General features: G+C 58.3%; 107 protein-coding genes, 3 tRNA genes and 10 pseudogenes (2 of these 120 only partly in view). 70 read left to right on the top strand and 50 right to left on the bottom strand.

What is annotated here, in order from left to right; translation table 11 throughout:
* Positions 1–860, bottom strand: the 5' portion of a protein-coding gene (locus F1563_RS00570; protein ID WP_002526681.1) for a zinc-dependent metalloprotease. The gene continues 499 nt to the left of window position 1, outside the view; the window shows 860 of its 1,359 coding nt (coding positions 1–860); it begins with the start codon at positions 858–860; its stop codon lies beyond the left edge, outside the window.
* 86 nt (positions 861–946) lie between these two features.
* Here F1563_RS00570 and F1563_RS00575 point away from each other — a divergent pair, with 86 nt between their 5' ends.
* The 5 genes from F1563_RS00575 to F1563_RS00595 all read left to right on the top strand — a co-directional run bounded on the left by F1563_RS00575 (position 947) and on the right by F1563_RS00595 (position 5,097).
* The gene (locus F1563_RS00575) at positions 947–2,095 is read left to right on the top strand and encodes a YlbL family protein (RefSeq protein ID WP_002526682.1); all 1,149 of its coding nucleotides are present in this window, start codon (positions 947–949) and stop codon (positions 2,093–2,095) included.
* Complete coding sequence (locus tag F1563_RS00580) at positions 2,092–2,655, top strand: PPA1309 family protein (protein WP_172623573.1); 564 nt, start codon at positions 2,092–2,094, stop codon at positions 2,653–2,655. The genes F1563_RS00575 and F1563_RS00580 overlap by 4 nt, the downstream gene beginning before the upstream one ends.
* Positions 2,656–2,823: 168 nt before the next feature.
* Positions 2,824–3,309, top strand: a complete 486-nt coding sequence (locus F1563_RS00585) for a universal stress protein (protein WP_172623574.1) — start codon at positions 2,824–2,826, stop codon at positions 3,307–3,309.
* 758 nt (positions 3,310–4,067) lie between these two features.
* Positions 4,068–4,280: a hypothetical protein gene (locus F1563_RS00590; RefSeq protein WP_002526685.1), complete on the top strand. Its 213-nt coding sequence runs from the start codon at positions 4,068–4,070 to the stop codon at positions 4,278–4,280.
* A 298-nt stretch (positions 4,281–4,578) separates the two neighbouring features.
* Entirely contained in the window at positions 4,579–5,097 is a 519-nt protein-coding gene (locus tag F1563_RS00595; protein WP_139044945.1) for a hypothetical protein, read from the top strand.
* Between the two features lie 1,285 nt (positions 5,098–6,382).
* Here the strand turns inward: F1563_RS00595 and F1563_RS13885 are convergent.
* Positions 6,383–6,562 (bottom strand): hypothetical protein, encoded by a 180-nt coding sequence (locus F1563_RS13885; RefSeq protein ID WP_227431981.1) that lies wholly within the window; start codon positions 6,560–6,562, stop codon positions 6,383–6,385.
* Here F1563_RS13885 and F1563_RS14555 point away from each other — a divergent pair.
* A pseudogene (locus tag F1563_RS14555) lies at positions 6,518–7,583 on the top strand (transposase). The gene F1563_RS13885 and the pseudogene F1563_RS14555 overlap by 45 nt on opposite strands.
* A 669-nt stretch (positions 7,584–8,252) precedes the next feature.
* On the opposite strand, the gene F1563_RS00615 reads toward F1563_RS14555, so the two are convergent.
* Positions 8,253–8,329, bottom strand: a tRNA-Met gene (locus F1563_RS00615).
* A gap of 183 nt (positions 8,330–8,512) precedes the next feature.
* On the opposite strand from F1563_RS00615, the gene F1563_RS00620 reads away from it, so the two are divergent.
* From F1563_RS00620 to F1563_RS13900, 6 genes and pseudogenes are all read left to right on the top strand, one after another.
* A complete protein-coding gene (locus F1563_RS00620) occupies positions 8,513–10,000 on the top strand; it encodes an ABC transporter substrate-binding protein (RefSeq protein ID WP_002526692.1) in 1,488 nt (495 codons plus the stop codon).
* Positions 9,997–10,974: an ABC transporter permease gene (locus F1563_RS00625; protein ID WP_002526693.1), complete on the top strand. Its 978-nt coding sequence runs from the start codon at positions 9,997–9,999 to the stop codon at positions 10,972–10,974. The genes F1563_RS00620 and F1563_RS00625 overlap by 4 nt, the downstream gene beginning before the upstream one ends.
* Positions 10,971–11,783, top strand: a complete 813-nt coding sequence (locus tag F1563_RS00630; protein WP_002526694.1) for an ABC transporter permease — start codon at positions 10,971–10,973, stop codon at positions 11,781–11,783. The genes F1563_RS00625 and F1563_RS00630 overlap by 4 nt, the downstream gene beginning before the upstream one ends.
* Positions 11,783–12,592: an ABC transporter ATP-binding protein gene (locus tag F1563_RS00635; protein ID WP_002526695.1), complete on the top strand. Its 810-nt coding sequence runs from the start codon at positions 11,783–11,785 to the stop codon at positions 12,590–12,592. Before F1563_RS00630 ends, F1563_RS00635 begins: the two co-directional genes overlap by 1 nt.
* On the top strand, positions 12,592–13,377 hold the full coding sequence (locus tag F1563_RS00640) for an ABC transporter ATP-binding protein (RefSeq protein WP_002526696.1): 786 nt from the start codon (positions 12,592–12,594) through the stop codon (positions 13,375–13,377). Before F1563_RS00635 ends, F1563_RS00640 begins: the two co-directional genes overlap by 1 nt.
* Before the next feature lie 44 nt (positions 13,378–13,421).
* Positions 13,422–13,759: pseudogene (locus F1563_RS13900) on the top strand (Rossmann-fold NAD(P)-binding domain-containing protein); the annotation flags it as partial.
* A 154-nt stretch (positions 13,760–13,913) separates the two neighbouring features.
* Here F1563_RS13900 and F1563_RS00650 read toward each other — a convergent pair.
* On the bottom strand, positions 13,914–14,573 hold the full coding sequence (locus F1563_RS00650; protein WP_002526699.1) for a helix-turn-helix transcriptional regulator: 660 nt from the start codon (positions 14,571–14,573) through the stop codon (positions 13,914–13,916).
* 173 nt (positions 14,574–14,746) lie between these two features.
* Between F1563_RS00650 and F1563_RS00655 the strand changes: the two genes are divergently transcribed.
* The 4 genes and pseudogenes from F1563_RS00655 to serA all read left to right on the top strand — a co-directional run bounded on the left by F1563_RS00655 (position 14,747) and on the right by serA (position 19,260).
* Positions 14,747–16,006 carry an SLC5/6 family protein gene (locus F1563_RS00655; protein WP_172623575.1) on the top strand — a complete coding sequence of 420 codons (1,260 nt, stop codon included), beginning with the start codon at positions 14,747–14,749 and terminating at the stop codon, positions 16,004–16,006.
* Between the two features lie 32 nt (positions 16,007–16,038).
* A pseudogene (locus F1563_RS00660) lies at positions 16,039–17,419 on the top strand (L-cysteine desulfidase family protein).
* 297 nt (positions 17,420–17,716) lie between these two features.
* Positions 17,717–17,981: pseudogene (locus F1563_RS14560) on the top strand (ATP-binding cassette domain-containing protein); the annotation flags it as partial.
* 88 nt (positions 17,982–18,069) lie between these two features.
* Positions 18,070–19,260, top strand: coding sequence for a phosphoglycerate dehydrogenase (gene serA, locus F1563_RS00670; RefSeq protein WP_002526704.1), 1,191 nt, complete (start codon positions 18,070–18,072; stop codon positions 19,258–19,260).
* A gap of 32 nt (positions 19,261–19,292) precedes the next feature.
* Here the strand turns inward: serA and F1563_RS00675 are convergent, their stop codons facing one another.
* Complete coding sequence (locus F1563_RS00675; RefSeq protein WP_002526705.1) at positions 19,293–20,081, bottom strand: inositol monophosphatase family protein; 789 nt, start codon at positions 20,079–20,081, stop codon at positions 19,293–19,295.
* Between the two features lie 263 nt (positions 20,082–20,344).
* Here F1563_RS00675 and F1563_RS14835 point away from each other — a divergent pair, with 263 nt between their 5' ends.
* The gene (locus F1563_RS14835; protein WP_227431967.1) at positions 20,345–20,614 is read left to right on the top strand and encodes a hypothetical protein; all 270 of its coding nucleotides are present in this window, start codon (positions 20,345–20,347) and stop codon (positions 20,612–20,614) included.
* A gap of 211 nt (positions 20,615–20,825) precedes the next feature.
* Here F1563_RS14835 and rsgA read toward each other — a convergent pair whose 3' ends face one another.
* The 3 genes from rsgA to F1563_RS00695 are packed head-to-tail and all read right to left on the bottom strand — an operon-like array spanning position 20,826 to position 23,740.
* Positions 20,826–21,827: a ribosome small subunit-dependent GTPase A gene (gene rsgA, locus F1563_RS00685; protein WP_007433900.1), complete on the bottom strand. Its 1,002-nt coding sequence runs from the start codon at positions 21,825–21,827 to the stop codon at positions 20,826–20,828.
* A 1-nt stretch (position 21,828) separates the two neighbouring features.
* The gene (gene aroA, locus F1563_RS00690) at positions 21,829–23,118 is read right to left on the bottom strand and encodes a 3-phosphoshikimate 1-carboxyvinyltransferase (RefSeq protein WP_002526708.1); all 1,290 of its coding nucleotides are present in this window, start codon (positions 23,116–23,118) and stop codon (positions 21,829–21,831) included.
* Positions 23,108–23,740 carry a DoxX family protein gene (locus tag F1563_RS00695; RefSeq protein ID WP_002526709.1) on the bottom strand — a complete coding sequence of 211 codons (633 nt, stop codon included), beginning with the start codon at positions 23,738–23,740 and terminating at the stop codon, positions 23,108–23,110. The genes aroA and F1563_RS00695 overlap by 11 nt, the downstream gene beginning before the upstream one ends.
* Positions 23,741–23,845: 105 nt before the next feature.
* On the opposite strand from F1563_RS00695, the gene F1563_RS00705 reads away from it, so the two are divergent.
* Positions 23,846–24,640, top strand: a complete 795-nt coding sequence (locus F1563_RS00705) for a sigma-70 family RNA polymerase sigma factor (RefSeq protein WP_371863503.1) — start codon at positions 23,846–23,848, stop codon at positions 24,638–24,640.
* On the top strand, positions 24,631–24,897 hold the full coding sequence (locus F1563_RS00710; RefSeq protein ID WP_172623576.1) for an anti-sigma factor RsrA: 267 nt from the start codon (positions 24,631–24,633) through the stop codon (positions 24,895–24,897). Before F1563_RS00705 ends, F1563_RS00710 begins: the two co-directional genes overlap by 10 nt.
* Positions 24,898–24,973: 76 nt before the next feature.
* On the opposite strand, the gene F1563_RS14840 is transcribed toward F1563_RS00710, so the two are convergent.
* Complete coding sequence (locus F1563_RS14840; protein WP_369797015.1) at positions 24,974–25,048, bottom strand: 50S ribosomal protein bL37; 75 nt, start codon at positions 25,046–25,048, stop codon at positions 24,974–24,976.
* Between the two features lie 181 nt (positions 25,049–25,229).
* Here F1563_RS14840 and F1563_RS00715 point away from each other — a divergent pair, with 181 nt between their 5' ends.
* On the top strand, positions 25,230–26,705 hold the full coding sequence (locus F1563_RS00715; protein ID WP_002526713.1) for a sensor histidine kinase: 1,476 nt from the start codon (positions 25,230–25,232) through the stop codon (positions 26,703–26,705).
* Positions 26,706–26,752: 47 nt separating this feature from the next.
* Here the strand turns inward: F1563_RS00715 and F1563_RS00720 are convergent, their stop codons facing one another.
* Positions 26,753–27,004 (bottom strand): WhiB family transcriptional regulator, encoded by a 252-nt coding sequence (locus F1563_RS00720; RefSeq protein ID WP_002526714.1) that lies wholly within the window; start codon positions 27,002–27,004, stop codon positions 26,753–26,755.
* Between the two features lie 280 nt (positions 27,005–27,284).
* Here F1563_RS00720 and F1563_RS00735 point away from each other — a divergent pair, with 280 nt between their 5' ends.
* Positions 27,285–27,680, top strand: coding sequence for a hypothetical protein (locus F1563_RS00735; RefSeq protein ID WP_036958203.1), 396 nt, complete (start codon positions 27,285–27,287; stop codon positions 27,678–27,680).
* Positions 27,681–27,737: 57 nt separating this feature from the next.
* Here F1563_RS00735 and F1563_RS00740 read toward each other — a convergent pair whose 3' ends face one another.
* From F1563_RS00740 to F1563_RS00755, 4 genes are all read right to left on the bottom strand, one after another.
* Positions 27,738–27,914, bottom strand: coding sequence for a DUF6104 family protein (locus F1563_RS00740; protein ID WP_166806757.1), 177 nt, complete (start codon positions 27,912–27,914; stop codon positions 27,738–27,740).
* Positions 27,915–27,982: 68 nt separating this feature from the next.
* On the bottom strand, positions 27,983–31,762 hold the full coding sequence (locus F1563_RS00745; protein WP_002526718.1) for a multifunctional oxoglutarate decarboxylase/oxoglutarate dehydrogenase thiamine pyrophosphate-binding subunit/dihydrolipoyllysine-residue succinyltransferase subunit: 3,780 nt from the start codon (positions 31,760–31,762) through the stop codon (positions 27,983–27,985).
* 186 nt (positions 31,763–31,948) lie between these two features.
* Complete coding sequence (locus F1563_RS00750) at positions 31,949–33,172, bottom strand: glycosyltransferase 87 family protein (protein ID WP_002546897.1); 1,224 nt, start codon at positions 33,170–33,172, stop codon at positions 31,949–31,951.
* A 157-nt stretch (positions 33,173–33,329) separates the two neighbouring features.
* Positions 33,330–33,401, bottom strand: a tRNA-Arg gene (locus F1563_RS00755).
* Between the two features lie 122 nt (positions 33,402–33,523).
* Between F1563_RS00755 and lysA the strand changes: the two genes are divergently transcribed.
* The 21 genes from lysA (at position 33,524) to F1563_RS00865 (ending at position 53,447) form a co-directional block, all read left to right on the top strand.
* Positions 33,524–34,960 carry a diaminopimelate decarboxylase gene (gene lysA, locus F1563_RS00760; RefSeq protein ID WP_002546896.1) on the top strand — a complete coding sequence of 479 codons (1,437 nt, stop codon included), beginning with the start codon at positions 33,524–33,526 and terminating at the stop codon, positions 34,958–34,960.
* Positions 34,961–35,030: 70 nt separating this feature from the next.
* Positions 35,031–36,356, top strand: a complete 1,326-nt coding sequence (locus F1563_RS00765) for a homoserine dehydrogenase (protein WP_002526721.1) — start codon at positions 35,031–35,033, stop codon at positions 36,354–36,356.
* Positions 36,353–37,429, top strand: coding sequence for a threonine synthase (thrC, locus tag F1563_RS00770; RefSeq protein WP_002526722.1), 1,077 nt, complete (start codon positions 36,353–36,355; stop codon positions 37,427–37,429). The genes F1563_RS00765 and thrC overlap by 4 nt, the downstream gene beginning before the upstream one ends.
* A gap of 10 nt (positions 37,430–37,439) precedes the next feature.
* Positions 37,440–38,330: a homoserine kinase gene (thrB, locus tag F1563_RS00775; protein ID WP_007433892.1), complete on the top strand. Its 891-nt coding sequence runs from the start codon at positions 37,440–37,442 to the stop codon at positions 38,328–38,330.
* Between the two features lie 281 nt (positions 38,331–38,611).
* Positions 38,612–40,507, top strand: coding sequence for a transcription termination factor Rho (gene rho / locus F1563_RS00780; RefSeq protein ID WP_007433890.1), 1,896 nt, complete (start codon positions 38,612–38,614; stop codon positions 40,505–40,507).
* Positions 40,508–40,621: 114 nt separating this feature from the next.
* Positions 40,622–40,831 carry a 50S ribosomal protein L31 gene (gene rpmE, locus F1563_RS00785; protein ID WP_002526727.1) on the top strand — a complete coding sequence of 70 codons (210 nt, stop codon included), beginning with the start codon at positions 40,622–40,624 and terminating at the stop codon, positions 40,829–40,831.
* Positions 40,832–40,937: 106 nt separating this feature from the next.
* Positions 40,938–42,023, top strand: coding sequence for a peptide chain release factor 1 (gene prfA, locus F1563_RS00790; protein ID WP_007433888.1), 1,086 nt, complete (start codon positions 40,938–40,940; stop codon positions 42,021–42,023).
* The gene (gene prmC / locus F1563_RS00795; protein WP_002526729.1) at positions 42,023–42,898 is read left to right on the top strand and encodes a peptide chain release factor N(5)-glutamine methyltransferase; all 876 of its coding nucleotides are present in this window, start codon (positions 42,023–42,025) and stop codon (positions 42,896–42,898) included. The genes prfA and prmC overlap by 1 nt, the downstream gene beginning before the upstream one ends.
* Entirely contained in the window at positions 42,882–43,769 is an 888-nt protein-coding gene (locus F1563_RS00800; protein WP_002546891.1) for an L-threonylcarbamoyladenylate synthase, read from the top strand. The genes prmC and F1563_RS00800 overlap by 17 nt, the downstream gene beginning before the upstream one ends.
* A gap of 8 nt (positions 43,770–43,777) precedes the next feature.
* On the top strand, positions 43,778–44,881 hold the full coding sequence (locus F1563_RS00805; protein ID WP_002526731.1) for an MraY family glycosyltransferase: 1,104 nt from the start codon (positions 43,778–43,780) through the stop codon (positions 44,879–44,881).
* 297 nt (positions 44,882–45,178) lie between these two features.
* The gene (locus F1563_RS00815) at positions 45,179–45,538 is read left to right on the top strand and encodes a cyanate permease (RefSeq protein WP_172623544.1); all 360 of its coding nucleotides are present in this window, start codon (positions 45,179–45,181) and stop codon (positions 45,536–45,538) included.
* 14 nt (positions 45,539–45,552) lie between these two features.
* Complete coding sequence (locus tag F1563_RS00820) at positions 45,553–45,831, top strand: AtpZ/AtpI family protein (protein WP_002526733.1); 279 nt, start codon at positions 45,553–45,555, stop codon at positions 45,829–45,831.
* Complete coding sequence (gene atpB / locus F1563_RS00825; RefSeq protein ID WP_002526734.1) at positions 45,828–46,604, top strand: F0F1 ATP synthase subunit A; 777 nt, start codon at positions 45,828–45,830, stop codon at positions 46,602–46,604. The genes F1563_RS00820 and atpB overlap by 4 nt, the downstream gene beginning before the upstream one ends.
* An 88-nt stretch (positions 46,605–46,692) precedes the next feature.
* Entirely contained in the window at positions 46,693–46,914 is a 222-nt protein-coding gene (atpE, locus tag F1563_RS00830) for an ATP synthase F0 subunit C (protein WP_002526735.1), read from the top strand.
* 10 nt (positions 46,915–46,924) lie between these two features.
* The gene (locus tag F1563_RS00835) at positions 46,925–47,479 is read left to right on the top strand and encodes a F0F1 ATP synthase subunit B (RefSeq protein ID WP_002526736.1); all 555 of its coding nucleotides are present in this window, start codon (positions 46,925–46,927) and stop codon (positions 47,477–47,479) included.
* Positions 47,476–48,267: an ATP synthase F1 subunit delta gene (gene atpH / locus F1563_RS00840; RefSeq protein ID WP_002526737.1), complete on the top strand. Its 792-nt coding sequence runs from the start codon at positions 47,476–47,478 to the stop codon at positions 48,265–48,267. The genes F1563_RS00835 and atpH overlap by 4 nt, the downstream gene beginning before the upstream one ends.
* Positions 48,268–48,323: 56 nt before the next feature.
* On the top strand, positions 48,324–49,961 hold the full coding sequence (atpA, locus tag F1563_RS00845) for a F0F1 ATP synthase subunit alpha (protein ID WP_002526738.1): 1,638 nt from the start codon (positions 48,324–48,326) through the stop codon (positions 49,959–49,961).
* 3 nt (positions 49,962–49,964) lie between these two features.
* The gene (locus F1563_RS00850; RefSeq protein ID WP_002526739.1) at positions 49,965–50,909 is read left to right on the top strand and encodes a F0F1 ATP synthase subunit gamma; all 945 of its coding nucleotides are present in this window, start codon (positions 49,965–49,967) and stop codon (positions 50,907–50,909) included.
* A gap of 11 nt (positions 50,910–50,920) precedes the next feature.
* Positions 50,921–52,375, top strand: a complete 1,455-nt coding sequence (gene atpD, locus F1563_RS00855; protein WP_002546887.1) for a F0F1 ATP synthase subunit beta — start codon at positions 50,921–50,923, stop codon at positions 52,373–52,375.
* A gap of 5 nt (positions 52,376–52,380) precedes the next feature.
* Complete coding sequence (locus tag F1563_RS00860; RefSeq protein WP_002526741.1) at positions 52,381–52,821, top strand: F0F1 ATP synthase subunit epsilon; 441 nt, start codon at positions 52,381–52,383, stop codon at positions 52,819–52,821.
* A gap of 113 nt (positions 52,822–52,934) precedes the next feature.
* The gene (locus F1563_RS00865; protein ID WP_002526742.1) at positions 52,935–53,447 is read left to right on the top strand and encodes a DUF2550 domain-containing protein; all 513 of its coding nucleotides are present in this window, start codon (positions 52,935–52,937) and stop codon (positions 53,445–53,447) included.
* Here the strand turns inward: F1563_RS00865 and F1563_RS00870 are convergent, their stop codons facing one another.
* Together F1563_RS00870 and F1563_RS14565 are read right to left on the bottom strand one after the other, a co-directional pair.
* Positions 53,448–54,104, bottom strand: coding sequence for a cob(I)yrinic acid a,c-diamide adenosyltransferase (locus F1563_RS00870; RefSeq protein ID WP_002526743.1), 657 nt, complete (start codon positions 54,102–54,104; stop codon positions 53,448–53,450). It abuts the gene before it with no gap.
* Between the two features lie 382 nt (positions 54,105–54,486).
* Positions 54,487–55,323 (bottom strand): uracil-DNA glycosylase, encoded by an 837-nt coding sequence (locus tag F1563_RS14565; protein WP_007433884.1) that lies wholly within the window; start codon positions 55,321–55,323, stop codon positions 54,487–54,489.
* A gap of 311 nt (positions 55,324–55,634) precedes the next feature.
* On the opposite strand from F1563_RS14565, the pseudogene F1563_RS13385 reads away from it, so the two are divergent.
* The 10 genes and pseudogenes from F1563_RS13385 to F1563_RS00930 all read left to right on the top strand — a co-directional run bounded on the left by F1563_RS13385 (position 55,635) and on the right by F1563_RS00930 (position 63,918).
* Positions 55,635–56,409 (top strand): annotated as a pseudogene (locus tag F1563_RS13385) (CAMP factor family pore-forming toxin).
* Between the two features lie 38 nt (positions 56,410–56,447).
* Positions 56,448–57,188: a hypothetical protein gene (locus tag F1563_RS00890; protein WP_002546886.1), complete on the top strand. Its 741-nt coding sequence runs from the start codon at positions 56,448–56,450 to the stop codon at positions 57,186–57,188.
* A gap of 146 nt (positions 57,189–57,334) precedes the next feature.
* Positions 57,335–57,676: an N-6 DNA methylase gene (locus tag F1563_RS14570; protein ID WP_227431968.1), complete on the top strand. Its 342-nt coding sequence runs from the start codon at positions 57,335–57,337 to the stop codon at positions 57,674–57,676.
* A 210-nt stretch (positions 57,677–57,886) separates the two neighbouring features.
* Complete coding sequence (locus F1563_RS13390) at positions 57,887–58,030, top strand: hypothetical protein (protein ID WP_002526751.1); 144 nt, start codon at positions 57,887–57,889, stop codon at positions 58,028–58,030.
* Positions 58,031–58,271: 241 nt separating this feature from the next.
* Positions 58,272–58,493: a hypothetical protein gene (locus F1563_RS00905; RefSeq protein WP_002526753.1), complete on the top strand. Its 222-nt coding sequence runs from the start codon at positions 58,272–58,274 to the stop codon at positions 58,491–58,493.
* Positions 58,494–58,808: 315 nt separating this feature from the next.
* A complete protein-coding gene (locus F1563_RS00910; RefSeq protein ID WP_036974267.1) occupies positions 58,809–60,596 on the top strand; it encodes an L-fucose isomerase in 1,788 nt (595 codons plus the stop codon).
* A gap of 197 nt (positions 60,597–60,793) precedes the next feature.
* Positions 60,794–62,082 (top strand): annotated as a pseudogene (locus F1563_RS14845) (rhamnulokinase).
* Between the two features lie 116 nt (positions 62,083–62,198).
* A complete protein-coding gene (locus tag F1563_RS00920) occupies positions 62,199–62,630 on the top strand; it encodes an RbsD/FucU family protein (protein WP_002526756.1) in 432 nt (143 codons plus the stop codon).
* 59 nt (positions 62,631–62,689) lie between these two features.
* Entirely contained in the window at positions 62,690–63,595 is a 906-nt protein-coding gene (locus F1563_RS00925) for an MFS transporter (protein WP_007433879.1), read from the top strand.
* 8 nt (positions 63,596–63,603) lie between these two features.
* Positions 63,604–63,918 carry an MFS transporter gene (locus tag F1563_RS00930; protein WP_227431971.1) on the top strand — a complete coding sequence of 105 codons (315 nt, stop codon included), beginning with the start codon at positions 63,604–63,606 and terminating at the stop codon, positions 63,916–63,918.
* Positions 63,919–64,128: 210 nt separating this feature from the next.
* Here F1563_RS00930 and F1563_RS00935 read toward each other — a convergent pair whose 3' ends face one another.
* Together F1563_RS00935 and F1563_RS00940 are read right to left on the bottom strand one after the other, a co-directional pair.
* On the bottom strand, positions 64,129–65,145 hold the full coding sequence (locus F1563_RS00935) for a LacI family DNA-binding transcriptional regulator (RefSeq protein ID WP_007433878.1): 1,017 nt from the start codon (positions 65,143–65,145) through the stop codon (positions 64,129–64,131).
* A 146-nt stretch (positions 65,146–65,291) separates the two neighbouring features.
* Positions 65,292–65,957: a class II aldolase/adducin family protein gene (locus F1563_RS00940; protein ID WP_002526760.1), complete on the bottom strand. Its 666-nt coding sequence runs from the start codon at positions 65,955–65,957 to the stop codon at positions 65,292–65,294.
* Positions 65,958–66,267: 310 nt separating this feature from the next.
* Here F1563_RS00940 and F1563_RS00945 point away from each other — a divergent pair, with 310 nt between their 5' ends.
* Together F1563_RS00945 and F1563_RS00950 are read left to right on the top strand one after the other, a co-directional pair.
* On the top strand, positions 66,268–66,657 hold the full coding sequence (locus tag F1563_RS00945; protein WP_002526761.1) for an ArsR/SmtB family transcription factor: 390 nt from the start codon (positions 66,268–66,270) through the stop codon (positions 66,655–66,657).
* Between the two features lie 53 nt (positions 66,658–66,710).
* On the top strand, positions 66,711–67,565 hold the full coding sequence (locus F1563_RS00950) for a cation diffusion facilitator family transporter (protein WP_268869497.1): 855 nt from the start codon (positions 66,711–66,713) through the stop codon (positions 67,563–67,565).
* A gap of 93 nt (positions 67,566–67,658) precedes the next feature.
* Here the strand turns inward: F1563_RS00950 and lpdA are convergent, their stop codons facing one another.
* Positions 67,659–69,062 (bottom strand): dihydrolipoyl dehydrogenase, encoded by a 1,404-nt coding sequence (gene lpdA / locus F1563_RS00955; protein WP_002526763.1) that lies wholly within the window; start codon positions 69,060–69,062, stop codon positions 67,659–67,661.
* Between the two features lie 149 nt (positions 69,063–69,211).
* Here lpdA and F1563_RS00960 point away from each other — a divergent pair, with 149 nt between their 5' ends.
* Positions 69,212–70,738 (top strand): helix-turn-helix domain-containing protein, encoded by a 1,527-nt coding sequence (locus F1563_RS00960; RefSeq protein WP_002526764.1) that lies wholly within the window; start codon positions 69,212–69,214, stop codon positions 70,736–70,738.
* Here the strand turns inward: F1563_RS00960 and pdxY are convergent.
* Positions 70,675–71,553 carry a pyridoxal kinase gene (gene pdxY / locus F1563_RS00965; protein ID WP_036958209.1) on the bottom strand — a complete coding sequence of 293 codons (879 nt, stop codon included), beginning with the start codon at positions 71,551–71,553 and terminating at the stop codon, positions 70,675–70,677. The genes F1563_RS00960 and pdxY overlap by 64 nt on opposite strands.
* A 136-nt stretch (positions 71,554–71,689) precedes the next feature.
* On the opposite strand from pdxY, the gene F1563_RS00970 reads away from it, so the two are divergent.
* Both F1563_RS00970 and F1563_RS00975 read left to right on the top strand, forming a co-directional pair.
* Positions 71,690–72,415: a glycerophosphodiester phosphodiesterase family protein gene (locus F1563_RS00970; RefSeq protein ID WP_002526766.1), complete on the top strand. Its 726-nt coding sequence runs from the start codon at positions 71,690–71,692 to the stop codon at positions 72,413–72,415.
* A gap of 159 nt (positions 72,416–72,574) precedes the next feature.
* On the top strand, positions 72,575–72,907 hold the full coding sequence (locus tag F1563_RS00975; RefSeq protein WP_002526767.1) for an RNA polymerase-binding protein RbpA: 333 nt from the start codon (positions 72,575–72,577) through the stop codon (positions 72,905–72,907).
* Positions 72,908–72,970: 63 nt separating this feature from the next.
* Here the strand turns inward: F1563_RS00975 and F1563_RS00980 are convergent, their stop codons facing one another.
* The 5 genes from F1563_RS00980 to metX are packed head-to-tail and all read right to left on the bottom strand — an operon-like array spanning position 72,971 to position 77,717.
* On the bottom strand, positions 72,971–73,789 hold the full coding sequence (locus tag F1563_RS00980; RefSeq protein WP_002526768.1) for a polyprenol monophosphomannose synthase: 819 nt from the start codon (positions 73,787–73,789) through the stop codon (positions 72,971–72,973).
* Complete coding sequence (lnt, locus tag F1563_RS00985; protein ID WP_002526769.1) at positions 73,770–75,359, bottom strand: apolipoprotein N-acyltransferase; 1,590 nt, start codon at positions 75,357–75,359, stop codon at positions 73,770–73,772. Before lnt ends, F1563_RS00980 begins: the two co-directional genes overlap by 20 nt.
* Positions 75,356–75,847 (bottom strand): Lrp/AsnC family transcriptional regulator, encoded by a 492-nt coding sequence (locus F1563_RS00990; RefSeq protein ID WP_002526770.1) that lies wholly within the window; start codon positions 75,845–75,847, stop codon positions 75,356–75,358. Before F1563_RS00990 ends, lnt begins: the two co-directional genes overlap by 4 nt.
* Entirely contained in the window at positions 75,844–76,494 is a 651-nt protein-coding gene (gene metW / locus F1563_RS00995; protein ID WP_002526771.1) for a methionine biosynthesis protein MetW, read from the bottom strand. Before metW ends, F1563_RS00990 begins: the two co-directional genes overlap by 4 nt.
* Positions 76,470–77,717: a homoserine O-acetyltransferase MetX gene (gene metX, locus F1563_RS01000; RefSeq protein WP_002526772.1), complete on the bottom strand. Its 1,248-nt coding sequence runs from the start codon at positions 77,715–77,717 to the stop codon at positions 76,470–76,472. Before metX ends, metW begins: the two co-directional genes overlap by 25 nt.
* Positions 77,718–77,759: 42 nt before the next feature.
* Here metX and F1563_RS01005 point away from each other — a divergent pair, with 42 nt between their 5' ends.
* A complete protein-coding gene (locus tag F1563_RS01005; RefSeq protein WP_002526773.1) occupies positions 77,760–78,977 on the top strand; it encodes an acetyl-CoA hydrolase/transferase family protein in 1,218 nt (405 codons plus the stop codon).
* A 9-nt stretch (positions 78,978–78,986) separates the two neighbouring features.
* Here the strand turns inward: F1563_RS01005 and F1563_RS01010 are convergent, their stop codons facing one another.
* Complete coding sequence (locus tag F1563_RS01010) at positions 78,987–79,835, bottom strand: Cof-type HAD-IIB family hydrolase (protein WP_002526774.1); 849 nt, start codon at positions 79,833–79,835, stop codon at positions 78,987–78,989.
* A gap of 214 nt (positions 79,836–80,049) precedes the next feature.
* On the opposite strand from F1563_RS01010, the pseudogene F1563_RS01015 reads away from it, so the two are divergent.
* The 5 genes and pseudogenes from F1563_RS01015 (at position 80,050) to rbsK (ending at position 85,103) form a co-directional block, all read left to right on the top strand.
* A pseudogene (locus F1563_RS01015) lies at positions 80,050–80,956 on the top strand (sugar-binding transcriptional regulator).
* A gap of 108 nt (positions 80,957–81,064) precedes the next feature.
* Positions 81,065–81,707, top strand: a pseudogene (gene deoC / locus F1563_RS01020) (deoxyribose-phosphate aldolase).
* A pseudogene (fucP, locus tag F1563_RS01025) lies at positions 81,704–83,136 on the top strand (L-fucose:H+ symporter permease). The pseudogenes deoC and fucP overlap by 4 nt, the downstream one beginning before the upstream one ends.
* Complete coding sequence (locus tag F1563_RS01030) at positions 83,123–84,208, top strand: aldose 1-epimerase family protein (RefSeq protein ID WP_002526779.1); 1,086 nt, start codon at positions 83,123–83,125, stop codon at positions 84,206–84,208. Before fucP ends, F1563_RS01030 begins: the two are co-directional and overlap by 14 nt.
* 1 nt (position 84,209) lies before the next feature.
* Positions 84,210–85,103 (top strand): ribokinase, encoded by an 894-nt coding sequence (gene rbsK / locus F1563_RS01035; protein ID WP_002526780.1) that lies wholly within the window; start codon positions 84,210–84,212, stop codon positions 85,101–85,103.
* A gap of 563 nt (positions 85,104–85,666) precedes the next feature.
* On the opposite strand, the gene F1563_RS01045 is transcribed toward rbsK, so the two are convergent.
* From F1563_RS01045 to prcB, 6 genes are all read right to left on the bottom strand, one after another.
* Positions 85,667–85,740: transfer RNA gene (locus F1563_RS01045), tRNA-Pro, on the bottom strand.
* Between the two features lie 64 nt (positions 85,741–85,804).
* A complete protein-coding gene (gene der, locus F1563_RS01050; RefSeq protein WP_002526782.1) occupies positions 85,805–87,175 on the bottom strand; it encodes a ribosome biogenesis GTPase Der in 1,371 nt (456 codons plus the stop codon).
* A gap of 64 nt (positions 87,176–87,239) precedes the next feature.
* Positions 87,240–87,911, bottom strand: coding sequence for a (d)CMP kinase (gene cmk, locus F1563_RS01055; protein WP_007433869.1), 672 nt, complete (start codon positions 87,909–87,911; stop codon positions 87,240–87,242).
* Between the two features lie 62 nt (positions 87,912–87,973).
* Entirely contained in the window at positions 87,974–89,071 is a 1,098-nt protein-coding gene (locus F1563_RS01060) for a prephenate dehydrogenase (RefSeq protein WP_002526784.1), read from the bottom strand.
* Positions 89,058–89,753, bottom strand: a complete 696-nt coding sequence (prcA, locus tag F1563_RS01065) for a proteasome subunit alpha (RefSeq protein WP_172623577.1) — start codon at positions 89,751–89,753, stop codon at positions 89,058–89,060. The genes F1563_RS01060 and prcA overlap by 14 nt, the downstream gene beginning before the upstream one ends.
* On the bottom strand, positions 89,747–90,586 hold the full coding sequence (gene prcB, locus F1563_RS01070) for a proteasome subunit beta (protein ID WP_002526786.1): 840 nt from the start codon (positions 90,584–90,586) through the stop codon (positions 89,747–89,749). The genes prcA and prcB overlap by 7 nt, the downstream gene beginning before the upstream one ends.
* Positions 90,587–90,731: 145 nt before the next feature.
* Between prcB and F1563_RS01075 the strand changes: the two genes are divergently transcribed.
* From F1563_RS01075 to F1563_RS01090, 4 genes are all read left to right on the top strand, one after another.
* Positions 90,732–91,352 carry a TetR/AcrR family transcriptional regulator gene (locus F1563_RS01075; RefSeq protein ID WP_002526787.1) on the top strand — a complete coding sequence of 207 codons (621 nt, stop codon included), beginning with the start codon at positions 90,732–90,734 and terminating at the stop codon, positions 91,350–91,352.
* A complete protein-coding gene (locus F1563_RS01080; protein ID WP_002526788.1) occupies positions 91,349–92,161 on the top strand; it encodes an ATP-binding cassette domain-containing protein in 813 nt (270 codons plus the stop codon). Before F1563_RS01075 ends, F1563_RS01080 begins: the two co-directional genes overlap by 4 nt.
* Positions 92,162–92,256: 95 nt before the next feature.
* Positions 92,257–94,443: a YhgE/Pip domain-containing protein gene (locus F1563_RS01085; protein ID WP_002526789.1), complete on the top strand. Its 2,187-nt coding sequence runs from the start codon at positions 92,257–92,259 to the stop codon at positions 94,441–94,443.
* The gene (locus F1563_RS01090) at positions 94,440–94,829 is read left to right on the top strand and encodes a DUF3054 domain-containing protein (RefSeq protein WP_002526790.1); all 390 of its coding nucleotides are present in this window, start codon (positions 94,440–94,442) and stop codon (positions 94,827–94,829) included. Before F1563_RS01085 ends, F1563_RS01090 begins: the two co-directional genes overlap by 4 nt.
* 62 nt (positions 94,830–94,891) lie before the next feature.
* Here F1563_RS01090 and F1563_RS01095 read toward each other — a convergent pair whose 3' ends face one another.
* The 4 genes and pseudogenes from F1563_RS01095 to F1563_RS13935 form a co-directional block, all read right to left on the bottom strand.
* A complete protein-coding gene (locus F1563_RS01095) occupies positions 94,892–96,526 on the bottom strand; it encodes an HAD-IA family hydrolase (RefSeq protein ID WP_149302524.1) in 1,635 nt (544 codons plus the stop codon).
* Positions 96,516–98,435, bottom strand: a complete 1,920-nt coding sequence (locus F1563_RS13925; protein WP_002526792.1) for a vitamin B12 dependent-methionine synthase activation domain-containing protein — start codon at positions 98,433–98,435, stop codon at positions 96,516–96,518. Before F1563_RS13925 ends, F1563_RS01095 begins: the two co-directional genes overlap by 11 nt.
* Positions 98,368–98,943: a dihydropteroate synthase gene (locus F1563_RS13930; protein WP_230846213.1), complete on the bottom strand. Its 576-nt coding sequence runs from the start codon at positions 98,941–98,943 to the stop codon at positions 98,368–98,370. The genes F1563_RS13925 and F1563_RS13930 overlap by 68 nt, the downstream gene beginning before the upstream one ends.
* 207 nt (positions 98,944–99,150) lie before the next feature.
* Positions 99,151–99,989: pseudogene (locus F1563_RS13935) on the bottom strand (homocysteine S-methyltransferase family protein); the annotation flags it as partial.
* 51 nt (positions 99,990–100,040) lie between these two features.
* On the opposite strand from F1563_RS13935, the gene F1563_RS01110 reads away from it, so the two are divergent.
* Positions 100,041–100,847, top strand: coding sequence for a proteasome assembly chaperone family protein (locus F1563_RS01110; protein WP_002546874.1), 807 nt, complete (start codon positions 100,041–100,043; stop codon positions 100,845–100,847).
* A gap of 14 nt (positions 100,848–100,861) precedes the next feature.
* Here F1563_RS01110 and rpe read toward each other — a convergent pair whose 3' ends face one another.
* From rpe to efp, 13 genes are all read right to left on the bottom strand, one after another.
* A complete protein-coding gene (gene rpe, locus F1563_RS01115) occupies positions 100,862–101,533 on the bottom strand; it encodes a ribulose-phosphate 3-epimerase (RefSeq protein ID WP_002526796.1) in 672 nt (223 codons plus the stop codon).
* A gap of 388 nt (positions 101,534–101,921) precedes the next feature.
* Positions 101,922–102,767, bottom strand: a complete 846-nt coding sequence (locus tag F1563_RS01120) for a CAMP factor family pore-forming toxin (RefSeq protein ID WP_149302526.1) — start codon at positions 102,765–102,767, stop codon at positions 101,922–101,924.
* Positions 102,768–103,036: 269 nt separating this feature from the next.
* Entirely contained in the window at positions 103,037–103,807 is a 771-nt protein-coding gene (locus F1563_RS01125; protein WP_002526798.1) for a hypothetical protein, read from the bottom strand.
* Positions 103,808–103,923: 116 nt separating this feature from the next.
* The gene (locus F1563_RS01130) at positions 103,924–105,300 is read right to left on the bottom strand and encodes an RsmB/NOP family class I SAM-dependent RNA methyltransferase (protein WP_002526799.1); all 1,377 of its coding nucleotides are present in this window, start codon (positions 105,298–105,300) and stop codon (positions 103,924–103,926) included.
* Complete coding sequence (gene fmt, locus F1563_RS01135) at positions 105,297–106,244, bottom strand: methionyl-tRNA formyltransferase (RefSeq protein WP_002526800.1); 948 nt, start codon at positions 106,242–106,244, stop codon at positions 105,297–105,299. The genes F1563_RS01130 and fmt overlap by 4 nt, the downstream gene beginning before the upstream one ends.
* A gap of 18 nt (positions 106,245–106,262) precedes the next feature.
* Positions 106,263–108,272 carry a primosomal protein N' gene (locus tag F1563_RS01140; RefSeq protein ID WP_036958215.1) on the bottom strand — a complete coding sequence of 670 codons (2,010 nt, stop codon included), beginning with the start codon at positions 108,270–108,272 and terminating at the stop codon, positions 106,263–106,265.
* Positions 108,273–108,318: 46 nt separating this feature from the next.
* Positions 108,319–109,512 carry a methionine adenosyltransferase gene (gene metK / locus F1563_RS01145; RefSeq protein ID WP_002526803.1) on the bottom strand — a complete coding sequence of 398 codons (1,194 nt, stop codon included), beginning with the start codon at positions 109,510–109,512 and terminating at the stop codon, positions 108,319–108,321.
* A gap of 39 nt (positions 109,513–109,551) precedes the next feature.
* Entirely contained in the window at positions 109,552–110,784 is a 1,233-nt protein-coding gene (coaBC, locus tag F1563_RS01150; protein ID WP_002526804.1) for a bifunctional phosphopantothenoylcysteine decarboxylase/phosphopantothenate--cysteine ligase CoaBC, read from the bottom strand.
* A 12-nt stretch (positions 110,785–110,796) separates the two neighbouring features.
* Entirely contained in the window at positions 110,797–111,144 is a 348-nt protein-coding gene (rpoZ, locus tag F1563_RS01155; RefSeq protein WP_002516821.1) for a DNA-directed RNA polymerase subunit omega, read from the bottom strand.
* Positions 111,145–111,164: 20 nt separating this feature from the next.
* Positions 111,165–111,764, bottom strand: coding sequence for a guanylate kinase (gene gmk / locus F1563_RS01160; RefSeq protein ID WP_002526805.1), 600 nt, complete (start codon positions 111,762–111,764; stop codon positions 111,165–111,167).
* Positions 111,765–111,827: 63 nt separating this feature from the next.
* Positions 111,828–112,160: an integration host factor, actinobacterial type gene (mihF, locus tag F1563_RS01165; protein ID WP_002526806.1), complete on the bottom strand. Its 333-nt coding sequence runs from the start codon at positions 112,158–112,160 to the stop codon at positions 111,828–111,830.
* 79 nt (positions 112,161–112,239) lie between these two features.
* Positions 112,240–113,031: a transcription antitermination factor NusB gene (gene nusB, locus F1563_RS01170; protein WP_172623545.1), complete on the bottom strand. Its 792-nt coding sequence runs from the start codon at positions 113,029–113,031 to the stop codon at positions 112,240–112,242.
* Positions 113,028–113,597: an elongation factor P gene (gene efp, locus F1563_RS01175; protein WP_002526808.1), complete on the bottom strand. Its 570-nt coding sequence runs from the start codon at positions 113,595–113,597 to the stop codon at positions 113,028–113,030. The genes nusB and efp overlap by 4 nt, the downstream gene beginning before the upstream one ends.
* Before the next feature lie 335 nt (positions 113,598–113,932).
* Between efp and ppk2 the strand changes: the two genes are divergently transcribed.
* Entirely contained in the window at positions 113,933–114,814 is an 882-nt protein-coding gene (ppk2, locus tag F1563_RS01180) for a polyphosphate kinase 2 (RefSeq protein ID WP_002526809.1), read from the top strand.
* Here ppk2 and F1563_RS01185 read toward each other — a convergent pair.
* Positions 114,811–115,044 (bottom strand): hypothetical protein, encoded by a 234-nt coding sequence (locus F1563_RS01185; protein WP_002533739.1) that lies wholly within the window; start codon positions 115,042–115,044, stop codon positions 114,811–114,813. The genes ppk2 and F1563_RS01185 overlap by 4 nt on opposite strands.
* On the opposite strand from F1563_RS01185, the gene F1563_RS01190 reads away from it, so the two are divergent.
* Positions 115,031–115,343, top strand: partial view of a CapA family protein gene (locus F1563_RS01190; RefSeq protein ID WP_002526810.1) — the 5' portion only. It continues 737 nt past the right edge of the window; the window shows 313 of its 1,050 coding nt (coding positions 1–313); it begins with the start codon at positions 115,031–115,033; its stop codon lies beyond the right edge, outside the window. The two genes, F1563_RS01185 and F1563_RS01190, sit on opposite strands and share 14 nt — an antisense overlap.

The raw sequence follows: 115,343 nt of genomic DNA on the forward strand, positions 1-115,343 counted from the left end.
AGGTCATCGATGTCGATGGTGTCTTCAATAGCTGAGGAATCAATGCGGATCTCGCGAGCATAGTGCTCGACTAGGGTCAGCAGTTGTGGGCCCAGCCAACTTACGGTATTGAATAGACGCTGACGAGCAGATTCGCGTAGCACAAGGTAAATCTCAACGTCCCTCGGATCGAGGTCGAGGTCGCTCCACGCGGCAGCGATATTCGTGGGAAGGATGACGACCTGGGGTACCGACAGCACCTGCAGGCCAATTTCGGTGCCGGTGACTGTTGAAGTCGACAACTCTCCGAGCCCCTGGGCCAGTTGGGCTCCGTATAGCATTGCCGACATCCTGCGCAGCACCGGTCCCATCATTTGCGTGAGTGCGACCATCGGATCTTTGGGTCCGCCCTGGGCCATCAGACCGGTCATGGCTTCTGTGAGGGATACCAGCACGGGCTCGACGACAGACTGCCAGGACGAGAAGGTGTGTTCGATCCACTCCGCACGGCTCCAGCACGCGGGTTGGGCATTGACCTGAGCGAACTCGCATTCGCGGTCGAGCCAGCTCTCTGCAAGCCGGGACGCATCGAGTAAAGCCGTGCGTTCCTGCTGACCTGGCGTTGGGTCAGGGCCATGGGAAGCGGTGATGTGCCGGGCCATGTCCTTGATATGGGACCAGTCGACTGGACCATCGTTCGGGTTTGCCCCGGGTATCCCGAATCCCACCGGGCTACCGGATCCGAACATCTGTGACAACTGCGTCATAAATGCGGTGAGATCACCGTTGGCGGGCAGGCCCAACTGCTGCATCATGCGGCGCAATTGCTCAGCCATCTCCTCGGGGTCGGGCTGCCCAGGATTCTGGGGTCCGTCGTTCATTCCCGTCTCCGTTCGCTCGTCGTGGTGTCTTGGCCAAGTCTAGGTCCGTGGCCGCCGTGGAAAAGTCATCGTCCGCGACGGCTAGCATGGCCACCATGTCCGAGCCGACTACGCCTACGCCGCAGGCGCATGATCCTGGCCCGCCTGCCAACGCGACAACAACGGGTGAGACCGAAATCCAGCATACGGCGCGCTTTCCTACTCGCTGGACGACGATCTCGTCTGCCTCCGCCGTGTTGCTATGTGTTCTGGCCTTGATTCTCATCCCGACCCCGTTCGTGGCGCGGTCCCCAGGCCAGACCGTAAATCTGCTTTCGACGAACGAACAAGGTAAGCCGATGATTCAGATCGACGGCTTGACCACTCGGCACAGTGAGGGCGAGATGCGGATGACGACCGTGTCAATTACTCGTGCCGATTCGCGCCTCAGCATGGCCGAGGCATTGGTCGCTCATCTGCGCGCGGACCATGACGTGCTCCAGCGTGAGGCCATTTACCCTCCAGGACGATCTCCTCAGCAGGTCGATGCTGACGAGTCGTACATGATGGACACATCACAGCGTGATGCCGCCGTGGCCGCTTTGCGAGCTGCCGGTCAACCTGTCACGGAGATGCCCATGGTCAACGCCGTCAGTGCTGCGGGTCCCGCGCACGGAAAACTCATGTCCGGAGACCTCATCGAGAAAGTGGATGGGAAACCAGTGGCTTCCCTCCTCGACGTCGGCAAGGCGGTCCGGAAGCACGTGGTGGGAGACACAGTCGTGTTCGTCGTGTTGCGCAATTCTTCTGCAAAAACAGTTGCGGTAACGACGGTGTCGTCAGTGAGCGATCGACGTACTCCAGCAGTTGGCATCACCGTCGATACGGGGTATCGATATAATCCGACGATTACCTATAACATTCCTGGGGACATTGTCGGCCCTTCTGCTGGGCTTGCGATGGCACTGTCGATTTACCAAATGGTGGCCCCGAACGACCTTATCGGTTCGCTGCGGCTTGCCGGCACCGGCGGCATTTCCCCAGACGGCAACGTCGTTGCCATTGGCGGCATTCAAGAGAAGATTGCGGGAGCCGAGCGCGACGGTGCGAAGGTCTTCCTCGTCCCGACCGGTAACTGCCGCGATATCAGTGGAGTCAAGACCTCCATGAGACTGGTCAAAGTGTCGAGTCTCAAGGACGCCATAGCTGCTATCCAAAAAATCCGGGCCGGGGGATCGGGAGTACCGCATTGCTGAATGGTGAGGACGTGGAGATGACGCAGGAACCTCAGGCTGACCCCGGAGCATCAGAGTTGGAAAATGAGGCCTTGATTGCATGCTTGACCGAGATTGAGAGATTTGTTACCTCATCGAGCCGGGGAGGCCCGCCGCGTCTATTCGCATTGGTGCGTACCGTCGATCTTGTGAAGGCTGAGCCGGCGTTGGCGGGTCAGCTCGCTATCGGTAGCCCTGACAGCCTGTCCAGCATCGAGCAGGACGATTTCCACCCCGGTGACGACCTTGCTCAGGCCCTCGCCGCCACGACGTGGGGTGACGCTGTGGATGGGTCTGCCATCTGCGTCGAGAGGATCTTCCTACCGGACGACTGCGCCGATGAGATACCAGACGATCCGGATAAAGCTGCGGCGTATGTAGCTGCCCACCCGCAACGCCAGGAGGTCCGAGTAGTGGCCGGAGCGCTTCGCGACGGCAGCCACTACGGCGTCGCGCGTCTCGTCGATCACCCCGATGACCTAATTGGTTCGATCGACTTAGTGCCTGCTCTGGAATCAGCTGTGCTGGGGACGCTACGCTGATGACCTGGCGCGAAACCGTCTTCTGGTCGGTAATGTGCACGGTGGTGCCGCCACATCTAGGAGACGATCATGACGGATCATCAACCAGACTATGAACAGGTCCAGGACCAGACCGACGACGGGCTGCGTCGCGCGCCTAGGACATATCAGCGTTCACCTCGCGGACCGATGAAAGGGCGCCCTGTGATTGTCGCGATCATGCCGGGCATCCCCAAGCCGGTGTTGGAGACAGCAGTCGAGTACGCGATGGCCATGAATAGCAAGCTTGTCTTCACGCACGTGGCAACCGATCGAGTCCCAAGCCCGTCGAATCCCGACGCTAGCCATCCCCTCGACCCGACTGCGCAGCGGACCTCGATGGAAACTGTGAAATCAGCGATTCACAGCGCTCTCGATGCGTTCATGTCTGACTATCCGAAGGCGGATTGGGAGCTGGTGTATCTGTCCGGACTGCCAGATCAGCAGTTGGCGCACCTGGCTCACACCATTGGTGCTGGATGTTTCATCCTCGGTACCCGTAGGCCAGGGCTCCGGGCCGGCCTTCAGGAATGGCTGGATGGTTCGGTCGCGGTGCAGTTGGGACGTCGTCAGCTGCGTCCGGTCATCGTCGTGCCTCTTCGGAGCGAGGATTGGGAGCACCCATTCTGCCAGTGAATTTACGGGTCGGGGCTTGCGCCTCATGTTCAAGCGAGGCACTGCGACTAGCTATGGGTGTAATAAGTTTTCCGGAGGCTACTCCAGCGGCTGTCGGGTGCTCTTGTGCCGATGATGCGTCATGGAGGACACGGCAATCGCTGCCGCAAGACTGGCATACATATTTGCTGCTAACACGAAATCCTAGAAATGTAGTTTTTCGAAGCTGAGGTGGAGTCTTTTGGTGAGGGGAGTTCCTATTCTTCTGTCAGCAAGGGGCTGTGGTGGTCGCTGTACCGCGGCCTAGTCTGATCTATGGCGCCTGGTATGCGGTGCTGAAGGGTCCTTGTAGGATCGTGTTCGTATGTGACGTCAGGAGTTCTTCTATGTCTCGTTGGCTCGGGCGAAATTGATTCATGCCGAGGTTGAAGGCGGTGGTCCGGACTTAGCCAACCGGCCAGGCCTCGGGTTTTCGTGATGGGGTTAAGGTCGTTGCGATGGACGGGGTTACCGGGTTTATGATCGCCGCTGTAGAAGTATGCCCTGACGCGGTTGCAGAGATGAGCCTATTTTATTTCATCTTTATTTCATCACGTTTGTAGGTGAGGTGTGGGATGAGTGCTGCCGAGGGGACTGGCAGATTTCTACGGGTATCGAGGCTTAGAGATTGATCCTCTCTCTACTGAGCGCGTAAGCCCCTCTGCGCGGGGTGGACCTGTTCACGCCTTGGTAAATCTAGTGTCTCGGCACGCTGTTCGATGTCGACGATTATGCCCTAGTTGGGGTTATTTGGAACGTTTATTCTGAAGATTGTCATCGCCTACCACACCCGGGCTCCCGGTCTTGGTAAGGCCATGATGGGCAAGGTGGTAGACCCACTTACCGATAAGGTTCCCACCGGCTTGCTTGAACTGGCAAGGCTCGCCGGGATTCTCGCTAAGCGTTGCATAGACATTTCTTCGACCATCGGCACATCGAATGGGCCTTGGTAGGCCATCAACGGCCGACTCAAGCACCTGCACGAAATCACGCTTAGCTTCCCCTAGCCTGAGCAACTACATCTGTAGAATTCCTTCGGCATCGGCGGTCCCAGGCCCACCCCCCACTCTCAAATGTAATGAATCTCATTAGGACTTATAGGACTTAAGCGGATAGGATCTTGTCTTTGGCAGCATGCTTTTCGATTTGTGAGGATAGCCTCTAAGGGGAGTCAGGAGGTAGCAAGGGCAGGGCCTTCTCTTGATTAATCATACCCTTGACGAGTAGTGCGCTGATACGTACCATGTGGATATGGGAAACAAAAATATATTGAAAACAGTTCTCAATGGCGAGGTTCCGTATCGTACTCCTGTAGGATTCTGGTGGTATTATTTGGATCCTCTTGCTGAAAATTCCCCGCAGGGTGATCCTTTGGCGCCTTCTCTCTGCTCTGCTAGCACAATGACACCTGATCTGTTTTGGGGATATCAGAGTGAAGAAGCTATCCAAATGAGTATACGTGGACACAAAAACGATTTTTTGGCGTGGCAACCTGATTTTGTGAAAATTATGTCAGATGGGTTCTTTAGTCATCCATCCATATTAGGATTAGAGTTTTCTGATGCGTCCGATCTTGATAAAATAAAATCTGTTGGCTCTAGTCATGAGTGGATGCAAAAGCAAGTTGACTTCGTTGGAGAGTTAACGGAATTCTATAACGGGGAGGTTATGTCCTTTTATAACATATTCTCTCCAATTCAACAAATTAGAATATATAGAATATTCCAAGAGGGATGCTCATATTTTCAATCGCTTGCTAGTGGAGGATAGGGAGCGACTTGCCAAAGCGGCAGAAATTGTTGCCAGTGATACAATTGAGCTAGTTGATAGGCTCAAAAAAGACCACGGTTGACGGAATTTATTATTCTGTGCAGTCGGCGCAGCCAGTGGAATGCGATCGGTATTATCACGATAGCTACAAAGCCTAGTGATTTACGTGTTCTTGACAGGTGCAACGAGCTGTGGCGTCACAATATCTTGCATGTGTGCGGTTATGAGCATTATAGGAATGATCTCCCCTATTATGCGCAATATCCAGCGAGCGTTTATAACTGGGCTGTGCATACGGAGGGAGTTTCCTTGCGAGAGGGGAAGGGAATTTTTGACGGAGTCATCCTTGGGGGATTTGATAATAATCCAGGCTCTGTCCTCGACAGAGGATCTACTAGCGAGGTTATTTCGGCAACACGAGAAATTATTGAATCGGTAGGCCGGAAGCGGTTGATCCTTGGAGCTGATTGTACTATTCCTCGTAGTGTTAGTTTGGATCGTCTTGAGCTTATTCGTAGGGTGGCGGCTGAGTCGTAATCGGAACGGATCCATACAAGGAGTGCCGCGATCCTTGTGCCCAGATTCGCGGCATTCCTTTGAGTCTTATGTTACAGTGTGCCTGGCCGAGCTGCTAGCGTTATCTGATTTTAGTCTCAGTCTTTCCGCGTTGTGGCATCAATGAGCTTCATTCTCGCAAGAGTGTTCAGTGATATTTATCCACCTGAGTCCCTTCGGTGTCAGCTATCCACAATAGCTAGAGCGGATGCTGCTACTCTGATACTATATGTATTTAGGAGCAATTGAAGGAATGGTGTCACTAGATCTCGAGGACAGCAACGATGTGCTCCTGATTTAAAACCATGTCGTTCGGTGGTGTTGAGAGGTAAATTGCCAGTAGTTATAGAGGGTATCTATATTTTACCCGGCGCATCATTATCGGTGAAGGCAAGATGTGAATATTTTCTGTCAACCCGGAAATGAGGTACTTTGAGGACTTGTTCGATAGCATCCTTGCTAAACCCAGTACTCCACCCCTTATGGAGGGATTTTTATTAGTACCGCCAATGTAGCTATGACGTAACTATGATAGTGAATCTTTATTATATTTTCATTGAAAATGAGATTATTTTAAGTGAAAAAGTTTCGCTGAGATTCCCATCAAACTTATGAAATGGACCGAGAAGAATCTCGGGTATAGTGTTATGGGCACCCTTGTTGACTTTAGGTAACGGTGCTGGACAGTCCTTATAGGAAGGAAGAAATGGGCACGATCCATGGCTGCACCTCACAGGTGCGAGATCACGGCGTCGAGGCGAGTCCCTCGTAGTGGTGAGCCGTGGTGGCTGGCGTTGGGCGGCAAGACGGTCGCTGGGTGATCCTCGAGTCCACCTTTCGTAGTACCCTCGAAGGAGTCATCATGATGACTGTTCCATGCATCGTTGATCTCGCTGGCGTTTTTGGTGATGCTCACTGAGGCATTCCCGGATATGATGCGCAGCTTGCTGCGGACCATGCTTAACGCCCTGCTGTCCGTCGATGCGGTGACCGGCGCTGAATACAGCCAGCCCTGCCGCGTCGCCTGGCGCAATGTACCGCTACCGTACCCTGGATACCCGCGTCGGCACCATCGGCCTGGCCATCCCTAAACTGCGCACGGCAGCTACTATCCCGGACTGGCGGCTTGAACGCGGCAAGCGCGCCGAATCTGCCCTGATCACCGTGGTCGCAGACTTGCTACCCCGCCGGCGTGTCCACTCGCCGCATGGACAAGCTCGTCAAGGCCCTGGACGTCGACTGGCTGTCGAAGTCCTAGGTCAGCTGCATGGCCAGCGAGCTGGACGAGCATGTCGACTAGTTCCGCCGCCCGTTGACTGAGGCTGGGCCGTTCACCTTCCTGTCTGCCGACGCGCCGACGATGAAGGTCTGCGAGGGCGGACGCATGGTCAACACCGTCGTCATGCTCACGGTCGGCGTCAACGCGGATGGCCACCGCGGAGTCCTTAGCCTGGCACTCACTACTCGGTGAGCCCGATGGCTATCACCCCGAAAGGTCTGTGCCCAACGGTCAAGGCCATGCTCCACTCGGTACGACCAGCTCAACGCGGCCAGTGTCTAGGCTCTGTTCGCTCGGCTGTTGGACTACACCGCCGACAACGCTGCCTGAGGCCAGCGAACACTTCGATGCCGCGAGGGCAGACATCCTCGCGTCCATCCAATTTCCGGCCGGCGTCTGGCAGCAGGTCTGGTCGAACAACCTCACCGGATGGCTGAACCGAAAGATCCGTCGTCGCACCGATTCGGTCGGGATCTTCCCGAACCGGGACGCGATCGTCCGCTTCATCAGCGCTGTCCTGACCGAGCAGACTGACGAATGGGCCGAAGAATGCCGCTACCTCGGCCTCGAAATCCTCGCCAAGAGCCGCCTAAGCCCTACCGCTAACCGCTACGAACACGAGGAAACCCAGATGCCAGCCCTCACCAACTAGCCCCACTACACTGGATTACGAACGGGTACACCACGCCGCGGGACTTAGTCGTTCACAGCCCAAATCGACACAATCCCTCACCTTCCGACTAGACGAACCGGATTTCTTATCCAGTCGAGCTTCACTGGGTTGAATACATCGGAGGTTAAAGCTCAAGATTTTGACGACTGCTGGTTAGGGGTCTGCCACCGGCCTAAAGAGGGTACAAAATGCTCCTTTGAGCTGGCCATTGGACTATCTGAGGTGTCGTGTTGGGGAGATGCGATCCATTCGTGACCATCTGGAACCATACGTAAAAATTTTGTTAAGGACGCAAAGTGCGTCAAGCACAAACTAATCTATAAATATCGTTGCGGTCATAAAGAATTTTTGCTGCACTTAACGCATGGCCAAGGCTTATGAAGAGCTTTGTGAGCGAGGCGTACTCTCCTATACGGCAGACGAGGCCGAGGGGATCACTGTGAACTCACTCATGTTCCGAAAGAGGCTCACTCGGGTGGAGCTGGGCAGGCTCTGGGGCCTACTCCAGCGGCTGTCGAAAGCAGGCTGCACGGGGAGAATTGGTGGTCCCCCGACGACCTGTTTTGTTGCCGAGTTCCCTGGCGTGGGGTTGACCCCCTGCTGCCTGCATAAGTGAAACCCCCGCCAGCTCTAAAGCTGACGGGGAACTGGTAGCGGGGACAGGATTTGAACCTGTGACCTCCGGGTTATGAGCCCGGCGAGCTACCGAACTGCTCCACCCCGCGTCGGCTTGCCTTACTATACAGATTGCACTGATGCGATACAAATCAGGTCCGGGAAGCCCTATAACCTGGTAGGTACTCGTTCCCAAACGCCTGACCACACTGGTCTCAAGAAGGTCACCCAGAGCGCACAGAGGTCTATGCTCACCGACGGGGTGCCGAGCCCGAAAGGAGCATGACTAGACGATGCGAGACCAGCTGAAAGCTGCAGGCTTAGCCGTTGCGGTAGCCTTATCGGCCACAGGAGTCGCCGGTTGCCAGGCGACTAACGAAAATGTACTTACCATCGGTGCCACGGCAGCCCCTCCTACCCTCGACCTAGTGTCCAACGCGGCTGCGGCTATTCCGCAGGTTCTGCTCTATAACGTTTATGAGACTCTCATCCGGGTTGACGATTCGGGCAAGCTTGTTGGGTTACTGGCGAAGTCGTGGACACTCTCTGATGATGGCCTCCAACTGACCTTTCACCTCGACCCTAACGCACGATTTGCATTCGGCGCCCGGGTGACGTCAGCTACCGTCAAGGCTTCTCTTGAGCGCATGAGGGGAAAGTCGGCGAGCCCGGTGAACCAGGCGAATCTGTCTGCGATCAAGGCTATTCGTACCCCAGATGACTCCACCGTTGTCCTCCACCTGTCGAACCACGATAATTTTCTACTCTTTAACCTGGCCAGCACGTCGGGGGTCGTCATCGATCCGGCGACGAAGGATCTGGCTACCCGACCGCAAGGGTCCGGGCCCTTTGTCGTCAGTGAATTCACCCCTGGACATTCGGTGACCTTGTCTCCGTCGCCGCACCCTTGGCATGAGGGAAATCGGCCCACCGTCCGCTTCGCGTACTATTCCGACCCGACATCCCAGACGGCAGCCCTGCTGTCGGGAGACCTCGATGTGGTCTCCGACATGACGACCCCACAGGCCTTGTCTCGGTTTATCGGTAACCCGGACTACCGGGTGTTGCGCGGGACCACTAACGGCGAGGTGGTCCTCGGAATGAACAATGCGTCGAAGGCTCTCTCAGACCGGCGGGTGCGTCAGGCGATTCTTATGGCAATCGACCGTAAGGGCCTGCTTGACGTCGTCTGGAATGGGCAGGGCACCCTCATCGGATCGATGGTCCCTCCTACTGACCCCTGGTACACCGACCTGTCTCACACGTGGCCTTATGACCCGGCCCGAGCGCGCAAGTTACTCGCTGACGCCGGATACAGCAATGGTCTCACGCTCAGGCTCCGTACCGCCGCATTGCCCTATGCGACGGCAGCATCCAGAGTAGTGGCTTCTGAACTGGCCCGGGTTGGTATCAACGTCGTCACTGACGAGTTGGAATTTCCCGCGCGCTGGCTCGACGTTGTCTATACGCATGCCGACTACGACTTAACTATTGTCGCCCATGTGGAGGCTCGCGACATTGTTAACTGGGCCAATCCGGATTACTACTGGCGCTACCGTAATAAGGAATTTAACCGTCTCATCGAGTCGGCGCGCACTGGTCCGGCTGAGCGCACAAACGAAACTATGATGCAGGCCAGCCGGATCCTGGCCACCGACGCAGCGGGTGGGTTCTTGTTCCTCATGCCGAAGATCACCATCAGTAGGGTCGGCGTCACCGGTCTGCAACGCAACTCGACGTCAATGAGTTTCGATCTGACCAAGGTGAGGAGGTCGAAGTGACTCTCCTCAAACGTGTCCTGTTGCCCCTGGGAGAGTTGCTGGCGTGGCTGGTCGTCGCTTCCCTCGTAGTCTTTGCGCTACTCAGCTTGCTCCCTGGGGATGTCGCTCAGGTCATACTTGGCGCTAATGCCGATCCAAAGGCGGCTGCTGTGGTGCGTTCACGTCTCGGGCTCGATCTTCCTTGGCCTCAGCGCTACTGGGATTGGATTAGCGCCCTCGTAAGGGGTGACCTTGGTACCTCAATCGTCTCGGCCGAACCCATTGGCCCGCAGATTGCTTCTCGTCTTGCCGTGACGGGTTGGTTGGTTGGGTTGTCCCTGGCGCTCGCTCTGCTGGTCTGCTTACCGGTGGGAGCGTACGCCGCGGTGCATCGTCGGGAAGGTCGTGGTTTTGTGGCCTCGGCGCTGTCTCAGGTTTTGATGAGTATTCCTGCCTTCTTAGCTGGCATCCTGCTCATCTTGCTGTTTTCGGTAACTCTCGGTTGGTTGCCGGCTGGCGGCTACGTTCCTTTGCATGCGGACGTAGGTGAGTGGGCAGTCCACCTCGTCTTGCCTGTCTTGTCACTTTCAATCGTTCAGGCGGCCCTCATGACGCGGTATGTCCGTAGTGCTTTCATTGATGTGCTGGCTGACGATTACTTGCGCACCGCGCGGGCGGCCGGGTGGCGGCTGTGGCCAGCTTTGCACCGTCACGGGCTGCGCAATGCTTCGATCAGTCTGGCTACCGTACTCGGGCTTCAGGCCAGCGCGATGCTCGTCGGTGCCATCGTCGTGGAGGAAGTGTTTGTCATTCCCGGTCTCGGCTCGTATCTTCTCGACGCGGTTAGCACCCGTGACTTGCTTGTCGTCAGCGATGTCGTCATGGTCATCGTGGCCATTGTGTTGGTCATCTCTTATCTCACAGACCTTATCGTCGTCATCCTTGATCCGCGCCTACGAACAACTGTCCGCGTTGCTCAGGAGGAACAGTCATGAGGCGAACGGGTCTGGTCATTGGGTGTGTGCTGGTTGGATTTCTCATCATCGCAGGGGCGGCTTCCGTGATATGGACCCCGCACGACCCCATTCTTGTTGTCCCAACTGAGCGGCTAATGGGGGCTAGTTGGCAACACTGGCTAGGTACCGACGGATTCGGTTCTGATATCGCCTCGCGGATGCTTGTGGGCGCCCGTACTTGCCTGCTCGTTGGTGTGGTCTCAGTGCTCATAGCAGCTGGCATCGGTGTGCCGTGGGGGGTTACCTCGGCGATGTTGCCTCGTCCGTGGTCAACAGTCGTTGGTCGAGTCGCAGACCTCCTCTATGCCTTTCCGGCACTGCTGCTTGCCATCATCCTGGCCGCTGCCGTGGGCGGATCGACGGTGACGGGAATGATTGCAATTGGGGTATCGACGGTGCCAGTGTTCGCACGCATTACCAGAATTGCTAGCCGTCAGATCCTCGCGCAGGACTATGTGGTTGCCGCGCGCAGCTCCGGGATGCCGTGGCGATCCGTGGCTTTCAATCATGTTCTTCCCAATATTGCCCCACTGATCGGGGTACAAGCCTCTGTTTCCTATGGTATGGCGATCTTGGCTGAAGCTGCGCTGAGTTACCTCGGTTTAGCGACGCCGGCAACCGTCCCGACTTGGGGACGTATGTTGCGAGACTCGCAGGTATACCTTTTCGACTCACCCTGGTTAACCGTGGCGCCAGCGGTGGCTATCGCGGGAGCTGTGATGGGTTTCACCCTCCTTGGTGACGGATTGCGAGACTTCCTCGACCCGCGTTTGAGGGAGGTTCGTTGATGTCTCTGTTAGAGGTTAATGACCTGGTTGTGGACTTCGGACGGCACCGGCGGGTTGCCGTCGACCACGTGAGTTGGTCTCTGGACGCCGGTGAGCGCCTCGGTCTTATCGGTGAGTCTGGGTCGGGTAAATCCGTCACAGCCCTGGCGATCATGGGCCTGCTACCGGGTAACGCGCACGTGTCTGGCTCGGTGTGCTGGCGCGGTAAGGAACTGCTAGGAGCTTCGGATCATGCCATGTCAGCCCTTCGGGGCAGCAGTATTGGAATGGTTTTCCAGGAACCCATGACGGCCCTGGACCCAACTACGAAGGTCGGTCGGCAAATAGGGGAGGTGCCGCTCCTGCACCGCACCGTCAGCCGTGGCAAGGCTCGTGGGCGTGTTCTTGAAATGCTTGAGCAGGTCGGAGTCGAAGATCCAGCCAGGGTAGCGGACTCCTATCCGCATCAGCTCTCCGGCGGCCAGCGGCAGCGAGTTCTGCTAGCTATGGCGTTGGTGAATTCACCGGATCTGCTCATTTGCGATGAGCCGACGACTGCCCTGGACGTCACGGTGCAGTCTCAGGTATTGACAACTATCGACGAGGTGCTCGACTCGGTTGGCGCCGCGTGCCTATTCATTACCCACGACCTGGCGGTGGTTTCGCACATTTGTCGAGACCTCATCGTTATGACTTCGGGCAAGGTCGTCGAAGCTGGGTCAGTGCGCGATGTGTTGACTCATCCTGAGCATCCCTACACTCGTGGTCTGCTGCGAGCTGCCCGACTCGACCTTGTTGAGCCTGGGGCGACAATCGTGTTGGAGGATTGATGACGACTCAGATCGAGGTTGAGGACCTACACCTGCACCTAGGATCACACAGTCGGGGCACGAATGTTCTTGACAGCGTCTCGCTGCACGTTGACGAGGGTGAGCGGCTAGGTCTGGTCGGGGAATCTGGCGCTGGAAAGTCCACCCTGCTTCAGGTGATGATCGCGCTGCGACAACCAGATTCTGGAACTGTTCGTTTTAAGGGGAAATCCCTCGCGGATACCAGCGCTATCCGCGAGCTCCGGCGATCGGTTGCGATGGTATTCCAGGATCCACGGTCCTCCCTTGACCCTCGTATGAGTGTTGGAAGGGCGATCACCGAGCCGCTGCGGACGCCGGTTGCCCGGCGAACGACACGCCAACAGCGTAAGGACAGGCTGGCGAAGGTCATGGTTGATGTTGGGCTGGACCCCGACTCTGCCAGCCGGTTCCCGCACGAATTTTCGGGTGGGCAACGGCAACGCATTGCCATTGCTAGAGCCTTGATTACCGAACCCGACGTTCTGCTTGCTGATGAACCCGTGTCGGCGCTGGACGTGTCAGTGAGGGCTCAGATCCTCAACCTGCTCAATGATCTGGTGAGAGAGCGCGGCCTAACAATGGTCTTCGTCTCCCATGACTTAGGCGTTGTGCGACATCTATGTGACACGGTAGCTGTCATGAGCGTTGGGCGGGTTGTCGAGCGGGGCCGACTTGCTGACGTGTATCGCGATCCGCAGCATGAGGTTACTCGGAAATTGTTGACAGCGATTCCACGTATCCGCGTGGGTGATTCCACCGACTGACACGAATGGGGTAGTCGGCTCGACGACTCTCCTAGAAGATGTGGGTGAGTGAAGCCTGTGATGAGGGTGACCTCATTAGTGCTCTCGGCGGGGATGACCTGTTGGACATCCGGTCGCGCACTCGGGTCAGGCGTCGCGTAGTGGAAGCGTGTTGCTGATCTTAGGCGGTAGGTGTCTCCTGTATTGCACGAATCAGATGGACGTTGGTGCTTTGGTTGGTGTGCCGGCGTTTAATGCCCCGTACTTGAATACCCGTTCTGCCGTTGAGTTTGCGGTGGCTGAGGTCATTGATATAGCTCGTCGTCTCAACGATCGTAACGCTCAGATGCACAATGGTGTGTGGCGCAAGTCTGAGTTTGGGTTCCACGGGATCCATGGACGCTGACGCCGGATTGTGGGCCGATACCACTGACCTGGAGGTAGCCATCTGAGCTCGAATTCTATGAGTCTGCTACATGCAATTTATAGCCTTGGGTGATCATGCGTTGAGTTGCACCATGTTCCAGCTGGCCGAGTTTCAAATGTAACCCAAGCTGTCAGCCAGTGGATTGATCTCCCTCGTCGATTTCGTTGAGGTAGTTGTAAATCGAGAACCTTGAGACCCCCAATTCTTGGGCGGCGCGCTCGGCGGCCTCACGCAGCGAGAAAAAGCCGAGCTCCTTGAGGTTCTTGACGACTTCCACCTTGTGCTGTTTTCGCATCAGATTAACAGGAACCCCTACCTTCTTGATGGAACGAGCAAGGAACTGATCGGCTGCATCGTCGAGATCGTGGAAGAAGGACTCATTAGGTGTCGGGAACGTGGGAGTCGGGGTGGAATGACCGAGCATGAGAGATGCCACTGCTTCGATCCTCTGCCAAGCTGTGACGTCCGAGTTAAGGCAGAGGGCGGCGACCGGCTCATCGTCTGGAGCATGCACGATGATCGTTGTGGAACGCAGCAGCCGCCCATCAGGCAGACGGGACTGATAGCCCACTTGGGAGGCCAAGGTACCAGCGGCATACTTGGATAGCAGGAGATCCGTAGCTGGGCCGCCCACCTGTCTTCCCGTCAGGGATCCCTCAATGGCGACGATGGAGTTCGGCAGCATCGTGAGGTCGTGAAGAACCACTTCGCTGTCACAGGCGAGCACATGCCTCAATGGTTCAATCAACTGTTTCAACACGGCGAAGGTCGCTTGGTAATAGTCGCTCATAGCACTTCTCTCTCGAACGATCGGCAGTCTGCCGCAATCGATCGTCTCAACTGATAGTTGACTCAGATCAACGATATGCTTAAGCTATCACACATCATGTTGAACTTCTATCAATGAAGGCACAAGTGAAGAGGAGTACGATGCAGTACATCGCCAACCGCAGCCGGGACGGTATGTCGGAGGAGCAATGGCGTGAAGCCACTCGTTTCGACGGTACAGACTGGGGCTGGGTCATCATGAGCATCGGCATGGCGATCGGTGCCGGGATCGTCTTCCTTCCCGTCAAGGTGGGGCTTGTCGGTTTGTGGGTGTTTTTGGCCTCCTCTGTCATCGCTTATCCTGCGATGTACCTGTTTCAGCGGTTATTCATAAACACCTTAGCCGAATCACCGGAATGCGAAGATTACCCAGGCGTAATCTCGGGATATCTGGGAAAGAACTGGGGATTCTTTCTCGGGATGCTGTACTTCATCATGTTAGTGATCTGGGTGTTCGTGTATTCGACAGCGCTCACCAATGATTCCGCATCCTTCCTCCATTCTTTCGGTATTACGAAAACTGTGTGGTCCCACAGTCCATGGTACGGGTTGGCGGTGATCTGCATCATGGTGGCGATCGCATCTCGAGCCGAAAAGGTGCTGTTTCGCATCTCGAGCTTTATGGTCCTTACGAAGTTGTCGGTGGTCGCATTACTTGGTGTCGTCATCGCGGGACACTGGAGTTTGTCCAATGTTGGTTCATTCCCCAGCATGGGATACCTACTCAAGCAGACAGTGGTGATGTTGCCTTTTACGCTCACCTCGATCCTGTTCATCCAGTCCCTCAGTCCTATGGTGATCTCTTATCGGTCTCACTATATTTCAATTGCCGTGGCTCGCTACAAGGCACTGCGGTCGATGAACATCGCCTTCGGAGTACTCTTCGTTACGGTGTTCTGCTACGCCATTTCGTTCAATTTGGCGATGGGACACGATCAAGCTGTAAAAGCCTACGAACAAAACATCTCAACCCTCGCTATGGCTGCTCAGGGTATGGGTGGAAGTACAGTAAAGGTCATGTCTTTGTTGCTCAATATTTTCGCGGTCATGACGGCTTATTTTGGCGTCTTCCTGGGTTTCCGTGAAGCTTGCAAGGGAATCGCCATGAATATGCTTCAGCGGATAATTCCTTCTGACCGTATCAATGAGAAACTCGTCAGTTGGTGCATTCTCGTTTTCGCGGTTCTCGTGTCTTGGGGTGCTATTCTACTCAATGCGCCAGTGCTGAGCTTTACCTCAATCTGCAGTCCTGTGTTCGGGATGATCGGATGCCTCATACCGGCATATCTTGTGTATAGAGTACCGGCACTGCATAAGTATAAAGGTCCAGGTTTGGTGCTTATTATCATCACTGGAGTCCTCTTGGTTGTATCACCATTCCTAGCGTTCAGTTGATTCTCGGATGAATTTTGCGGAAAGGACAAATCATGCTGCCTGCCGAGCTCAATGATGGGCATTCCGACCGTCCAGAGTGCCGTGATGTTCCATCGACTACCGTCACCAAGCTGGCCCCAGAGGATATCGATCGGCTGCTCGACGCTCTCCATATCGGAGTGGTACCGGCTACAGGGTGCACCGAACCGGTGGCCCTTGCCCTTGCGGCCGCCCGTGCCCGACTGGCCTTGGGGCTGGCTGAGGAACTGCCTGACGATCTGCGGATTGAAGCGCGAGTCTCACGGAACATCATGAAGAATGGGATGGCCGTCATGGTGCCAGGCACCGGGTTACCTGGGCTGGAGATCGCGGCTGCGATTGGAGTGGTCGAGGGCGACCCGAATGCTGGGCTGGGGGTGCTTGCCCGGGTAACCGAGGATGGTGCTCGATGTGCTCGCCGACTGGTGGACTGCGGTGCGGTACATCTCTCGGTGGCTGAGGTGGACGACGACGTCTACGCCGAGACCGTGCTATTCGCCGGAGGGCACCGCGCCTGGGTCTGTATTGCGGGGGATCACACGAACGCCTACTTGGAGACCCGAGATGACGAGATACTGGTAAACCGGGAACGGCCAACGGCTGATCACGTGAGTCCCACGGCAAAGTTTCTCCGTACTCTCACCTTGGCCCAGTTGGTCGATTTTGCTCGTACAGTCGATCTTGAGCGTATCGAGTTCATCGCCAACGCGGAACGTCTCAACAGCGCCTTGGTGGCTGCGGGCCGAGAGAATTCCTACGGCATTGGGGTGGGGACTGCGATGCTGGGAGCCATTGAGAACGGACTCAATTCGGATGACCTGTGTTCCATGATGACCGCCCAAGCCGCGGCCGCCTCGGACGCCAGGATGGGTGGCGCACCGCTACCGGCAATGACGAATAGCGGATCCGGTAACCAGGGAATTGTTGCCACCGTGCCGGTGACCGTCGCGGCTGACCGTACCCATGCTTCATGGGAGCTGCGGCTGCGTGCACTCACTCTGTCTCATGCAGTAGCGCTGTATGCGCACGCAGGTCTGCCAGTACTGTCCGCGTTCTGTGCTGCTGCCACAGCCGCGATGGGCGCGGCAGCCGGAGTGTGTTTCGTCTTGGACGGCAGCTATGAGTCCATAGAACGAGCGGTCGCGTCCATGGCTGGGGATACCGTCGGCATGGTCTGTGACGGCGCCGGATGCAGCTGTGCATTGAAGGTGGCGGCCTCAGTCAATGCCGCCGGGCGGGCCGTGACGCTGTCGTTGGCGGGTCGCCGAGTGCCCGGCACCAACGGGCTGGTTCACGATGACGTTGATGCCGGTCTGCGAAGCATCGGACGTTTTGGTGACCCGCGGTATGAAGGAAACCGACTCTGAGATTTTATCGATCATGATGGCCAAATAAGGCCGCCAATCGTACTGACCGTACGCTCAAGGTGGAGAATGTGGTCATGATCTTCCGGCGTGAGGCAGGGCGCGGGCATCGAGTAGGCGACGTAGTGACTTGATGCGCGGTGGGGGCTGTGCTGGAGGTTAAGGTTTCGGGGGCGCACACTCGAGGCTGTTCACGGTCGCCGCATTGAACTCTTCGGATTTGGCCAGGTCCTCATCGAAAGCGATGCGGGACAGGCCGAAGGGGCGCACCTTGGCGTGCGATGACCCAATCGCTTTCTGGTAACGGTTTGGCGTTGCTGGAACGCCCCTGCGACGGTCTGAGTCCAGTTTGGTTTTTCGAGAAGTCTCTCACCGACTCCAACGCCATCCGCGGCCTTCTCTTGATCCTCGATGAGTGTTGGGAAGGCGATTACTGAGCCGTTGCGGACTCTGGTTACCAGCTGAAGCGTAAGGACAGGTTGGCGAGGACCAGGAATGATGTTGGTTTGGATCCCGAGACTGCCGGTTGCTTTCCGCACGAGTTTTCGGGTGGGCAGCATCAACGTATTGCGATTGCTAGGGCTCTGATTACTCGGGAATTATACGTATCCGTGGGGGACGATTCCACCCACTGAGACAACCGCAGCGAGTCCGCCCTACCTTGTCCATACACTGACAGCTATGAAGGCGCTCCTGCTCGAAAATATCCATGACGAGGCGGTTCGGACACTGAAAAAGGCCGGATACGAGGTCGAGCGAGTAAGTGAGGCCCTTGATGAGGACGACCTCATCAGCGCCCTTGACGGAGTTGACCTGTTGGGCATCAGATCACGCACCCGCATTACTCGTCGGGTCGTTGAGGCCTGTGGAGGCAAGCTCAGTGCGGTTGGTGCCTTTTGTATTGGCACTAACCAGATGGATCTTGATGCGTTAGCCGAGGCCGGTGTTCCCTCCTTTAACGCGCCTTACTCCAATACCCGTTCCGTCGTTGAGCTTGTGATGGCAGAGATCATCGCTTTGGCCCGTCATCTAGGCGATCGAAATACTCAAATGCATAATGGCGTGTGGCGTAAATCCGCCATCGGGTCACACGAAATCCGTGGACGTCGACTGGGTATCATCGGGTACGGCAATATCGGCCAGCAACTGTCGGTCGTGGCGGAGGCCATGGGCATGCAGGTGTTTTTCTACGACATTGCCGATGTTTTGCCTATGGGTAACGCTCATAAGTGTGACTCCATGGAAGAGCTGCTTGGGAGCGTCGAGACGGTGTCCCTTCACGTCGATGGACGCCCTAGTAACATCAACCTTATTGGCGATCGCGAATTCGCTATGATGCGGCCGCGATCCCTCTTTTTGAACTTGTCGCGAGGCAAGGTCGTCGACATCAATGCCCTCGTTGACAATCTGCGGACTGGGCATATCGCTGGTGCAGGAGTAGATGTCTACCCCGAAGAGCCAACCTCCGGTAAAGAGCCGTTTATTTCTCCGTTACGTGAGATGGACAATGTTATTTTGACTCCGCATATTGGGGGTTCCACTCAAGAGGCCCAGGTTGATATCGGTCGCTATGTCGCCGGGAAGCTCATCGACTATGTAGAGAACGGCGCGACTGGAATGAGTGTCAATTTTCCTGAGATCACTCCGTCGCCTCGCACGGGTGCTCGTATCGGCCATCTGCATCGCAATGTCCCGGGTGTTATGGCCACCCTGAACCGACTCGTTGCTGATCAAGGGGGAAACGTCACTTACCAGGCCCTGGCGACGAAGGGGGAGTTCGGTTACTGCGTTCTCGACATTGCGGAGACTGACGGCGGGCTGCTCGCCAACGTCACCGATCTTGACGGGACGATTCGGGCTCGCATCCTCTAATTGCGGGGTGGGGGTGTGACTATGACGCGCGTTCACTCCTGAGGTTGGATCATGGCCAGGGCCTGGTCATGGAGGAAACCATTCGATGCCAGTGCGTTACCCGACCACGGGCCATCCTTGCCATCGAGACCGGTGAACTTACCGCCAGCCTCAGTGACGATGACGTCGAGGGCGGCCATGTCGTGCAAGCCAAGTTCCGGCTCGCACGCCAGATCGACGACACCTTCGGCCACCATCATGTAAGACCAGAAATCGCCGAAGGCCCGGGAACGCCACACTGACCGCATGAGTTCACCGAACCCGCGCCCTCTTCTGTTTTCCACCCAACCGTGCAAAGACGAATAGGATAAGAATGCGTCGTTAAGGCTACGTACATTTGAGACGTGGATCGGTGTCGCTGAGGCCAGGGACTTGCCTGACCATGCCCCTAAGCCACGGGCAGCCCACCAGCGTCGCTTGAGGGCAGGAGCAGAGACCACAGATGTGACAATCTGATCCTCGACGCTGAGGGCGATGAGGGTGGCCCACACCGGAACTCCCCGCAGGAAATTCGCGGTGCCGTCAATCGGATCAATGATCCACCGCCGGGGCCCATCTCCGGTATCGGCCCGCTCCTCCCCGTGGACGGCGTCTCGGGAGCGTATCCGAGACAGGGTTCGGCGCACCGAGTCTTCGACGGCAAGGTCGGCGTCGGTGACCTCGGAATTGTCAGGCTTAGTCGAGATCGTCAGACTTCGGGCACCGAAACGCGACATCGTCAGCGAGTCAGCGTCATCAGCGAGGATATGTGCTAGTCGGAGGTCATCAGTGTGGTCGGCCATATCCACACCTTACTGGGACCAAGTCGAGGAGATGAGAAACGCCAGTATCCTTATTACTGACGCTATACCGATGAGGTACTTTCGCTCCGTCGATGGATAGGATCCTAACGAGTGCACGGCTGAAGCAAAGATATCGGACTCATCCGGCTGTGGATCACCCGCTCTATCTTTTTGGCAAATCTTATGGAACGGTCCGAGCCGTAAGCGTCGCTCGGTGGTCGCAGGGCACCTTGTCTATGTACCTCAACGGCATCATCCTAGTGATGTTGGTTCTTGACTTTGACACTCAGGGTTTCGAGGACCTCGCCTGGGGTCGCGCATGCATCGGTTTGCTGCCCACGTACGTGGCGATTGCTCACTATCACGGTCACAGTTTCGATTGCAGCCTCGAGGATGTCCTTGCCGAGGCCGAGAGGTTTGCAGACGGCCCCTATCGCAAGGCGGTTAGCTTTCAGGACACCGCTTCGGCCCGGCAAAAGAGGCCCAGATGGTCCCGCTCTCTCGCGATTCGTCAATTCCAGCAGGCGCGCTGATCTTCGCATCGAGCACATGAGATTCTGCGCAGAACTGCTGCGAAGCAGGGGAAGGCCGACGGACGCTATACGGGTGCTGTGCCCAAGCGAACCGACGAGACTGCCGATACAGTATCGCTACCTTTATCCGTCAGCATCCCACGGTGCTCCGCGCCTTGAGAGCCAGGACGAGCATGGCAACAAGGACTGAGCGGTGCGACTCGCCCTCCGATCAGCGGGGGGCGGTGGCGCCCAACAGTCGGCGAAGCGAGTCCACCCGTGATTGCTGCACTCGCCCCTCGGAGACGGCCTCGTCAAGTGCACACCCCGGGCTGTTATCGGTGTGGTGGCATCCTCGGGGGCAATCGGCGGAAGCGGCATCAAGTTCTTCGAATCCGGCCAGAATGTCCTCGGCGTCGACATGGGATAAACCGAAGGATCGCACCCCGGGGGTATCGATGATCCAACCGCCCTCAGGCAACGGGATCGCTTCCGCGCTGGTAGAAGTATGGCGTCCTCGCCCGGTGACGTCATTGACATGGCCAGTGACCCGGTTGACGCCAGGGACCAGAGCATTAATGAGAGTTGACTTACCGACACCCGAGTGACCGACGAGAACGCTCACTTTTCCCCCAAGCAACTGATGTAGTCCGGTGAGGTCTGTTCCCGGCTGGCTTGTAACGACGGGTATTCCCAGCTTCAAATATATCGCGGCGAAGTTGTCACCGGATGCGAGGTCAGCCTTCGTGAGGCAAAGGATTGGGGAGACTCCCGCTGCATGGGCCGCCACGAGAATCCGATCGATCATGCCTGGACGAGGCGGGGGAGCAGCAAGAGCCGTGACGATGACCACCTGGTCGGCATTGGCGACGATAGGGCGTTCATGGGGGTCGGTGTCGTCAGCGGTACGCCTGAGTACAGTGGCACGCTCTTCGGTATGCACGATCCTGGCTAAGGACCCTTCAACCCCTGACACATCGCCGTCAAGCCGTACTTTATCGCCGACAATGACTGATTTGCGACCGAGCCGGCGAGCCTTGGCGGCAATCACTTCCACACCGTCGTCGAGACGACAGCGGTAGCGGCCACGATCGATGGTGATAACGGTCCCGATCGGCAACGACGAGTGGTCAGGTCGCTGCTTGGTTCGCGGCTTTGTGCGGCGCCTGGGACGGTCATAGGAGGACCAGTCGCGCGTATCAATCCCAGAGGAGGCTAAGCGTCGAGGAGACACGTCAATTCTCCTGGACAAGGTCGGCCCACATCTGCGGGAATTGCGGCATAGTCTTGGATGTGCAAGCGATATCATCGAGCTCAATTCCGTCGATGACAAGTCCAAGAAGAGCCCCGGCGTGAGCCATCCGGTGATCGGCGTAGCACCTAAACTTTGCACCGTGGGGCTTGTCAGCGCCCTGCCCAGTGATGTCTAGGCCGTCGTCGGTTTGCTGGATCTCAACGCCGAGGTTGGCTAGTTCGTGCGCAAGAGCGGCAAGGCGGTCTGTTTCGTGGCCGCGAATATGCGCCACGCCACGGATACGCGAGCGGCCGAAAGCGACAGAGGCCACCACTGCAACAACTGGTGTAAGCTCGCTGGCTTCATGAAGGTCGACGTCGATAGGCCGCAACTCCTGCCAGCCTTGGGCGGTGATAGTCATGGAGTCGTCAGTACGGGATATCCTCGCCCCCATCTTGTCGGCGATTCCCACGAATTGGGCTCCAGGTTGGATGCTGTCCGCAGGCCAAGCCGGCACCGTTACAGACCCGCCGACCACCAAGGCAGCGGCGAGGAAGACTGCGGCATTGGTGAGATCTGGTTCAATGGCGTCATCAAAAGCGTGTATCGGTCCGGGGCGTACGACCCAATGGCACGGCTCATCTGAAACCACAGTGACGCCTCGGTCCGCCAGCATGGCGCAGGTCATGGCGATGTGAGGGGCCGAGGGAACCGACGCCCCATCATGACGGAGGTCGATTCCCCGCGGGAAACGAGCCCCGGCTAGCAACAGGGCCGAAATGAATTGGCTCGATGCCGCTGAATCAATCGTGACCTCAGGGCCACCGAGGCGGTCCGGGGCTCTCAGAGAAAATGGCAGTTGGTCAGAATCAACCTCGACGCCGAGCTGGCGCAACCCATTGAGAACTGGCCCGATAGGGCGTCGGGAAGCTGGCTCGTCGCCCACGAACTGGGTCGATCCAGGCACCAAGGCTGCCACGACCGGAAGAAACCTCATGACGGTACCGGCCAATCCACACTCGATCGGACCGGCTGGACGAGCCAGACGTGGCACGACCCGAACGGAGGATGGGCCGACAGACTGGATGTCCGCGCCGAGGCGCTGTAGACCGGCCGACATAAGAAGGGAATCTCGGGAGGTCAAAACGCCGTCAAGGATGCTGGGCCCGTCACCGAGAGCTGCGAGGACAAGGGCACGGTTCGTCTGGGACTTTGACCCTGGGACCACAACGCGCCCCGCGAGACGGTGGTGGGCTCGTGGGGCGGTCCACAAGTGCTGGTCAGTCAGCAATCTTCTTCTGAGCCTTCTTGGCCTTTTTCTGGGCCTTCTTTTGAGATCTAGCGGCTTCCTTCTGTGCCTTCTTCAGCTTCTTACGAGCTGACCTCGATAGGTCATTGACCGACGCGGTGATGGCCTTGCGCTGGTCGCCTGCAGCTGAGGAAACGCGGCGCTGAGCGTCGGCGGCACGCCAGGCCAGGCTTGGGCGACCGGCGGTGTCGACGGAGGCCATCATCGCCCCACCAAGCAAAGCGACGTTGCGCAGCAAGACAGAGCGAGCTGCGGTGCGCTCATCCTTAGGCAAGGACTTATCAGGAATGGAGGCGAGCACATGCGGGACCATCGTCGCAGCAACGACGCCGGCACCTGCGCGACGTGCAAGGCCGGTTGCCATTCCGAGGCCACCGAAGACCTGGGCCGCACCGGTGGCGCGGACCAATGTCTTGGTGTCCTCAGGAATGTAGGCACCGACAGATGCCGGTAGTGCGCGCTGTACCAGAGGGAGGAGACGGTCAGCGACCGGCTCGGCATCCTCCACGAAAGAATCGGGCTTCATCGCGGAGTTCGTCCCCTTAACGATGAAGTAACTGGCGAACATGGTCCGGCCCAAGCCTCGGATGATACTCATGGTCATATGTCTACCGCGCCAAAGGCTTCTACGGTAGCTAACTGGGCATAATTTTCGCTAGATGATGACTGGTTGGGGAATACAGTAGCCTGACACATGTGTTGACGCACCATGACCGCTGCCGTTGCCACCCCCTGTACGTTGCGGAGGCCTCCCGCATCCCGGGGCCAGCGCTGTGCGCTAAACTGGACTACGATGAGCGCGCGTAAATCCGAAGCCAAGGAGGATCTTCACGCGGACGCGTCGAGCACTGTGGACGTCACCCAAGAGACCGAGGCTCAGAGGGCGGAACGGTTCGAGCGCGACGCCCTCGAATACCTCGACCAGCTTTACGGCGCCGCGCTGCGCATGACCCGTAACCCCGCCGACGCTGAGGATGTTGTCCAAGAGGCCTATACCAAGGCTTTCTCCTCGTTCCGCCAGTTCCGGCCTGGGACGAACCTCAAGGCTTGGCTGTATCGCATTCTGACGAACACCTACATCAACTCGTATCGCAAGGCCCAGCGTCGTCCCCAGACCTCAGATGACCAGGATGTTGAGGACTGGCAGATCGCTAAGGCTGCTTCCCATGACAGCAATGGTTTGCGGTCTGCGGAGTTAGAAGCGCTGGGTGCGCTGCCTGACCAGCAGATTTTGGACGCTCTAGACGGATTGTCGGATGAGTTCCGCCAGGTGGTGTTGTTGGCTGATGTCGAGGGGTTTGCATACAAGGAAATCGCCGACATCATGGGCACCCCGATTGGCACCGTAATGAGTCGGCTGAACCGTGCTCGCAAACAGCTGCGCAAGCAGCTAGTCGACGTCGCAGGTGCCCGAGGAATCGGTCCCCGCGCCGGACAAGTAGACGAAGAGGAACTTGGTCGTCCCGCGATGACCCGTAGCGCAGTAAAGGAGGGATCACGATGACGCAGTCCGCTGGCAATGAGGAATCCTGCTATTGGGTCATCGACCACCTCCAGGAGTTTCTCCACGGAGAAATGGCTGAGCACGACGCTGACGCTTTCCGGCGCCACATCGCAGTGTGCGAAAGTTGCATGGATGAAGCCGACATGGAAGCTGCTGTATCTCGGGCTCTCAAGCGGTGCAACTACACCGTGGCAGCTCCTATGCAGCTGAGGAGTCGTCTGGTTCAGATGCACGTCTCGTACCGCTGGCAAGAGTGAGATCGGCGCGTGCCCACTGATCACACGACGAAAAAGGCCCCGCCCATATTAGGGCGGGGCCTTGTCACCCCAAAACTCAAGCATTGGGGCGCTTGCCGTGGTTGGCGCCCTTCTTGCGACGCGCACGACGCTTACGACCAGTCTTGCCCATGGCGCTCTCCTTCCTGAGGGGTCATAAACCTCCCTACTGATGAAGGAGGGCCCGCGCGGATGCGCGGCAACGGCATTTAATTCTGCCGTATCGGGTGGTCTTGACCCAAATCGAAACACTCAGCTTCGCCGATCCAGGTATGAGTTGGAGGTGGGTCGATTTTTGTTACTAGAGTGACGGCATGCCTGCCCTCAACCGCATTGTCGCCGACCGGACTTGTCTCGATGACGCTGATATCACGTGGCTTGAGGACCTCGTAGACGAATGGCAAATGCTGGCGGATACGTCGTTCTCCGATCTCATCTTGTGGGTTCCGGACAGGGACCCGAATGTTTTCTGGGCCGTCGCTCAGGTGCGTCCAGATACTGGCCCGACTGCTTTGGAGGACGACGTTGTCGGTGAGTCAGTTGCCTATGACGATGAGAGCCTCGTCACCGAAGCCTTTATGAGCGCCGAGATGTGTGAGACCAGCGATAACAAACTGTCTGCTGGCATCCCGGTTGACATCTGGGCGATCCCGGTTGTTCGTCATGGGGATGTTATCGCCGTGGTCGAAAGGCACACCAACCAAATGGGAGTGAGGGCGCCGGGCAGTACCGAGGACAACTACCTCGAAATCGCCGACATTCTCTCGGAGATGCTCCACCACGGCAGGTTTCCGCGGTTCTCAGATTCTGACCGAGCGCTCGCTCCCAAAGTGACTGACGGCGTGATTCGCGTGGCTGCCACAGGAATGATCACCTTTGCCAGCCCGAACGCGCTGTCGGCATTTCGTCGGCTCGGGCTTGCTGGTGATTTGGATGGGGAATACCTCATTCCTACGGTGCGGGAGCTCTGCCCGAAGGTGCGTGAGGTCGGCCAGTCGCTGACCTTGGATTTGGAGGGGCGCTGGCTCACCGAAACTGATATTGAAAACTCCGAAGCCACTCTGCGAGCCCGTGTCATTCCGCTGCAGACCTGGCTTGACGATGTGGAGGTTTCGGCTGGCACGCTTATCCTGATTCGGGACCTTACCGAGTTACGAGACAGGGATCGCCAACTCGTGACCAAAGATGCCACGATCCGGGAAATCCATCACCGGGTGAAGAACAACCTGCAGACAGTTGCGGCACTGCTGCGGCTGCAGTCACGACGTATGAGTAACCCAGATGCCAAGGACGCCTTGAAACAGGCCATGGGAAGGGTGTCGGCCATCGCCGTCGTCCACGAGATTCTCTCGCAGAACTTCGAGGAACAAGTGGCTTTTGACGAGGTTGTTGACCGCATCCTCCACATGCTGGGTGATGTGGCGGCCTCGTCCGGGTCGGTGGTAGCCCGACGGGAGGGCAGCTTCGGTGATGTCCCTGCTGAGACTGCTACCGCGCTATCGCTGACGATGACTGAATTATGTCAAAACGCCATTGAACACAGCCTGGATTCGTCCTCTGGAAAAGTCATCGTGCGTCCGCACCGTACTGCTGACACCCTCGTCGTGGACATTGTCAACGACGGTAAGCCATTGCCAGAAGGGTTCGTGCTCGACAATCACCGCAGCTCGCTGGGGCTGTCGATCGTGACGACCCTGGTGCAGGACCTTGGAGGCACGTTCACTCTTGAGAACAACCCCGACCACGTCGGAACCTGCGCCAGGCTCGTTATCCCGCTTCAGCGAGTGTGATTACCGACCAGATGGCGGCTACAGGGGAGCGCAATGCCGCGGTCGGGTCAGGAACGACGCACGCGGGAGCGGGACTGACGACGCTTGATGGCGCGTCGCTCATCCTCACTCATGCCGCCCCACACACCGTGATCCTGGCCGGCTTCCAGAGCCCAAGTCAGGCAGTCGGCGCGAACCTCACACCGGGCACAGACCTTCTTCGCCTCCTCGATCTGAGCAAGGGCCGGGCCAGTGTTCCCAATCGGAAAGAACAACTCGGGATCCTCACTCAGGCAGGCAGCCCTGTGGCGCCAGTCCATGCCTCTTCGACTCCTTCTCCCCGGTGTAACCCAGGGCACGTGTGATGGTGCGGGCGGATGACCCGTCGTGCCGCATGGCCGACGGAGCGGCTATACGGCAGGTAGCCATGAAAGTCTGGCAACCGTCGACTCCTTTGACAAGAGCATCCGCCGTAGGACGAACATCCTCGCACGAATCACTCAGACATGATGAACGTTGGTCCGGATGAGCACGCTATGAGGAGTTCGCAGCCAGTTCGATTATGATACGTCCTCGGTCCACCCGCGCAGGAGCAAAACCATGATTCCGTTAAGTGAACACGATGCGCGACCGTCTGTCGGTCATGGTGGGGTCCCCGCGGCCGTGTTGGTCGCCGCTGGTGGAACCTGGATCAGCTCTATGGCTTTAGTTGTCGTGGCCGCCAGAGTAATCGCATCGGGCCGAGACGCCTTTGGTGCTGGGGTAGGGGCCATGCTCCTCATCTACGCGGGTCTCGTCGCCCTCGTTGGATGGCTAGCTATCAAAGGTCGGTCCTCGGCTCAGGGATTGCTCGTGGCGAGCGGGCTCCTGCACCTGGTGGTGTTGGTGTCGATGCAACGTTCCGGCGGGCCAGTGTGGTTCTGGGCCTTGGCTGTCCTCCCGGCGACAGTCGTCGCTTCTTTGGTGCCGCAGTCTCGGATCTGGCTCAGAGGCTGATGGTAGCCCCCAGGGCCAAGAGCAGGCTCAATTGGGGTGAGGCTGGGTATCTGTCGCTCAGTCGTCCTCGTCGTCGAGACGGGCGAGGAAAGTAGCAAAACGCTCCACGGGAACCTCAAACTCGGGGTTGAGGTCGACGAAGTGACGCAACTCGTCGGCGAGCCAGGCGAAGGTGATCTCCTCGTCTCCACGACGGTCTTCTAGTTCCTCGATACCTCTGTCGGTGAAATACATGGCCCCCATCATGCACCACTGCGCCATCTCCTATTAGATGGCGCAGTGGTGCATGATGTCGGGGTCGCTCAGGCAAGAGCCTTCTCGAGCAACTCTTGTTCTTCCCGGATATGGACGCTGTGCTGGCCCACCGAGGGAGCGGAGGACGGCGGGCGGGTGATGGCAGTCAATCCGTCAAGGAATCCTGGCAGCTTCTCCGACATAGCCTGAGGCAGGTGGGTCAGCATGTAGTACCAGGCGCCCTGGTTCTCTGGCTCTTCTTGGACCCAGCGGACATCGGTGACGTTGGTGTAGAGCGCGAGGACCTCAGCCAACTCCTCCACCGGTAGCGGGTAAAGACGCTCCATCGGGATAATGGCGAGCTGTCCGTCAAGACCGGCGGCCTTACGCTGGCTGACCAGCCCCCACCGCACTTTGCCAGAGCACAAGATAATCTTTGTGACGGCTGATGGATCGGTAATTGATGGGTCAGGGAGAACTGGACGCCACCTACCGGTGGTGAACTCTTCCGGATCCGAGGTCGCCATCTTGTTGCGCAGCATCGATTTCGGCGTTGCGATAACGACTGGACGATGCATATTGACGTAGGCGTGCTGACGTAGCAAGTGGCTATAGCTTGCCGGGGTCGAGGGCTGGCAGACGGCCAGCGCGTCCTCGCTGCACAGGTTGAGGAAACGTTCTAGCCGGGCCGACGAGTGGTCAGGTCCCTGACCTTCGTAACCGTGCGGCAGGAGCAACACGACTCCGGACTTTTGACCCCACTTGGAGCCGGCCGAGGCGATGAACTCGTCGATGATCGTCTGAGCATCGTTGGCGAAGTCGCCGAATTGGGCTTCCCACAGCACCAAAGAATCCGGACGGGCAACAGAGTAGCCGTACTCAAATCCCATAGCCGCGTATTCGTTGAGCGGAGAGTCGAAGATGTCGAGATGCGCCTGTTCGCCGCCGAGGTGGTTAACCGGGACGTAGAACTCGCCGGTCTCGTGATCCACCAGCGCGGCAAAACGCTGGGAGAAAGTGCCACGACGGCTGTCCTGGCCGGCTAGTCGTACGTGCACACCGTCACGCAATAGAGAGCCCAACGCGATCATCTCTCCGGTGGCCCAGTCAATGCCGCCTTCGCGGATGTGCTTGGCGCGCCGTGTCATCTGTGGGGCGACCTTGGGGTGAACGTTGAAGGCCTCTGGCAAGTTCTCATGGGCCCGGGCGACGGCTTCCATCGTGTCAGGTTCGACCTTCGTCTGGTGCAGACCGCTGTGCTTGACCGGGTAGTCCGGCACACCGCTGTATGGCTTAGGCGTCGAGGTGGCCTCGCGAACCTCCTTGAACACCGTCTCCAGACGAGAGCGGAACTTTGACATTACAGCCTCGGCGTCCTCGGTAGTGATATCGCCACGACCGATCAGACTCTCGGTGTAGAGCTTACGGGTCGAGCGCTTCTCAGCGATAAGGCCGTACATATGTGGCTGGGTGAAGCTCGGATCATCACCCTCGTTATGACCGCGGCGGCGATAGCACACCACGTCAACGACGACGTCGCGATGGAAGGTCTGGCGGTAGGCGTAGGCAATACGAGCAGCGTGAACCACCGACGCGGGGTCGTCTCCGTTGACGTGAAGAACCGGTGCGCCAACAGCCTTAGCGACATCGGTGCAGTAGGTCGAAGAACGACCGTCGCGCGGGGATGTCGTGAATCCAACCTGATTATTGACGAGGACGTGGATGGTGCCACCGGTGCGGTACCCCCCAAGTTGGCTCATCTGCAGGGTCTCGTAGACGACACCCTGACCCGCGAACGCGGCGTCACCGTGCATGAGAATGGGCAGCACCGGGAAGTTTTCGGGGTTACCAAGGGCGTCAAGCTTGGCCCGGCAGATCCCTTCAAGAACCGGATCCACGGCCTCGAGGTGGCTTGGGTTAGCAGCCACCGATGCCTTGATAGTGCTACCCGAAGCCGCGGTGAACTGGCCCTCATCACCAAGGTGGTATTTGACGTCACCGGATCCCTGAGAATTCACCGGTTCGGCATTACCCTCGAATTCACGGAAGATCTGTCCATAAGATTTCCCGATGATGTTGGCTAATACGTTGAGACGACCGCGGTGTGGCATGCCAATGCAGACCTCGTCGAGGCTGTCGTCGGCCGCGAGATTACACAGGGCTGCCAGTAAGACGATGGCAGACTCTCCGCCTTCAAGGCTGAAACGCTTTTGACCGACGAATTTGGTCTGTAGAAAGGTCTCAAAGATCTCGGCCTCATTGAGTTGGTCGAGAATCTGCAGATGCATCTTTCGGGAGAGCGGTTGATGCTCCTTTTCGAAACGGTCCTGGAACCACTTGCGTTGGTCGTAGTCGGCGATGTGCATGTACTCGATGCCCATCTTCGAGGCGTACGAGTCACGCAGGATCGTGAGGATCTCGCGCAGGGACATCGTTGCGCGGTGCTGACCAGCGAAGTTCGCAATCGGGAAGGTACGGTCGAAGTCCCACAGCGTCAGCCCGTGGCTGTTAAGCATGAGGTCGTGGTGGAACCGTGGCCGGTACTCGATGGGATCCAGATCAGCAGACAGATGGCCGAAACGACGCCACGCGTCGATGAGCTCGATGACGCGGGCTTGCTTTCCCACCTGGTCAGCACGATTAGCAAGACGGTCACTTGCCCACTGAACTGGGGCGTAGGGAATACGCAACGACTCGAAGATGTCCTCGTAGAATCGATCAGCCCCCAGCAGTAGCTGATGCATGCGGCGCAGGAACTCTCCGGACTGTGCACCCTGGATGATGCGGTGGTCGTAGGTAGAGGTGAGGGTGGTTACCTTAGAGATGCCCAGTTCCGCCATTCGAGTGGGGGAGTTGCCCTGGTAGGCAGCGGGATAGTCGATCGACCCAACCCCAAGGATCATGCCCTGGCCGGGCATGAGGCGAGCGATAGAGTGGTTGGTCCCGAAGCCTCCTGGGTTCGTCAGAGAGGCGGTAACCCCCTTGAAATCGTCGATGGTTAACTCGTTGGTGCGACCCTTGCGGACGATGTCCTCGTAAGCGCGCCAGAAATCGAGGAAGTCCATCTGCTCGGCGCCCTTGATAGCGGGCACGACCAGCTTGCGCGACCCGTCCGAGGCAACGACGTCGATAGCCATGCCGAGGTTGATCTGATGGTTCTCGATGAGGTGCGGTTTACCGTCAATCTCGGCATACGCATTGTTCATGGCGGGCACCGTCTTGAGAGCCTGAACCATGGCATAAGCCAGAATGTGGGTGAAGGAGACCTTGCCGCCCTTGGCCTTCTTGAGGAAGGAATTGATCATGGTGCGCTGCTCAATGACCAACTGCATGGGGACGTCGCGCACCGTCGTGGCAGTCGGCATGGTCAGTGACTGATCCATATTTTTAGCGGTGCGCATGGGCGCACCCTTCATCTTCGTCACCGTCGGCTCGACCGTCTCGAGTCTGGCCCTATGCCGTGGTGCGTCTGCCGGCATCGGAGGACGAGGAGGCTGCTGTTGGGGCTTCGGGGTCGAGTTGGATGCCATGTCCTTGGCTTTCAGGGTCGTGGTGGGCGCGGGTTTCGCAGCGGGTTTTGGTGAGGACTTCGCGGCAGGCTGCGATGTAGCGTCGGGTTTAGGGGCCGGCTCGCTCGAGTCATCCTTGCTGTTAGACTGTTCGCTAGCGGCAGACTTAGCCGCCGTGTCGCCGGACTGGGTTGCCTCCTGGTGAAAGAACGTAGCCCAGGCCGGATCGACTGAATTCGGATCGTTCTGGTATTGGTCACGCATCTCTTCGATGAGCCAGTCGTTGGCTCCAAAATCAGGAGAGCTGTTGGACTTGTCGTGTGGGGCGGGACTCACCACTGCCTTCTTCCGTCAAACCGTCGTCTCGAGCGCTCGCGGGGCTTCTGGATCGGCCCTTTGAGCTGCGCTGCTCTGTCTGCGTTCATAGACCCAGACGTGATGATGGTAGCCGGATTGACCATGCCATCCCAAGAATTTAGACACATCGGGGAACCCTCGTCCCTCATCTCTAAAATGTGATATAGGTCACCGCTGACTACTCATGGTGTGACGTGGACCAGTTTGGGTGACAGTCGGCTGTGCGGGTACGTGCACGCGAAGGCTCGCCACCAAGGTTGCAATGCACGCCGCAAAGGTCATGAAGACCAGCACGTTGCGACTGATGAGCAGCCAGCCGGTACTTGATGAGCCGCTCAGGATTTTTGAATAGTGCAGCGGGTACTCCTGCTGGGTCATGAAGGCGGTGACAGCCATCAGCGCGGCGACGGTCCAGCACCATGTGCGGGCCCAGGACAGGGCATCGTGATTAACAGAGGCATCGGCTGTGGTCTCAGCCGAGACGTGATCCAGGATCATTGCAATCGGAGCGGCCCACCAGACGAAATACTGGGGAGACAGGGTTTTATTAGCGATAATGAGGGCGCCAATGATGGTGAGGTCTGCGATGACGGCAGTACGGTGATCGAGCCCGTTGCGGTGCCACGATACAACAGCCAAACCGACGGCCAGGGCCACCGCGAATACCATAAGGACGGAGGAGATGGACTGCCAGCCAGCTACGCTCGGGCCAAAGATCTCATAGGCGTTGTACTTCGACATTTTGACGGTGTGGTCACCGTGAGAGTTCCGAAAATAGTGGAGCATCGGAATAGTGGCGGGTACCGACTCGATCTGCAAGCCACGGTCAGATTGCCACGTCAACGGTGAGATGAGACGCTCCCACCCTCCCGCGAGAAGTGAGGCTAGAGCGAACCCAAAACCAGTGATAGCGAAGGCGACGAGACGCCGCACGGCGGCCTTATGCCGGGAGATCATGGGCAAGATAAGGAGAGCAGGCCACAATTTTGTGGCAGCGCCCAGGGCAATCATGACGCCGCAGGCTGCTGGATGGCGCCGGTACCACAGGGCTGCAAGTCCTACGCAGATTGCGGGGACCATGTCGAAGCGGTTCCACATAATCGGTCCGAGGAAGGGCGCTAGGACAATCCACCACAGTGCACCCGTGCGGTGACCGTCATGCCACATTGCCACAGCGAGGATGGCGTCGAGTAGCAGCATCGCGGTCGAAAAGGCTATTGGGAAGTAGGCGTCTCCTCCGGCCCAATAAAGCGTCCGCATGAACCACGCAACGGGCAACGGATACTCCGGCAGAACGGACGAATCAGGCTGTCCGCTCGACATCCACCACAAGTAGTACTGGACGTCACCGATGATGTAGCTCGATGACGGTTGGATAAAAACGTGAAGCATGACGAGTCGACCCACAGTCCAGAGCGCGATTGCACCTGTCGCGGAGAACAGGGAAGCCCGAGATCCCTGGCGGGCAACTTTGACGTCATGAGATGGCACGAAGTGACACCCTACCTGGTTAAGACAGGCACACCGTGAATTCAAGCACTTGCTTGGGCGCTCCCGGAGGGATTCGAACCCTCGCTCCCGCCTCCGGAGGGCGGTGCTCTATCCCCTGAGCTACGGGAGCCGATAGGCCCGATGGCCCCGACCTCCCACCGACTCTAGCGCACCGGTGGGGTGCTTTGCTATTCACGGTCGCGAGTATGGACACCCTGCGATCGTGTCGGTGGCCTCTGGCAAAGTGGAATCATGACGCATATGCACGTTGCCGGCTCGGTTCATGCCGATGTCGCGGCTGCCGGCCCTCAATGGTTGACCATGCCCGACGACGTCAACGTATTGGACCCTGCGCTCTGGTCAGCATCGGCTGATCGCGGTGACAATGGAATCGTTGACGTGGCGGGGGTGGCCGTCACCGAATTGCTACGTCAATACGGGTCTCCTCTCTACGTGCTTGACGAGTCCGATTTCCGGCAGCGTGTACGGACCTTCCGCGACGCTTTTTCTGGGTGGGACGTCTACTACGCAGGCAAAGCTTTTTTAACCCGCACGATCGCCTCTTGGATTGACCAGGAGGGCCTATGCCTGGATACCTGTACCGGTGGCGAGCTCCTGACAGCTCTGCAAGGTGGGATGGATCCTGCCCGGATCGGCCTGCACGGGAATAATAAGTCAGTTGACGAACTTAAGTTGGCTCTTAGTGCGGGGGTTGGACGGATCATCGTCGACTCCTTAGATGAAATCACGCGCATTGAACAATTGTGTCGAGAAAACGGCTGGCATGCCCGCGTCATGGTGCGAGTCACAGCAGGCGTCGAGGCCCATACCCATGAATACATCGCCACTGCCCACGAGGATCAAAAGTTTGGTTTCTCCATTACCAACGGTGCAGCGATGGTTGCCATGGTGAGGTGTCACACCAGTAACGTTATCGACCTGTTGGGCATTCACTCCCACATCGGTTCCCAGATCTTCGACACCGCTGGCTTTGAGGTGGCGGCTCGGCGCACTATGAAACTTCTTGAGCAGTTCCGCCAGGCCACCGGGAGCGCCCTCGCTGAACTCGATCTTGGCGGCGGATTCGGTATTGCTTACACCAGCCAAGATTCCCCGGCCACCGCCGAAAGCCTCGCTGAGGCACTTCGCGAGATCGTCGCTGTGGAGGCTCGGGGGAGGGGTATGGAAATTCCTCATATTTCTCTGGAGCCAGGCCGTGCGATTGTAGGGCCGACGACGATGGCCCTGTACACCGTTGGCACTGTGAAGCCAGTTGACCTGGATACCGGCGCCCAACGGATTTATGTCTCCGTTGATGGCGGAATGAGTGACAATATTCGTCCTGCCCTCTATGCCGCCGAGTACTCCGCCGTCGTCGCTAACCGAGCGTCTAAAATCGCTCCGGTACTGTGCCGCGTAGTCGGAAAGCACTGTGAGGCTGGCGACATTCTGGTGCGTGATGTGTATCTGCCCGGTGATGTTTCTCCTGGTGACGTTATCGCTGTTCCGGGAGCCGGCGCCTATTCCAGGTCAATGGCGTCGAACTACAACCATGTGCCGCGCTCGGCTGTGGTGCGAGTTGGAACAGGGGATGATCCCGACGTCTCGGTCCTGCTACGCCGGGAGAGTATCGACGACCTCCTTGCGCTTGATCCGGGGCCTGTCCGTGCAGCTGTGCAATACCCGTGACACGTCGAAGAGCTCTATTACGCACCACCCGTGAACTTTTATCAGCTGACAACTACGAGATGAGGACGAGATGACGAATATCACCGATTCCGCGTCAGTCCAGCCGATACGCGTGGCCTTGCTGGGCTGTGGGGTCGTGGGATCCCAGGTGGCCCGAATGATTGAGTCAAGGAGGGAGGATGTTACCGCTCGAGTGGGACGTCAGGTCGAGCTTGCCGGCATTGCCGTGGCCCATCCTGATCGCCCACGCCAGGGCCTCGACTCACGCCTTTTTACCGATGATCCCACAACGCTCGTCAACCAAGACGACGTGGATATCGTCATTGAGCTCATTGGCGGCATCGACCCTGCCCGTCAACTCTTGACAGCTGCCCTGAGTAAGGGGCATTCGGTAGTGACAGCGAATAAGGCCCTGCTGGCCGCTCATGGTACTGAGTTGCATGCAGTGGCAGAGAGCAACGGCGTTGACCTGTACTACGAAGCTGCGGTGGCCGGAGCAATTCCGATCGTCCGCCCACTGCGCGAGTCTCTTGTAGGAGACCAAATCACTCGTGTCATGGGGATCGTCAATGGCACGACCAACTACATTCTCGACCAAATGACGACCACCGGCGCTGAGTTCGATGAGGCCCTTGCCCAGGCTAAAGCTAGGGGCTATGCCGAGGCCGATCCGACGGCTGATGTAGAGGGTTATGACGCTGCGGCTAAGGCTGCGTTGTTGTCGTCGCTCGCGTTCCATACGCGGTTGCGCGGTGACCAAGTGTATCGAGAAGGGGTTACCGCGATTACCCCAGATGACATCCGCGCTGCGCGCGACATGGATTGCGTCGTCAAGCTGTTGGCTGTGTGTCAGGCTGGCCCTGATGGTATTTCGGCTCGCGTCCACCCGGCTCTCGTTCCTGCTACCCATCCGTTGGGAGGTGTTTCAGGAGCTTTCAACGCGGTATTCGTCGAGGCTCGTGAGGCCGGACATCTCATGTTCCTCGGCCCGGGAGCCGGAGGCTCTCCCACGGCGTCAGCCGTTATGGGAGACCTTGTCACAGTGGCACGTAACCTCGTGCGAGGGGTTGCAGGTCCGCCTCAGGACGTGTACGGGGATTTCCCGATCTTGCCCATTTCCGAGGTCCACACTAGGTTCCACCTTCGCTTGCAAGTTCGTGATGAGCCCGGTGTCCTCGCCGAAGTCGCAAAGATCTTTGCCAGCCACAGTGTGTCCCTGCAAACTGTGCAACAGTCTGCGCTGGAGGGTACTGACCGCGGTGATGGGTGGTCAGCTACCCTCAAGATTCTCACCCACGAAGCCCGAGAGTGTGACGTCCAAATGTGCGTCAATGAACTCGCCGGCCACCATTACGTCAACTCCGATCCCCGTGTTATTCGAGTGGAGGGAATGTGATCATGAACCAGCAGAACCGTCCCTTCGGCATCATCGAAACCTATCGTGACCGCCTCCCCACGGACGGAATTGACCAGATCGTGACGCTTGGGGAAGGGTCGACCCCATTGGTACCTGCCCCACGACTAGGCGACGCGCTTGACGCAACGGTGTGGATCAAGGTTGAAGGAGCCAACCCAACCGGATCATTCAAAGATCGTGGCATGACAATGGCCATGACGAAGGCGCTTGCCGACGGTTCGAAGGTCGTGGTGTGCGCTTCTACCGGCAATACGTCTGCCTCAGCATCGGCTTACGCATCCCGGGCCGGCATGACCTCGGTCGTGCTCCTGCCTCAGGGCAAAATCGCAGCTGGCAAACTCGCCCAGGCTGTTGTCCATGGCGGTCGGATCATCCAGGTCCGCGGTAACTTTGACGATTGCCTGCGTATTGCCCGCGAACTGGCTGAGAATTTCCCGGTCTCCTTGGTGAACTCGGTTAACCCGTACCGCATCGAGGGACAGAAAACTGCCGCTTTCGAGGTCGTTGACGTTCTGGGTGACGCTCCTGATATCCACGCTCTGCCGGTGGGCAACGCAGGCAATATCACCGCGTATTGGAAAGGCTACCGCGAGTATGCAGCGGACGGTCCTGCCAGCTACACCCCGCGGATGTTCGGGTTCCAAGCTGCTGGCGCGGCCCCTCTGGTGTTGGGCCACGATGTCGATGCTCCGGAAACGGTAGCCACCGCTATTCGTATCGGTCGTCCGGCATCCGGGAAGCTGGCTTTAGCCGCTCGAGATGAGTCGGAGGGACTCATCGACTCCGTCACCGACGAACAACTCCTCGACGCTCAGGCCTTCTTGGCTGCTCAAGAGGGTATCTTCGTCGAGCCGGCATCGGCGGCCCCGGTGGCAGGTTTACTCAAGCTGAAATCCGAGGGACGCCTGGACCCTAGACAGCGCATTGTCATCACGGTAACTGGAAACGGTCTGAAAGACATTGACACTGCACTGTGCCGCACCACCCTGTCGACCGAGACCGTTGAGGCGTCGACCGATCAGGTGGCAGCCGTGCTGGACTTCGATTCCTGAGGAAGTGACAATGGCCGACAGTGTGCGGGTGCGTGTGCCCGCTACTTCTGCCAATCTCGGTCCCGGGTATGACTGCATGGGGCTAGCCCTGGATCTGTGGGATGAGGTTGGTGTCGAGGTACTCGATCGTCCCGGGGTGGTGATCGACGTGACAGGGGAAGGGGCCGACACAGTTCCTCATGACGAATCTCACCTCGTGGTGGCGACGATGCGCCAGGGGTTGGTGGAGTTCGGGTACCCCCGCCCTGATGCCGGGTTGCGCCTAGCTGCTGTCAATTCCGTCCCGCAAAGCCGTGGTCTAGGATCGTCGGCTGCGGCTATCGTTTCTGGGCTGGCATTGGCCTGGGGACTGGCCCGTCCTGGGCGCCCGCTGGATCGCACTGCGCTACTGACGATGACTGCTGCTATCGAGGGGCACCCGGACAATGCTGCTCCCGCAATTCTCGGGGGTGCGCAGCTGGCGTGGCTCGATGGCGGAATCGTCAACCACATCGGCCTAGCCGTCAACCCGTCGATCATCTTCCGGGTATGTGTTCCTGATCGCCACGTACCAACGACTTTGGCTCGGCAGGTGCTTCCTGAACAGGTTGAGCGCGCTCATGCGGTCCATCAAGTCCTGGCGGCGTCACTGCTTATCACTGCCCTGACGACCTCGCCCGGGCATCTCCTGGCGGCAACTCAGGACTGGCTTCACCAGCCATACCGTCGCTCTCTCATGCCGGAATCGGCTACGCTCATGGATAGCTTGCGCAGACGTGGTGTCGCCGCCGTTATTTCGGGCGCGGGGCCTACTGTCTTGGCTCTGGGGACCCGTGACCAACTCGACATGGCGTCCGACGTCGATACTGCTGGGTTCGTGGTGCATGACCTCGTTCTCGGTGAAGGAGTCCATTTCCTCTGACCTACTGTATGAACATGATCCGATGTGTGCGTTATAGTGGTGTCGTAGCGCGCCGGATGCGTGCAAATCCCCGCTGACGATCGTGATCCCCGTGTCACAGTCTTGTCCTTGGGGACCATGTCTTCGGCGTTCGAGGGCCTCGAACGCCACGCCACGACCTCCGCAAACCATTCGGTTTTCGTGGTGTCAGCCGCCCGACCTATTGTCGATTCCGACGGCAGGCCCGATGAAACCGCGCCCACCGGACGTCATACCGGCCGGGGCAGTTCGAAGGGATTTACGTGACTCAGACCTCACAGCCGGATGGATCCTTGGATCTGTCCACCAAGTTGCTCCCCGAGCTCCGCTCTATCGCTACTCAGATGGGCATTAAGGGAGCTCGTGGCATGCGGAAGGCTGACCTCGTCGCGGCTATCTCCGAGGGGGGATACCTGGGAACCGGAAGGCCAACTGCGCGTCAAAATCGTAGCCAGGAATCCCACACATCTAGCGACGAGGGCCGTCCACAGCGCAGCCAGCGACGTCGTCCTTCAGAGTCTAAGGACTCCGAATCTAAACCCGCTGAGGGGGAGAAGACTCCATCAGTAGGCGACCTGCTCGCCGTCGCCGAAGCTCAGAAGCAAGCGGAAACCGTTAAGAAGCCTGACGACGAAGGTCAACGTCGCGACGATAACTCGACCGATCGCCCTAGTCGTGAGCGCGGTGACCTTAGTCATCGAGGCGATCCGCCACGGCGCCGGGCCCGCAACACCTCACGAGACAATTCCAACGGTAGTTCTGGCGACAGCAACATCAGCGACGAGGTTGGAGCCCGTCTCGAAGCCCTATCGCGCGGTCAGCGTAATGATCGCAACCAGTCAGACCGTGGCGCTCAGAATGACCGCATCGACGACGCTTCTTCCGATTCCGACGACGAGTACGGTCGGTTCTCGGAATACGGCAATGGCGGGCGACGGTCTCGCCGTCGCCGTCAGCGTGACCGCCAGAACCGTCGCAAGCGTTCTAACGACCGCTACTCCGATTCCGAGCCGAATGTGCGTGAGGACGACGTGCTTGTCCCATGCTCGGGCATCCTCGATATTCGTGACCAATACGCCTTTGTGCGCACCTCGGGATATCTGCCCGGGGCCAGTGATGCCTATGTGTCGATGGCTATGGTGCGTCGGCACCACCTGCGCAAGGGCGACGTCATCGTCGGACAGATGCGTGCCCATCGCGAGGGGGAGAGGCGGGAAAAGTTCGCACCACTGGTGAAGATTGATCAGGTCAATGGGGCTGATCCTGAGCAGATGAAGCAGCGCCCAGAGTTTTCTAAACTCACCCCGCTGTATCCGCAGGAACGGCTACGCCTCGAAGACGACCCCAAAAACATGACTGGCCGAATCATCGACCTCGTCAGCCCGATTGGTAAAGGCCAGCGCGGCCTCATCGTTTCGCCTCCGAAAGCTGGCAAGACGATGATCATGCAGTCGATCGCAAACTCGATCACGCGCAATAACCCTGAGGTTCACCTCATGGTCGTGTTGGTCGATGAGCGTCCTGAGGAAGTCACTGATTTCCAGCGCACTGTCAGCGGCGAGGTCGTCGCATCGACTTTCGACCGTCCTGCCGACGATCACACCCAGCTGTCCGAATTGGCCATCGAGCGCGCCAAACGCCTCGTGGAACTTGGCCACGACGTTGTCATTTTGCTGGACGGCATCACCCGTCTGGGGCGCGCATACAACCTTGCTGCTCCAGCCTCCGGTCGAATCCTTTCTGGGGGTGTCGACTCAGCTGCCCTGTACCCGCCGAAGAAGTTCTTTGGTGCTGCCCGCAATATTGAGCACGGTGGTTCCCTGACGATCCTCGCCACCGCCCTGGTCGAAACCGGGTCGAAGATGGACGAGGTTATTTTCGAGGAATTCAAGGGTACCGGCAATATGGAGTTGCGGCTTCGTCGCGAGTTTGCCAATAAGAGGCTGTTCCCGGCTATCGACGTTGACGCGTCGGGTACCCGTCGCGAGGAATTGCTGCTATCACGCGAGGAGACGGCGATTATGTGGAAGCTGCGCAGAGTGCTATCTGGTCTGGAAGGCTCCCAAGCTCTCGAAATGATGGTCTCGCGGCTGCGCAAGACTCAGACGAATGTGGAGTTCTTGTACACCATTTCCAAGACAACTCCAAACCAGGATTGAGGTCGATAAGTGGACCGGAGCTGGTTGCCTGGTGTATGCTGGCACGCCGGTTCCGGTTCACGTCCGTTCTATCATTCGGGCGACCCGGGGCGCATTCAATAAGGAGATCACATCATGAAGCAGGGAATTCATCCCGATTACCACGAGACGACCGTGGTGTGCACCTGCGGGAACACTTTCACTACTCGCAGCACCTCGTCGTCCGGCACCCTTAATGCTGATGTTTGCTCAAAGTGCCATCCGTTCTACACCGGCAAGCAGAAGATCCTTGACTCTGGTGGCCGCGTCGCCCGGTTCGAGCGCCGCTACGGCAAGAAGAATTGACGTCGTCTATCAATGACGTATCGCCATGACGCTGGGCTGCTGCTCGGCGTCATGGTCGTTCCTGGGGCTACAACGCCAGACCTGGACGGGGCTGGTCAGGAGAGGCATGAGCGAATCTGCGCAACACGCGATTGACGAGATCCGTCGTCGTCTTCGGGAGATCGAAATCCAGCTGGCCAATCCTGCGGTGCTATCGGACCCCTCCGCTATGGGACGGCTCGGTAAGCGTCATGCACGCCTTCGTCATGTCGTATCGGTAGCCGATAACGTCGACCAGCTGAACGCTGATATTGAGGCAGCCGAGGACCTCGCTAACGAGGATCCTGTCTTTGTACAGGAGGCTGAGAGGTTGCGCGGCCAATTGGACCTCGCCAGAACAGAGCTCACCGAATTACTGGCTCCGTCGGACCCTCTCGATCAGGAGGATGCCTTGGTTGAGATTCATTCGGGTGAGGGTGGCGAAGAATCCGCCCTCTTCGCTGCTGATCTCTTGCGGATGTATACCAGGTACGCTGAGCGGGTGGGTTGGAGCGTCCGTGAGCTGACTAGCGAACTGACAGATCTTGGCGGGTACCGCACGGTCGTGGTTGCCGTTGGGGGGGTTCCGTCGCGCCCGGCGTACGGTTACCTCAAGCATGAAGGTGGCGTCCATCGCGTGCAGCGGGTGCCAGTGACGGAGTCGTCAGGACGCATCCATACCTCAGCAGTTGGAGTCCTTGTCATGCCGGATGTCGACGAGACCGAGGTCGATATCGACCCTGCTGATATCCGCGTTGACGTTTATCGGTCTTCGGGGCCTGGCGGCCAGGGGGTCAACACTACAGATTCGGCCGTTCGTCTAACTCACCTGCCCACCGGCATTGTCGCCAGCTGTCAAAATGAGCGCAGCCAGTTGCAGAATAAAGCAGAGGCGATGCGGATGCTGCGGGCAAAAGTCGCTGCCTTGGCGGCCCAGCAAGCCGCTGATGAGAATGATCGAATGCGCCGCGACCAGGTACGTACTGTCGATAGATCGGCTCGGGTGCGCACGTATAACTTTCCCGAGAATCGCCTGACAGATCACCGTATTGGGTACAAGTCCAGGAAACTCGACCAGATCTTGGCTGGCGATCTGGGTGAGGTTCTCGACGCTCTCCATGCCGACGAGGTGCGGCGTCGGATGGCACAACAGTCAGAAGGCCGAGAATCCTGATGGCAGTTCATAGCCCCTCCCTCCTGCTGGCACGTGCCACCTGTCAACTGGCCGCCGGGGGGATTGAGACCCCGGCAGCAGATGCGCGCATGTTGCTGTGCGAGGCACTCGGGATTCAACCGTCACAACTCATTCGCGTAGCAAGCGTTCATGCTGACGACGAGGATCGCTTCAACGAGATGGTGGATCGACGTCGAGCTGGGGAGCCGGCGCAGTTTATCGTTGGCCATGCCTGGTTCCGCGGCCTTCGGGTGGAGGTCGGGCCAGGGGTGTTTATACCCCGTTTGGAGACGGAATTGGTGGCCGAGCAGGCCGTCCAAGAGGCTCAACGTTTGGTGATGGCGAGCGCATGCCCCAGCGTGGTCGATCTGTGTACCGGCACCGGTGCCATCGCCCTCGCGGTGGCTAGCGAGGTCCCGGGTTCCCGGGTCAGTGCCGTCGAAATGGATGAAGCTGCTTTGACGTGGGCCCGACGCAACCTGTGTGATTCCGGAGTGGAGATTCTCGCGGGCGACGCTTTGCGGGTGCCTGACGATGGTCGACGGTTCGACGTTGTCGTGACGAATCCGCCGTACCTTCGGCGTATTGACGCTTCGTCGATTCCCGACGAAGTCACCGGTCATGAACCCGACCTCGCCTTATTTTCTGGTGACGACGGTCTCGACTTACCGCGGCAGCTCGTCGGGCGGGCCGCCGAGCTGCTCACGGCGGGTGGCCTGTTCATCATGGAACACGACGAAACCCAACGTGACGAGCTCATGACGGCGATGGCGACCTCTCACATGTGGGAGCAGATCGAGGACCATGACGATCTAGCAGGTAGACCGAGGTTCGTCACGGCTCGTCGACGGTGCAAGGATGGATGCCATGGATGAGTCTGACCAGATGATGGTCGATGCCGACGAGCTGACCGGGCTTGTCGCAGAGGAGCACCGTACAGAAGAGAAGCCGACAGTCACCGACGTTGAGCCAGCAGGAGACGCCGCGGTTGAAGACTCCGGGATTTCCCCGTTCATCCTTGACGTCGCTGACCCCGATGCTTGCGAGGAGGCTTTAGTACAGGCCGCAGACGCCATCGCCGATGGCGAGTGCATCGTGCTACCGACAGACACCGTATACGGTATTGGTGCTGACGCCCTCAACCCCTTGGCAGTGCAGCGCCTACTCAATGCCAAGGAGCGTGGCCGCGATATGCCGCCGCCCGTTCTCGTCAGCGATTCAGTCGCCTTGCCCGCCCTGTGTCAGCACATACCAGCGGGGGCAAAGGCCCTTGCGGAGAAGTACTGGCCGGGAGGTCTCACCCTCATCCTGCGTGCTCAGGAATCTCTCGGCATGGATTTGGGAGAGACCAACGGCACCCTTGCCGTTCGCGTCCCCGACCAGGACCAGACCCGTGAGTTGTTGCGCATGACCGGACCAATGGCCGTCTCTAGTGCGAACAAGTCTGGCCACCCGGCGGCCTTGACTGCGCAGGAGGCCGCCGATCAACTGGGCGTCGAGGTGGCCGTTTACCTGGATGCCGGCCCTAGTCGGGTCGGGGAGTCTTCGACGATTATTGACTTCGTCTCGACGGCGGACGGAAAAGTGGTGCGTCAAGGCGCGCTATCGCTGGAGGCTATCCATGAGGTTGCCTCTGACGTTATTGGGATGGAATCGTCGGTTGCCGACCAGAAGTCGTCTGAAGACCATGATCCCGACGCTGCTCTTCCGGAGACCGAGTTGACGCAGCCAGAGATCGAGGGCTGATACTCGACATGCGTGAATACCTTTTGGTGATGCTGACATCGGGCTTGACGACCTACTTGCTGTCTGGCCTGTGTCGGCAGGCCGCCCTCAGATGGAGGGCAGTCGCCAAAGTGCGTTCACGTGATGTCCATACCGTCCCCATTCCTTACTTTGGCGGGGTGGCCATGCTGGGGGGAGTGGCATTGGCGTGTCTGCTGGCTCGCAATATGCCTTTCCTGGGCCGTCACCTCCTGGTCGCTGACGATGCTCTCACGATCTGTTTTGCAGGTGTGGTGATCTGTGCTGTGGGTGTCGTCGATGACCTGCTTGATCTTCCCGCCATGGCCAAGGCAGCTGGCCAGGTCCTAGCGGCCGGCATCGTTGTCACAGGCGGAGTGCGAATGTTTTGGATTCCGCTGCCGAACTCCATCATTGCTTTGGGAACGCCCACCTCAATCCTGGTGACAGTGTTCTTCATTGTGCTGTGCGCCAATGCGGTGAATTTCATTGATGGCCTCGACGGCCTGGCATCCGGTGTGGTGGCCATTGGCTCCCTGGCTTTCTTCTCATACACCTACCTGCTGGCCCACGAACAGGACTTCGTCGTTGCGACGACGACCAGCCTCATCACGGCCGCGACTGCCGGCGCCTGCCTTGGTTTTCTGCCCCACAATTGGCATCCGGCCAGGATGTTCATGGGCGATTCCGGGGCTCTGTTACTTGGCCTATTGCTCGCCACCTCGACGATCTCGTTGACCGGTCAAATCGATTCGACCGCTCTGACGGCACGGGGCGGAGGATTGGTTCCGGCCTACTTGCCGATTGTTGTGCCACTCATGGTGTTGGCCATTCCCTTCCTCGATCTTGTCATGGGCTATGTCCGGCGGACATGGCGAGGGACCTGGTTCTTCGTTGCTGACAAGCAACACCTTCACCACCGATTGTTACAACGAGGTCACTCGCACGTGCGCGCGGTCTTGTTGATGTATCTATGGGCTGCTGTACTCACTTTTGGGACCGTGTTTATTGGCTTAGAACAAACGTGGTGGGCGGTCGTGATCGTGGTAGCAGGATTTGCCATGTGCGTGGTCCTCACCATGGCGAATTCTCGTCATCCAGCCGCCCAGACCTGAGATGTCGATGTTGTTACGCCCCATGTGTTACCTTTCTCACCGAGGAGGTCCTCACCAGGCACATCACTACTCGACTCACAGCGTCGCGTCGCCGAATTCAGATGCCCTGAGTATTCACCACAGGAATCATCGGTCATGACCACGGGAAGGGATGACAAGATGATAAATCCCGCCACGGCTAGTCCTAGTCAGGCCTGCACGAGTCGTTGCGCACCGGTGACGTCCCGTGTCTTATCTCGCATCTACCGCAGTGGGTTGTTATGGGCTACGGTGGCCGGCCTGATAATGACCTGCGTGATGAGCGTATTCGTTCAGCCTCACGTGCCGTCAGCTCTTAGTGGTCTGGCCGGCACCATCGTGGCGGTGGCGTTCATGGCGTGCGGCCGTGAAGTTCATCTGCTCAATCGCAGTGACTCCTGGCTTCTCGGCGTCGGCCTGTTCATCATTCAGATTGGTGCTCTCGGATGCCTAGGAGTTCTGGTAATCGAGTGTCACACCGGTCTTCGGCCGGTTCCGTGCGCATCGGCAATGATCGGAGCCTCTCTGGCCTGGATTGTCGGCGTGGTGGTAGCTGGCCGGCAACCGCAGCGAATTTATGAAGATCCCGAAGATCCAACTCGTGCCGCGAGTCGTCGGACCGGTGGCGGTCTTCGATGAACACTAATGGAGCTATGGCTGCTAAAGTCGGCATGGACATGGGCACGAACTCAATGACGCGAACGAGCACTAGCTCCGCGCCGTCTAGCAACGACGACGCGTGGGGGGTCTTGAGCTATGTCCTGGCGGGCATGCTCTTCTACGGTGGCATCGGCTGGCTGCTGTCAAGCCGTTTCCATCAGATGTGGATTTTCGTCGTTGGCATGATCGTCGGGCTTGCGGCGAGCGTCTACCTCATTGTTAAGCGGTACGGGGTCGTGCCCGACCAGAACGACGACCAGGAGGGTCAGTGAGCGGGATCGTGTCTCCTCTGGAGTTCCGCACTCCAGGGCTTGAGGACTTCAAGTTCGACGGGACCTTCGGAGTGGCTTGGATGGATAAGCCGTTCTGGCAGGCGGTCATTGCATTTCTTGTCGTCATCGCCTTCTGGGTATGGATGAGTCGCGGCCTCAAGGTTATGCCTGGCAAGCGTCAGGTCTTCGGCGAGTACTGCTACAACTTCATTCGTAACTCCCTGGTGCGAGACACCATCGGCCACGGATTCGAGCCGTGGCTGCCGTATCTGGTTGCTCTCTTCAGCTTCATCCTCGTCAATAACTGGTTCGGTGAACTTTTCGTCTTCATGTTCCCGACCTTCTCCCATGTCGGATACGTTTACGGCCTGGCCATCGTCTCCTGGTTTGTCTACATCATCGCTGGTTTTAAGACCAAAGGGATTCGCTACCTCAAGGATTCGATGCTGCCCCCTGGCGTGCCCTGGTATCTGTGGTGGCTCATCATTCCGTTGGAGTTCTTGTCGAACTTCATTACCCGTCCGCTGACCCTGTCGCTGCGACTATTTGCCAACATGCTTGCCGGCCACCTCATCATCATGATCTTCGTTGTCGGTGGCGGATTCCTGCTCACCTACCCGTCCAGCATCATTTACAACGCGGCTGGCGGTTTCTCCCTGATCCTCAGCTTCGCGCTCTTCGCGTTGGAGTTGTTCGTAGGCTTCCTACAGGCCTACGTATTCACCGTGCTGTCAGCACAGTATGTTGCGTCCTCGATTTCTGAAGGACACTGACAGCGCATTCATCTCTAGGACCTCGTCGTCAAACCGACCGGCGACGAAGACAACGCCCCGCAAGGGGCACAATCCGGAAGGACACACCATGGTTCCCATGCTCATCGGAGGTTCGCTTAACTCCCTCGGCTACGGCCTGGCCACCCTTGGTCCGGCTCTCGGCGTGGCGTGGATCTTTGCTGCCGTCATCAATGGCACCGCTCGTCAGCCCGAGGCTCGCCCGGCCATGATGTCGACGGCGTTCATCGGCTTCGCCGTGGTCGAAGCCCTCGCGCTGTTCGGCTTCGTCCTCGCCTTCATCGTTAAGTGAGTCTGGGCGCATGAACATTCTCGAGATGGATTTGGGGCCACTCGTCCCACACCATTCCATCGAGATCATCGTCGGCATAATCCTCCTGCTGCTTCTCACCTGGCTTATTGCCAAGGCGGTTGTGCCCCGTTTTGAGAAGCTCTACGAGGAGCGCACCGAGACGATTCAAGGTGGGATCGAGAGGGCTGAGAAGGCCCAGGCTGAGGCTCAAGTGGCTCTTGAGAAGTACCAGGCTCAGCTGGCCAACGTGCGCGATGAAGCTGCTCAGATTCGTGACGACGCGAAGAGCCAGGGTGCGCAGGTTATTGCCGAGATGCGTGCCAACGCGCAGGCAGAGGCTGATCGGATTACCGAGCGTGCCAACGCTCAAATTCAGGCCGAGCGCGACCAGGCGGTGCGCGAAATACGTGCCGAAATCGGTGATCTTGCGACCACCCTGGCTAGTCGGATCGTGGGGGAGTCCCTGCAAGACGACCAGCGCGTCCAGGCGACCGTTGACCGCTTCCTCGCTTCGCTCGCTGAGGAGCCCTCGGCGTCTGATTCACGGACGGTGAATCAGACATGACGACGGTGGTGAGCGCATCACAACAGCTAGACGCAGTTGGTGATCGACTTGGCACAGGCACCGGGCTCGCGAGTGAGATTTTCGCGGTTGTTGACATCTTGAATCGCGAATCTGGCTTACGACGGGCTGTATCAGACACCAGTTCCGAGGCCAGGGCTCGTCAGGGGCTTATGGATGCGGTCTTTACGTCGAAGGTCTCGCCCGATTGCAGGGAACTTCTGGGCGAGACAACCACGTGCAAGTGGCGGTCCCCCGCAGCGCTGACCCGCGCCCTGGAGCGGCAGGGAGTCCGTGCCGTGCTGCGCGGGGCCCGACAGGCTGACCGCTTTGAGGCCGTTGCCGACGAGTTGTTCCACGTGAGCCGACTCGTGCGCGGGCAAGCGGCGCTGCAAGTGGCACTGGGTGATCCCAACCGCTCAGTGGCGGATCGCCAGGAGTTGCTGACGACGTTGGTTGGAGACTGCGTGGGTGAGGACACTCTTACGCTGGCTCGCCGAGCCGTGGTGGCATCCGATAGTACTTTCGAGCAGGAGATCGACGGCTACTTGCACATTGCCGCTGAGATGGCTGATCGCAAGCGTGCGATTGTGACGACTGCTAGGGCACTGACCGACGTTCAGCGTGCGGAAGTGGTGAAGCAACTGGAACGGATCACGGGTAGCCCGATCGAGCTGTCTGAGGTCGTTGACCCGGCGGTGCTCGGAGGTGCGCTCATCAACCTCGGTGACGAGGTCATTGATTCGACGGTGGCCCACCGTCTGGACCAGGCCCGACGAGAACTGGGCTGACGACACATGTGACCCCCACCTCGGCTGCGGGATGGGGGAGCTTACAAGGAGACGCAATGGCGGAACTGACGATACGTCCGGAGGAGATCCGCGACGCCCTGGACAACTTCGTCCAGAATTACGAGCCGGAGACGGCGGTCCGTGAGGAGGTTGGCACTGTCGTCACGTCTGGCGATGGTATCGCCCACGTCGAGGGGCTTCCCTCAGCAATGGCCAATGAGTTGCTGCGCTTTGAGAACGGGACGATGGGCATCGCCCTCAACTTGGAGGAGCGGCAGATCGGTGTGGTCGTGCTCGGCGACTCCGACGGCATTGATGAGGGATCGACTGTTCGTGGCACTGGTGAAGTGCTGTCCGTGCCGGTCGGCGAGGGATACCTCGGTCGCGTCGTGGACGCGATGGGTAGCCCGGTTGACGGCCTCGGCGAGATTAAGGGCATTGAGGGGCGTCGTGCCCTTGAGATCCAGGCTGCCGGCGTTATGGACCGTCAAGAAGTTCGTGAGCCGCTGCAGACTGGTCTTAAAGCCATCGACTCGATGATTCCGATTGGTCGTGGCCAGCGTCAGCTCATTATTGGTGACCGCAAGACCGGTAAGACCGCCATTGCGATCGACACCATCATCAACCAAAAGGGCAATTGGGAGTCTGGTGATCCCAAGAAGCAGGTTCGCTGCATCTACGTCGCTATTGGTCAGAAGGGCTCGACGGTTGCCGAGGTTAAGGGCGCTCTGGAGAAGGCCGGTGCGATGGAGTACACCACCATCGTTCATGCCCCGGCCTCCGATCCCGCTGGTTTTAAGTACATCGCTCCCTACGCCGGTTCGGCCATTGGTCAGCACTGGATGTACCAGGGCAAGCACGTCCTGATCATCTTTGATGACCTGACCAAGCAGGCTGAGGCCTACCGAGCTATGTCGCTGCTGCTGCGTCGTCCACCGGGCCGTGAGGCCTACCCCGGTGATGTCTTCTACCTGCATTCCCGCCTGCTGGAGCGTTGCGCGAAGCTGTCGGATGACCTGGGCGGCGGGTCGATGACTGGTCTGCCGATTATTGAGACCAAGGCCAACGACGTTTCCGCCTTCATCCCGACGAATGTCATTTCGATTACCGATGGGCAGATCTTCCTGCAGTCGGACCTGTTCAATGCCAACCAGCGACCGGCCGTCGACGTCGGTATCTCCGTGTCGCGAGTCGGTGGCGCTGCTCAGATTAAGGCGATGAAGTCGGTCGCCGGAACGCTGAAGATTTCCCTGGCCCAGTACCGTGACATGCAGGCTTTCGCGATGTTCGCCTCAGACCTGGACGATACTTCTCGTCGTCAGTTGGATCGTGGTGCTCGCCTTATGGAGCTGCTCAAGCAGGGCCAGTTCTCGCCGTACCCGGTAGAGGAGCAGGTCATTAGTGTGTGGGGTGGCACCACCGGCAAGTTCGATGATGTCCCGGTCGACGATGTGCTGCGATTCGAGGGTGACGTTCTTGAACACCTGCGTAGTCACAGCAACGTGCTCACGACAATCCGGGAAACCGGCAAGTTCGAAGATGACGCGAAGGATACAGTTGCTGCTTCCTTCGAAGAGGTTAAGAAGGGATTCAAGACCTCTGATGGGAAGCTGTTGGCTGGTCATGAAGAGTTCTCTCCGATGGCCGATGAGAACATCGATCAAGCCAAGATCGTTCGCGCAAAGAAGGGCTGAGCCGTGGCGTCGAACCTGCGAGAGCTGCGGGAGAGGCGGAACTCCGTCGCGACGACGAAGAAGATCACTCGTGCGATGGAGCTGATTGCTTCATCGCGAATTATCAAGGCGCAAAACACCGTCAAGGCGGCAAGTCCGTATTCGCTGGAGTTGACTCGTGCCCTCTCGGCAGTGGCTGCCCACACCCATGAGGACCACCCGCTCACCTCGATCAACCCAGACCCCAAGCGGTCTGCAGTTCTGGTCATCACCTCGGATCGTGGCCTGGCTGGCGCCTACTCGTCGAATGCGATCCGGACCGCTGAGGAGTTAACGAGCGCTCTGCAGCCGAAACAGGAGATTGTCACCTACTTGTGTGGTCGCAAGGCGGTGCAGTACTTCGAGTTCCGCGGTCGCAAGGTCGACCATCTGTGGAGCGGCTTCTCTGATTCGCCGACCTACCGGGATGCCAGGGATATCGCGGACCGTCTCATTGAGGACTTTTTGCGCCCGACCGACGAGGGTGGTGTCGATGAGATTCACATGGTTTTTACCGAGTTCGAATCGATGCTGGTCCAGACTCCGAAGGTGATCCGTCTGTTGCCACTGGCCGTCGTCGACCCGGGGGATACCCCAGAGGGTCAACTTACCGAAGGTGACCCCGGCGTGGGAACCAGCGATGAGGAGATCTTTCATGAGTACCGCTTTGAGCCTGATCCAGTAAGTGTGCTGGATGAGTTGCTACCGCTATACGTCGCCAACCGTGTCCATTACGCCCTGCTGCAATCGGCTGCCTCGGAACTGGCTAGCCGTCAGCGCGCCATGAAGGCCGCGACCGACAATGCCGAGCAGCTTATCCAGACGCTAACCCGGCAGGCCAACCAGGCTCGTCAGGCCGCCATTACCCAGGAAATCACCGAGATCGTGGGTGGCGCCGCTGCCCTTGCAGAATCCACCCCACAGGAGTGAGAGAGAACACCATGACTGCGACAGCAATTACCCCCGAGACGAAGGACGAGGTGGCCGGTGTCGGGCGCGTCGTCCGCGTTATCGGTCCTGTCGTCGACGTCGAGTTTCCGGCCGGTCAGTTGCCGGAGATTCTCAACGCCTTACACGTCGACACCGAGGTCATGGGGGAGACCCATACCATTACCCTCGAAGTGGCCCTGCACATTGGCGAGAACGTCGTGCGAGCCATCTCCCTCAAGCCGACTGACGGTATGCGTCGTGGCACCGAGGTCCGCGATACCGGTGCCCCGATCAGCGTGCCAGTCGGCGACGTGACTAAGGGTCACGTCTGGAATGTGACGGGTGACGTCCTCAACACCGATCCCTCGACCATCGAGGTGGCCGAACGTTGGCCGATCCATCGGGACCCCCCGACTTTTGACGACCTCGAGCCCGAGACCGAGATGCTCGAGACCGGTATCAAGGTTCTTGACCTGCTGACCCCTTACGTCAAGGGCGGCAAGATTGGCCTCTTTGGTGGCGCCGGTGTGGGCAAGACGGTGCTCATCCAGGAGATGATTTACCGTATCGCCCATAACTTCGGTGGTACCTCGGTCTTCGCCGGTGTTGGTGAGCGTACCCGTGAGGGTAACGACCTCATCAACGAAATGGACGAGGCTGGCGTCCTCAAGGACACCGCCCTGGTCTTCGGCCAGATGGATGAGCCCCCAGGTACCCGTCTGCGCATCGCTTTGACCGGCCTGACGATGGCTGAGTACTTCCGCGATGTTCAGAACCAAGATGTGTTGTTGTTCATCGACAACATCTTCCGGTTCTCCCAGGCTGGCTCTGAGGTTTCCACCCTGCTAGGTCGTATGCCCTCGGCCGTGGGCTACCAGCCCAACCTGGCCGACGAGATGGGTCAGCTGCAGGAACGAATCACCTCGACTCGCGGCCACTCCATCACCTCGATGCAGGCTGTCTACGTCCCCGCCGATGACTACACCGACCCAGCCCCGGCGACAACCTTCGCCCACCTGGATGCCACCACGGAACTCTCTCGTGAGATTGCCTCCCGTGGTCTGTACCCAGCTGTGGACCCACTGACGTCAACCTCTCGTATCCTCGACCCGCTATACGTGGGCCAGGAGCATTACGACACCGCTACTCAGGTTAAGCAGATCCTGCAGCGTAACAAGGAGCTCCAGGACATTATCGCTATCCTCGGCGTCGATGAGTTGAGCGAAGAGGATAAGGTCACCGTGGCGAGAGCCCGCCGCATCCAGCAGTTCTTGTCTCAGAACACGTACACCGCTGAGAAATTCACTGGCGTAGTTGGTTCGACGGTCCCGATCGCGGACACCATTGAAGGGTTCCAGATGATCTGCCGCGGTGACGTTGACCACGTTCCCGAGCAGGCCTTCTTCAACGTTGGCAGTATAGATATGGTGATGGAGAACTGGGACAAGATGAAGAAGGAGGGCTGAGCCCTATGGACCACCCGCCGCTTCAAGTCAAGGTCGTTAGCGCCGATCGCGAGGTGTGGCAGGGGGAGTCGGTCAACATCATCGTTCGGACCACCGAGGGTGATATCGGTTTGCTCCCCGGTCACGAGCCTTTTCTTGCGGCCCTCGTGCCGTGTGCGGCGCAGATCATCACCACAGACGGTAGCCGCGAAGTCATCGCATGCGACGGTGGCTTTGTGGCTCTGGACAATGATGGAAACGTCTCGATCATCACCCAGTACGCCACTCGGTCTCAGGAGATTTCGGTTGACCAAGCACGGCGTGATCGCGATAACCTGCGCAAGAAGCTGAATGAGCACGAGCGTTCTGAGCAAGACTCTGAGGTCGTCCAGGACGTCACTCATCGGCTGCATTTGGCCCAGGCGCAGATCGCTGCGGCTCGGGTAGCCGGGAAGCAGCACTCTTGAGAGCAGTAGTCGAGGGTCGTTACGGGGCACCTGTAACGACCCACACTGATGCCATATGGGAAGTTAGGCTAGCCTTCGTAGACTGTTGAGGGTGTGCTGAATAGCGTTAGAGCATGCATGTGTCCACCGCTCAGTTCGGGCCTACCCTGATGCTGTCAACGTTGGCGATGGATGCTGTCATTATTGGCCTCATTGTGTGGTGTGCCGTCCTCTACATGATGTGGCTTCTTATCAGGCACCGCGTTCTCATGCGTAGACGCGGTGCTTTTTTATGTGGTCTGCGCGTTATGGGTGGTCCCAAACCGGGCGACTGGATGATTGGGAGCGCTCGCTATGTTGATGGGGCTTTCGAATGGTACCGAGCAATTGACCCCCGCCACGTTCCGACGATCGTTTTGAGGCGGGGCGGTCTGGTCATGGTGGAGCACCGCCCGCCGGTCTTGGGTGACGCCCTGGCTCTGGCTTCTAGCGCCTACGAGATTGTCACCCTTGAAACCGGGCGTAAGGGGCGGTCCTCGGTGTGTCAGGTCGCTGTCGATCCTGGGGTTGTCACCGGGCTGATGTCGTGGCTGGAGGCCGCGCCCCCTGGTGGCGTGGAATACGCCACCGAAGGGCATCTCGTCTGATCATTCCTTGCCTTCATCGGTCCTCGGGTTGCGTTCCCCGCCAGGAACCCACAGCACCTCGTCGGAGGAATCTTCGCCAGCTTTATTTGCAGTTCGAGACAGGACGAATAGCAAATCGGAAAGGCGATTGAGATAGGTGATCGCGAGCTCGTTGACCCCACCAGGCATGATTTCTGTATTATTTAATGTCTCGGTTCCGTAAGCTTCGGCAGCTCGCCATGCAGCCCGCTCAGCAGTGCGGATGGCAGTTCGGCAGACATGAAGTTGGGCTCCCACAGGGTTGCCGCCGGGAAGAATGAAGGACCTGAGAATCGGCAATTTATCACCGAACTCGTCGCACCAGCGCTCTAGGCGATCAACACTCTCCTGAACCGTTCGCAGTGGTTCCCACTCTGGGCTAGCAACTAGTGGATTGGCCAAATCGGCTCCGACATCGAACAGTTCGTTCTGGACGATGCCAAGAGCTTTCCGAACTTCCGGTGAGAGAACCTTTGTCGTGGTGTCGAGAGCAATAGCTAGACCAATGCTGGCGTTGGCCTGGTCGACAAGACCGTAAGCCTCGACGCGAAGATCTGATTTTGCTGCCACGGAATTATCGACCAGACGTGTCGAGCCATGGTCGCCGGTACGCGTGTAGATCTTGGAAAGAATGACCATGATCCTAGCCTACGGTCCTTGCCAATGAGCGAGAGCAGAACCGTGTGCGGGATTGTTTACATTTGCAGTTTTCTCTTAGGTGTCGATCAGGCCGCGGATCTGGCGATGGTGCGCGGTCGGATACAAACGCATGTAAACGCATGGTTGGGATGCCAGTGGCATCGGTGACATGGCGCGCGTGTACACCATTAAACCTGGAGACGCCCGCTCCCCAGCTTGCCGCAATCACTGACTCGGGACGTTATTGTCGGAGTATAAGCGCCGGATCGGTGAGGGTTTAGTAGACGCCGTCCATGAGATGCCGGTCGGAGAACGGCGCCTCCCGGCCCTGACACATCTCGTGACAGTGCTGTGATGCACCCGCAGCGGGGGAGAGCGCGCCTCAGCTGCCCGCTAGATCCTGAAGCGTGTTGACGATGTCGTCGAGCATGGTGCGAGTGAGGCGTCCAGTGTTCGTGTTTTGACGGCTGACGTGGTAGCACCCCAGCACGACAATGACGGCCCCGTCAGGCCGGATGAGTTGAGTGCGAGCGCCGTGACCGAAACGGGGCGCGGGGCGCGGGACTTGCCAATCAAGACGACGGGCGGCTGCCAGGGTTGAGGTCCAGGCAATCTGCCCTAAGCACATCACTGCACGCATGGTGATTAAACGCGCCAATTCATGGTCAAACCAGATTGCGCAGGTGCGCTTCTCGTCGGGACTGGGCCAGTTGTCCGGTGGTGCGCAATGCACCGGGGCGATGATGCGACAGTCATGAAGCGTGAGGCCGTCCGCGGCGTCAATGCTCTGTGCCTGTGAGGCAATACCGGCGTCATTTAAAGCGCGGTACAGCCAATCCCCGGACTGGTCGCCGGTGAACATTCGTCCTGTGCGGTTCGCCCCATGGGCGGCGGGAGCCAGGCCGATGATAGCCATCCGAGCGGATGGGTCGCCGAATGACGGTGCGGGGCGGCCCCAATAAGGTTCGTCACGCCATTGCGCGCGCTTGGTGACGGCTGTATCCTCGCGCCACGTTACAAGGCGCGGGCATGCGCGGCATACCGAAATAGCGGCGTCGAGATCCTCAAATTTGCCGCAGTGGGCAGCAATTCTTGCCACGTCCTCGGCGTTCTTAGCGACAGGCGTGTCGGGTGATGCCGGATCTCCCGGCCACCCAGTGCCGGGAGGCACAGGTGACTCGAACAGGTCGGCAGTACGCGGATGGGGCAGGGCTGTCATCGCTACTTCTCAATGATCCGGTCGTGCTGAATGAGGTTTTTGGTTGAAGTGTTTCACGTGATGGCGTCGACTCCTCACAGCTGTAATAACGAGAATTACCCCCACTAAGACGTTAGTGACGATAAATGACATAATATGACTTATCGGCCAACTGGACTAGGTGGCCCATGCGGTTGTTCCTGCTTATGGATCCGTTGCTCCCGGTCGTTCGGTGTGCATAGTGCTATTTCAGTCACCTGTGTACGCACGAGTTTTTGTTTAGCCTGTTAACCTTGAGTAGCAGTCTTCTATCCTGCGATTGGAGATTCATCGTGAAGAAGTCGTACCTCGTAACCCCTCTTATTGCTGGCGCACTGTTTCTGCCTACGGCACTACCTGCCACGGCCGCGCAGGCTGCTGCTCCCGCCGCCGTTTCGGCCGTGAACAAGACGGAGCTGACTACCGATCAGGCAAAGGCCGAACTTGCTGCGGTTGACTCGCGCATCAACATGCTCCACGAGGCCCAGAAAGCCATCCCCGGGTCGCAGTATGCTGACCAGATCGAGGATCTCATTAAGACCGTTCTGGATCTCCGTGGCGCCATCGACACGATCGCTAACGGTGGCGTTCCGGTCTATGACCCGGCCACCATTGTGCCCCGTGTCCATCTTGTCATTGACGCTGCTGACGCGATCAAGATCGGCAACACGACATTGCAGCACAAAGTCAAGAAGGCCCACGTCGAGCTCGGTCTCGAGGTCGCCAACTCGTATTGACAAGGTCTCCGCCTACCCCGACCTTAGCAAGGATGATACTGCGACCATCGCTTACAAGCAGACACTGCGCAAGACGATCCACGACGTTCGCGTCGGACGCAACAAGAACATTGTTGGCAAGAAAGACAAGTCCGTCGTCGACACCCTGAACAAGGAAATCCATAAGGCCGACAAGGTTCGTGCCAACGCGAAGTCCACGGTGGCGCAAGTCGACACCGCCGTCGATCAGCTTCGTGCCGCCTACCAGACCGCTCTGAACACTCCTGACAAGACGAAGATCCGTGCCAAATGTGGGGGCAAGTGTCGTGCTGTGGTGATCGGGATACATTGATGAGGTGCAGCTTGGTATTCGAGTGTCGGTGATGCGTAGTGAATGACTATTTGGTCACGCGATCCTTCAACGTTCTGTACATCTGGATTGACGCAGTCTTGCTGCTAGCCTTCCTCGGTGTGCTGGTGCGGACACGACGTCGCGCTGCTCTCATTGTCGGATTACTCGGTGGCGTCCTCTACCTCATCGTTGATTACGGTTTCTTCTACGTTCTCCTTAGAACACGGACCGTCGTCGGGATGAGCGTCCTGCCGCTGGAATTCTGGCTGTCATTCAGTTACGGCATCACGAACATGGCGTGGATGTGGCTGTGGTTCGATGAGCCGGGAAATCGCTGGGAGTGGTCCGTTCTTTTCCCCGCCGGGTGGCTCACCAGCGCTTCGGTGAGTCAGGGGCTCGGAGGTGCTTTCCATGGCGTGCAGATCGCGCGTCATGTCAGCAGTTACCACGGCATCATGGTCGTTTTTGCGCTTGTTGGGTATGGATGGCTTGCGATTCATAATTTGCGCCACCCCGATGATCGCTATTCGATTCGCTCGGCGTTGACGATCGGCATCGGCATCCAGTTTACTTGGGAGGCCGTGCTAATGATTTCAGGTATCAGGCCGTTGGCTTGGCGTCCGCTTGTCATCGATTCCCTCATCGAGACGAATCTCGGCGCGCCGTTCATGTTGCTCATCGTGAAAGCTTTGCGCGTGCGCTACCCGAGGGAATTCGTGGTCCTACCAGGTTCTACCAGCCCGCGCGCCCGACCATCGGCGGCACAGCGCGAGATCTGACCTTGGATAGACCGGTCTCTTGAGGTCGAGCAGTTCTTCACGAGACAGAGAGCAGGCGGTGTCGAAGAATGACATGAGGGCCGGCTTAGGAGGAATGCTCGAGATTGCCAGGTTCTGTGTGTTCTTGGGTCTATGGGAGATAAACTTTGAGGAGCTGCTGCGGAAGTTCTCCGAGAGAGGACGGTGGAAAACTCACATCCAGTCAGATTCTAGTACATACTGTATATGATCCGGAGGCTGGCACTGGCGGCTTTTTCATGGTGGCGATGGACCATATTAAGCAGCTAAAGCACAATGCCAGGGTCAAGGTGTATGTCCAGACCTTTATGGTGCAGGACATCGGCTCTGAGCGGATGCACGATGGCAATACGCTCACTAGCGACGTCTTCCAAGCCGAAAAATTTGATTTTATTATAACGAATCCTCTTCACGGGATGAACTGGAAGGTCTATGCTCAATCCATTATGAGGCTGCTTTGTTCGGTATGAGCGGGAGACTTGGTGCCGGACTCCCCCGCGTTTCTAATGGTTCGTTATTGTTCTTCCAGCACATGCTTGGCCACATGAGCCCAGTTACTGAGGTCAGTCCGCAAGGCTCTCGGGTAGGAGTTGTGCTGTCTGGCTCTCCCCTGTTCAGTGGTCAGGCTAGTTTTGGTAAAAGGAAGATTCGACGCTGGATGTCAAGAGCGGCGTGGCGTCGTGAAGCTCGTCGAAGCCCCTGAGATGGGTACCAAGATGCGCAAGAGCCTCGATGATAAGCGCATCCATGGGAACAACGATCAACCCATTTTCGACAAGGTCATCGTTATTGCCGATCGCCAGGTGCTCGATACCCAGCCGTAGGCCATGGTTGACGGATGCTTTTCGAGCGAAGCTGGATCAGTTTTGCTCGGCATGCAGTTTCCTCGCGCAAGTCATGCAGTAACCGGACAGAGAAACCGTGGGGACAGCAATGCCTGGTGAAGGACTAGTGAAGACAGGCTGAGCCTGCCACCAACAAGCTATCGGCCCTCATCGAGGTCATGAACGAGAAATTGGTGCCGACCTCAACGGGTCTGACGAGCTCACCTTCGAGCAGGCTCGGATGGATGTCATGCATTGCGCAGACTTGCGCATCGGTGCCATGAATAATGATCGGGATCACTACCGGTTGGCCTTGGAGGATGAAGTTGACAACATCATCCTCGAGCGTGGTGACCGCAATAGTGAGCTCATTGAGGCCTACTCTTCACGTCCTGAGGTCCATACTGCCTTCATTGGCTATCTCATGCGCACCCACGATGACTCTCGCGTTGAGACGAAGTGAAGGCGGCAGCGATCTCGGTACTTGAGCGCGAGGGTTAGCTCTAGACTCCCACACCAAGGAGCTGCCTAGTGCACCTCATGACCTCTCGCTGAACACTGCCCTGGCAGTGTACTCCATCTGCTGCACTGGTGATATTTATCTCGGGCTGATTTGCATCTCAGGACGACCAACCTGGCGTGGGCATTTATTGATCCGGGTGTGAATCAAAACTGAGACTGTCAAAGTCTTGACGCTTTTCAGGGGAGGACATAAGCTATGTTAGCGCTCACATAGAGGTGGGCCGTGGACATAGGTGCCCAGAAAGGACAGAAGAAGATGTCATCCGAGTTGCTCTTACATCAGTACCCCACGATTGGGATCCGTCCTCTCATTGATGGACGCCGTCGAGGCGTCCGCGAATCCCTTGAAGGCCAGACGATGAAACTTGCCCACGACGTGGCGAAGCTCATCGAGAGCACGGTGGTCTATCCAGACGGTAGCCCCGTGCGGACCGTTATCTCCAAGACCACTATCGGCGGAATTGCTGAATCCAACGCATGTAAGGAGCAGTTCCGCACCGAAAACGTTTGCGCCGACCTCACAGTGACCGCTTCATGGAACTACGTCACTGAAGTTCTGGACCTTGACCCGTCGATCCCCCACGCCGTCTGGGGATTCAACGGCACCGAGCGTCCTGGAGCGGTGACCCTCGCAGCGGCAACCGCTGCCTACAACATGCTGGGCGTCTCCTGCTTCGGCATCTATGGTCGTGACGTCCAGGATGCTTCGGCCAGCGGCTTGACCGACGATGTCGTCGAGGAGGTCCAGAGCTATGTTCGCGCAGCCATTGCCGTCGGCCTTATGAAGGGTCGTAGTTACCTCGCTATCGGCACCGTCGCCATGGGAATTGCCGGATGCCGTCCCCCGGAGGAGTTCCTAGCCGACTACCTTGGTATGAAAACCGAGTACATAGATATGATCGAGATCGATCGTCGGGCAACCCAGGGTATCTACGACCATGACGAGTACGGGAAAGCGCTAGCCTGGGCGCGCGAGAATCTCACGATTGGGGAAAATCGCAACCCAAAGAAGAACCAAGTCTCACAACAGGATTATGACGAGCAGTTCGAGTACTGCATCAAGATGATCCTCATCGCTCGCGACCTCATGCATGGAAATCCGAAACTCGCCGAGATTGGCTGGCCTGAGGAGGCCGGCGGTCACGACGCCATCGCAGCCGGATTCCAGGGGCAGCGCCAATGGACCGACTACAAACCCAACGGTGACATGATGGAGACCTTCCTTAATACTACGTTCGACTGGAACGGCAAACGTCCCGAGTCGGTATTTGCTACAGAGGCCGATGCTGGGAACGCATTGTCAATGCTGTTCAACTCTGTGCTGACCCATCGTCCGCAGCTGTTTAGCGACGTGCGGACCTACTGGAGCCCCGAAGCCGTTAAGAGGGTTACCGGATACGAGCTCACCGGAACTGCCGCTGGTGGCTTTATTGATCTGCGCAACTCTGGTGCCACAACCCTTAACGCCACCGGCAAGGAGCGTGACGCTGAGGGCAACCCCGTCATAAAGCATTGGTGGGAGATTACCGACGAGGATATCAAGAAAGACCTCGACGCTACCTCCTTCCACGCAGCTACTCACGAGTACTTTCCGGGTGGCGGATTTTCAACCCACTTCGCGACCGAGGGAGGCATGCCGCTAACCGCTTCTCGCCTCAACTTCGTCGCGGGTCAGGGCCCAGTCTTGCAGATTGCTGAGGGCTGGACCATCAGCCTTCCCGACGAGGTACAGCACAAGATCGAGGAACGTACCGATCCGACCTGGCCGACGACGTTCTTCGTGCCGAGAGTCTCCGGTGAGGGTGCTTTCAGTTCGGTCTACGACTGGATGATCAACTGGGGTGCCAACCACACTGCCACCGGCTACGGACACTTCGGTGCAGATCTCATCACCTTGGCCTCGATGCTGAGGATCCCAGTTTACATGCATAACGTACCTCGCGAGAAGATTTTCCGGCCGAAGGCGTGGGCTTCATTCGGTACTACTGACCTTGAAAGCGCCGACTTCCGCGCTTGCAAGAATTTTGGGCCAATCTATCGGTGAGGTCATCACGATGAATGACAAGGGCCATCGCCCTCTCGCTGGGGGGGAATGGACCTGGGGGGAGTAGGGCATCGCGAGGCGATGCCCTCGCCCTCGACCTCGGGTCGAGTTCTGTGAGGGGAATCCTAGAGCTGTTTCGCGTTGGCCACGAGGTCATCAAGCGGGACGGTCACCTGGTGTGGGATATCGATAGCATCATGGCCGGGGTCCGCGAGGGCCTCGATCATGCCACCGAGGTATTGGGCCAACCTCCAGCCAGTATCGGTGTGGACGCTTGGGGAGTCGACTATGGCCTCATCGATCATTCCGGTCATCTGCTTCGACCACCGCGAGCCTATCGAGACACTCGTATGGCCAAGTATGCCGCCGAGGTTGATCGCCGATTGCCGCCTCGGGCTGCGTGGGAATGGACGGGAATTCAGCCCCAAGAAATCAACACGGCGTATCAGGTCTTCGCGGATCTTGCCGAGCAGCCACGCTTGCGCCAAACTGTGCACACTCTGCTACCGATTGCCGATCTGGCGGCCTATCTATTAGGTGCGACGCCAGGCATCGGAAGAGGCATCGGATCATCCACTGGGTTGGCGATTCCCGGTGCAAGCCAGTGGTCCGCCCAGGTTCTCAATGCCCTCGACATCCCTCACGAATGGCTGCCGCACCTAGTTAGTGATTCAACAGTGGCCGGGACAACGGATGATGGATCAGCCATCGTGCGTTGCGGTGGCCACGACACAGCTTGCGCTGTGCATTCCTTGGGCTTAGGTAGGGACGATGTGCGTCTGTTCCTCTCATGTGGGTCCTGGAACCTGGTGGGAGTGACGATCCCCGAGGCCCTGATCACCGCGGAGGCTTACGATGCGGGGCTTACCAATGAGGTGCGCACCGATGGCGGAATTCGCTTCCTACGCAACCTCACGGGCCTGTGGCTCCTCCAGGAATGCCAGAGATATTGGCGGCAGGGCGACATCGTCCGGCTATTGTCCGAGGCGTGGGGCAGCCCCTCTCTTGGAGTGGTGGTCGATCCCGATGATGAGTCCTTCGTGCGCCCGGGCGAGATGCCAGCGAAATTGGCTTGGTGGTGTCGGAACACTATGGGGTCGAGCCTCGTGACCGTGGCCAGATGGTCCGTCTGGTCGTGGAGTCCTTGGCATGCGCCCACGCCGATTTCGCCGAGCGTCTTGAACGAGTCGTGGGTCCCTCGCTTGACTCGACGGCTCCGATCATGGCCATGGGAGGTGGAATCCAAAACAGCATGCTCATGGCTGCCACGGCATCGGCCTGTCGACGTCCCGTCGTCAAGAGCGCGGTGGAGGCAAGCTGCCTGGGCAACCTCCTGTGCCAGTTCGAGGCGACGGGGGCCATCGAACCCGGCGGGCGCGCCGACGTCGTCGCTGCTTCGGTCCAACCCGAATCCATTGAACCCGGTGATCCGGCACCCTTCGACGCCATGCGGCAACGCCTCAACGAGGTGCGTTCAGCAAGATGACCGTCAAGTTCGTCGACACGGTCGCTGGGATCTTCCTGACGGCCACGTTGGCGGCCTCGTCGTGACGCCACCCAACAATCAGAAAAAATAATACGAAAAATCACGAATCAGGTGCAATGATGCTTCGCAATATTCCGAAGAGCCTATCCCCCGATCTGGTTAAGGTTCTCATGCAGATGGGACACGGCGATGAGATCGTCCTCGGTGATGCCAATTTCCCGGCCCACAGCCACTCCGATCAGGTGCTGCGCGCCGACGGCTTACATATCCCCGATCTCCTTCGCGACATCCTGACCCTCATGCCGCTGGACCGCTACTCGGATTACCAGGTCGGCTTGATGTCGACGGCCGGTGACGATCCGCGTCCCGATATCTGGAACATTTACGAGAAGATCTGGAACGAGGCTGAAAAAGAGGCGGGTTTCGTCCAGGTCAAAATGTTTGAGCGCAATGAGTTCTACCGTCATACCGGAACTGTTTACGCCGCCCTGGTTACCGGGGAAACCGCTCTCTATGGCAATGTAATCCTACGCAAGGGAGCCATCTGATGGCGAGGGGCCAAGCAGACTCTTCTGCAGGTAAGCGCGCACAATTCGTTAACCCGGGAATGGTATTTCCCTTTATCCTCTTGGTGTGTTGTTTCGCTGCTTGGGGGATGGCCACGGACTTAACGGCTCCCCTTGTGAAGGTCTTCAGGTCGATCTTCTCGATGACCAACCTAGAATCGTCTCTGGTGCAATTTTCCTACTACGTTTCGTATTTTTGTCTGGCTATTCCAGCTGCCCTCATCAACAGCCGAATCGGCTATAAAGGTGGAGTCCTCATTGGGCTCTCCTTTGCCGCCTGCGGCGGATTACTATTCATCCCAGCCGCCCACATGATGACTTATGGTGCCTTCCTAGTGTCCTTGTTTGTTCTGGCTGGCGGATTGTCCATACTGGAGACAAGCGCCAACCCATTCGTCATGGTCATGGGTCCTGAGCACAACGCCACTCAGCGATTGAATTTCGCTCAGGCCTTCAACCCGATCGGGTCGAACCTAGGTGTGCTTATCGCAACCTTGTTCATCCTTCCCCACGTACACCCAGTGACTGCTGCCGACCGTGCGTCGATGAGTGAACAGGAGATGATTGAGATGCAGAGTGGTGAGCTCCAAGCCGTTATGGGGCCCTATGTTGGCCTGAGTATCCTCTACATCATCCTGGCCGTGGGAATTTCGAGGATCAAGCTTACTGGACGCGACGAGGATGCCCCTCAAGGCGCTCGTAAAGATCGTCTGCATCGACTCCTAGGTAATAAGAGATACAGTTTCGGCATCGTAGCGCAGTTCTTTAACATTGCCGTTCAAACCTGCATCTGGACCTATACTCTACACTATGTGACTGACGCTTTGGGAATATCCGACAGAGCTGCCGGATATTGGTTGCAGGCCAGCCTCATGACCTTCCTCGTCATGAGGTTCGTGATGGTGGCGTTGATGCCCGTAAGTTGCTGCTTACGATGTGCCTGGTAGGTGTCTTCTTGGCAATCTTCGCCATGATCAGCGTCAACGTGGCTGGGGCCGTCGCTATCGTGCTGTTATCTGGGTGCATCTCGCTACTGTTCCCAACCATTTACGGCGAAGCTTTGAAGGGGCTGGGTTCTGACACGAAATTCGGTGCTGCAGGATTGGTCATGGCTATTATCGGTGGAGCGCTCATGCCCCCGGTTCAAGCTTGGGTGATGGACCGAACTTCAGCGTCTTTTTCGTATGTGGTCGTTGTAATCTGCTTCGCCATCGTAGCGAGCTATGGGTGGTACACGCTCCATCGAGAGGATGTGCGGAGCGTCGTGTAGCCCATGTTGCCTTGAGCCAGTCCATATCCAAAACCTAGTGACTTCCATAATCTAGTGATTGACTGGACGGAGTAGGGCGTCGCGTGCCTAATTCCGTCCGGTTCATCGTTTTGCATGTTAATGTCAAAAGATCGCGTTTGAATGGAAACGATGAAAAACATAGAGAGCACGTCTTAGTGAGTCCCTAAGAAGTTTGCCTCAAAATGTTCATCATTGGCCGGTAGTGTTAGTTGACTCGCGTACGACGAGTTGAGGAGACAGACGGGCATGCGTCGGTTTGCCCCCATTCGCCAGATCGTCAGCCATCTCGAGCGCTGAAAGCCCTATCTGATTGAAGGATTGCGAGATGGTGGTGAGTGACGGAGTTGTCCATGCTGCTTGTGGAATATCATCGAATCCGACGATCGCCACGTCGTCAGGGACGCGTACCCCTGCGTCGAGGAACTCGTGGAGCAATCCGAGCGCAATATCATCATTGGCTGCGAAGATGCCATCGGGTACGTGTCCGGACATGAGCAAACGCTGGGCCACGGCCGCCCCGTCATGCGATGACCATCCCCCGGCGTCAACCGTGGGTGATTTTAGACCTGCGTCAGCGCAAGTGGCGTGGTACGAAATCAAGCGCTCAGAAGCGTCCTGCCATGTTAAATCACCTGAGATGTGAAGGAGCTTATGGCGACCTTGGCTGATTAGGTGCTGAGTTGCTAAGCGAGCTCCTTTCGCTTGGTCGATGCCGACGGTTGCCAGGGTTGGCTCTGGGCTCCGAGTATCCATGACAACTACCATGGGTTCGTCTGCGTGCAGTTCATCAGCTAGTTGATGCAAAATAATTCCTCGACGAGCCAGCACAATAATTGAGGCTACTCGATATCCACGAAGGTTTATCAACGCTCTTCGGATCGATGATGACGAGTTCTCGTCAGCCGTCTCAAGGATCACCTGTTTCCCGCGCGAGCGAATCCTCTCAGCGAGGGTGGAGAACGTAATTCCCATGCCGTGCGTTAGCGACGCGGTGAGTAGTATACCGATACTGTCTGAGGTCCCTCGGGCGAGGGAACGGGCAGCTAGATTTGGTAGATAACCGGAACTATGCACTGCTGTCATGACTCGTTCCCTGGTTTCGGAGCGTACCGAGGGGTGGTGATTCAGCACCCTCGAGACAGTCTGAGCTGAGACATTGGCTATGGCCGCCACCTGCCCAAGGGTGACTCGGTTCCGAGAAGACACTCTGGAGAGTCTAGCAAACAAGTTAGCCACACTTATTGAGGCTGCAGATCTTAGGCCAAGCAAAAAGGTAAGCGTGTGAGGAATCTGCCTTGATTTCTGTCGCGCGCTAATCAGCGTCTACATCTCGCACCGTGAGACAAACAGTGTTAATCTACTGCGGGTGCTGACTGGCCATAATTCGTGTTATGGATCTTGGAAGAAACTTCCTTAATTTGCTCGTCGGTGAGTAGTTTAATGGGGCCGGTTTGGCGAGTGCGTAAGTACAGAGCACAAACCCATTCTAATTCTTGGGCGAGAGTGTAGGTGGCAGGAAGGTTTGGCCCGGCAACGATGGATCCATGATTGCGCATCAGGGCGGCTGTTCGGTCTTCAAGGGCACGGGCAACATTGGCTGCTAGCTCGGGTGATCCGTAGACTGCATAGTCGGCGACTCGGACGTCTGACCCGCCGAACATACAAATGTAATAGTGAATTGCGGGAAGCCTGGAGACGTCGTCTAGGCAAGCAACTGCAGTCGCTGCCGGGGAGTGTGTATGAACGACAGATTGCCTTCCAGTTACCCGCATGGTGGTCAGATGCAGATCGAGTTCGCTGGCGGGTCGGAGCGGACCGTCGATCTGCTTGCCTGTGGAGAACTCGACAATTGACACCAAATCTGGACGGATGTCCGCGTAGGGAAGACCGGAAGGTGTGATGGCTACGAGATCATCACTGCGAATCGAGATATTACCTGCAGTTCCTACGACTAGGCCATCGGAGACCAGTCGACCACAGGCATCGCAAATTTGCTGACGCTGAGTTTCAAGCAGCATCGTGACCCCTTGTCATTGTGGGACTCGTTCAATCGTGTTTGGGCAACCTAATGGTTGCGCTCACATGACAATAGTAACACTCCCGATTTGAGTTAGTTCTTAACTGTAAAATAAGCGTCCAGGAGAATTGCAATATATCTGGCCTGGCAGCCGCACTTGGGGTGCTGTTTTAGTTCAGTCAAGTCAGTGTCGGTGCTGTAGGCGTAGGCCCTTTGTGATTTTGTGGGACGAGTCCGTGATCTGGGGTCGACAGTTACGGTAGGGGCTGGCACGCTACTCTTACATCGCTATCTGGCGATATCATCGTCATGTGGCGATTAAAACTGTTCATGAACCCGACGTGGAGCCTGAGGATCTCAGCCGCTTGGCGACCGTCTTCAAGTGCCTCGGTGATCCTCATCGGCTCGTCATCGTCAACCACTTGTTCCGTGGGGAACACCGTGTCACAGATCTGGTCGCGCACCTTGGGCTGGCGCAATCGACGGTCTCGTCTCACGTCGCCTCTCTTCGAGACGCAGGTCTGTTGGCAAGTCACACGCATGGTCGTGCCACGTACTACACCCTGGCGCATCCTGGATACATCCGTAACCTCGTGCGGCTAACCGCCGCCCTTGTAAGAGACGGCGATAATTGCGCTGGGCAATGTGGTGAGTTCGATAATGACCACAACGGGCGGGACATGGAGCAGGAAGAGCATTGATCAGCCACAAACATGACCACTCCCTACGCTCCGATGCGGATCCCCGATTCCTCATCGCCGCGCTGACACTACTGATGGCCTTCATGGTCGCGGAAATCGTGACAGCCATCGTTTCCGGATCGCTGGCGCTTCTCTCTGACGCTGGCCACATGCTGTCCGATGTTGGCGCTATCGCTATCGCCCTGTGGGCCGCACGTCTGGCTCTGCGCCGTCCGCAAGGATCATGGACCTGGGGTTGGAAGCGGGCCGAGATCATTTCGGCGGCGGTCAATGGTGTCACACTGCTCGTGGTTGGCCTCGTCGTCGGGATCGAGGCCGTTCGGCGGCTCGTCGTTCCCCCCGCTATTGGCGGAGGGCTAATCATGGTCATCGCGGCTGTTGGCGTCGTCGTCAACGTCACGGTTGCCTGGCTGGTAGCACGTGCCAATCGCAGCAGCCTCAACGTCGAAGGTGCCTATCAACACATCCTTACCGATCTATTTGGGTTCATCGGCACCCTCGTGGCAGGCCTTGTCATCGTGGTGACTGGGTGGACCAGCGCGGACGCCATCGCCTCCCTCGTCATTTGTGGTCTTATGCTCCGCGCGGCGTGCTTCCTTCTTAGCCAAACGGGTCGGATACTCATGGAGGTTGCGCCTGCCTCTCTCGATCTCAATGAGGTGCGAAGCCACCTCACTGGCCTCGACCATGTGCGATCGGTCCACGATCTCCATGTGTGGACGGTGTCGAGCGATCTGCCGGCTCTGAGCGCTCACATCGTCGTTGAGGACTCCTGCTTCGCCGACGGACATGCCCCCACCCTCTTGGCTCAGATCCAGCAGTGCTTATCTGGCCACTTCGACCTCGACCATTCGACACTACAGCTAGAACCGCCCCGGCATGCCGGCACCGAAAATCACACGGTGTGACACGAAGGTCCCAGCCGGAAGGCCAGGACCTCACGCTCGTTACATTGATTACCAGCCTCAGTACAGGTCTTAGGTAATCGCGCGACGGGTAGATCAGAAGTTGATCATCTGCCCCTCAACACCCTCCGCGGCATCCTTGAGAGCCTCCGATAGCGACGGATGCGCGTGGATGTTGCGGCCGATCTCCTCAGCGGTGATGTCCCATAGTTGAGCCAAGGTCAGCTCGGGAAGCAACTCAGAGACGTCATGGCCAACTAGCGAGGCACCGAGAAGCTCGCCGTGGCGGGCGTCGGCGACAATCTTCACGAAACCGCTGCCATCTCCCAGACCCCACGCCTTGCCATTGGCGGCGAATGGGAACTTGGACACCTTGACCTCGTAGCCCTTCTCACGGGCCTGGTCCTCCGAGTAACCGAAGGAACCCACCTGCGGCTGGCAGTAGGTGGCGCGCGGGATCATGTCGTAGTTGATCGGCATGGTCTCGGCCCCGGCAATCGTCTCGGCGGCGACGACGCCTTGAGCCTCGGCGGTGTGGGCCAGCATGAGCTTGGCGGTGCAGTCACCGATGGCGTAGATGCCGTCAACGTTGGTACGCATGAAGTCGTCGATCTCGATGGCGTCACGCTCGGTGAGTTTCACGCCGGTCTTCTCCAAGCCGTAGCCCTCAACGCGCGGGGCGAATCCGACGGCCTGCAAAACACGGTCAGACTCAATGGTCTTGGAGTCTCCGCCCTTCGACGGCGAGACGGTGACCTTGACCTTCTCACCAGAGTCGTCGATGGAATCGACCTTGGTGGAGGTCAGGACCTTAATGCCGAGTTTCTTGTAAGCCTTGGCTAGTTCAGCCGAAACCTCCTTGTCCTCGTTCGGGACCATACGGTCGAGGAACTCAACGATAGTTACGTCACAGCCGTAGTTGGCCAGCACATAGGCAAACTCAGTGCCGATGGCTCCAGAACCGGCGATAACTATGGACCCGGGGACGGTGTCGGAAAGGATCTGCTCCTTGTAGGTGACGACCCGTTCGGAGAGCTGAGTGCCTGGCAGAGTTTTGACGACCGAACCGGCCGCGATGATCGCGTTGTCGAAGGTGATCTCGTCGGTCACATTGCCGCCAGAGTCCTTAACGGAGATAGCCTTGGGACCGGTAAACTCTCCCCACCCGTTGAACTCGGAGATCTTGTTCTTCTTCATGAGGAAGTGAATGCCCTTGACCATGCGGGCAGACACCTCGCGGGAACGGCTGAAAGCTTTGCCAAAGTCGACGGTGATGTCGCCACCGATGCCAAAAGTCTTGGCGTCCTTGGTGACGATGTGGGCTAGTTCTGCGTTGCGCAAAAGTGACTTGGTGGGGATACAGCCAACATTGAGGCAAACACCACCCCAGTATTCCTTCTCGATAATGGCGGTCTTCTTGCCGAGCTGGGCGGCACGAATGGCTGCAACATAGCCACCGGGGCCGGCCCCAAGGACAACGACGTCAAAATGTGAGCTCATGGGTAACACTCTAGTGGGAAGGTCACTCTGTGATGAAGATCTCACTGAAGAGATCCTGATTGACTCACCCGACCAGTCCTCCCTGAGGGAAGGAACTCAGATCTGATATATCTTGGTCAGGAAACGAGTTGTCGTCGAAGGGATCTGCTGTGGACAACATCACTCCAGCTTCGGTCGGTCGCCTCATCCGCGACGCGCGCAAGCAGCATGGAATGACGCAGAACCAATTGGCGGAGATCCTCAAGACCTCCCAGAGCGCTATTCACCGGGTGGAGTCAGGCACACAGAACCTCTCTTTGGAGTACATCAACCGCATCGCAGAGGCCTTGGAGTCCCCCATCATCACCCAACCGGGAAGCGGCACCATGAACTACCGCATCGAGGGTGGTCATCAGCTCTCTGGCTCCATCGAGGTGCGGTCCTCCAAGAACGCCGCCGTCGCGCTGCTGTGTGCCTGCCTCATCAACAGGGGCCGTACCGTGCTGCGCGGTATCGCCCACATCGAGGAGGTCAACCGCATCCTTGAGGTGCTCACCTCTATTGGCGTCACCTACGAATGGTCTGACGATGAGCGCGACCTCACCCTGACTCGTCCGGCTGAACTCAACCTCGATGATATGGATATTGAGGCTGCTCGACGTACCCGAAGCGTCATCATGTTCCTCGGACCGCTGATGCGGTTCTACGATTCTTTCAAACTCCCCTACGCTGGTGGCTGCAACTTGGGCGCTCGAACCGTCGAGCCCCACCTGCAGGTGCTACGCGCATTCGGCCTTGACGTCGTTGCCACCGAGGGCTTCTACCAGTGCCACGTCACTGATCGCACCGTCAAGGAGCGTCACATCGTCCTGACGGAGCGCGGCGACACTGTTACCGAAAATGCGCTGCTGGCCGCTGCCCAGACCCCTGGTATGACTGTGCTGCGCAACGCCAGCCCGAATTACATGGTGCAGGATCTGTGCGTGTTCCTGTGCCAGCTCGGCGTGCAGATTGAGGGCATCGGAACGACGACTCTGCGAATCCGCGGTGTCGAGAAGATCGACGCTGACGTCGAATACGCTCCATCCGAGGACCCGATCGAGGCGATGAGCCTCCTTACGGCGGCGGTCGTCACTAAGTCGGAGCTGACGATCACCCGCTGCCCGATCGAGTTCCTTGAAATTGAGCTGGCGATCTTGTCCGAGATGGGTCTGGACTTCGACCTTTCCCCCGAGTATGTCTCCCACAACGAGTTCACCCGTCTGGTTGACGTCACGGTGCGCTCCAGTAAGTTGCGGGCGGTGGCCGACAAGATCCATCCGATGCCCTTTCCCGGCCTCAATATCGACAACCTGCCGTTCTTTGCGGTTATTGCTGCCGAGGCCGACGGCCAAACCCTTATCCACGACTGGTGCTACGAGAACCGTGCCATCCACTTGCTCGACCTGGGCAAACTCGGCGCTGACGTTCAGCTGCTTGATCCGCACCGTCTCATCGTGCGGGGCCCGACTCGCTGGCGTGGCCGCGAACTTATCTGCCCGCCAGCCCTGCGTCCTGCCGTCTGTCTGCTGTTGGCGGCTTTAGCTGCTTCGGGAGAGACGGCTCTGCGCGACGTCTACATGATCAACCGTGGTTACGAGGACCTTCCGACCCGGCTTGGGGCGTTGGGGGCCAAAATCACCGTCTTCCACGGCTGAACCGTGGCGTCCTCCGGCCACCAGTCTAACTCGTCACCGGGATGCGCCATGGTGCGCTCGAGGACTGCATGTACGACACCGGCCGTTTTGCCGAGTGCGGTATCCAGTGATTCCCCTTTCACCAACCCCGCCGTAAGAACGGCACTAGTGAGGTCTCCTGCGCCGTTGAAGTGATGGTCGAGGAGAGGGTCGTGGGTCAAAATGGCCCTCTCCCCCGTCACCCCAACCATCGCGATGCCGTCACCATCATCATCGTGATACGGCACTGAGGTGACGACGACAAGGTGCGTTCCGGTGAGGCTTCGAGCCGCCCTGACGATGTCGTCAAGGGTGCGAGGTTCGGTCCCTGTCAGAATGCCGAGCTCGGCGAGGTTTGGCACCACGACGTCGGCGTGTTGAACAGCATCCTTCATCCATGACACGGTCTCGTCGGAGACGTAGGCCCTGAGCTGGCCGTCTGGGGTCACGTCCCCCATGACAGGATCGCAGACCCATATCGTGTCGGGGTGGTGGGCACGACACTTCTCCACGGTTCGCAGTACTGCTGGCCCGGTGCGCGGGGTGAGGTACCCTGACAGCACCGCGTCAACATGCTTGAGCTCGCCGTTGGAGTCAAGGGCGTTGACCATGGCGTCAATCTGCTCAGAATCGATGGGGATGCCAGCGACACTGGAACGGCCATTGTGGTTCGACAACAATGCAGTAGGCATCCCCCAAGCACGCACTCCCATAGCTCGCATTACGGGAACAGCGATGGTGTTACCGACGGTTCCCTGGACGACGTGGGACTGCAGCGATAAGACGGTGACACTCACGGTAGAACATGGTAGTGGCCACCGTGCTCACTCACCCAGACCATCTCAGGGGCACAATGGGCTGTTGTGAGAGCTACTGACTATCCGTACTGCCAGCGTCCGTTCACTGTGTTAGCCCATCGTGGTGGCGCCAGGTATGGACGTCAACAAGGGGATCGAGAACACTCTTGCTGCCTTTGGGCATGCGGTCGAGGTGGGATGTACCTATCTTGAAACCGACGTTCACGCGACCAGCGACGGGATGTTAGTGGCATTCCACGATCCGATACTCGATCGCGTCACTGAATCGAGCGGCGTCATTGCCGCCATGCCCTGGCACAAGGTCAAACAAGCCAAGGTCGGTGGTGAACCGATCCCCACCTTGGACGAGATACTTGACGCCTTTCCCGAGGCGTTTATCAATATCGACATCAAGCATGATGGCGCCACTATGCCGCTTATCGATGTTCTTTCCCGTCACCAGGCATGGGGTCGGGTTTGTGTTGGGTCCTTTAGCAGTAACCGTATCCGGACGTTCCGTCGACTCATTCGGGAGCGCACTGCGACCGCGGTGGGACCTGTTGGGGTTGGCTGGGCTGTCGTCGGCCCTCGTAGCATGCAAATGGCAGGGTCTTGCGGAGACGCCTACCAGGTGCCGCATCGCTTGACTCGATATGGAGCCCCCCTTGTGACACCGACCTTTATTGATGCTGCTCATCGTCTGGGGCGAGCCGTTCACGTCTGGACGGTCAACGAGATCTCTGAGGCTCGAGAGCTGATGGACATGGGAGTTGACGGCATTGTTACAGATCGTCCTGACCTCATGTGCGAGTTTGCTCGCGTCCACCAGCCGAAGGAGGCGCCAACTCTTGTCCCGCGGTGATCCACTGTGATCGCTGCTGCTAACGGTCGCCACCGTACGTCCACGGCGTGAACGCCTGTCTCGGCCGTCGGTTCTGTGCCCCGAAATTTGTTGCTTGTGGGATGCTGGGGTTGTTGAGGCCCGACCAGGGCTTGATGCCTACAAGCAGGAGGGAGCATCATGGCCGACCGTGCGCTACGAGGCATGGGTTTAGGATCCAAGAGCTTCGAGGATGAAGAAGGCGTTGAGATGGCCGAACGCCAGGAGATTGGCTTTGACTGTCAAAACGGCCACCACTTTGATCTCACCTTCTCCACTGAGGCAGAACTACCGAGTTTGTGGGAGTGCCCGCGCTGTGGCGCAGAGGCGCTGCGTAGCGACGGCACAGATCCTCAGCGGAAGAAGCAGAAGCCGCAACGTACCCACTGGGACATGCTTACTGAGCGTCGTTCGATCCCCGAACTCGAAGAACTACTTGCCGAGAGGCTGGACGAAATCCGCAAAGAAGATTAATCCTGCTGAGGCCGTGTGGCCGATGTGCCCCGTGGACGTGGTCCATGGGGCACACACTTTTTGTCAGCGGTGAGAACGGCGCTCCTTGATGTCACCGGCGACCTTCTCGGCTCGGTCCAAGGCCACGTGGCCAAGATCTTTGAGTTGGTGAGAGCGGTAGTCAAGCCCCCACATAGTGGTACGTAGCAACGCCTCGACGACGATATCCTTGCTCATCTTGGAGTTGCCGTATTCACGCTCAATAAACTCGATCGGGACTTCCGCGACGGTCATACCTTTCTTGAGGGTACGCCAGGTGAGGTCGAGCTGGAAGCAGTAACCAGCCGAGGCGACATCCTCAAGTCCGATAGCGCGCAGAGTGTTAGCGCGGAAGGCGTTGAATCCGCCGGTGGGGTCTTTGACACTGATCCCCAGGCACATCCGGGTCCATAGGCCACCACCTCGCGAGATGAGTTCGCGATACTTTGGCCAGTTGACCACCGATCCGCCCTTGACGTAGCGGGACCCCTTGACCATGTCGGCGCGCTTGAGGGCCTCCAGCAGTAGCGGCAATTGTTCAGGTTGGTGGGAACCGTCGGCGTCCATTTCGACCAGCACGTCATAGCCGTGGTCAAGGCCCCAGCGAAATCCGGACAGATACGCAGCCCCCAAGCCTTCTTTACCTTTGCGGTGCATAACGTGGACGTGGTCGTCGCTAGACGCAATGCGGTCGGCAATCTCTCCAGTACCGTCCGGCGAATTGTCGTCGGCGACGAGAACGTCGACGTTCGGGTTGGCGCGGCGGGTCCGCGCAACGATGGTCTCGATATTCTCCGCTTCGTTGTAGGTCGGAATAACGACAAGGACCTTGTCGAGCCGGACTTCAGTGTCGGTGGCGGACATCCCTCTCCGATCTGTTGTGATTCGCTTGTGCGAGCATAGCGCGACGGCGTTGCAGTAACGACACCGCGATGGTCCCTGATGCACACACGAGGATGACGATCCGTAACAACGGTGCAATCTGTACACCAATAGTGAGACCGGATTCGAGAGGCATGGTCACTGTGAAATTCGTATGGCCACCCTCGTTAGTGCGCAGCGCTACAGATCCGTCAGGGTTCACCAGCCCCGAAAAAGAATTCGTGGTTGAGACGACAATATGTCGTCCGGTCTCTACCGCTCTTGCCCTGGTGATCTGCCACTGTTGCGGCGTCTGGCTGGTACCGATAAAGGATGAATTATTCGACTGAACGGCCAGAATTTTCGCCCCGTGGCGCACCGCGTCAGCGACTGTGTCGTCATAGGCCACCTCGAAGCAAGCCACCACACCAATTGAGACTTGCTGGCCAGCGATCGTGGCATCAAGGACACCTGGGCTCGTCCCGGGGACAGATTGCCGCCCAATATTTTTCAGGACGGGGATGAGCGGAAGGAAAAAAGACCGCGCAGGGATCCATTCGCCAAAGGGAACCAGGTTACGTTTGTGATATGTCGAGGTTGGCTGCGGTGACGATGGCGGCCACCACATCGATGTTGTCTGCCGCTCATCGTTGCCGGGGCCGTCAGTCACGGCGCCGACTAAGATCGGCCGATTCGAAAGAGCCAGCGCGCCCATGACGATTTGGTGACTCTCGAAATCGAGAACTGGGTCGACATCGGTGGAATTTTCCGGCCACAACACCATGTCGGGGGCAGGGCTGCCGGACACTCTCTGCTCGGCGACGGCCATGATCGTCTGGGAGAGATGATTGTCGGTGACCGACCGTGCATATCCCATCGCGTATGGGCCTGCAGTTCCGTCCACTCCCCCCTGCACCACCAGGACCCGCGCATAGCGTTGGTGTGGACTGCGATGGTTCGCCAGGGTGACGCAGACGGTTCCCATTAACGCGACGACGAGAAACTCTGCGACGAGAACGATACTGGTGCGGCGCTGACTCCTCCCCCTGGTCGAGACGACACGGGCCAATAGCCCGGCCGCCAGAGCCACGAGGAAGCTCGTACCGACACTGCCAGCCCATCTGAGGATACCCACCCACGGTGTGTCGACAACGGTCCATGCCAGTCGGACCCAACCGAACCCGCCCAGCGGGACGGCGGCAGCCCCGACCTCGGTGGCCGTCCACACCATTGCCTGCCATACCGGGGCCTTCGGTAAAACGCTGACGCACCGAATCGCCCACCCGGCGATCAGACACCACAACGCCATGACGGCGATGAGCAGCACCGCTACCGGCGGTCCCATGACGCCGACCCATGCGATCGTGGTAGTAAATAAGCCGATTCCGAACAAGTATCCCAGCCCTGCCGCGGCCCGACCAGTGGTAGTGCGCACCAACAGGATGAGCGCGGTCAGACCGGGAATGACAAGGATCCACCAGCCCAGCGGTTGGAAACCAGTTCCGGTCGCGACACCGGCAGTAAACGCGGCCACACCGCGCAGCCACGAGATGCGCGGCAGGTGAAAAATCATCGAGTTCCCAGCATGCCGAGGTCGTCGAACACGGTGTCGAGGACGACGACTGTTTCTGTACCGCAATGGCACTCTTTGCGGATGCGTGTAAGCAGCTGATCGAGATGGCCGGTACTAGGCGCTTGGACTCGCGCCAGATAAGACGCTGCTCCAGCGATGGAGTGACAGCCCCGTACCTCGGGAAAGGTCCGCAGGATACCGGGTATCGCTTCGTCTTCCTCAGGATCGATAGGGTTGAGGAAGATGAACGCGGTGATACCAGCACCAATCGCCTCAAGGTTTAAGGTGGCGTGATACCCGGTGATGATCCCCTTCGCCTCAAGACGCTTGACGCGCTGCTGAGCGGCGGAGGTCGATAGGCCGGTCTGATGGCCGAGTTCGGTCCACGACATCCGACCATCTTTCTCAAGTAAACCGAGGATGTGACGATCGGTGGCCTCAAGGATCGGAGACCGATCTTCGTCCTCGTCGTCGTGATGCTTAGTCATAAATGGCTCCTCCCTGCCCCTGGCTCGACCCAATGGGATTTCAGCACGTGAATGGTTGATCCAGCGAGCAAGTTTGGTGCAGCAGACGCTAGCCGCGATGGACGTCCTTTGCCGTCCAGGCACACCCGTTTCACGACCTCTAGGTCAAAGCTTGCGAACCAATCTTCCAAGTCAGCGACACCCGAATAAGACTGGTTAGGGGTGTCATGCCAGGAATACGGTAGATCATGGGAGGTCGGCATCCTTCCACCCATGACCTTAAGGCGGTTACGCCAGTACACGAAGTTCGGCACCAGGAGGATAAGCAGAGTGCCGATACGCGCCATTTCGGCAAGCACCTCATCAGGGGACACGATGGCTTGCAGAGTCCGGGACAAAATGACGACGTCATAGGAATCGTCGTGAAACTCCCCCAGATCCTCGTTGAGGTCCAGCCCCAGCACAGGCACTCCAGCTGACATCGCGGTGATCAAGGACGAGTGATCGAGTTCGACCCCAGTGCCCAGGCAGCCGCTGGTGGTGATGAGGTGACGAAGAAGCGAACCGTCACCACAGCCCAGGTCGAGAACCCGGGAGTGCGACGGCACCAATGAGGTAAGTATGCGTTGATCGGGACGAAGCGTCACAGCGCCGTCTCCCTCGTACACAGGTGGCCGTCGAAGTGCGGGGCGCGACGTGATGCCCGCATCGAGAGGCGTTCGGCTGTCAGAAAGGCTCTGACGAGGTCGTGGTAAGGACCCAGCCTCATGAGGAAGGAATCGTGGCCCCAAGAAGACGCAATTGTTGCGAAGCTGACCGGTAATCCGGCTCCTTCGAGGTGCCGCGCGATGCGCCGCGAGTGGGCCGGAGAGAACCTCCAGTCGGTATCGAAGCAAACTACGAGGAAATTCACGGGGTTGGCGATAAGGTCGTCAGTGGCACCTGCTCGGCCAAAGGGATCGAAGTAGTCCATGACGCGGGTGAGGTAGATGTAGCTCAATGGGTCGAACCGGGTCAGAAAGGCTTCTCCTTGATGATCGAGATACGATTCAACGGCGAAATTGGTACCGAACCCCCGCTCGACTGATTCGGACTGACGGGAGCGCCCGAATTTTTCGGCAAAAGCATCCTCTGATAGGTACGTGATGTGGGCGAGCATACGGGCGATTGACAATCCGGTGTCCGGACGCACGTCGTGGTAGTCGCCTTCAGCAAAGGCCGGATCCCGCAGGATTGCCTCGCGTCCAACCGCGGAAAAGGCGATGTTCTGAGCCGTTAAACCACTTGACGATGCGATGATGATGGCGTTATCAAGGGTCGACGGACGGGTGAGTGACCAGTCGAGGGCCTGCATGCCACCCATGGAACCGCCGATGACGGCGTGGAAATGTTCAACGCCTAGGTACTGTGCGAGCCGTAGGTGCACCTCAACGAAGTCATGCATGTCGATTTGGGGGAAATCGAGACCCCAGCGCTTCCCGGTATCGGGATTAATCGAGGCTGGTCCCGTGGTGCCGGAATACCCTCCCAAAAGGTTGGATGAGATGACGAAGAACCGGTTGGTATCAATGGCGCGACCAGGCCCGATGATGTTGTCCCACCACCCTGGACGGTCTTCTCCGGGATGAAACCCGGCGGCATGGGCGTCACCGGTGAGCGCATGACAGATGCAGACCGCGTTGTCGCGGGATTCGTTGAGTTTCCCGTAGGTCTCGTAGGCGACAGTGACGTGCCCGAGGCGCTCACTTGCAACCAGATGAAGAGGATCGTCTGGCACGGCGACAGTTGCGTACTGAGTCTCTACGGTCCCGACACCGGGACCCTCCGGACTGATTCTAGGTGCTGGTAGACGGGGTAACATCGATCCTATCTTGCCAGTTTTCGTCGTCATGCGCGTGAGGGGTCATAAGCCACTACGCTCTTAGTCGTGCGCATGATGGATCAAGCGGGCCTCGAACACGTGTTGAAAGGTATGACGGGACAGCCCCGGGTGGTGTGTGGTGGCTCTGGATCCACTCCCCTGCCTCTTCTCGACGTCGTTGATCGGTGCCTGGAGACGTGGCGGTTGGTGTGTATCAACGCCCCGGTCGGCGTGCCGATACGTACGGGGGTTACTCACGAAACGGTCTTTATTGGCCCCGGGGCCCGCCACGCTGAGAATCTCGAATATGTCCCGTGTCGGCTGAGCCTTGCTGCACAGCTCTACGAGGGTCGGTTCGCCCCGGATATCCTCCTCCTCCACACCAGCACACCTCGCAGCGGCGCGGTCAGCATGGGCATTGAGGTGCAGGTGCTCCCTGCTGCGCTGGAATCGGCGAAGCATCGGGGAGCCCTCGTCATTGCTCAGGTGAATCCGAGCATGCCATATGTTTTCGGGGACGGAATTGTCGACGTCGACGACATCGATATCGGAGTCATCGTAGACACTCCTTTACCGACGGCCGCCATGCCGTCGCCTGGTCCGATTGCGCAGCGGATTGGCGACCTCGTGGCTTCCCGGATGCCTAACGGGGCAACCCTCCAGGTGGGTATCGGTGCTGTTCCCGATGCCGTCGTGGCAATGCTGCCTGATGACAGGGCTTTTGGCGTGTGGACTGAGCTACTCACCGACTCGGTCCGACTACTCGAGGAGGCTCACAGCCTTGACGAGCGCTTCATCACTGGAACTTTCGCTATGGGTACCCCTGCCCTTTATGAGTGGTTAAATGAGAACCCCCGAGTGCAGTTGTTGCGCTGCGAGAAAACGAACAATCCGAGTTTTATTGCGGCCCAGCCGAAAATGACGAGTGTCAATGCGGCGCTGCAAGTAGATCTGTTTGGTCAAGTCAATGCCAACCGGGTACGCGGGAAAATCTATTCCGGGATTGGGGGATCCACTGATTTCTTGGTCGGGGCAATGCACTCCCTAGGTGGACAAGCGCTCATCGCCATGCTGAGTTGGCATCCGAAGGCTGACTGCTCGACGATCGTCGGGTTGCTGGACTCCCCCGCATCAGCGAGCCAACCTTCGGTGGTCGTCACCGAACAGGGTGTCGCAGATTTCTTCGGGAAGTCCCAAGAGGAGCAGGCGCGGCAACTCATTGAGAATGCTGCTCATCCTGACGCCCGCGGAGAACTCTGGCGTCAGGCCAAAGAGTTGTCCCTGGCGTGACACTGGCCCTCATATCGTCGGGACATTGACACCTAGCAACGCGGAAAGGACAGTAATGACGCCGTTGTCGGTGTTCGGCGGGGCAACGTAATTGGATGCCCGGATGATGTCAGGATGACTGTTGGCCATGGCAAAGGACCACTTCGCCAAGGGCATCATCTCGAGGTCGTTGAGAAAATCGCCGAAGATGGCGGTTTGGCCGGCAGTGACGCCGAGGTCACGCTGAACAGCCTCGACGGCACTGCCCTTATTGACGCCTGGGTTCATGATGTCGACCCAGTTAGGGGTGGCGAGGATTACCTGGTGCTCGCGGGCGATACGCTGCATCGTCGGGTGGGTGGTGTCAGAAGCCTCATCGAAGTCGTAGATGGAGAGCTTGATAACGTTGTCAGTGTGTTCGGTGAGGTCTTTGACGACTGTGTGGCTGTGGTAGTACGTCGCCACATGGGAGACAAAGGGGTCATCTCCGCGCTCAAGGTAAGCCATAGATTTGGTGTCGACGACCAAGCCGACGTCATGGCCGTCGTCGCGGAGTTGCCGAACTCCGGTGATAACCTCATGGGCAAGGTTGGGATCGATAAGAGACGATGAGATGTCGATACCGTCACGGACAACGTAGGTTCCGTTCTCCGCAATAATCGGCATGCCCTGTAAGTGAGAGTGGAACATCGTGGACAGCGTGGTGCATTGGCGGCCCGAGGCCGGTACGAAGGCGATGTCACGATCCTTCATGGTTTCGAGCAGGGGCCACAGCTGCGAGGGAATATTCCCATCGCCGTCAAGGAGGGTGCCATCCATGTCGGAGATCACCAGGCGAAGGTCGTTTGCGGGGGCAGGGAACGGAGTTGGATTCGGCATGTCCACGTGGTCAGAATAGCGAAACCTTCAGGCCGCGCGGTTGGTATAAATACTGCACTGCTCATCCACGCGGGCGAGACTTACAGTGTAACGAATCGATCGACGCCTATACCATTTGTGGTGGCGTTCGGTATGCCTACGGATTACGCTCAATGGTGTGCCTTCATCCTCCCCTGGTCGCACCAACAGCCGAAGAGCGCTCAGCTCTCGCCAGATGATGGCTCTGGATGCCGCTCGGCTGTACCACCTACGGGGGTTGGATCAAGCTGCGGTAGCGCAAGTCCTGCACGTGTCGCGTCCTCAGGTCTCGAAACTGTTGGCAACCGCGCGCGAGTTGGGATACGTTCGCACCCATGTAGTTGATCCTCGCGAATCCGATCCGGGAACTTGTGCAGACTTTAACCCAGCGTTTTCGTATCGCCGGACTGCTCCTCGTAAGCCCCACTGGTCCGACGACCGGCGACCTGCTACACGCTCTGGGCTCGGCTGCCGCTCACCTGGCGAACATCCTCGTTCTACCCGGTGAGGAAGACGTCTCGTTCTGGTGGTCCCAAACAGTACAAGCGTGTGCGCTGGAAATGGCCCGTGCCCCGCGGCGACCACGGGCTTTGAACCAATGTGCGGGCACGGCTCCGGGCCACGATGTCCATCTTTCGATGAAGACGTTCATGGAACGTACGGACTTGGTAGTACACCCCTGCCCGGTGCCGCTGCTGCATCCCAGTGTCACAGCGCGATTGAAAGCTGAGGATTCACCAGCGGCGCGACAACATGCGAGTCGACGTGTCAGCAGTGCCGTGCTCATACTTGGCTCCTCCCCACAGGAAATGGACCTGATTCGTCGCAGTGATCTGGTGACTTCACAGGAAAGCGAACAGATCCGTAGAAATGCGGTGGGACATCTGTGTGGGCGATTCATCGACGACGATGGACGAGTGGTGGCCCCGACCTTGGGTCAGCGCACCTCAAGCCCCACCCTGGCTCAATTACGTCGCAGTCGACGCACTGTGCTCATCGCTCACGGGACAAATCAGGTCAAGTTCGTCCGTGCTGCGGCATTGACAGGTTATGTGGACCATATCGTCACGGATGTGTCCACCGCCGAACTGCTCCTCAAGTAAGCCTGACGATGACCCCCACGTCATTTCGTGGCCTCACATTGGCACGAATGTGCCACTTGAAAAGGGCACGGAAGCCCTACAGTGATCGCTCTGAGCAAAGGAGTTCACATGAGCATTACCGCTCTCATCGATCACACACTGTTGGCTCCCGATGCCACAGTGCAGCACATCAGATCCCTGTATCGCGAGGCCGTCAATCATGACTTTTACAGCCCTACCCGGGTAAGGTTGGCGGCAGTCGAGCTAGCCGGTTACGCCCCACGCGTGTGTGCCGTTGCTGGTTTTCTCTCCGATGCACACCCTAGTGAGACCCGGGCCATTGAAGCTAAGACTGCCATTAGTGATGGCACAAACGAGGTCGACATAGTCATCAACGTGGGCGCCGTCAAAGATAGTGACGGGGGCCCTGTTGAGTCCGACAAACCTACTGTCGTTGACGCCGCAGGCAAGACCATAGTTAAGGTTCTCTTCGAGAACAGCGAACTCACCGACAAGAAAAATGTCCGAGCTTGCCAGGCCGTAGAGCGATACGGTGCCTATTTCGTTAAGACCTCCACGGGAACCTCCGAACACGGCGCCACTGCCCACGCCGTCTCACTCATGCGTCGCACCGTGGGTGATCGGCCGGGGGGTCAAGACATCCGACGGTATTCGTACTCCCGAGGACGTGGCGACGATGCTAGGAGCCGGCGTCACCCGTACCAGTGCGTCCGCCGGAGTCTCCGTCCTCGCCGATGAGGAGGCACTGTGACCACCAAAGGCACCGCTATCGTCAACGACACGGACGTGGATAGTGGCATCCCAAATACGTCGTGGGGCTTCATCAAGGACCACACCTTGCAGTTGCGTGACGGATATCTGAATCGCACTCCGATCTTCCAATTTATCCTGCTGTCGGTCTGTTTCCCGATGTGGGGCATGGCTGCGAGCATGAACGATATCCTCATCACCCAATTTAAGGCTGTGTTCGCCCTCTCGGATCTAGCCAGTGCGTTTGTGCAGTCAGCCTTCTACGGTGGCTACTTCCTCATCGCTATACCCGCGAGCCGGGTAATTCGTCGCACCAGCTACAAGACAGGACTGCTCATTGGCCTGAGCGTGTATATTCTTGGATGCTTGCTGTTCTTTCCAGCTTCGCGCGTGGCCACATATACTGTGTTTTGACGGCCTTATTTTCCATCGCCGTTGGTCTGTCTTTTCTGGAGACTTCGGCGAACACGTACTCGTCGATGATTGGCGATCGGAAACATGCAACCCTGCGCCTCAATATTTCTCAGACATTCACGTCGCTGGGATTCCTGTGTGGTGCTCTTATGGGAAAGTTCCTTGTGTTCACTGATGGCGCTGCGCTACACGAGCGCGTCGCCCATGCTCGGACGGTGGTCGAGCGTGAGGCCATCACCGCGGAGGCTTTAGGACGTACGCTCAGCCCTTACAGGGTTATCATCGTCATGCTGGTGGTGCTCGTGGTGCTCATCGCCATTACCCAGTATCCTCACTCTAAACCGTTGCGCAACGATGCAGAAGAAGCCAAGGCCCCCATCGGTGAAACTCTTGCATATCTGGCGAAGAACCGCCTGTTTCGTGTCGGGATTCTTACCCAGTTCCTCTATGTCGGCTTGCAAACTTCATTATGGACCTTCACCATCCGATTGGCCCTGAATCTTGATCCGGCGCTGAACGAGCGCACAGCTGCGAACTATCTGATCGCCGCATTCATTTCGTTTTTCATTGGAAAAACGATCGCCAACCTGCTGATGACCCGAATGAACGAGAACAGGATACTGATGACCTACTCACTGCTCGGGGTGCTGTGCATCACCTACATCGTCGTTATGCCAAGTTTCACAACCGTCTACGCAGCGGTGATCGCCTCGGCGCTATTGGGGCCGGGGTGGGCGACAATATTCGCACGAAACCTTGACCTAATCGAAGACAAGCGCTACACCGAGACCGGCGGTGCGGTCATCGTTATGTCGATCATTGGCGGTGCTGCCATCCCGGTGATGCAGAGCTACCTGTCTGACACCACGGGCTCTATGAGATTCAGCTTCATCGTAAACGCCTTCTGCTTTGCCGCGATCTTCGTGTTCTTCCTAGTGGTCGATCGTCGTGATCAGAAACAAATCTGTGACCTTGCACCTGCGGCCCTGAAGGAGGCATCTCGTGGTAACCACTGATAACTCAACCGACCTCGAGATCACCCTGTACCCTGAACTGTTTGGTGAAAGAGAACGACAAATTCTCCAGACTGGTGAGTGGATCGTAACCGCATGGCGGTACCTTACCGGGATTGTTGCCTTGCGGATCACCAACACCCGTGGGTACGTCGAGGTTCTCCCTTTTATGGGTCAGATTTTGTGGGACGCCGTGTTTGACGGTCAATCTCTACGAATGGACAGCATGTTCGAGGTTCCTGTGCAAGCTCGGCAGATCGTCGAGACGTATGGGTGCTTCGCCTTCCAATCCGGTCTGCTGGCTGCGGGATGTCCGTCCCCAGAAGATGATCATCCGCTACACGGTGAGTTTCCATGTGCACCAATGCGCTCGGCAAAACTTGTCACAAAACACGGACCCTCCGGAGTTCCTGCGGTCACCTTGGTCAGTGAGTATGAGTATTGCATGGGTTTTGGACACCACTATCTTGCGCGGCCCACGGTGACCCTGCGAACCGGCTCGGCTACGTTCGACATCAGCCTTGAAGTCACCAATCTGTCGAAGTATCAGTCGATGCCATTGCAGTATATGTGCCACATGAACTATGCGTTCATTCCCGAGGCCCGGATGAGTCAGTCCTTACCCGACGGAGCCTTCCAACTGCGTCGCAGCGTGCCGAGCCACGTGACGCCAACACGTCAGTGGTCCCGGATTAATGAGGAGATTCTCGCTGGGGACATCGATGCTGACTCGTTGGTCGGTGCAGAGGCATTCGACCCCGAGATTGTGTACTTCGCAGACGACTTACCGAAATATGGCGAGACTGTCGAGTTTAGAATGCAGGCTCATGCCAACCATAACTTTGTGACTCGCTTCCGTACCGACCAATTCCCCGTCGCTACCCGGTGGATTCTTCATAATGCTGATCAGAGGGTGGCCGCATACGTGCTGCCAGGTACGAGCAGACCCGAGGGACGATTGGCTGCCGAAGCCGCCGGAACCCTCATTCATCTGGCTGCCGGTGCGGCCCGTACGTTCTCCGTAACCACCGGGCTTCTCGCTCCAGGTGAAGCCTTTGCCCGAGAGGTGCAGTGACATGGACATCGCCATTGTTGGGTCCAACATGGTGGACCTTATCTCTTACATCCATCGTATGCCATCAGAGGGTGAAACCGTTGAGGCTCCCGATTTCCGAATGGGATGCGGCGGAAAGGGCGCAAATCAGGCAGTCGCTGCGTCACGCCTAGGTGCAGAGGTGGTGATGGTCACCCGAGTAGGAAACGATGTGTTCGCCGACACTACGTTGAAAAACTTTCGCAAGAACGGCATCGATACCACCTATGTGCTACGCACCGATGCGAGCTCTGGGGTGGCGCCGATCTTTGTCGATCCAGACTCGCGTAACTCCATCCTCATCATCAAGGGAGCTAACGCTCGGTTGAGTCCGGCTGATGTCGAGGCTGCCCGAGAAGACATTGCCAGATGCAAGCTTATCGTGCTGCAACTGGAGATCCCATTAGAGACAGTTTACGCCACGATTGAGTTAGGGGAAGTACTGGGAATCCCAATACTTCTCAATCCAGCTCCAGTCGCACCAGAACTGGACCTTGAGCGAATTCGCGGAATTGAGTTTTTTATACCGAACGAGTCCGAGCTGGAACTCATAACAGGGATGCCGGTAGATACCCTCGACGATATCGGTAAGGCTACTGATGTGCTATTGGGAGCGGGCATCACAAATATCATCGTGACCTTGGGCTCGCGTGGTGCGATGTGGGCCCATGCAGATGGACGCGAAATCATCAAGGCCCCGGCTGTTCAGGCCGTAGACACGACGGGTGCCGGTGACGCCTTCATAGGTGAGTGGGTAGACCACGGCGACGTGACAGCGTCGATCCGTGCGGGAAACCGTTATGCCGCCGATTCGGTCACGCGTCACGGAACTCAGAGTTCCTATGCATTGGCTGATGGGAGCCTTCCGGAGGGGTGAGAGCCAGTGGGGCCGGGAAGTCGAAAGCCTGGTCCCACTCAAGGTGCGGATCTTGTAGTCCTCAGAGCAAGGGCCCCGAGGATCTTGTGATGCAGCTCGCGAAGCTGGAGATCACCTTGAGTACGAGTCCAGTCGAGCTTCATTGGGAAGTCTGCGACGGCATACGCTGGACGTGGTGAGACGACCACGACGCGATTCGATAGCAGTAAGGCGTTCTCCACAGCCGCTCCAATTCCCCTTGCAGGGTTGAACGGGTGAGTGGGTCGGTTTGCTCAGGGGTTCGTCGAGGATCAAGATCTCGGTGTTGGAGCCGAGCGGTCGCACAAGCGAGGCGCGCTGAGCCACGCCGTCAGACAACTCCGAGGAGTAGGGCGTATCGGAAATGGTCGAGCCCGATCATCTCGTTGATTCGGTGGGTCTATTCCAGGTCATCTTGGTGACCTTGTACCCATCGGCTGACACTGCGTTCGGTGTGGAGCCACGGCAGCAATGTCGGATCCTGGAAAAGCAGGCCACGACACGGGACCTCAGGAATACCAATGCCGCTCGCGGACTTCACAACGTCGGGCTGACAGGATTTGAACCTGCGACCCCTTGACCCCCAGTCAAGTGCGCTACCAAGCTGCGCCACAGCCCGTTTTGGATCACTCGATGACCCGGGGAAACACACTAGCGTACTTCTGTTCCTTCGACAAAACTGGTCACTTCCGCTGTCGCTTCGCCCGAGGCCGGATCTCCACATGAACGGGTGAACCGGCAAACCCGAAGTCCTCACGCAGCCGCCTGATGATGAACCGTACATACCCTTGGTCGAATAGTCCTGATGTGAACAGGGCGAAGGTCGGCGGGCAGTTGTGAGCTTGGGTCCCGAAGAGGATCCTCGGTTGTTTTCCTCCCCGCACCGGGTGTGGGTGGGCCGCAGCGAGACGACCAAGGAATGCGTTGAGTTTGCCGGTCGAAACGCGTGTCTCCCAGCCTTCCGCAGCCGTCTCGATAGCCCTCTCGAGCTTGTCGACGTTTCGCCCGTTGAGCGCCGAAATGTTGACTCGTGGTGCCCAGGAGTAGGTCTGAACGTCGCGCTCGATCTCGCGCTCCAAATAGCGGCGTCGTTCCTCGTCAGTCAGGTCCCACTTGTTGTAGGCGATGACCATCGCCCGGCCCGCATTCTCAACCATGGTGAGGATTCGAAGGTCTTGGTCGCTGATCGACTCCGACGCGTCAACGACTACCACGCACACCTCGGCACGCTCGATGGCGGCTTGAGTGCGCAGTGAGGCGTAATATTCGTGCCCGGACGCTTCCTTCACCCTTTTACGTAAACCGGCAGTGTCAATGAACTGATAGACGGTGCCGCCGACAGTGACTAACTCATCCACAGGATCAACCGTCGTCCCAGAAATATCCGAGACGACTACGCGGTTCTGGCGCGCTATCCGGTTCAGAAGGGAGGACTTGCCGACATTCGGCTTGCCTACAATCGCGACCCGACGCGGTCCGTCCGATGACTCATGGCTAGTGCGATCTTTCGGCAGTACCGCAATGAGCGCGTCAAGGAGGTCACCGGAACCGCGTCCGTGGATGGCCGAAACAGGGTGGGGCTCCCCCAACCCAAGGTTCCACATCGTTGCTGCTTCAAGCTCACCGCGTGCGTCGTCGACCTTGTTGGCAGCTACCACGATGGGTTTGTGAGATTGCCTCAGTACCTGGACGACGGCCTCGTCTTCGTCGGTGGTGCCCACGTTCGCGTCAACGACGAACAGGACGGCATCGGCAGTTGAAATAGCTAATTCAGCCTGCTCGGCGATCATGGCTGCCATGCCAGAGGCATCGGAGGCCCAACCGCCGGTATCGACGAGGACGAATTGACGACCAGACCACTCAGCGTCATAAGACACCCGGTCGCGGGTCACGCCCGGGACATCCTGAACGACGGCTGCTCTGCGGCCAAGGATGCGATTGACGAGAGTTGATTTGCCAACATTGGGCCGACCAACAACGGCAACAACGGGCTTTAGAAGAGCTTCCTCGATGCCGTCGCTGGGGCCGTGGAGGAACTCGGGCGAGTCGGACATGAAGGAACGCTCCTATTAGGGTACTAAACCACGGTACACGGTGTGGCGGCAGTAAAAATACTGCTCAGCGCAACGAAACTGGTACCAGATCAATGACAGTGTTAATGACCTGATTCAAATTGAGGTGGGTGGAGTCGACCACAGTGACTCCCTCAGCTGGCTCCTCGAAGGTTGATACTGTCGCGTCGTCCCGGTCACGACGCACGATCGAATCAATGACCTGGGCCATGTCGATCTTCTCCCCCAGTTCGGTCCGACGCCTTGCGATGCGAACGGCAGGGTCAGCCACCAGAAGCACTCTGACCTGCGCGTCGGGGCACACCACAGTCGTGATGTCGCGCCCTTCCATCACGATGCGACCGCGGGCGGCCGCAACCTGACGCATGCGAGCGGTCAGGGCGTCACGAATCGGCTGAATCGTCGCTACCGCAGACACCGTGGCACTGGTTTGCGGATCACGGATCTCCTTGGTGACATCCTCCCCATCGATCACGACGCGATCATGGTTAGCTGAGGTATCAAGCTCTAAGTGGCAAGTTCGAGCTACCTCGATGGCATCATGGGGATTCGCTGCCGGATCGACGCCCAGATGAGCGAGGCGGCAAGCCACCGCGCGGTACATTGATCCGGTGTCGAGGTGGGCTAACCCAAGCCGCTGAGCGACTCCACGAGAGGTCGACGATTTGCCGGACCCGCTGGGCCCGTCGATGGCGATGACGAGAGGTGGGGTTGACACGTTCTGCCTGCCTTACGGTGACGATCTGACGGGGTGAGGCTATCGGTACTCACCGACATCTATCAGGACCGCACTGACCAGCCGTGATCGCGCATTGACACGGTCAGCGTTTGAGCACGGTCCGGGGCAACATCAATCGACAAATAACCAACTTCACGAGCTGGATCATGTTCCACCGACAAGTCTTCAACATTGACCCCAGCATCCTCGACGTCAGCAAACAGTCGCGCTAAGGCGCCCGGGGCGTCGGGTATCTCGACGACGACGGCGGACGTCTCTACCATCTGATGTCCATGCTTACCTGCCAGCTTACGGGCGCCCGCTTGACCAACGCTGAGGAACTCTTCTAAGCGTTCCGAATCATCAAGACGCGATAACAAGTCGTCGAGGTCGTCCCGAATTGCTTCTAACTGGCTGCGGACTTCAGCGCGGTTGGAGGTGAGGATCTGACGCCACATTGTCGTCTGGGAACGGGCAATCCGGGTGACGTCGCGGATGCCCGACCCTGCGAGGCTCAAGTGCTCAGAACGAGCGTGGCGCAGATTTGCCGCAGTAAGGATGCTCATCAGGTGGGGCAGGTGAGACACCTCCGCGACTGCCCGGTCGTGCTCGTTGGCGTCCATACTCACCGCCCGCGCGCCGCAGGCTCGGGCCAGAGCGACGACCTGTGCGACGTCCTCGCGACGGTTATCGGTGCGAGGGGCGATCACCCAGGTGCGGTTGACGAAGAGTTCGTCGGAGGCTGTCAGCGGGCCGGTGTACTGAGTTCCGGCCATGGGGTGGGAACCCACATAGCGAGATATGTCGACTCCATGCCCGGCAGCCACCGCGGTCACCTGTGACAACACCGCCCCCTTCACTGAGGCGGTGTCGGTGATCACCGCTTGGGGGTGTCGCGTCAACCGCTCAACGATCGTCGGCGCGACGACGGCTGGCGGGGTCGCGACCACGATCATCCGGTAGGCCTCGTCAGCAAGGTCATCGAGTTTGCCAGCTCCGCGCCCGGCAGCAACGAGCGTATTGCCACGATCGATGTCCCACAGATGCACGTCAGCTCCTGCCGTCACCAGGGCCTTACCAATGGATGCCCCAATGAGCCCAGTACCGACGATAAGGATGGGACCGTTCAAGGTCGGCTCGACGGATTCAAGATTCCCCACTGTCGACCTCCAACGCGGTCGCGGCGTCTAGACGTCGGAAGTGGCGGCGGGTCGAGGCGTGGCGATCAAGCAGACCTACCTCAAGGCTTGGGGGCTCGACGTCAAGGACGTTTTCCGCAGCACGTACGACGTCGGATATCGTCGCGCCATTGGGCAATTCGAGATGGGGCAGCTCGGCGGAGCGATTACTGGTTGTACCCATGAGGACAGGACCCGTGCCGGCACGCACGGAACCGTCGAAGTCGATGGTGTATAAGCGATCCTCCGAAGGGACCAAGCCAAGCTCGGCGACTGTGACCTGGACTTGATAGGGCTTAACGTCGGGGCGAGTAAACACCTTGCCAATAATCTGTGCATACATGCTGGCTAGGCTGCGCCCGGTGACATCGAGGCGGTCGTAGGCGTATGCGCGCAGGTCAGCAAAGCGGATACCCGCCACTCGGAGTTCCTCCGCTTCGTGGAACAGTCCGACGGCTGCGAAGGCCAACCGATCGTGGATTTCAGAGACCGACCGCATGCCCTTGGAAAGATCGGCGCTGCACTGACGCGCTACCAGCGCGATCCCTTCAGCGCATCTCGCGACGACGACGCCGTCGCCCCCATCGCGAATGGAATCTGAGACAAACTTGGAACGATCAGCTATCCACTCACTCGGTGGAGCATAAGCCGGAAGCGTCATGATCGGGCCTCCTCACGATCGGACTCGGCAGCGATCTGGTCGACGACCTGTTTCGCGAGTACCGCCACCTCCTCAGTCGGAAACCGGGTCACACCATGGGAATCTGCGTACGTCACTGCCGGGTACAGGCCGCGCGACAGATCCGGTCCCGACACAGACGATGTGGTGTCATCGCTGATGGCCGTGCCAAGGGCTCGGATAGCCAGCGTGACAGATTCGTCGCGATCCATCCCTGCTCGAAAGCCCTCGTTAAGGACGCCGCTTGCAAACAGAGCTCCGGACCCCACACAGGCATGGGAGTGTTCCTCGGTTCGCCCGCCAGTGCCGTCGTAGGAAAAGATCCGGCCACGATGGGCTAGATCATCCCAGCCTGCCAGCAGTGGAGTAACGGCGAGTCCCTGCGCCATCATCGTTCCATTAGAGCGCACCAAGCTCGACAGCCTGACCGCGCGGCCATCCATGCTGATCCGCTGTCCTTGAATCTTTTCAAGATGGTCAACTTCAGCTTGAAACAGGCGAATCATTTCCCCCGCCAGGCCAGCTGCCCCGGCGACGCCAATAACACATCGGTCGTCGGTGCCGAGGATGCGGTCGATGTCGGTCTGACCGAGACGCTTTGCCAATGCAGAACCCAGATCAGCAGCCACGACAACGCCCCCGCTGTAGCGAATCGCGAGTATAGTTCTGCCGTGCCTCAGCAGCTCGGGAACACTGGTGTCGACTGTTGTTGGGGGCAACAGCTCAGGAGCGACTCGCCGTAGAAGCACGGCGAAGGAATCGGTGGTCGTACCCGACATGAGGTAGTTCTTATCGAGATTAGACAACGACAACGGCATGACCCTCCTCGCCACGATGACACTGGGGCTTCCCAGCCTAGCTGACCGATTTGGGCTAAACCTGTGAGGCGGATACCATCGGTATCCGATACCGGTGGTACCGCTGACGATCAATTCTGGACTCTTCGAAAGACGACAACTTGTAATGCCTGCTGCAGTAGAACGACCTCATCGCGATGAGGTGAGGAACCGAATACTTGCCGCAGCCGTCCAAAACTTTGAACGGGACGGCTATGCCGGTGCCAGTCTGCGACGCATTGCTTCGGACGCTGGGTTCACTAAGGGGGCGGTGTACTCCAACTTCGGATCCAAGCCCGATCTCTTTCGTCAAGTCTGCGCTGCGCGCCTTGCCAGCGGAGAGCGGGATGTTGTCGATGCCCTCTTCCCCGTCCTTTCCAGTTATGGGCGTCCTGATGACGTCATGCGCAGTATTAGCGAGAAGCTCACAGAGATCCTCCTGGAGGACGCCCCGTGGCAGGTGATTCTCGCCGAGTTCCGGGCCCTTGCCCGTCGCGATGAGGAGATCGCTGCGGCTTATTCCAAACTCCAAGCGCAGAGGATCGCCCAGCTGGTCGAATTGACGACCCAGTACGGTGTACTTGACCACGTCGAGTCTACTGAGACTGCCAACCCACGCAGTCTTGCGGTGGTTGTCCTCAGCTTGGTCAATGTGCTCGCCTTGGAGTTTTCTGTGGCAAGTTCAGTTATTGACCGGCAGGTCATTACCGATGTCATCGAACGTGCAATCAGGGGGTTTCTTCAGTGATCCGATTCTCGAAACGTCCTCCGGTCAACACCAAGGCCGTCGAGGACGCCTCGGGAGTGGTGCTCCACGCCCGCGACCTGAATGCTCAAGGACGCAAGGGGATGATCTTTGGCCCTCTCGATATGGACCTGGCGCCGCGACAATTGGCTGTCATCCACGGCCCTGCTGGTGCCGGCAAATCAGCGCTTTTGCTGGCACTGTGTGGGCGATTTCGTCGAACGAGGGGAACCCTCGTCATCGACGGAATCGATGCCATGGCAGAGCCCTACCGAGCTATCCAACGGACCTCTGTGGCTCGAATTGCTGACTATGTCGTACCTGAGGATCGTCTGACCCTTAATGAATCGGTCGCTGAGCGTTGCCACCTTGACGCCGTCAGCCTCAGGAAGGCCGAAAGCAGGGTACGCCAGATTGAAGAGATTGTCGGATTTCGCATCGATCACTCTTGCGAGTTCGAGCAGCTCGAAGCCATTGAACGTGCCGTAGCATCTGTAGCTCTGGCCATGCTGAGAGAGACCAAGGTGGTCGTCATTGACGACGCCGATGTCATGGTGCCGCATAACCAACAGAGGTTGCTGTTCGAGATGTTTTCGAAACTCACTGAACTCGACGATTCGACGATTATCGCGGCTACTGTCGATGATGACATGGCCCTACCCGGATCCCTGGATGTGGAGTTGCCGGCCCACAACCGTGTCCATGCTGTCAGGGATCTCCACACCAACGAGGATCCCGACGGTAACTCGCGAGATCCTGAAGCTCCCGAGGTGACTCAGGTTCCCTTCGAGGGCGATGAATACGAAACCTGAGGCCCCAAAAGGACTATGAGGCTTCTGATGACTAATCTGACAGTAACCCACCAACGGAAAGTGACCGTCCCGACGACTCCCCATGGAGATAACGCATGCTGACTCGATTCATAAGGCTCGTACAGTTCGAGTTCCGGCGTTTCAAGGGACGCTCTAAACTCGGCTTAATCTTTATTCTTGTAATTCCGTTGCTCTACGGCGGAATTTACCTTCACGCCAACTGGGATTTGTATTCCAATACCGACAAGATAAAGATCGCCGTTGTTAGCCATGACAGGCCAGCCATGTTTAGCGGACGTACAGTTAATGGCGGACAAGAATTCCAAGACACTTTGAAGAAAAACCCGCGGTTCGACTGGCAGTTCCTGGGAACCGACGAAGACAGGGCTTATCAGGGGCTTCGCGACGCGGAGTATTTCATGGTTATTGATGTACCTGAGGATTTTTCGACAAACATTGTGTCCGCGGGCGATTTCAGGCCCGCGCGGGCGACCCTCAAACTCCACCGTGATGACGCCAACGGGTTTATTATCGGCTTGTTGACCTCTCAGGTGCAGACTGCCTTGGAGCAGGCCCTGGATCAGAGTGTCTCTGAAACGTATTTCAATGCGCTCTTCGTTAACTTGGGTGTCATTAAGCAATCGCTTACAAAAGCTTCGGATGGGTCTGCACAGGTCGATAATGGGTTGAAGACCCTCGACGCCGGTATTACCGAGATGAATGACAAGGTGTTGGGCGCAACGAAGGCCGCGGGTGACTCCAGCTCGACCGTCAACCAGGTAAATTCTGCCTTGGCGAATTCCGACTCAGCTGCCGCGAAAACATCGAGTGCCGTCACTCAAACGCGTGTCGGTGCCCAAGCAATTAGCGGCGCAGCACAAAACGTCATGTCTGATTCTCAAGCCGTTAATTCAGCCATGGTCCCGCTTATTAATAACGTGACAAAAAACCTTCCTGCCTTACAAAAACAGGCCGGAAACCTCGTGGCAGCGACTGCTACGTTACGGAACCCCAATGGCGATTCTGTTGTTAAGATTCAGCACAATGTCACCGGGGCCGCTACTAAAGTATCTGCTCTCGTTGCGAAGCACCCTGAGCTTGCTGACGACCCGGATTATGTCGCCTTGGTAAAGCAGATTAACGGAGCTGCGAGTTCTACCACGACCGTGTCGTCCAACATCGCGGCAGTGGCGAATGTGTCGGCCGGTCTTAATCTGAGCCTCAACCAGCAGAATGCGGATACCCTAGCGAATAACGCGACTGCGGCACTGGGGCGACTCACCAAGGATGCTCAACAAGTCAATAACGGTTTGGAGGCGATTAACGGTGCCATGGACACCGCTGATTCGGCCGCTAAAGACCTCAATAAGGCCGTCAACGACGCCACTAACGCTGGTAGAACCTTCACCGCGAAGGCTCCTGAGATCGCGTCCGGCGTCATGCAGCTCAGCAATGGACTGGGACGACTCAAAGCCGGTTCGGACATGCTGTCTAAAGGCGCTACACAGCTTCACCAAGGTCTCGACTCCGGTGCCAAACAGATCCCCAGCCTATCCGACGATAAACGTTCCAACCTAGCCAATGTCATGAGCTCCCCCGTCGATATCGAGCAGACCGTCCTCCACTCCGCGAAGTATTACGGCCGTGGACTGGCACCGATGTTCTTCTCGATCGCCATGTGGATTGCCTGCATCTCGACGTTCCTTGTTGTGCGTACATTCTCCGGACGCGCGATGACGGGTAGGGCCAACAGCCTGTCGATCGCCCTGGTGGGCTTTGGTCCACTAGCCGTCATCGCTTTGGTAGGTGCATACATCATGGCTTTCGGCGTGTGGCTCACGTTGGGGCTAGACCCCGTCCATCCTTGGTACTTCATCGGGTTCGTGACACTGACATCTTTGTCGTGGATGATGTTGGCTTTCTGGATGAGGCTAATTTTTGGATCACCCCAAACCGCCATCTTCCTCATTCTTCTGGTACTCCAGTTGCCTACTTGTGGCGGAACCTTCCCCGTGACGATGCTGCCATCCGTCTACCAGAAACTGTCCATTATTATGCCGATGAAGTATTCGGTTGATGCTTTCCGGGTACTCATCTCGGGTGGACCGATGTCGACGTTAGCTCTTGGATTTGCTGTTGAGGGTGGCATTCTCGTCATCTCGATGATTATCACTTTGGGTCTTGTCCACCGTCACAAGCTGTTCCGTATGCGTGACCTGCACCCGCCGATGATCACCTCGACGTCTACCGCCGACTTTGCGTTCTCGGTGAGGCCGCGATGAATGACGAGTTGGCGTCTTCGTTAGTGCGCCGAGCGCTGGTCGCTGACGTTGTTTGCGTGATTCTCTTCGCAACGATCGGACGGGCCTGCCATGGTGAGGCGTTGTCACCGGGGGGTCTGCTTCGAACCGGAACGCCCTTTGTGCTGGGTCTTGCCGTCGGTTGGGTCATCGTCGTGACCGCGCGCATTGCGGCCTTGCGGTGGCTGGCTGGTGTGGTGTTGTGGGGGACCACCCTCATCGTCGGAATGGCGGTGCGGTACTTCACAGGCCAAGGCATCGCGGTGGCTTTTGTCATCGTTGCGGCAAGTTTCTTAGCTCTCACCCTCATCGGCTGGCGAGCCGTGGTGACAGCGATCCGATCGACACGACGCAAGAGACACACCTGACCGGAGGGTCGACGGGATTGTCTGCCGCCCCTCCTTTGCATGACGAAGTACGGATCGTTTCGTTACTTTTCTTCTTTGGGCAGCCGCCACTGATCGTGTTCAGTGATGTTGTGCGGACGCGGTCCGTGATAGTCAGGGCCGTAGGCTCCCGGAGCTGGGCGACGCTTGCGCATGGGTGCCGTTACCCCTGGGGCAAGCCGCCGTGAAATGACGAGGAATCCGGTATGGCCCGTCGTTCCGTGCGCTGGACGAATCGCCAACCCTTCAGCATGCCAGTCACGCGTCGTCGTCTCGGTAGCCGATGGCTCAGTCCATCCGCCAGCAGCACGAAGAGTATCCATGACGCGACCCATCTGAGTCGTTGTAGCGACGTAACAGCACAGCACGCCGCCAGGAACCAAGACCTTGCCCACCGTCTCGACGCATTCCCATGGCGCGAGCATGTCAAGAATGGCTCGGTCAATTGGCTCCGAGCTAATACCGGTGGCTAAGTCCGACACTTTGAGATCCCAGGTGGACGGAATCTCTCCGTAAAAAGACTCGACATTTTTGCGAGCGACATCAGCGAACTCCTGACGTCTTTCATACGAATGGAGGCGTCCGTTCGGGCCGATGGCGCGTAGCAGAGGGATCGATAGTCCTCCGGATCCCACACCGGCTTCTAGTACTCGGGCACCGGGAAAAATGTCGGCCCACATGGTGATCTGGGCTGCTTCCTTAGGGTAAATTATGGCGGCCTCGCGCGGCATTGACACCGTAAATTCGCTCAGGATCGGCCGCATGGCTAAAAAGTCCAAACCACCAACAGAGGTGACGACGACTCCCTGAGGTCCTCCGATGAGGTCATCATGGCGTACCGCACCTTTCGTGGTGTGGAAGACGCCGCCAGGCTGTAGAATGATCGAGTGCTTACGGCCCTTAGGGTCGGTGAGAGTGATCCGTTCACCAGCCCGTAGCACTCCCCCACCTCCGTTGGCTACCGGAGTGGCTGGTTCGTCAGCGAGATGCCAGAGGCTGACCACATCAGCCAACGACACGCCTGACAGGTCTAAACGATGAACTCGCCGTGGACCTGGGCCAACTTCGGCCAGTCCGGTGACGGTCAGCACCGCGGCGCCGGCCACGGTCGCCGAGGTTGCCCCCTGTGGGGAATCCTCGATAGCCAGACAGTCGGTGATACTGACGCCAAGACGCTCAGCGGCAAGGAGATAAGGGTCAGGGGCAGGCTTAGCTGTCTCCGGGGTGACATCGTCAAAGGTCACAACAGTGCCGAAAGGATTACCGATCCTTTCGGTCATGGCCGCCAATACCGGCTCGACAACAGCATGGGCAGACCCGGTGACGATCGCCATCGGAATACCAGCTTCGCGCATCTCGGTGAGAAGGTCCAAGACGCCGGGACGCCAGGGCACCTCACGTTCTCGATTGAACCGCGAGACCATGGTGATGAGCTCATGCCGGACCTCATCGACGGTCAGTGATCCACCCATGTCGGCAGTCATCGCCTTGCAGATGTCAATCAGTGGGCCTCCGGTGAACTCTTTGGCACGTTCAGGTTCCCACTTGACTCCATGCGAGGCGAGGATCGCCATTTCAGCCTCGGCCCACCGGAGCTCAGTATCGACGAGGGTACCGTCGAAATCCCACAAGACGGCGGCGAAGTGACTGGCGGTCGTGGGGTGCGTCTCACTTGGCATTGAAATAATTAGCCTCCGGGTGATGGACGACGAAGGCGTCAGTGGACTGCTCAGGATGGAGTTGGAACTCCTCCGACAGCTCCACGCCGATCCTCGTCGGGTTGAGTAGTTTCACCACCTTGGCGCGATCTTCGAGGTTCGGACAGGCGGCGTAACCGAAACTGTACCGGCAGCCACGGTACGTCTGGTGATTGATGGCGTCAGCCACCGAGGAGTCGGTGCCGTCAATGCCCAACTCATGACGTACCCGGGCGTGCCACATCTCTGCCAAGGCTTCGGTCAACTGAACCGACAAACCATGTAGCTCAAGGTATTCGCGGTAAGAATCGGCCTCAAAGAGGCGCTGGGTAGCAGCCGACAATGCCTTGCCCATCGTCACTAACTGGAAACCGATGACGTCGGGACCGTACGTGCCAGCCTCATCGGCGTCACGGAAGAAGTCAGCCAGGCAGAGCTTCCGCCCGTTGCTTTGGCGCGGGAACGTGAACCGCGTGAGTTCCAGGGAGGTGTCCTCGGGGTCCAGGACGATGAGGTCGTGGCCCTGAGAGAAGCATGGCCAGTAGCCATCGACGACGCCAAACTGGGCGAGGTTTTCCTGACGGATGCGGTCAAGCAGCAGGCGCAACCGTGGCCGAGCTACCTCGTTGACCATGCGGTCCCAGGACCCATCGATGCGTGATCCCTTGAGGCCCCAGCGGTCCATAAACGTCGCTCTCTCATCAAGCCAGACCAGCACGTCGGCTAGCGAGATGCCGGTTGAGACCCGAGAACCCCAGAATGGCGGGGTCGGGATCTCTACCGATCGGGGAACCGGGCGTGCGACGTCAGAGCGAGGGGCGTCCTCGTCAGTGATCGTTTCCTTGCTGTCAGCGGTGGGCTGGATTACCTTGAGACGACGGCGTCGAGGCTTCGGAAGTTCGGCTCCAGGAACCCCCTTCTTGACGGCCATGACCGCATCCATAAGACGCAGCCCTTCGAAAGCGTCCTTGGCATAACGCACCTCGCCCTCAAACAGATCGTTGAGGTCCTCTTCTACGAAGGTCCTCGTCAGGGCCGCACCACCGAGCATGACTGGGTATCTCGAAGCTAGTCCGGCGTGGTTGAGCTCCAGCAGGTTGTCCTTCATGACCATCGTCGACTTCACCAGCAAGCCGGACATGCCGATGACGTCGGCTTCATTGGTCTCGGCTGCCTCAATGATCGCCGCTACTGGCTGCTTAATGCCCAGATTGACGACGTGGTAGCCGTTGTTGGACACGATGATGTCGACAAGGTTCTTCCCAATATCGTGAACGTCGCCCTTCACTGTCGCCAGCACCAATGTGCCTTTGCCAGAGGCCTCGGACTTATCCATGTGAGGTTCCAAGTGGGTAACGGCAGCCTTCATGACTTCAGCTGATTGCAGCACGAAGGGCAGCTGCATCTTGCCCGAGCCGAAGAGGTCTCCAACCACCTGCATACCAGCTAGCAGGTCCTCGTTGGCGATGTCGAGGGCGGGTTTGGACACCATGGCCTCATCGAGATCGGCCTCCAGACCCTTAGCGTTGCCGTCAATAATGCGCTGTTTGAGCCGGTCGAACAGCGGCATGGCGGACAGCTCAGCTTCTCGCTCAGCGCGCATGGATGCGGCCGTCACGCCCTCAAAGAGTTCCAGGAAGCGGGCCAGAGGATCGTAATCGGCGCGACGGCGATCGTAGACAAGGTCAAGCGCAACCTCGCGCTGCTCATCAGGGATACGGTCGATCGGCAGGATCTTCGCGGTGTGGACGATGGCCGAATCCAGGCCAGCTTTGACGGCTTCGTGAAGGAAAACCGAGTTGAGGACGATCCGTGCGGCCGGATTAAATGTTTGAGACGCCGAGGGTGGTGCGCACGCCCGGATAACGCTTCTTGATCGCAGCGATGGCATTAATAGTCTCTAAACCGTCGCGTCGAGTTTCCTGCTGACCAGTCGCGATAGGGAAGGTCAGGCAGTCGACGAGGATGTCCCCGATGTCCATACCCCAAGCGCCGACAAGATCGTCAATGAGACGAGACGCCACTCTCACCTTCCACTCGGCAGTTCGAGCCTGACCCTCCTCATCAATGGTCAAGGCGACAACTCCGGCACCGTTCTCCACGACCACTGGCATGACGCGTTGGTAGCGTGAACCAGGGCCATCGCCATCCTCGAAGTTCACCGAATTGATGACGCAGCGACCGGGAAGGTGCTCCAGACCGGCAGCCAGCACGCCTGGTTCGGTGGAATCCAGGATGATTGGCAAGGTACATGCAGTAGCTAAACGGGCCGACAACTCTGACATGTCCGAAACGCCGTCGCGCCCGACGTAGTCAACGCACAAATCAAGTAAATGGGCACCATCGCGGGTTTGGGCTTTGGCAATGTCGACGCACTCGTCCCACTTCTGAGCCAACATGGCCTCACGGAACGCCCTGGAACCGTTGGCATTAGTGCGTTCGCCGATGGCCAGATAAGCGGTATCCTGACTGAGCGGGACGTCGCTGTATAAAGAAGCAACGGCATCGACGTGGTGAATGTTTCGCTCAGGAACCGGTCGACCGGACAACCGCTCCGCAATGGCCCGGGTATGATCGGGAGTGGTACCACAGCAGCCACCGACGACGGCCAACCCGTAGCGATCGACGTATTCGTCAAGAACTGAGGCCAGGTCATCGGGGCCCAGCGGGTAACGCGTCCCTCCCCCGTTATTTCAGGCAAGCCAGCATTTGGCATGCACATGATCGGCACTCGAGCACCACGAGACAAGGTGCGCAGATGCTCGGCCATTTCGGCAGGGCCGGTGGCACAGTTGAGACCGATGGCGTCGACGCCAAGGGATTCCAACACTGTCAAAGCGGCACCGGTTTCTGACCCCATGAGCATGGTTCCGGTCGTCTCCACCGTGAAATCAACGAGGACGGGCAGATCGACTTTGTGCGCAGCGGCAGCACGATGGGCGCCGATGATCGCAGCGCGAGCCTGCAGCAGATCCTGGCAGGTTTCGATCTGGACGCCGTCGATACCGGCGTCGATCATGGCCTCAATGACTTGCTGGTAGACGTCACGGATTGCGGCGAAACCGATCTGGCGCAGGGTAGGCAACTTAGTGCCCGGGCCGATCGACCCGACGACGTAACGCGGCTTGTCGGTGCGCTTATCAGCGGCTTCCCGGGCTAGTTTCGTAGCAGCTGATGCGAGTTCGCTGGCTCGAGAAGCAATCCCGTAGTCGGTCAGTGCGGGCAGGTTAGCGCCGAAGGTGTTGGTCTCGATGATGTCGGCCCCGGCGTCCAGGTAGGCGTCGTGGATTCCGGAGATGACGTCGGGGCGGGTGACGTTGAGGATTTCATTACAGCCTTCGAGCCCCTGGAAGGCATCCATCGTCACATCGCTGCTCTGCAGCATCGTGCCCATTGCGCCATCGATGATGAGAACGTTCTGGGACAGAGCGGTGCGAAGGGTCATGGGCCTCAGCCTAAGGCGCGGGCTAGCCTTAGGGGCATGCGATTTCGACACATGGACCGGCCATGGGTCGTTGTGGCCTTTAGCGGCTGGAACGACGCCGGCTCGGCCGCTACCCAGGCGGCGACTCTCATCGCTGAGTATTCCGAGGCGAAGGTGTGGCGCACGATTGACGGCGAGGTGTTTCACGACTTCCGCCAAACCCGTCCCGCCATCACTGTTATGAACGACCTCGAGATCGTCAATTGGCCGAGTACTGCCATTAGGGTCGGAAGATGGCAGGGCCATCCCATCGTTGTCGTCGATGGACCTGAGCCGAGTCTGCGCTGGCGTACGTACTGTTTCCGGCTGCTGCGATGGCTACGCAAGCTCAAGCCGGCTGGCCTCATTGTCCTTGGCGCAATGGCAACCGACGTCGCCCACACGCGACAGCTCCCAGTCATGGTCTCTGCCACCGACCCCAACCTCATCAACGAATTGGGGGCGGAAAAACTCGAATACGACGGGCCCACTGGCATCCCCTTTGTCCTCGTTACAGAGGCGCGTCGCCACGAAATGAATGCTATCGGCCTATGGGTGGGGGTGCCGCAATATGCCTGCGAGTCGCCCTGTCCTCCCGCCACGCAGGCCCTTTTGGTGCGGATCGAGGAACTTACTGGGATTGCGGTCCCACAGGCTGGGATTGAAGAGGATAAGCGAGATTGGGTTGCCGCAATTGACGAAGCCGTAGTCGACCACCCTGAGCTGGCCGAATACATTGCAGCATTGGAAACCGAGCAGGATGCTGCTCTCTCGGAGGGGCTGACGGGAGATGTCCTCGCGGTCGAGTTCCAGTCCTACTTACGCCACCGCGGGCACTAAAAAGTGTCCGGCTGTCAATGGGCACACGCCTGGGCAGCTGAAGCCTGGTTGCGCAATGAGGTGACGACCTGATTGGGATCGTCGGAACGGTAGACCGCGGAGCCTGCTACAAAGGTGTCGGCTCCTGCTTCGGCGGCGCGTTCGATGGTTTCAGCTGAGACGCCACCGTCGATTTGCAACCAGATATCCGCACCCGCAGCGTCGATGAGCTTGCGAGCCTTGCGGATCTTGGAAAGCACTGGGTCAAGGAATTCTTGGCCACCAAAGCCAGGTTCGACTGTCATGAGGAGGATTTGGTCAAACTCGGTCAGGATATCGGCGAGTTGTTCGATTGGGGTTGCCGGGCGCAGAGCTACCGAAGCGCGTGCCCCCATCGACCGAAGCTCACGGGCGAGTTTGATGGGTGCGGTAGTGGCCTCCAGGTGGAAGGTGACCGATTGGGCTCCGGCCTCGACGTACTGAGGTGCCCACCTGTCGGGATCTTCAATCATGAGGTGAACGTCAAACATGAGATCGCTGGCCGGACGCAAAGATTCCACGAAGGGTGCTCCCATCACCAGGTTCGGTACGAAATGACCATCCATGACGTCGATGTGCAGACCGTCAGCTGACGGGATACGCCCCACCTCACCAGCGAGGTTGGCCAGATTGGCGTTAAGGATTGACGGCGTAATGCGAACTGTCATGGTGCCAGCCTAGAGGTTTGGATAGGCGTAAAGGGGGCTCACCATGCCAAGAGGTCGTCCCACCGTCCCGGATGGTCTTTGTCGTGATGCTGTATTCCGGTTGATAACGAGGGAGACACGTCAATCGTTGACTATCGACACCGGCTCGATTGAAGGACCACAGATGATTGCCTGACAGGTAAACCCGTCCGACCTTGACTAGATCGGGCGAATTTATCAAGAGGTTAAACGCGATTTGACTTCTGCATAGTGCATCGTTACGCCTATGACTCACGGCCACACTTCGTTTATGGCAAGGGCGTTAATAAGACTGTGCTAGGCGGGCAGTCTCATACACACGATCCTCGGGACCACGACAGCGGTCCCGAGGATCGTCTTGGATTGGGTATCAGGCAACAGCCACGGGAGCGCTGGCAGCTGGCATGCAGAAGGACGGAGAAGCCGGAGCGCCTTCCTTATTGGGGGCCTTGAGGGCATCTTGGTAGGCGATCTTGAGCTCCTTGATGGCTTGGTCGACATCGGCGACCCGAACCCATGCGTTGCCACGGACCTGTCCAGCCCTGCTGATAGCACGGTTGAGCAGACGAACGGTGACCTTGTCCTTGTAGTCGACGACGCAGGTGTTGCGATCGAAACGGACCTGTATTATCAGGCGGCCCAGCTTGGCGCGGACGAACTTGGTGGCAACGTCGGTCGGCTTGAGATCGGGCATGGCCTGAGCTGTGGCGAGGGCTTTCTTGAGAGCCGCCACCTCGTCGGTCAGCTGGGCAGGAGTGGAATCAATGGTGATCAGCACGTTGATAGCGTGAGCGATTTCCAGGAGGACGGCAGAATGCGCGTTCTGCACTTTGTCCTGAAGGGTGAGGGTGGCAGTGTGCGTGGTGTCGCACATGGCCAGGAACAACTCAACGCGAGCCGGGACGGTCTTAGCGAAGGCGATGACGCCCTTGACGATTTTCTCGAGCTGAGCCTTAAGCGCCATGGCCTGCTTCAGGAGGTCGGAAATGGTGTCGATGACCTCCTTCGGAGACATGGAAGCCTTGGCGACCTTGAGATCGCTGGTGAGCGACGTGATACGACCATTGACATCGTCGAGCAGCTTGCGTGCGTCACCGGTGTTACTTGATGCGGCGGGAACAGCCGGAATGGCAGCCTGAGCCGCAGGAGTGGAAAGGGCGGCTGGAATCATCAAAGCACCGGCAACCAATGGGGCGGTGATGAATTTGATTCTCATAAACTTTTCCTCCTTAGCAACGATTTGTCCGCGACTTCGGACCAATTTGACCATGCCAGATGAGGCTGAACTGTGAGAATGAAAAACCTGTCTATGCGCCAAAAGACACCATCATATAGACCAAAGAACTTCACGGGATGACGCGAGCTAACTTTTGTGCTACATGCTGTGGCATGTAGCACTCGAGTGACGCTCGCAAGAGGTCCCCGGCGACCGTATCCGGACAATGGCGTGGCTGCCCAAAATTCAGGGCAACCACGCCCCCGGTCTCACTTTGCGTCGATACCTAGTGCGTTGAGAGCCGACTTCAGCGTGGATTGGGCTGTTTGGGCATCTTGCGCAGCTACTTGGATCATCTGATCATCGTTGAGCCACACATATGCCTGATAAGAGGACATCTTAGGTCCGTTGCCGCTTGAGCTCACGGTTGTGTAAAGGGATGCCTTTTTAGAGATGTCCTCGTAACCCTTGATTGGGGTGAGCTTCATAATCATCGCCGTCTTGCTACCCTGCAAGTCCATGGCCACATGACCGCACTTAGAAAATTGCTTGTCCTCGGTTTCGAACGCCTTCTTCTGGCGACTCGACATGGCCGTATTGAGGGTGACAGTGGTCGGTGCCGACTGGTCACTACCAATTGCGGAAACAATGTTGTTGATCTCCCCGTCAGTGACGCTGGCGATACTCTGTTTGAGGATCTTTCCGCATTCCACGGGGGAAATTTTGGCCTGACCGATGACTTTGGTGACTTGGTTCATCTGGGCGGCGATCTGAGAATTGTCCAAGATGGTGAACGTTTGGTTGTTGATCTTCTTACTCGAGATGGCCTTGGTGAAGTCATCCTGGCTGAGGTGCTTTGGTGCCTTAGTCTGCTTGTGCTTGGTGGGCGTCGGGGACGCTGTGACTGACGTCGAGGAACGTGTGACGGTGGTGCCAGCGGGCGTATTGGTGGATGATGAATTGCTCCCACACGCGACAAGACCGACGGTCATCACGCCAGCCATGCCGAGCAGACAGGTCTTCATCAATGCTGTGGTCATTCTGAGATCTCCTAATACAGACGTGCTGCGGGTATCCGTAACTTGACGCTCCGCATCCCGGTTGGGGCAATCTAATCATGGGTTGCGGTCATAGACCCCAGGTGTGGTGCAAAGTGTCATGATGCTTCTGACTCGTTGCGTTTGCGCAACAGCGCGCAGAACATAGCATCGGTACCGTGGCGGTGGGGCCACAGTTGGATGGTGTTGGAGTTTCCAGATGCAGCGATGTTAGGAATATCGGGGAGCATGGCGGGAGCGTTGAGGACGTCGACAGGTAAGGTAGCGCGCGCAAAATTAATGATGTCGATGGTTTCGGCTCGATGCGGTGAACAGGTAACGTACCCAACGACCCCACCTGGTCGGGTGAGGTTTACCGCTGAGGTGAGAAGCCGGCGTTGAAGCTGGGTCAATTCCTTGACATCAGTAAGGGTACGACGCCACCGCGCTTCTGGGCGTCGCCGTAAGGATCCCAGACCCGAGCACGGGACATCAGCAAGAACGGCGGCAAAGGACTGCGCTGGAAGTGGCGGGCGTGTGCCGTCGGCAGTCATTACGCGATGGTTACCCGGGATGGGCTTGAGGGCTTTCGCAACGAGATCGGCACGATGCTCATGCAGTTCCACCGCGGTCAGACTGCTGTCACGCTGGTTCGCAAGTCCAGCCAGCAGCGCGGATTTTCCGCCCGGGCCGGCACACAGATCAAGCCACGGGCCGAGGCAGCCACTCGCCTCAGCTGCACGCAGCAGGGCCAAGACGACCAGCTGGGACCCCTCATCTTGTACGCCAGCCCGGCCCTCACGCACCGCAGCGACCTCCGACGGGTTTCCGGGACGTGCAACTCCCCACGGGGAATATCGAGTTGGAGTCCCGGAGGCTATTTCGGCGCGCTCAGCGAGCCCGGGACGAACGACCAAGGTGGGGACTGGCGGTTCGTTGTCGGCCAGTAAGGCGTCTTCCACTTCATTAGGACCCAGACGGTCCTGAAAAGCTTCGACGATCCAAGTGGGGTGAAGGGTGCGCAACGCCAGGACATCGACGGCGTTGCGCCCGCCGATCTCGGTGGCCCACTCGTCAAGGCTATGGGTACTGATACGACGCGATACTGCGTTGACAAGGCCGGTGACGCGCTCCCCAATGACTTGACCAGCGAGATCGACTGACGATGCGACGGCAGCCCTCGTCGGTACCCTCATGGCCAGGATCTGATGTGCCGCCATGCGCAACATCACCCGAACCCCCGGCTGGAGTTTAGTGGGATTTCGGCGGGAAGCTACCTCAATGATGCGGTCCCAGGTACCCGTCCCCCGAGAAGTTCCATCCACCAGTTCAGTGACAAATGCCGCATCGCGCCCGGTCATCTTGGCAGCGCGCAATTGATCTGCCAGAGCCAGGTTGGCATAGGCACCATGAGTCTCCACCGCTAACAGGGCGGTATAGGCCAGTCGTCGCGCCGGGTCAGCCTTACGACGCTTCTGATGCGGACACTGATTCATCGCAGTCTAGTTCCGGCGTCAATGTGAGCCCCGCGAGCCCAATCAGTCCCATTTATGGCCTTTTTCCCAAAGGCTTGCACCTGCAACAGTTCGAGGGGCTGCGAGCCAGTACCAAGGAATAACTTCTTTCGGGTTGCGACGAGTTGACCAGGTTGAGCCGTCGCCACAGAGTTCGGGACGTCGTCCCCAGTTTCAACGAAGCGGGTCTGCAGGATTTTGAAACGCTTGTCGTCTAACTTAGCCCACGCCCCTGGCGCCGGGGACGCACCTCGGACGAGGTGGTCGATCTCCTCAGCGTCAGCAGTGACGGCGATTCGGACGTCACCGGGATGGATTTGTGGAGCGATTGTCACTCCCTCAGCAGACTGTGGTGTTGGCTCGACCCCAGCTTCAATGTCCTCAAGGGTCGCAATAACAAGAGGCGTTGCAGTACATGCAAGCTCGTCAAGAAGCTCACCGGCGGTCGTCGTCGCGCCAATAGGCACCCTCATGGTGCGGTACACCGGGCCGGCATCAAGGCTTTCAACCAGCCGAAAGACGCAAGCGCCCGTTTCCTCATCTCCTGCCATGATGGCCCGCTGCACGGGAGCGGCGCCACGCCACCGCGGCAGAAGAGAAAAGTGGAGGTTGATCCAGCCATATCGTGGTACTGCTAGCAGATCGGCGGGGATGAGGCCTCCGTAGGCGACGACGACTGCGGCATCGACGTTGAGGGACGCGATAGCGTCGTGACCTTCGCCGGATTTCACGTTTATCGCCCTGATAACGGGGATACCAAGTTCCTCGGCCTTCTCGGCGACCGGGCACGGACGCGGAGTGCGGTGGCGTCCCACTGGTGCGTCAGGCCGGGTCAGGACAGCAGCTACCTCGTGCCGGGGATCGGCTGCCAAGGCCGCCAGCGTGGGGACGGCCACGTCCGGGGTACCAGCAAAAAGAAGTCTCACAACGCAAGCCTATCGGTCTCACAACAGGTTGGCTGGGTCGATAACGACGCGCAGACTGCCCGGCTCGTGGTCCATAGTGTGCTTGGACCGTAGCCGGAACAGTTTCTGGGAAAGTTCGGCGAGAGACATCGTGCCACTAGGACGCACGATGACCTGGTCCCGCTCCGATTCTCCGGCACGACGCTGTTGGGGAGTTGGGCCAAGTACCTCTAGGTCGGCCCCGAACCACTCGCGTAGCCGCTGTGCTGCCGATGCCACCGCTTTCGGGTTACCGTCGACAATTCCACACGCTACCGCGGGAGGAAAACGTGCCTCTCGACGATCGGCGAATTCACGTGTCGCCCATCCGATAGGGTCATTTCGAACCATGGCCTGTAAAGCGGCGTTTTCGGAAGGACCGACGACGACTGCCCGGCCTCCGTCCCGAACTGATCGGACTAAGGACAGGATTGTCATCCACCGATCAACGGTCTGCTCCACCGTTGCCAGGCCGGGCCTCGACAACGAGGACACCGCGTCCAAGATGACAACACAGGCATAGCCCGATTCCGGTGCGGGTTCAGCCCCTGGAGTGGCAACAACCAATCGGGGAGTCGAATCGACGCTCTCCCGAACGTGATTACCGGACGAATCCACCACCGGGACGTCTGGAAATGCCCGGCCTAATTCCGCGGCAGTCGTCGTCGCTCCCACAATGCCTGACCGCACTTCAGTAGAACCGCATTCTGGGCAGCGCCACGCAGGTAAGTGACTGCCGCACCAGGTGCAATGGAGATCGACCCCAGATTCAGTTCGCCGCCCGATAACCGGTCCACCGCACGAAAAGCATCGCACTGGTGTTCGGCAGCGTGGGCATGATGGGGAGACGAGATCGCCGACTCGCGGAACAGAAACCAGAACAGGCCCACGCAACAATCCATCACGAATAGCCGTCATGGCAAGGTCGGGGACCCGAACTAATCGCGCCAACGGATCACGTTCTATAGCGATATCAGAATCACCAGGAATGCGAACCTGCGCACAGACTGCCCGCATCGTCGGGCGGTCAGCGCCGATGCCGACGAGCCATCCTGACTCTAACCACGAGGCGCTACGAACTGAACAAGAATAGCTCGCCAATAACAAAGCACAGTGATCAATCTGAGCCCGCAGCGCAGCCACATCGCGGGTATTCGGGTACGGAGCTCGTGGCTCGTCATGGAGGTCGGAGCCTTCATCCCAGACAGCGATCAACCCCAGATCTGCCATCGGTGCCATGACGGCCGAGCGCGTCCCTACAACGATTTTCGCTGTACCACGAATGACTGCCAGATAGTGACGCCAGCGCGTCGATGCTGGTTGATCAGCGTGGAGCACCGCGACGGTCCCAGGTCCTAAAACAGCTTGGAATCTCGCGTGCAAGGTGGCGACGTCGTCAACCGTCGGGCAACACACCACAGCGCTGCGTCCAGAGGCCACGGTGGCGCAGACCGCTTGTAGTAGCCCGTTGCTCCAATCTCCGAGGCGATCATCGTCTCCCGGGCCGCATACCGGGGTAACTCGCCAGTGGGCTCGAGGGCGTTCTCCGGCCTTAAGCAGCCCAAGGAAGTGGCGGCCCCGGCTTAGGGCCATCAAGGTCCCAGCCGGCATCGTAGGTGTCGGTGTTGGCCACGGTGGAGGATTGGCAGCCTCTGTCGTAGCGTGCCGGGTGGGGACAGCCCACCTGAGCACTTCGTCCAAGGTGCCTGCCCAGTGGTCGGCTACATGACGGGCCAGGTTGAGCTGGTCTGGCGTAGCAACAACCTGGCCGGATACCAATTTTTCAACTGGGGCCAATGTGACTCCAGGCTCTTGCTCATGGTCCACCCCCACGACGACGCCGTCACACCGTCGACCGGCGAGTTTGACCCGCACCCGCACTCCGACTTGGACTCGATCGACGAGATCGTCGGGGATCAGGTAGTCGAAAGGACGGTCGAGGTGGGCCAGACCGGAAGAGACGACAACATGGGCGATCCATGACGTCGTTTCCAATAACGGTTCGGTCATAGGGCAGATGTTACGGCCCACCACCGACGGCGCCGCGGTAGTTCTCTCAGAGACGCGCGGCCGCAGCCAAGGCTTCGGCGCGGTTCGTCAGTTCCCAAGTAGCACCCGGCAACTCGCGACCGAAATGACCACCAGCGACCAGCTGGGAATAGATCGGCCGTAGCAGGTCAAGATCCGCGATGATCGCACCGGGTCGCAGGTCAAAAACCTCACCGACGGCGCGCTCGATGACAGCCTCAGGCACGTGATTGGTGCCAAACGTGTCGATACGGAATCCTACCGGGCGAGCAGTACCAATGGCGTAGGCAACCTGGCACTCGCAACGATCAGCTAGACCCGCTGCCACGACATTTTTGGCTACCCAGCGCATCGCGTACGCTGCGGAACGGTCGACCTTAGACGGGTCCTTTCCGGAGAAGGCACCTCCCCCATGACGCGCCATCCCGCCATAGGTGTCGACAATGATCTTGCGACCGGTCAGTCCGACGTCGCCCATCGGGCCACCGATGACGAACTTGCCAGTCGGGTTAATGAGCACCCGTATGTCTTTATGATCGAGGTCGTAACGATCCAGCACCGGCTCGATCACGAGACGACGTAGATCGGGGGTCATCGTCGCATCCAAATTAATTCCTGCACGATGCTGGCTCGACACGACGACGGTGTCCACCGCTACGGGCTTCTCGTCCTCGTCGTAGCGAATCGTTACCTGGGTCTTGCCATCGGGGCACAGATACTCCAGCGCACCTTCCTTGCGGACCTTTGTCAGCTGCAAGGACAGCGCATGGGCCATGTCGATAGGCAGCGGCATGAGAGAAGAAGTTTCGGTACACGCATAGCCGAACATCAAGCCCTGGTCCCCGGCCCCCTGGGTGTCAATAACGTCTGTGGAACCATGACGAGTCTCATAGGCCGCAGTCACCCCTTGGGCAATGTCAGGGCTCTGCGCATCGATCGCGACCGAAACGCCGCAGGAGGCACCGTCAAAACCTTTGGAGGACGAATCGTAGCCGATATCAAGAATGCGGGAGCGAGCAATGCCAGCGATGTCGACGTAGGCTTCGGTGGTGACTTCGCCGCAGACCATCACCTGCCCGGTCGTCACCACGGTTTCCACGGCAGCGTGAGAATGGGGGTCCTCGGCCAACATGGCATCAAGGACAGCGTCGGAAATGGCGTCGGCAATCTTGTCCGGATGGCCTTCCGTCACTGATTCCGATGTGAACAGACGAGTGGGCATGGCGTTTCCTGTCCGCGCGGCCACAAGCCGCGCATTGTGTTACTGAGTAGCCAGCAGCGCGTGGACCTCGTCGAGGATGACGACAGCTGCCTGCGACTTCGATCCGGTGATACGACGACCCGGCCCCTGCTGGTTGACCACGGTTACGTCGGTGCCGACCTTGCCGAACACTTTTCCGCCGCTCACATCGTTAACGACTAAAAGGTCGCAACCCTTGCGTGCGAGTTTGGCTTGGGCCAGCTTCAAGAGCTGGTTATGGTCTGGTGCCGTCTCGGCGGCAAATCCGACGACGACCCTGTTCTGTATCGATTGGGAACAGATACGGGCCAACACGTCGGGAGTCTGATGAAGGTGGAGGGTCATCGTTGCGCCTGTGGCGTTGTTCCCCTCGTGCTTTTTGATCTTGGTGTCGGCAGCGACCGGCGCGAAGTCAGCCGCAGCAGCAGCTTGGATGACAACATCCGCCTGCCGAGCCAGGTCGTCCATGGCATCGGCAAGGTCTTCGGTGCTATCAATGCGAGTAATTTGCACGCCCGACGGCATGACGACGTCAGTGTGAGCAGCGACAATGTGGACATCGGCTCCGCGAGCAGCTGCAACTTGAGCGATAGCCCTGCCCATTCGACCCGACGATGAATTACCGAGGTAACGCACCGGATCGATGGCTTCTCGGGTGCCGCCCAGGGAGACGACGATGCGTTTTCCAGCGAGATCCTGCTGAGCCATGGCGGAGGCACATTCTGGCGCAGCGATAAGAAGGTCAACGAACTCTGCAATCTCGTCAGGGTCAGGCAGACGCCCCGGGCCCGAGTCACGACCGGTAAGGCGTCCAGAAGCGGGGTCCTTAACGACAATGCCATGGCGACGAAGGGTCGCGACATTATCAACGGTAGCTGCGTTATGCCACATACCAGTGTGCATAGCGGGTGCGAGCAGCACTGGCGCTGAGGTGGCGAGAACCGTCGCAGTCAGGAGGTCATCGGCATGGCCCCCCGCAATGCGTGCCATGAGATCGGCAGTTGCTGGAGCCACCACGACAACGTCGGCACGCTCAGCCAAGCGGACATGCTCCACGCCGGGAACGTCGTCGAAAACTTCGGTGTGGACCGGATGTCCGCTCAGTGCCTCCCAGGTCGGGCTCCCAATGAATTCGAGGGCGGCTCTAGTAGGGACTACGTGAACCTCATGGCCGGCCTCAGAGAGGAGCCGCGAGAGCAGGCATGCCTTGTAGGCGGCTATGCCTCCCCCGATACCGAGAACGACGACACTCACGCCGGACTCAGATCATGCGTTCGGGTCAGCGAGATCAGCGAAGGGGTCGTCCAACTCAATAGCCGGGGCCTCTTGGGCCGCAGCGGCCTGGGCAGCGATCTCTTCGGCATCCATCTCGTGGGCTTCCACGACGCCGGCCTGGATCTCACGCATGGCGATAGATAGTGGTTTCTCCTGGTTGGTCGTTTCCACTAGCGGGCCGACATTCTCTAGCAGGCCTTCTGCTAGTTGCGAGTAATACGCATTGATCTGACGGGCGCGCTTCGCCGCAAAAAGGACGAGGCGGTACTTCGAATCGACGTGCTCGAGGAGCTGGTCAATGGGCGGGTTGACGATGCCTTCAGGCGTGGTCTCGGTCAAGGAATGTCCTCCAGATATGGTCACAGACTCAGTAATTCTACCAGATGGGAAACGGCATGATCCACGGTATCGTTGACGACCACGGCGTCAAACTCATCGGCGTTGGCCAACTCCATCTTTGCAGTCTCCAGACGTTGTTTCTGCTGCTCCGGTGTCTCCGTGCCGCGGCCGACTAAGCGGCGGACTAACTCGCCCCATGACGGCGGCGCGAGGAAAATCTGGGTCGCTTGAGGATAGGTCTCGCGCACCTGGCGAGCTCCTTGCAGATCAATCTCCAAGATGACGGTGCGATTATCGGCAACTGCCTGTTCGACGGGGCCGCGTGGCGTGCCGTACCGGTGGCTGTTATGGACGGTGGCCCACTCGAGTAACCCGTCGCAGGCAACCAGCTTGTCGAACTGTTCTGGTGTGATGAAGTCGTAATCGATCCCGTCACGTTCTTTGGGGCGCGGCGGACGCGTAGTCACCGACCTGGAAACGACGATCTCTGGATGGCTACGGAGCAACGCTCCCACCACCGTCCCCTTACCGACTGCAGTAGGTCCGGAGACGACGGCCACCGGGACCGGGCCGTGATGACAAAGGCCTCGGGCCTGGGGAATGACGGGGTCGCAACTCATAGGGACACCCTAATGGTCTAATGCTCCACATAGCGACGCGGCCGTGCCCGGGGGCTAATCGCCTCAGGAACGTCGATCAAACTCCGCGCGCAGACCGGCGACCTGATGGCGCCCTAAGCCACGGATACGCCGGTTAGGAGCGATTTCGAGACGCTCCATGATTTCGGCTGCGCGCTTGTCTCCGACACGCGGCAGGGCTTTGAGCAGGTCGACGACCTTGATGTGAGCGAGTACCTCGTCGTTAGCGGCTTTATCGAGAACTTCAGACAAGGTTACGTCGCCGGAGCGAACCTTCGCTTTGAAGTCAGCGCGAACTCTCCTTGCCCGTGTCGCTGCTTCACGAGCAGCCGAAAGCTGTTCAGGTGAAAGGGTGGGTATGGACACGAGCCCCTCCAATCAAGTGTGCAGCGCTTCCGCGCAACAGTGGGAAATCTCCACCGGGGATCCGATGGAGACGTTCGGCACATTAGTCTGCTTAGTCACCTGTTGCGTCGGTTTTGTGGAGATCTGTGTCCAATTCGTAATCTTCTGAGGTTGAATGCTCTCCGCCGGTCAGATCAACGCTATTAGCGGAGTTCTCAAGATCGCCGGCGTTTCCGCTAGTCGCGTCCCCATTGTCCGCTTCGGCTGGGGAAAGGGCACTGTCTGCACCGCTAGGTATGGCCTCGACGTCGTCACCCTCGTTGAGCGACTGCTCACAATCCTCGTGCGGCTCTAGGGAGCTTGAGGGGATAGCGTCATCGGACGGCAGATCCTCGACACGGGCAGGCCCGTGAGAGATGACCGCACTAAGAAGCCCATTGAGGAACGGAGCTGAATCGTCAGTTGAGAACTCCTCGCTCAATTCGATTGCTTCCGAAATTACCGCTGGGTTCGGGGTATCTGTATGCAAGATCTCGAACGTGCCCAGGCGGGCGAGGATGCGATCCACCCGCGGCATTCGGTCCAGCGTCCAGCCTTCGGAAAGACAGTCAGCCAGGACTGAGTCAAGGCCTGCCTGGGTGGCAGCCACACCACGGACCAAATCAGCAGCGAATGGCCTGACTGGATTGATGAAGACACTTGGACGCGCTGCAAGAACCTCGAGAGGATCAGTGCCCATGAGGTCCGCTTCAAACAGGATGTCGAGAGCCTGTTTACGGGCTTTCGACCGGGTCGAGAGGTCCGCGTGTTTTTGGATGTCCCCGCTGGTGCGTCTGACCTCAAGGTCGCCGATCCTCTCGATGGGACCCTCGTCGTCAGGCATGGGAACGGTATTCGTGCTCACTTCTCGGAGATACGGCCGAGGTAATCGCCGGAACGGGTGTCGACCTTGACCTTTTCACCCATGGTGATGAACAGCGGCACCTGGATCTCACGGCCAGTTTCGAGGGTCGCAGGCTTAGTGCCACCGGTGGAACGGTCACCCTGCAGGCCCGGCTCGGTGTAGGTGATCTCCAACTCAACCGAGGCCGGCAGATCAATGTAGAGCGGGTTCCCCTCGTGCAGAGCCACAGTTGCGGTCTGATTCTCAAGTATGAAGTCCTTGGCGTCGCCGACAACTTCGGTCGGAATCGGCAACTGCTCATAGGTCGACTCATCCATGAAGATGTAGGCGTCGCCATCCTGGTAAAGGTACTGCATGTCGCGACGATCGACCTCAGCCGACTCAATCTTGACGTCGGAGTTAAAGGTGCGATCGACAACCTTCCCGCTCAGCACGTGCTTGAGCTTGGTACGCACGACGGTATTGCCCTTACCCGGCTTGTGGTGTTGGAACCAGATGACCGTCCACAGCTGGCCGTCGAGGTCGAGAACGGTGCCGTTCTTGATGTCATTGGTGGAGATAACCACAGGTCGGTCCCTTTCGGAGTCGTCAGATGGGAGATAAACGGGCGGGCTAGCCACGCTCGCCCATCCTTAACAAGTGTAGCGGAATCTTCACGCGCCCCGTTGCTTAGGAGAGCGTCACTTCAGCCAACCGGAGTCTCGACTGATGGGGTACTGCCACAAACCGGGTGGCCCGCGCGCTCGGCAGGTAGGCACCTGCTGGAGATCACGTCATTGTCCGTTTACCGTGAGGCTGCCCTACCGCGCCACATGCACGATAACGTGAGATTACGCACGATCTCGACTCTAGCGAGCTGGGAGCCAGTTTCGACCCCGCAACGGATTCCGACCAGCACTCATTGCGCGAATTCATTGACCTGGTCGCTGATGCCGGGTATGTCGTCGATTCCGATGAGCATGGCGACGATCCTGAACTCATCGCCCCTGACGGTTCAGCTGTGGAAACCTGGCACGAAGATTATCCGTACCCGAACCTCATGGATCGGCGCGAGTACGAAACCCAAAAGAGGTTGCTACAAATTGAGCTGCTCAAGCTCCAGTACTCCATCGATGACACCGGTGAACGTCACGTCATCGTCTTTGAAGGCCGTGATGCAGCCGGCAAAGGTGGAGCCATTAAGAGGTTCAGCGAACACCTCAATCCCCGTCGCTGTCGCGTCGTCGCGCTTGACAAGCCGTCGGATCGTGAACTGGGCCAATGGAATTTCCAGCGTTATATTCAGCACCTCCCCACGACTGGAGAGATCGTGCTCTTCGACCGCTCATGGTACAACCGCGGTGGCGTCGAGCGGGTTATGGGTTTTTGCACCGATGAAGAGCATCGGATCTTCCTTCGCCAAGCGCCGATTCTTGAAGAGATGATGATCGAATCAGGCATTCATGTGACGAAGTTCTGGTTCTCGGTTACCCGGCAGGAGCAGCGTACCCGGTTCGCAATTCGTCAGCTTGATCCAGTTCGTCGCTGGAAGCTCTCCCCGATGGACTTGGAGTCGCTGGGGCGCTGGGACGATTACACCCGTGCCAAAGAGGAGATGTTCGCCGCGACCGACACCGATGCCGCGCCGTGGATATGTGTCAAGTCCAATGATAAGAAGCGCGCACGTCTTAATGCGATGAGGTATTTCTTGTTGCAATATGATTATGAAGGCAAGGATGCGGACGTTGTCGGACAGCCCGATCCGAGGTTGGTGCGTCGGGCCCGAGACATGGTTGGAGACTAAATGATTCTGCCTCGACGAGGATGGACTGTAGCTGCCCTAGCCACCGGACTCGCGGCCAGCGGATGCGCGACGGCACCCCCGCCTGACGACGCCGCCGTACCTGTCCCTGTGGCCTCATCAGCCGCGTCGAAGCCCTCCTTCACACCGTCGCACTCGACCGCTGGTAAGCCTGCGGCCTCTGGATCCACACCTACGACGGTGACGTTCGCTACACCCTTGAAGGCAGCCACAGCTCAGCCCTCGATTCATCGCAGAGTCGACGGATCGCTGACGGTCACCGTCTCTGGTGACCTGCTCTGGCACCCTTCCACATGGCGCACGGCACGGGAGGATGGCCATGGAAAGAATGACTTCGCGCCCATATTCGGAACCGTTGCGCCTATTCTCCGCAACGCCGACGTGTCAATCTGTCACGAAGAGGTACCCGTTGCCCCTAAAGGTTCTCGATACTCCGGCTATCCAGAGTTCGGGGTGCCCACTGAGATCGCCAAGGCGATCGCTACTGTCGGGTTTGATGCCTGCAGTACTG

The organism is Cutibacterium modestum (assembly GCF_008326345.1).
Classification (GTDB): domain Bacteria; phylum Actinomycetota; class Actinomycetes; order Propionibacteriales; family Propionibacteriaceae; genus Cutibacterium; species Cutibacterium modestum.

Bases quoted from the DNA above. Each gene is read 5' to 3' on its own strand.
- F1563_RS00575 (WP_002526682.1), top strand. From the start codon at position 947: ATGGCCACCATGTCCGAGCCGACTACGCCTACGCCGCAGGCGCATGAT.
- F1563_RS00585 (WP_172623574.1), top strand. From the start codon at position 2,824: ATGAAAGGGCGCCCTGTGATTGTCGCGATCATGCCGGGCATCCCCAAG.
- F1563_RS00595 (WP_139044945.1), top strand. From the start codon at position 4,579: ATGGGAAACAAAAATATATTGAAAACAGTTCTCAATGGCGAGGTTCCG.
- F1563_RS00620 (WP_002526692.1), top strand. From the start codon at position 8,513: ATGCGAGACCAGCTGAAAGCTGCAGGCTTAGCCGTTGCGGTAGCCTTA.
- F1563_RS00630 (WP_002526694.1), top strand. From the start codon at position 10,971: ATGAGGCGAACGGGTCTGGTCATTGGGTGTGTGCTGGTTGGATTTCTC.
- F1563_RS00635 (WP_002526695.1), top strand. From the start codon at position 11,783: ATGTCTCTGTTAGAGGTTAATGACCTGGTTGTGGACTTCGGACGGCAC.
- F1563_RS00640 (WP_002526696.1), top strand. From the start codon at position 12,592: ATGACGACTCAGATCGAGGTTGAGGACCTACACCTGCACCTAGGATCA.
- F1563_RS00650 (WP_002526699.1), bottom strand. From the start codon at position 14,573: ATGAGCGACTATTACCAAGCGACCTTCGCCGTGTTGAAACAGTTGATT.
- F1563_RS00655 (WP_172623575.1), top strand. From the start codon at position 14,747: ATGTCGGAGGAGCAATGGCGTGAAGCCACTCGTTTCGACGGTACAGAC.
- serA (WP_002526704.1), top strand. From the start codon at position 18,070: ATGAAGGCGCTCCTGCTCGAAAATATCCATGACGAGGCGGTTCGGACA.
- F1563_RS00675 (WP_002526705.1), bottom strand. From the start codon at position 20,081: ATGGCCGACCACACTGATGACCTCCGACTAGCACATATCCTCGCTGAT.
- F1563_RS14835 (WP_227431967.1), top strand. From the start codon at position 20,345: ATGTTGGTTCTTGACTTTGACACTCAGGGTTTCGAGGACCTCGCCTGG.
- F1563_RS00695 (WP_002526709.1), bottom strand. From the start codon at position 23,740: ATGACCATGAGTATCATCCGAGGCTTGGGCCGGACCATGTTCGCCAGT.
- F1563_RS00705 (WP_371863503.1), top strand. From the start codon at position 23,846: ATGACCGCTGCCGTTGCCACCCCCTGTACGTTGCGGAGGCCTCCCGCA.
- F1563_RS00715 (WP_002526713.1), top strand. From the start codon at position 25,230: ATGCCTGCCCTCAACCGCATTGTCGCCGACCGGACTTGTCTCGATGAC.
- F1563_RS00720 (WP_002526714.1), bottom strand. From the start codon at position 27,004: ATGGACTGGCGCCACAGGGCTGCCTGCCTGAGTGAGGATCCCGAGTTG.
- F1563_RS00735 (WP_036958203.1), top strand. From the start codon at position 27,285: ATGATTCCGTTAAGTGAACACGATGCGCGACCGTCTGTCGGTCATGGT.
- F1563_RS00740 (WP_166806757.1), bottom strand. From the start codon at position 27,914: ATGTATTTCACCGACAGAGGTATCGAGGAACTAGAAGACCGTCGTGGA.
- F1563_RS00750 (WP_002546897.1), bottom strand. From the start codon at position 33,172: ATGCTTCACGTTTTTATCCAACCGTCATCGAGCTACATCATCGGTGAC.
- lysA (WP_002546896.1), top strand. From the start codon at position 33,524: ATGACGCATATGCACGTTGCCGGCTCGGTTCATGCCGATGTCGCGGCT.
- F1563_RS00765 (WP_002526721.1), top strand. From the start codon at position 35,031: ATGACGAATATCACCGATTCCGCGTCAGTCCAGCCGATACGCGTGGCC.
- thrB (WP_007433892.1), top strand. From the start codon at position 37,440: ATGGCCGACAGTGTGCGGGTGCGTGTGCCCGCTACTTCTGCCAATCTC.
- rpmE (WP_002526727.1), top strand. From the start codon at position 40,622: ATGAAGCAGGGAATTCATCCCGATTACCACGAGACGACCGTGGTGTGC.
- prfA (WP_007433888.1), top strand. From the start codon at position 40,938: ATGAGCGAATCTGCGCAACACGCGATTGACGAGATCCGTCGTCGTCTT.
- prmC (WP_002526729.1), top strand. From the start codon at position 42,023: ATGGCAGTTCATAGCCCCTCCCTCCTGCTGGCACGTGCCACCTGTCAA.
- F1563_RS00800 (WP_002546891.1), top strand. From the start codon at position 42,882: ATGGATGCCATGGATGAGTCTGACCAGATGATGGTCGATGCCGACGAG.
- F1563_RS00805 (WP_002526731.1), top strand. From the start codon at position 43,778: ATGCGTGAATACCTTTTGGTGATGCTGACATCGGGCTTGACGACCTAC.
- F1563_RS00815 (WP_172623544.1), top strand. From the start codon at position 45,179: ATGAGCGTATTCGTTCAGCCTCACGTGCCGTCAGCTCTTAGTGGTCTG.
- F1563_RS00820 (WP_002526733.1), top strand. From the start codon at position 45,553: ATGGCTGCTAAAGTCGGCATGGACATGGGCACGAACTCAATGACGCGA.
- atpE (WP_002526735.1), top strand. From the start codon at position 46,693: ATGGTTCCCATGCTCATCGGAGGTTCGCTTAACTCCCTCGGCTACGGC.
- F1563_RS00835 (WP_002526736.1), top strand. From the start codon at position 46,925: ATGAACATTCTCGAGATGGATTTGGGGCCACTCGTCCCACACCATTCC.
- atpH (WP_002526737.1), top strand. From the start codon at position 47,476: ATGACGACGGTGGTGAGCGCATCACAACAGCTAGACGCAGTTGGTGAT.
- atpA (WP_002526738.1), top strand. From the start codon at position 48,324: ATGGCGGAACTGACGATACGTCCGGAGGAGATCCGCGACGCCCTGGAC.
- atpD (WP_002546887.1), top strand. From the start codon at position 50,921: ATGACTGCGACAGCAATTACCCCCGAGACGAAGGACGAGGTGGCCGGT.
- F1563_RS00860 (WP_002526741.1), top strand. From the start codon at position 52,381: ATGGACCACCCGCCGCTTCAAGTCAAGGTCGTTAGCGCCGATCGCGAG.
- F1563_RS00865 (WP_002526742.1), top strand. From the start codon at position 52,935: ATGCATGTGTCCACCGCTCAGTTCGGGCCTACCCTGATGCTGTCAACG.
- F1563_RS00870 (WP_002526743.1), bottom strand. From the start codon at position 54,104: ATGGTCATTCTTTCCAAGATCTACACGCGTACCGGCGACCATGGCTCG.
- F1563_RS14565 (WP_007433884.1), bottom strand. From the start codon at position 55,323: ATGACAGCCCTGCCCCATCCGCGTACTGCCGACCTGTTCGAGTCACCT.
- F1563_RS00905 (WP_002526753.1), top strand. From the start codon at position 58,272: ATGGATGTCATGCATTGCGCAGACTTGCGCATCGGTGCCATGAATAAT.
- F1563_RS00910 (WP_036974267.1), top strand. From the start codon at position 58,809: ATGTCATCCGAGTTGCTCTTACATCAGTACCCCACGATTGGGATCCGT.
- F1563_RS00920 (WP_002526756.1), top strand. From the start codon at position 62,199: ATGATGCTTCGCAATATTCCGAAGAGCCTATCCCCCGATCTGGTTAAG.
- F1563_RS00925 (WP_007433879.1), top strand. From the start codon at position 62,690: ATGGTATTTCCCTTTATCCTCTTGGTGTGTTGTTTCGCTGCTTGGGGG.
- F1563_RS00940 (WP_002526760.1), bottom strand. From the start codon at position 65,957: ATGCTGCTTGAAACTCAGCGTCAGCAAATTTGCGATGCCTGTGGTCGA.
- lpdA (WP_002526763.1), bottom strand. From the start codon at position 69,062: ATGAGCTCACATTTTGACGTCGTTGTCCTTGGGGCCGGCCCCGGTGGC.
- F1563_RS00970 (WP_002526766.1), top strand. From the start codon at position 71,690: ATGGACGTCAACAAGGGGATCGAGAACACTCTTGCTGCCTTTGGGCAT.
- F1563_RS00975 (WP_002526767.1), top strand. From the start codon at position 72,575: ATGGCCGACCGTGCGCTACGAGGCATGGGTTTAGGATCCAAGAGCTTC.
- F1563_RS00980 (WP_002526768.1), bottom strand. From the start codon at position 73,789: ATGTCCGCCACCGACACTGAAGTCCGGCTCGACAAGGTCCTTGTCGTT.
- lnt (WP_002526769.1), bottom strand. From the start codon at position 75,359: ATGATTTTTCACCTGCCGCGCATCTCGTGGCTGCGCGGTGTGGCCGCG.
- F1563_RS00990 (WP_002526770.1), bottom strand. From the start codon at position 75,847: ATGACTAAGCATCACGACGACGAGGACGAAGATCGGTCTCCGATCCTT.
- metX (WP_002526772.1), bottom strand. From the start codon at position 77,717: ATGACGACGAAAACTGGCAAGATAGGATCGATGTTACCCCGTCTACCA.
- F1563_RS01005 (WP_002526773.1), top strand. From the start codon at position 77,760: ATGATGGATCAAGCGGGCCTCGAACACGTGTTGAAAGGTATGACGGGA.
- F1563_RS01010 (WP_002526774.1), bottom strand. From the start codon at position 79,835: ATGCCGAATCCAACTCCGTTCCCTGCCCCCGCAAACGACCTTCGCCTG.
- rbsK (WP_002526780.1), top strand. From the start codon at position 84,210: ATGGACATCGCCATTGTTGGGTCCAACATGGTGGACCTTATCTCTTAC.
- der (WP_002526782.1), bottom strand. From the start codon at position 87,175: ATGTCCGACTCGCCCGAGTTCCTCCACGGCCCCAGCGACGGCATCGAG.
- prcB (WP_002526786.1), bottom strand. From the start codon at position 90,586: ATGCCGTTGTCGTTGTCTAATCTCGATAAGAACTACCTCATGTCGGGT.
- F1563_RS01075 (WP_002526787.1), top strand. From the start codon at position 90,732: ATGCCTGCTGCAGTAGAACGACCTCATCGCGATGAGGTGAGGAACCGA.
- F1563_RS01085 (WP_002526789.1), top strand. From the start codon at position 92,257: ATGCTGACTCGATTCATAAGGCTCGTACAGTTCGAGTTCCGGCGTTTC.
- F1563_RS01090 (WP_002526790.1), top strand. From the start codon at position 94,440: ATGAATGACGAGTTGGCGTCTTCGTTAGTGCGCCGAGCGCTGGTCGCT.
- F1563_RS01095 (WP_149302524.1), bottom strand. From the start codon at position 96,526: ATGCCAAGTGAGACGCACCCCACGACCGCCAGTCACTTCGCCGCCGTC.
- F1563_RS13925 (WP_002526792.1), bottom strand. From the start codon at position 98,435: ATGCCATCGCTGCGATCAAGAAGCGTTATCCGGGCGTGCGCACCACCC.
- F1563_RS13930 (WP_230846213.1), bottom strand. From the start codon at position 98,943: ATGTTGGCTCAGAAGTGGGACGAGTGCGTCGACATTGCCAAAGCCCAA.
- F1563_RS01110 (WP_002546874.1), top strand. From the start codon at position 100,041: ATGGACCGGCCATGGGTCGTTGTGGCCTTTAGCGGCTGGAACGACGCC.
- rpe (WP_002526796.1), bottom strand. From the start codon at position 101,533: ATGACAGTTCGCATTACGCCGTCAATCCTTAACGCCAATCTGGCCAAC.
- F1563_RS01120 (WP_149302526.1), bottom strand. From the start codon at position 102,767: ATGAGAATCAAATTCATCACCGCCCCATTGGTTGCCGGTGCTTTGATG.
- F1563_RS01125 (WP_002526798.1), bottom strand. From the start codon at position 103,807: ATGACCACAGCATTGATGAAGACCTGTCTGCTCGGCATGGCTGGCGTG.
- F1563_RS01130 (WP_002526799.1), bottom strand. From the start codon at position 105,300: ATGAATCAGTGTCCGCATCAGAAGCGTCGTAAGGCTGACCCGGCGCGA.
- F1563_RS01140 (WP_036958215.1), bottom strand. From the start codon at position 108,272: ATGACCGAACCGTTATTGGAAACGACGTCATGGATCGCCCATGTTGTC.
- metK (WP_002526803.1), bottom strand. From the start codon at position 109,512: ATGCCCACTCGTCTGTTCACATCGGAATCAGTGACGGAAGGCCATCCG.
- gmk (WP_002526805.1), bottom strand. From the start codon at position 111,764: ATGAGTTGCGACCCCGTCATTCCCCAGGCCCGAGGCCTTTGTCATCAC.